At 32.0% G+C, this 115,343-nt stretch carries 113 protein-coding genes and 2 pseudogenes (1 of these 115 cut by a window edge); 99 read left to right on the top strand and 16 right to left on the bottom strand.

From position 1 onward, the window contains the following. Nucleotides 1–92 precede the first annotated feature (92 nt). The 5 genes from hpt to B2741_RS06150 all read left to right on the top strand — a co-directional run bounded on the left by hpt (nt 93) and on the right by B2741_RS06150 (nt 6,102). On the top strand, nt 93–623 hold the full coding sequence (gene hpt, locus B2741_RS06170; protein WP_291136378.1) for a hypoxanthine phosphoribosyltransferase: 531 nt from the start codon (nt 93–95) through the stop codon (nt 621–623). A 30-nt stretch (nt 624–653) separates the two neighbouring features. Beyond that, nucleotides 654–1,226 (top strand): adenylate kinase, encoded by a 573-nt coding sequence (locus tag B2741_RS06165; RefSeq protein WP_291136376.1) that lies wholly within the window; start codon nt 654–656, stop codon nt 1,224–1,226. Nucleotides 1,227–1,396: 170 nt separating this feature from the next. Then, a complete protein-coding gene (locus B2741_RS06160; protein WP_414655303.1) occupies nt 1,397–2,620 on the top strand; it encodes a hemolysin family protein in 1,224 nt (407 codons plus the stop codon). A 143-nt stretch (nt 2,621–2,763) separates the two neighbouring features. Continuing rightward, complete coding sequence (obgE, locus tag B2741_RS06155; RefSeq protein WP_291136372.1) at nt 2,764–3,774, top strand: GTPase ObgE; 1,011 nt, start codon at nt 2,764–2,766, stop codon at nt 3,772–3,774. 180 nt (nt 3,775–3,954) lie between these two features. Continuing rightward, complete coding sequence (locus tag B2741_RS06150; RefSeq protein ID WP_291136370.1) at nt 3,955–6,102, top strand: S46 family peptidase; 2,148 nt, start codon at nt 3,955–3,957, stop codon at nt 6,100–6,102. 55 nt (nt 6,103–6,157) lie between these two features. Here B2741_RS06150 and B2741_RS06145 read toward each other — a convergent pair whose 3' ends face one another. Then, nucleotides 6,158–12,685, bottom strand: a complete 6,528-nt coding sequence (locus tag B2741_RS06145; protein WP_291136368.1) for an alpha-2-macroglobulin family protein — start codon at nt 12,683–12,685, stop codon at nt 6,158–6,160. Nucleotides 12,686–12,796: 111 nt separating this feature from the next. Between B2741_RS06145 and B2741_RS06140 the strand changes: the two genes are divergently transcribed. The 3 genes from B2741_RS06140 to B2741_RS06130 all read left to right on the top strand — a co-directional run bounded on the left by B2741_RS06140 (nt 12,797) and on the right by B2741_RS06130 (nt 15,690). Next, nucleotides 12,797–13,483: a tetratricopeptide repeat protein gene (locus tag B2741_RS06140; RefSeq protein ID WP_291136366.1), complete on the top strand. Its 687-nt coding sequence runs from the start codon at nt 12,797–12,799 to the stop codon at nt 13,481–13,483. Nucleotides 13,484–13,546: 63 nt separating this feature from the next. Beyond that, a complete protein-coding gene (locus B2741_RS06135) occupies nt 13,547–14,902 on the top strand; it encodes a UDP-N-acetylmuramate--L-alanine ligase (protein ID WP_291136364.1) in 1,356 nt (451 codons plus the stop codon). Between the two features lie 38 nt (nt 14,903–14,940). Then, nucleotides 14,941–15,690, top strand: coding sequence for a tetratricopeptide repeat protein (locus B2741_RS06130; RefSeq protein ID WP_291136362.1), 750 nt, complete (start codon nt 14,941–14,943; stop codon nt 15,688–15,690). A 19-nt stretch (nt 15,691–15,709) separates the two neighbouring features. Here B2741_RS06130 and B2741_RS06125 read toward each other — a convergent pair whose 3' ends face one another. Next, a complete protein-coding gene (locus B2741_RS06125) occupies nt 15,710–16,357 on the bottom strand; it encodes a DUF1287 domain-containing protein (protein WP_291136360.1) in 648 nt (215 codons plus the stop codon). A 149-nt stretch (nt 16,358–16,506) separates the two neighbouring features. On the opposite strand from B2741_RS06125, the gene radC reads away from it, so the two are divergent. The 8 genes and pseudogenes from radC to B2741_RS06085 all read left to right on the top strand — a co-directional run bounded on the left by radC (nt 16,507) and on the right by B2741_RS06085 (nt 22,864). Next, nucleotides 16,507–17,190: a RadC family protein gene (gene radC, locus B2741_RS06120; protein ID WP_291136358.1), complete on the top strand. Its 684-nt coding sequence runs from the start codon at nt 16,507–16,509 to the stop codon at nt 17,188–17,190. A 38-nt stretch (nt 17,191–17,228) separates the two neighbouring features. After that, entirely contained in the window at nt 17,229–17,633 is a 405-nt protein-coding gene (locus tag B2741_RS06115; protein ID WP_291136356.1) for a GxxExxY protein, read from the top strand. Nucleotides 17,634–17,876: 243 nt separating this feature from the next. Continuing rightward, a pseudogene (locus B2741_RS06110) lies at nt 17,877–18,536 on the top strand (superoxide dismutase); the annotation flags it as partial. A 464-nt stretch (nt 18,537–19,000) separates the two neighbouring features. After that, on the top strand, nt 19,001–19,630 hold the full coding sequence (locus B2741_RS06105; RefSeq protein WP_291136354.1) for an ABC transporter ATP-binding protein: 630 nt from the start codon (nt 19,001–19,003) through the stop codon (nt 19,628–19,630). Next, nucleotides 19,627–20,889 carry an ABC transporter permease gene (locus B2741_RS06100; RefSeq protein WP_291136352.1) on the top strand — a complete coding sequence of 421 codons (1,263 nt, stop codon included), beginning with the start codon at nt 19,627–19,629 and terminating at the stop codon, nt 20,887–20,889. Before B2741_RS06105 ends, B2741_RS06100 begins: the two co-directional genes overlap by 4 nt. Continuing rightward, nucleotides 20,882–21,373, top strand: a complete 492-nt coding sequence (locus B2741_RS06095) for a hypothetical protein (RefSeq protein ID WP_291136350.1) — start codon at nt 20,882–20,884, stop codon at nt 21,371–21,373. Before B2741_RS06100 ends, B2741_RS06095 begins: the two co-directional genes overlap by 8 nt. Before the next feature lie 49 nt (nt 21,374–21,422). Continuing rightward, entirely contained in the window at nt 21,423–22,115 is a 693-nt protein-coding gene (locus B2741_RS06090) for a YjjG family noncanonical pyrimidine nucleotidase (protein WP_291136349.1), read from the top strand. Between the two features lie 2 nt (nt 22,116–22,117). Further along, nucleotides 22,118–22,864, top strand: a complete 747-nt coding sequence (locus B2741_RS06085) for a hypothetical protein (RefSeq protein WP_291136348.1) — start codon at nt 22,118–22,120, stop codon at nt 22,862–22,864. Nucleotides 22,865–22,871: 7 nt separating this feature from the next. On the opposite strand, the gene B2741_RS06080 is transcribed toward B2741_RS06085, so the two are convergent. Beyond that, on the bottom strand, nt 22,872–24,149 hold the full coding sequence (locus B2741_RS06080; RefSeq protein WP_291136347.1) for a replication-associated recombination protein A: 1,278 nt from the start codon (nt 24,147–24,149) through the stop codon (nt 22,872–22,874). 72 nt (nt 24,150–24,221) lie between these two features. Here B2741_RS06080 and B2741_RS06075 point away from each other — a divergent pair, with 72 nt between their 5' ends. Then, a complete protein-coding gene (locus B2741_RS06075) occupies nt 24,222–24,977 on the top strand; it encodes a rhomboid family intramembrane serine protease (RefSeq protein ID WP_291136346.1) in 756 nt (251 codons plus the stop codon). Between the two features lie 92 nt (nt 24,978–25,069). Here B2741_RS06075 and rlmB read toward each other — a convergent pair whose 3' ends face one another. From rlmB to B2741_RS06045, 6 genes are all read right to left on the bottom strand, one after another. Continuing rightward, nucleotides 25,070–25,804 (bottom strand): 23S rRNA (guanosine(2251)-2'-O)-methyltransferase RlmB, encoded by a 735-nt coding sequence (gene rlmB, locus B2741_RS06070; RefSeq protein ID WP_291136344.1) that lies wholly within the window; start codon nt 25,802–25,804, stop codon nt 25,070–25,072. A 71-nt stretch (nt 25,805–25,875) separates the two neighbouring features. Beyond that, nucleotides 25,876–26,844: a hypothetical protein gene (locus B2741_RS06065; RefSeq protein WP_291136342.1), complete on the bottom strand. Its 969-nt coding sequence runs from the start codon at nt 26,842–26,844 to the stop codon at nt 25,876–25,878. A 12-nt stretch (nt 26,845–26,856) separates the two neighbouring features. After that, nucleotides 26,857–27,714 (bottom strand): hypothetical protein, encoded by an 858-nt coding sequence (locus B2741_RS06060; protein WP_291136340.1) that lies wholly within the window; start codon nt 27,712–27,714, stop codon nt 26,857–26,859. 11 nt (nt 27,715–27,725) lie between these two features. After that, a complete protein-coding gene (locus B2741_RS06055; RefSeq protein WP_291136338.1) occupies nt 27,726–29,213 on the bottom strand; it encodes a SusD/RagB family nutrient-binding outer membrane lipoprotein in 1,488 nt (495 codons plus the stop codon). A gap of 8 nt (nt 29,214–29,221) precedes the next feature. Continuing rightward, nucleotides 29,222–32,266 (bottom strand): SusC/RagA family TonB-linked outer membrane protein, encoded by a 3,045-nt coding sequence (locus B2741_RS06050; protein WP_291136336.1) that lies wholly within the window; start codon nt 32,264–32,266, stop codon nt 29,222–29,224. 94 nt (nt 32,267–32,360) lie between these two features. Continuing rightward, nucleotides 32,361–34,022 carry a hypothetical protein gene (locus tag B2741_RS06045; RefSeq protein ID WP_291136334.1) on the bottom strand — a complete coding sequence of 554 codons (1,662 nt, stop codon included), beginning with the start codon at nt 34,020–34,022 and terminating at the stop codon, nt 32,361–32,363. A 292-nt stretch (nt 34,023–34,314) separates the two neighbouring features. Here B2741_RS06045 and rpsL point away from each other — a divergent pair, with 292 nt between their 5' ends. From rpsL to B2741_RS05870, 35 genes are all read left to right on the top strand, one after another. Next, entirely contained in the window at nt 34,315–34,722 is a 408-nt protein-coding gene (gene rpsL, locus B2741_RS06040; protein ID WP_026725646.1) for a 30S ribosomal protein S12, read from the top strand. 24 nt (nt 34,723–34,746) lie between these two features. After that, nucleotides 34,747–35,223, top strand: coding sequence for a 30S ribosomal protein S7 (gene rpsG / locus B2741_RS06035; protein ID WP_073583337.1), 477 nt, complete (start codon nt 34,747–34,749; stop codon nt 35,221–35,223). A gap of 11 nt (nt 35,224–35,234) precedes the next feature. Further along, nucleotides 35,235–37,391 carry an elongation factor G gene (gene fusA, locus B2741_RS06030; RefSeq protein WP_008254497.1) on the top strand — a complete coding sequence of 719 codons (2,157 nt, stop codon included), beginning with the start codon at nt 35,235–35,237 and terminating at the stop codon, nt 37,389–37,391. A gap of 11 nt (nt 37,392–37,402) precedes the next feature. Then, on the top strand, nt 37,403–37,708 hold the full coding sequence (gene rpsJ, locus B2741_RS06025) for a 30S ribosomal protein S10 (protein WP_008254495.1): 306 nt from the start codon (nt 37,403–37,405) through the stop codon (nt 37,706–37,708). A gap of 233 nt (nt 37,709–37,941) precedes the next feature. Beyond that, nucleotides 37,942–38,559, top strand: coding sequence for a 50S ribosomal protein L3 (rplC, locus tag B2741_RS06020; RefSeq protein WP_133609591.1), 618 nt, complete (start codon nt 37,942–37,944; stop codon nt 38,557–38,559). Next, entirely contained in the window at nt 38,559–39,188 is a 630-nt protein-coding gene (rplD, locus tag B2741_RS06015) for a 50S ribosomal protein L4 (RefSeq protein ID WP_008254492.1), read from the top strand. The genes rplC and rplD overlap by 1 nt, the downstream gene beginning before the upstream one ends. A gap of 7 nt (nt 39,189–39,195) precedes the next feature. Next, complete coding sequence (gene rplW / locus B2741_RS06010; protein ID WP_133609593.1) at nt 39,196–39,486, top strand: 50S ribosomal protein L23; 291 nt, start codon at nt 39,196–39,198, stop codon at nt 39,484–39,486. 6 nt (nt 39,487–39,492) lie between these two features. Further along, a complete protein-coding gene (rplB, locus tag B2741_RS06005) occupies nt 39,493–40,317 on the top strand; it encodes a 50S ribosomal protein L2 (RefSeq protein ID WP_133609595.1) in 825 nt (274 codons plus the stop codon). A gap of 10 nt (nt 40,318–40,327) precedes the next feature. Continuing rightward, nucleotides 40,328–40,606, top strand: coding sequence for a 30S ribosomal protein S19 (gene rpsS, locus B2741_RS06000; RefSeq protein ID WP_008254487.1), 279 nt, complete (start codon nt 40,328–40,330; stop codon nt 40,604–40,606). Between the two features lie 6 nt (nt 40,607–40,612). Next, entirely contained in the window at nt 40,613–41,023 is a 411-nt protein-coding gene (gene rplV, locus B2741_RS05995) for a 50S ribosomal protein L22 (RefSeq protein ID WP_133609598.1), read from the top strand. 8 nt (nt 41,024–41,031) lie between these two features. Next, nucleotides 41,032–41,766 carry a 30S ribosomal protein S3 gene (gene rpsC, locus B2741_RS05990; protein WP_133609600.1) on the top strand — a complete coding sequence of 245 codons (735 nt, stop codon included), beginning with the start codon at nt 41,032–41,034 and terminating at the stop codon, nt 41,764–41,766. Between the two features lie 19 nt (nt 41,767–41,785). After that, nucleotides 41,786–42,205 carry a 50S ribosomal protein L16 gene (gene rplP / locus B2741_RS05985; RefSeq protein WP_008254483.1) on the top strand — a complete coding sequence of 140 codons (420 nt, stop codon included), beginning with the start codon at nt 41,786–41,788 and terminating at the stop codon, nt 42,203–42,205. A gap of 12 nt (nt 42,206–42,217) precedes the next feature. Beyond that, nucleotides 42,218–42,409: a 50S ribosomal protein L29 gene (gene rpmC / locus B2741_RS05980; RefSeq protein ID WP_008254482.1), complete on the top strand. Its 192-nt coding sequence runs from the start codon at nt 42,218–42,220 to the stop codon at nt 42,407–42,409. Nucleotides 42,410–42,427: 18 nt separating this feature from the next. Next, on the top strand, nt 42,428–42,685 hold the full coding sequence (rpsQ, locus tag B2741_RS05975; RefSeq protein WP_008254481.1) for a 30S ribosomal protein S17: 258 nt from the start codon (nt 42,428–42,430) through the stop codon (nt 42,683–42,685). Between the two features lie 2 nt (nt 42,686–42,687). Continuing rightward, entirely contained in the window at nt 42,688–43,056 is a 369-nt protein-coding gene (gene rplN, locus B2741_RS05970; RefSeq protein ID WP_007803649.1) for a 50S ribosomal protein L14, read from the top strand. An 11-nt stretch (nt 43,057–43,067) separates the two neighbouring features. Then, nucleotides 43,068–43,382, top strand: a complete 315-nt coding sequence (rplX, locus tag B2741_RS05965; RefSeq protein ID WP_133609602.1) for a 50S ribosomal protein L24 — start codon at nt 43,068–43,070, stop codon at nt 43,380–43,382. 2 nt (nt 43,383–43,384) lie between these two features. Then, nucleotides 43,385–43,936 carry a 50S ribosomal protein L5 gene (gene rplE, locus B2741_RS05960; RefSeq protein ID WP_133609604.1) on the top strand — a complete coding sequence of 184 codons (552 nt, stop codon included), beginning with the start codon at nt 43,385–43,387 and terminating at the stop codon, nt 43,934–43,936. Between the two features lie 3 nt (nt 43,937–43,939). Beyond that, on the top strand, nt 43,940–44,209 hold the full coding sequence (rpsN, locus tag B2741_RS05955; protein ID WP_133609606.1) for a 30S ribosomal protein S14: 270 nt from the start codon (nt 43,940–43,942) through the stop codon (nt 44,207–44,209). Between the two features lie 105 nt (nt 44,210–44,314). Continuing rightward, complete coding sequence (gene rpsH / locus B2741_RS05950; RefSeq protein ID WP_133609608.1) at nt 44,315–44,713, top strand: 30S ribosomal protein S8; 399 nt, start codon at nt 44,315–44,317, stop codon at nt 44,711–44,713. Nucleotides 44,714–44,728: 15 nt separating this feature from the next. Further along, complete coding sequence (rplF, locus tag B2741_RS05945) at nt 44,729–45,271, top strand: 50S ribosomal protein L6 (protein ID WP_008254472.1); 543 nt, start codon at nt 44,729–44,731, stop codon at nt 45,269–45,271. A gap of 11 nt (nt 45,272–45,282) precedes the next feature. After that, on the top strand, nt 45,283–45,633 hold the full coding sequence (rplR, locus tag B2741_RS05940; protein WP_026725631.1) for a 50S ribosomal protein L18: 351 nt from the start codon (nt 45,283–45,285) through the stop codon (nt 45,631–45,633). A gap of 6 nt (nt 45,634–45,639) precedes the next feature. Further along, nucleotides 45,640–46,164 carry a 30S ribosomal protein S5 gene (gene rpsE / locus B2741_RS05935; RefSeq protein WP_133609610.1) on the top strand — a complete coding sequence of 175 codons (525 nt, stop codon included), beginning with the start codon at nt 45,640–45,642 and terminating at the stop codon, nt 46,162–46,164. A 13-nt stretch (nt 46,165–46,177) separates the two neighbouring features. Continuing rightward, nucleotides 46,178–46,360, top strand: coding sequence for a 50S ribosomal protein L30 (rpmD, locus tag B2741_RS05930; RefSeq protein WP_111566953.1), 183 nt, complete (start codon nt 46,178–46,180; stop codon nt 46,358–46,360). 12 nt (nt 46,361–46,372) lie between these two features. After that, the gene (rplO, locus tag B2741_RS05925; RefSeq protein WP_133609614.1) at nt 46,373–46,825 is read left to right on the top strand and encodes a 50S ribosomal protein L15; all 453 of its coding nucleotides are present in this window, start codon (nt 46,373–46,375) and stop codon (nt 46,823–46,825) included. A gap of 12 nt (nt 46,826–46,837) precedes the next feature. After that, on the top strand, nt 46,838–48,181 hold the full coding sequence (secY, locus tag B2741_RS05920) for a preprotein translocase subunit SecY (RefSeq protein WP_111566952.1): 1,344 nt from the start codon (nt 46,838–46,840) through the stop codon (nt 48,179–48,181). Nucleotides 48,182–48,186: 5 nt separating this feature from the next. Then, nucleotides 48,187–48,402 (top strand): translation initiation factor IF-1, encoded by a 216-nt coding sequence (gene infA, locus B2741_RS05915; RefSeq protein WP_008254466.1) that lies wholly within the window; start codon nt 48,187–48,189, stop codon nt 48,400–48,402. Between the two features lie 10 nt (nt 48,403–48,412). Further along, nucleotides 48,413–48,529, top strand: a complete 117-nt coding sequence (ykgO, locus tag B2741_RS05910; RefSeq protein WP_002987490.1) for a type B 50S ribosomal protein L36 — start codon at nt 48,413–48,415, stop codon at nt 48,527–48,529. Between the two features lie 2 nt (nt 48,530–48,531). Continuing rightward, entirely contained in the window at nt 48,532–48,906 is a 375-nt protein-coding gene (rpsM, locus tag B2741_RS05905; protein ID WP_026725625.1) for a 30S ribosomal protein S13, read from the top strand. A gap of 11 nt (nt 48,907–48,917) precedes the next feature. Then, nucleotides 48,918–49,301: a 30S ribosomal protein S11 gene (rpsK, locus tag B2741_RS05900; protein WP_008254446.1), complete on the top strand. Its 384-nt coding sequence runs from the start codon at nt 48,918–48,920 to the stop codon at nt 49,299–49,301. 84 nt (nt 49,302–49,385) lie between these two features. After that, nucleotides 49,386–49,991, top strand: a complete 606-nt coding sequence (gene rpsD, locus B2741_RS05895; protein WP_291136312.1) for a 30S ribosomal protein S4 — start codon at nt 49,386–49,388, stop codon at nt 49,989–49,991. 21 nt (nt 49,992–50,012) lie between these two features. Next, the gene (locus tag B2741_RS05890; protein ID WP_133609618.1) at nt 50,013–51,005 is read left to right on the top strand and encodes a DNA-directed RNA polymerase subunit alpha; all 993 of its coding nucleotides are present in this window, start codon (nt 50,013–50,015) and stop codon (nt 51,003–51,005) included. 62 nt (nt 51,006–51,067) lie between these two features. Then, on the top strand, nt 51,068–51,550 hold the full coding sequence (gene rplQ / locus B2741_RS05885) for a 50S ribosomal protein L17 (protein WP_133609620.1): 483 nt from the start codon (nt 51,068–51,070) through the stop codon (nt 51,548–51,550). A gap of 134 nt (nt 51,551–51,684) precedes the next feature. Further along, nucleotides 51,685–52,794, top strand: a complete 1,110-nt coding sequence (gene carA / locus B2741_RS05880) for a glutamine-hydrolyzing carbamoyl-phosphate synthase small subunit (protein WP_291136310.1) — start codon at nt 51,685–51,687, stop codon at nt 52,792–52,794. 100 nt (nt 52,795–52,894) lie between these two features. Further along, nucleotides 52,895–54,190 carry a phosphopyruvate hydratase gene (gene eno, locus B2741_RS05875; RefSeq protein WP_291136308.1) on the top strand — a complete coding sequence of 432 codons (1,296 nt, stop codon included), beginning with the start codon at nt 52,895–52,897 and terminating at the stop codon, nt 54,188–54,190. A gap of 166 nt (nt 54,191–54,356) precedes the next feature. Then, complete coding sequence (locus tag B2741_RS05870; protein WP_291136306.1) at nt 54,357–55,640, top strand: citrate synthase; 1,284 nt, start codon at nt 54,357–54,359, stop codon at nt 55,638–55,640. A 54-nt stretch (nt 55,641–55,694) separates the two neighbouring features. Here the strand turns inward: B2741_RS05870 and B2741_RS05865 are convergent, their stop codons facing one another. After that, the gene (locus B2741_RS05865) at nt 55,695–56,066 is read right to left on the bottom strand and encodes a hypothetical protein (RefSeq protein ID WP_291136304.1); all 372 of its coding nucleotides are present in this window, start codon (nt 56,064–56,066) and stop codon (nt 55,695–55,697) included. Between the two features lie 134 nt (nt 56,067–56,200). Here B2741_RS05865 and B2741_RS05860 point away from each other — a divergent pair, with 134 nt between their 5' ends. Both B2741_RS05860 and ctlX read left to right on the top strand, forming a co-directional pair. Next, nucleotides 56,201–57,115, top strand: coding sequence for a dimethylarginine dimethylaminohydrolase family protein (locus B2741_RS05860; protein WP_291136302.1), 915 nt, complete (start codon nt 56,201–56,203; stop codon nt 57,113–57,115). A gap of 77 nt (nt 57,116–57,192) precedes the next feature. Next, nucleotides 57,193–58,128, top strand: coding sequence for a citrulline utilization hydrolase CtlX (ctlX, locus tag B2741_RS05855; protein WP_291136300.1), 936 nt, complete (start codon nt 57,193–57,195; stop codon nt 58,126–58,128). A 94-nt stretch (nt 58,129–58,222) separates the two neighbouring features. Here ctlX and B2741_RS05850 read toward each other — a convergent pair whose 3' ends face one another. Together B2741_RS05850 and B2741_RS05845 are read right to left on the bottom strand one after the other, a co-directional pair. Next, nucleotides 58,223–58,846 carry a MarC family NAAT transporter gene (locus tag B2741_RS05850; RefSeq protein ID WP_291136298.1) on the bottom strand — a complete coding sequence of 208 codons (624 nt, stop codon included), beginning with the start codon at nt 58,844–58,846 and terminating at the stop codon, nt 58,223–58,225. A 100-nt stretch (nt 58,847–58,946) separates the two neighbouring features. Further along, nucleotides 58,947–59,378: a hypothetical protein gene (locus B2741_RS05845; RefSeq protein ID WP_291136296.1), complete on the bottom strand. Its 432-nt coding sequence runs from the start codon at nt 59,376–59,378 to the stop codon at nt 58,947–58,949. Between the two features lie 102 nt (nt 59,379–59,480). On the opposite strand from B2741_RS05845, the gene B2741_RS05840 reads away from it, so the two are divergent. Next, nucleotides 59,481–59,837, top strand: coding sequence for a CoA-binding protein (locus B2741_RS05840; RefSeq protein ID WP_291136294.1), 357 nt, complete (start codon nt 59,481–59,483; stop codon nt 59,835–59,837). Here the strand turns inward: B2741_RS05840 and B2741_RS05835 are convergent. Continuing rightward, complete coding sequence (locus B2741_RS05835; RefSeq protein WP_291136463.1) at nt 59,834–61,330, bottom strand: sodium:solute symporter; 1,497 nt, start codon at nt 61,328–61,330, stop codon at nt 59,834–59,836. The two genes, B2741_RS05840 and B2741_RS05835, sit on opposite strands and share 4 nt — an antisense overlap. Nucleotides 61,331–61,471: 141 nt before the next feature. Here B2741_RS05835 and recR point away from each other — a divergent pair, with 141 nt between their 5' ends. The 23 genes and pseudogenes from recR (at nt 61,472) to B2741_RS05720 (ending at nt 88,421) form a co-directional block, all read left to right on the top strand. Then, entirely contained in the window at nt 61,472–62,092 is a 621-nt protein-coding gene (gene recR / locus B2741_RS05830; protein ID WP_291136292.1) for a recombination mediator RecR, read from the top strand. A 135-nt stretch (nt 62,093–62,227) separates the two neighbouring features. Then, nucleotides 62,228–63,022 carry a polysaccharide biosynthesis/export family protein gene (locus tag B2741_RS05825; protein ID WP_291136290.1) on the top strand — a complete coding sequence of 265 codons (795 nt, stop codon included), beginning with the start codon at nt 62,228–62,230 and terminating at the stop codon, nt 63,020–63,022. A 5-nt stretch (nt 63,023–63,027) separates the two neighbouring features. Continuing rightward, complete coding sequence (locus tag B2741_RS05820) at nt 63,028–65,493, top strand: exopolysaccharide transport family protein (protein ID WP_291136288.1); 2,466 nt, start codon at nt 63,028–63,030, stop codon at nt 65,491–65,493. Between the two features lie 20 nt (nt 65,494–65,513). Further along, a complete protein-coding gene (locus tag B2741_RS05815; protein WP_291136286.1) occupies nt 65,514–66,497 on the top strand; it encodes an SDR family oxidoreductase in 984 nt (327 codons plus the stop codon). Nucleotides 66,498–66,507: 10 nt separating this feature from the next. Next, a complete protein-coding gene (locus B2741_RS05810) occupies nt 66,508–67,899 on the top strand; it encodes a UDP-glucose 6-dehydrogenase (RefSeq protein WP_291136284.1) in 1,392 nt (463 codons plus the stop codon). Beyond that, the gene (locus tag B2741_RS05805; RefSeq protein WP_291136282.1) at nt 67,899–69,179 is read left to right on the top strand and encodes a nucleotide sugar dehydrogenase; all 1,281 of its coding nucleotides are present in this window, start codon (nt 67,899–67,901) and stop codon (nt 69,177–69,179) included. The genes B2741_RS05810 and B2741_RS05805 overlap by 1 nt, the downstream gene beginning before the upstream one ends. 5 nt (nt 69,180–69,184) lie before the next feature. After that, nucleotides 69,185–70,978, top strand: a complete 1,794-nt coding sequence (locus B2741_RS05800) for an ABC transporter ATP-binding protein (RefSeq protein ID WP_291136280.1) — start codon at nt 69,185–69,187, stop codon at nt 70,976–70,978. Nucleotides 70,979–70,983: 5 nt separating this feature from the next. Then, nucleotides 70,984–72,015 carry a GNAT family N-acetyltransferase gene (locus B2741_RS05795; RefSeq protein WP_291136278.1) on the top strand — a complete coding sequence of 344 codons (1,032 nt, stop codon included), beginning with the start codon at nt 70,984–70,986 and terminating at the stop codon, nt 72,013–72,015. Then, nucleotides 72,015–72,581: a hypothetical protein gene (locus B2741_RS05790; protein WP_291136276.1), complete on the top strand. Its 567-nt coding sequence runs from the start codon at nt 72,015–72,017 to the stop codon at nt 72,579–72,581. The genes B2741_RS05795 and B2741_RS05790 overlap by 1 nt, the downstream gene beginning before the upstream one ends. Then, nucleotides 72,562–73,284 (top strand): ChbG/HpnK family deacetylase, encoded by a 723-nt coding sequence (locus B2741_RS05785; protein WP_291136274.1) that lies wholly within the window; start codon nt 72,562–72,564, stop codon nt 73,282–73,284. The genes B2741_RS05790 and B2741_RS05785 overlap by 20 nt, the downstream gene beginning before the upstream one ends. Before the next feature lie 15 nt (nt 73,285–73,299). Further along, a complete protein-coding gene (locus tag B2741_RS05780; RefSeq protein ID WP_291136272.1) occupies nt 73,300–74,286 on the top strand; it encodes a glycosyltransferase family 2 protein in 987 nt (328 codons plus the stop codon). After that, on the top strand, nt 74,283–75,419 hold the full coding sequence (locus tag B2741_RS05775; protein WP_291136270.1) for a glycosyltransferase: 1,137 nt from the start codon (nt 74,283–74,285) through the stop codon (nt 75,417–75,419). The genes B2741_RS05780 and B2741_RS05775 overlap by 4 nt, the downstream gene beginning before the upstream one ends. Next, nucleotides 75,412–76,572, top strand: a complete 1,161-nt coding sequence (locus tag B2741_RS05770; protein ID WP_291136268.1) for a glycosyltransferase — start codon at nt 75,412–75,414, stop codon at nt 76,570–76,572. Before B2741_RS05775 ends, B2741_RS05770 begins: the two co-directional genes overlap by 8 nt. Before the next feature lies 1 nt (nt 76,573). After that, complete coding sequence (locus B2741_RS05765; protein WP_291136266.1) at nt 76,574–77,656, top strand: EpsG family protein; 1,083 nt, start codon at nt 76,574–76,576, stop codon at nt 77,654–77,656. Continuing rightward, nucleotides 77,653–78,522: a glycosyltransferase family A protein gene (locus B2741_RS05760; RefSeq protein WP_291136264.1), complete on the top strand. Its 870-nt coding sequence runs from the start codon at nt 77,653–77,655 to the stop codon at nt 78,520–78,522. Before B2741_RS05765 ends, B2741_RS05760 begins: the two co-directional genes overlap by 4 nt. After that, a complete protein-coding gene (locus tag B2741_RS05755) occupies nt 78,519–79,625 on the top strand; it encodes a glycosyltransferase (RefSeq protein WP_291136262.1) in 1,107 nt (368 codons plus the stop codon). The genes B2741_RS05760 and B2741_RS05755 overlap by 4 nt, the downstream gene beginning before the upstream one ends. Further along, nucleotides 79,615–80,760 carry a glycosyltransferase family 4 protein gene (locus B2741_RS05750; protein ID WP_291136260.1) on the top strand — a complete coding sequence of 382 codons (1,146 nt, stop codon included), beginning with the start codon at nt 79,615–79,617 and terminating at the stop codon, nt 80,758–80,760. The genes B2741_RS05755 and B2741_RS05750 overlap by 11 nt, the downstream gene beginning before the upstream one ends. 108 nt (nt 80,761–80,868) lie before the next feature. Next, nucleotides 80,869–81,465: pseudogene (locus B2741_RS05745) on the top strand (sugar transferase); the annotation flags it as partial. Beyond that, a complete protein-coding gene (locus B2741_RS05740) occupies nt 81,448–82,083 on the top strand; it encodes an acetyltransferase (RefSeq protein WP_291136460.1) in 636 nt (211 codons plus the stop codon). The pseudogene B2741_RS05745 and the gene B2741_RS05740, both read left to right, overlap by 18 nt. A gap of 1 nt (nt 82,084) precedes the next feature. Further along, nucleotides 82,085–83,218 carry a DegT/DnrJ/EryC1/StrS family aminotransferase gene (locus tag B2741_RS05735; RefSeq protein WP_291136258.1) on the top strand — a complete coding sequence of 378 codons (1,134 nt, stop codon included), beginning with the start codon at nt 82,085–82,087 and terminating at the stop codon, nt 83,216–83,218. A 67-nt stretch (nt 83,219–83,285) separates the two neighbouring features. Beyond that, nucleotides 83,286–85,250, top strand: a complete 1,965-nt coding sequence (locus tag B2741_RS05730) for a polysaccharide biosynthesis protein (protein WP_291136256.1) — start codon at nt 83,286–83,288, stop codon at nt 85,248–85,250. Nucleotides 85,251–85,310: 60 nt separating this feature from the next. Further along, nucleotides 85,311–86,078: a polysaccharide biosynthesis/export family protein gene (locus tag B2741_RS05725; RefSeq protein WP_291136254.1), complete on the top strand. Its 768-nt coding sequence runs from the start codon at nt 85,311–85,313 to the stop codon at nt 86,076–86,078. 3 nt (nt 86,079–86,081) lie between these two features. Next, entirely contained in the window at nt 86,082–88,421 is a 2,340-nt protein-coding gene (locus B2741_RS05720) for a GumC family protein (RefSeq protein WP_291136252.1), read from the top strand. Here the strand turns inward: B2741_RS05720 and B2741_RS05715 are convergent, their stop codons facing one another. Further along, the gene (locus tag B2741_RS05715; protein WP_291136250.1) at nt 88,422–89,156 is read right to left on the bottom strand and encodes a tyrosine-protein phosphatase; all 735 of its coding nucleotides are present in this window, start codon (nt 89,154–89,156) and stop codon (nt 88,422–88,424) included. It lies immediately after the preceding gene. A 136-nt stretch (nt 89,157–89,292) separates the two neighbouring features. Here B2741_RS05715 and B2741_RS05710 point away from each other — a divergent pair, with 136 nt between their 5' ends. The 21 genes from B2741_RS05710 (at nt 89,293) to B2741_RS05610 (ending at nt 112,207) form a co-directional block, all read left to right on the top strand. Then, a complete protein-coding gene (locus B2741_RS05710; protein ID WP_291136248.1) occupies nt 89,293–90,162 on the top strand; it encodes an ABC transporter permease in 870 nt (289 codons plus the stop codon). Between the two features lie 7 nt (nt 90,163–90,169). After that, nucleotides 90,170–91,462, top strand: coding sequence for an ABC transporter ATP-binding protein (locus B2741_RS05705; RefSeq protein ID WP_291136246.1), 1,293 nt, complete (start codon nt 90,170–90,172; stop codon nt 91,460–91,462). Next, a complete protein-coding gene (locus tag B2741_RS05700) occupies nt 91,441–92,028 on the top strand; it encodes a CatB-related O-acetyltransferase (RefSeq protein ID WP_291136244.1) in 588 nt (195 codons plus the stop codon). The genes B2741_RS05705 and B2741_RS05700 overlap by 22 nt, the downstream gene beginning before the upstream one ends. Then, nucleotides 92,021–92,836, top strand: coding sequence for a polysaccharide pyruvyl transferase family protein (locus tag B2741_RS05695; RefSeq protein WP_291136242.1), 816 nt, complete (start codon nt 92,021–92,023; stop codon nt 92,834–92,836). Before B2741_RS05700 ends, B2741_RS05695 begins: the two co-directional genes overlap by 8 nt. Beyond that, entirely contained in the window at nt 92,833–93,861 is a 1,029-nt protein-coding gene (locus tag B2741_RS05690) for a glycosyltransferase family A protein (protein ID WP_291136240.1), read from the top strand. The genes B2741_RS05695 and B2741_RS05690 overlap by 4 nt, the downstream gene beginning before the upstream one ends. Next, nucleotides 93,858–94,931: a glycosyltransferase family 2 protein gene (locus B2741_RS05685; protein ID WP_291136238.1), complete on the top strand. Its 1,074-nt coding sequence runs from the start codon at nt 93,858–93,860 to the stop codon at nt 94,929–94,931. The genes B2741_RS05690 and B2741_RS05685 overlap by 4 nt, the downstream gene beginning before the upstream one ends. Then, entirely contained in the window at nt 94,928–96,061 is a 1,134-nt protein-coding gene (locus tag B2741_RS05680) for a glycosyltransferase family 4 protein (RefSeq protein WP_291136236.1), read from the top strand. The genes B2741_RS05685 and B2741_RS05680 overlap by 4 nt, the downstream gene beginning before the upstream one ends. Nucleotide 96,062: 1 nt before the next feature. Beyond that, nucleotides 96,063–97,220, top strand: coding sequence for an acylneuraminate cytidylyltransferase (locus B2741_RS05675; protein ID WP_291136234.1), 1,158 nt, complete (start codon nt 96,063–96,065; stop codon nt 97,218–97,220). Between the two features lie 131 nt (nt 97,221–97,351). Beyond that, nucleotides 97,352–98,227, top strand: coding sequence for an N-acetylneuraminate synthase family protein (locus B2741_RS05670; protein WP_291136232.1), 876 nt, complete (start codon nt 97,352–97,354; stop codon nt 98,225–98,227). Between the two features lie 5 nt (nt 98,228–98,232). Further along, nucleotides 98,233–99,051, top strand: coding sequence for a polysaccharide pyruvyl transferase family protein (locus B2741_RS05665; protein WP_291136230.1), 819 nt, complete (start codon nt 98,233–98,235; stop codon nt 99,049–99,051). Between the two features lies 1 nt (nt 99,052). Further along, the gene (locus B2741_RS05660; RefSeq protein ID WP_291136228.1) at nt 99,053–100,537 is read left to right on the top strand and encodes a hypothetical protein; all 1,485 of its coding nucleotides are present in this window, start codon (nt 99,053–99,055) and stop codon (nt 100,535–100,537) included. A gap of 63 nt (nt 100,538–100,600) precedes the next feature. After that, nucleotides 100,601–101,998: a UDP-glycosyltransferase gene (locus B2741_RS05655; RefSeq protein ID WP_291136227.1), complete on the top strand. Its 1,398-nt coding sequence runs from the start codon at nt 100,601–100,603 to the stop codon at nt 101,996–101,998. Between the two features lies 1 nt (nt 101,999). Continuing rightward, complete coding sequence (locus B2741_RS05650) at nt 102,000–103,433, top strand: MBOAT family O-acyltransferase (protein ID WP_291136225.1); 1,434 nt, start codon at nt 102,000–102,002, stop codon at nt 103,431–103,433. Then, on the top strand, nt 103,433–104,311 hold the full coding sequence (locus B2741_RS05645; protein ID WP_291136223.1) for a hypothetical protein: 879 nt from the start codon (nt 103,433–103,435) through the stop codon (nt 104,309–104,311). Before B2741_RS05650 ends, B2741_RS05645 begins: the two co-directional genes overlap by 1 nt. Nucleotides 104,312–104,314: 3 nt before the next feature. Beyond that, nucleotides 104,315–105,742 (top strand): MBOAT family O-acyltransferase, encoded by a 1,428-nt coding sequence (locus tag B2741_RS05640; RefSeq protein ID WP_291136221.1) that lies wholly within the window; start codon nt 104,315–104,317, stop codon nt 105,740–105,742. Continuing rightward, a complete protein-coding gene (locus B2741_RS05635) occupies nt 105,742–106,626 on the top strand; it encodes a hypothetical protein (protein ID WP_291136219.1) in 885 nt (294 codons plus the stop codon). The genes B2741_RS05640 and B2741_RS05635 overlap by 1 nt, the downstream gene beginning before the upstream one ends. A gap of 3 nt (nt 106,627–106,629) precedes the next feature. Further along, nucleotides 106,630–107,775: a glycosyltransferase family 4 protein gene (locus B2741_RS05630; protein WP_291136217.1), complete on the top strand. Its 1,146-nt coding sequence runs from the start codon at nt 106,630–106,632 to the stop codon at nt 107,773–107,775. 3 nt (nt 107,776–107,778) lie between these two features. Next, the gene (locus tag B2741_RS05625) at nt 107,779–109,320 is read left to right on the top strand and encodes a glycosyltransferase family 2 protein (protein ID WP_291136216.1); all 1,542 of its coding nucleotides are present in this window, start codon (nt 107,779–107,781) and stop codon (nt 109,318–109,320) included. 1 nt (nt 109,321) lies between these two features. Continuing rightward, nucleotides 109,322–110,314, top strand: a complete 993-nt coding sequence (locus B2741_RS05620; RefSeq protein ID WP_291136214.1) for a glycosyltransferase family 2 protein — start codon at nt 109,322–109,324, stop codon at nt 110,312–110,314. Next, on the top strand, nt 110,314–111,330 hold the full coding sequence (locus tag B2741_RS05615; RefSeq protein ID WP_291136212.1) for an ATPase: 1,017 nt from the start codon (nt 110,314–110,316) through the stop codon (nt 111,328–111,330). Before B2741_RS05620 ends, B2741_RS05615 begins: the two co-directional genes overlap by 1 nt. Continuing rightward, entirely contained in the window at nt 111,305–112,207 is a 903-nt protein-coding gene (locus B2741_RS05610; protein WP_291136210.1) for an FkbM family methyltransferase, read from the top strand. The genes B2741_RS05615 and B2741_RS05610 overlap by 26 nt, the downstream gene beginning before the upstream one ends. Before the next feature lie 23 nt (nt 112,208–112,230). Here the strand turns inward: B2741_RS05610 and B2741_RS05605 are convergent, their stop codons facing one another. Together B2741_RS05605 and B2741_RS05600 are read right to left on the bottom strand one after the other, a co-directional pair. Then, entirely contained in the window at nt 112,231–112,671 is a 441-nt protein-coding gene (locus B2741_RS05605; protein ID WP_291136209.1) for a response regulator, read from the bottom strand. A 148-nt stretch (nt 112,672–112,819) separates the two neighbouring features. Continuing rightward, nucleotides 112,820–115,343, bottom strand: the 3' portion of a protein-coding gene (locus B2741_RS05600; RefSeq protein WP_291136207.1) for a PAS domain S-box protein. The gene runs 2,426 nt beyond the window's last position; the window shows 2,524 of its 4,950 coding nt (coding positions 2,427–4,950); its start codon lies beyond the right edge, outside the window; its stop codon occupies nt 112,820–112,822.

Here is a 115,343-nt window from a genome sequence, read left to right as displayed (position 1 = left end):
TAAATATATCAAATTTGCAAAAAAGTTGAAATACTTTGTAGCTATTCATTTGACTTTCTTAAATTTGTTGTTTATTTCTAAATCTAACCAAAGTGATACAACTACACGATAAGAAATTTGAAGTTTTTATTTCGGGAGAGGAAATTAACTTCGCCATAGAAAACATGGCCAAACAAATTGAAGACGATTTTTGCGATGATGTTCCTGTTTTTATTGGAGTTTTGAATGGCGCATTCATGGTCGTGGCTGATTTATTAAAAAAATACAGTCACAATTGCGAAGTTTCATTCGTAAAAATGGCATCGTACGAAGGAACACAAACCACAAACGAAGTAAAAGAACTAATTGGTTTGAACCAAAGTTTAGAAGGTCGTTCTGTAATTATCGTGGAAGATATTGTAGATACTGGTAATACTATTGAGGAATTAAAAGCTATTATGAAACAACACAATGTAAAACATTTCAAAATTGCTACTTTATTCTTAAAACCAGAAGCTTACAAAAAAGACATTAAACTAGATTATGTAGGCATTCGAATTCCAAATAAATTTATAGTAGGATATGGTTTAGACTACGATGGTTTAGGAAGAAATTTAAAAGACATTTATCAATTATCAGAATAACTAACTATTACAACTTAACATAACAAAACAATGATCAATATCGTATTATTTGGTAAACCAGGAGCAGGAAAAGGAACACAAGCCGATTTTTTAAAGCACAAATACAATTTAGTTCATTTATCTACAGGAGATATTTTTAGATTTAATATCAAAAATGACACGGAATTAGGAAGATTAGCTAAAACTTTTATGGATAAAGGTGATTTGGTTCCAGATGAAGTAACTATTAAAATGTTGCAAAGTGAAGTAGACAAAAATCCACAAGCAGCAGGTTTTTTATTTGATGGTTTTCCAAGAACAATTGCTCAAGCAGAAGCTTTAGATAAGTTTTTAGAAAGTAAAAATCAAGAAATTACAGCTATAGTAGCTTTGGAAGCGAATGATGAAATCTTAGTGCAACGTTTGTTAGAAAGAGGAAAAACTTCAGGTAGACCAGACGATCAAGACGAAGAAAAAATCAGAAATCGTTACCAAGAATACAACGAAAAAACTGCGCCATTAATGGATTATTACAAAGCGCAAAACAAGTTTTATGCCGTTGATGGTATTGGATCAATTCAAGAAGTTACTGAAAGATTGAGTTTGGTTTTAGATACATTTTAATAGAAAAATAAGCCTTTGAGATAAATTTCGGGCTTTCGATTTTTTTTTCGATATTTGCACACAGAAAAGGAGCTATTTCCGTAATTTGGGATTTTAGCTCTTTTTTTATAATTTTAACTATGGAAATTTTAATCATTCTCTTTTTGATTCTCCTAAACGGCGTTTTCTCAATGTCGGAAATCGCATTGATTTCGGCACGTAAAAACCGACTAGAAACTGCGTCTAAAAAAGGAAATAAAAATGCGAAAGTCGCATTAGATTTAGCTAATTCACCAAATGAATTCTTATCAACCGTTCAAATCGGAATTACCTTAATCGGAATTTTAACGGGTATTTATTCTGGTGATAAAATTACTACTGATGTTCAAAATTTTGTGGCCACTTTTGAAGCACTAAAACCTTATGCAAATTCTGTTGCAGTAGGAATTGTGGTTGTGGTATTAACCTTTTTCTCTTTAGTTTTAGGAGAGTTGTTGCCAAAAAGAATCGGTTTAAATTATCCTGAAGGAATTGCAAAAGCAGTTGCGGTTCCAATGAAGTTAGTTTCTACGATAACGATGCCTTTTATATGGTTATTGACTACGTCGACCGAGTTTTTATTGAAAATGCTTCAAATAAAACCAACCGCTGATGGCAAAGTTACCGAAGAAGAAATCAAAGCCATTATTAAAGAAGGAACAGAAGTAGGAGAAGTTCAAGAGATTGAACAAGATATTGTGGAACGTGTTTTTCATATTGGCGATAGAAAAGTAAATTCGTTAATGACACACCGAAATTCAATTGTGTATTTGTCTTATGAAGATACAGTTGAAGAAATTAAGGCGAAAGTTTTAGATGAATTGCATTCGGTTTATCCGGTATGTGCGGATAATTTAGACGATGTGGAAGGAATTGTTTTATTGAAAGATTTGTTCGCAAGTTTTGAAATGGGCAATTTCGATTTAAAATCGATAATAAAAGAGCCAGTATATTTCATTGAGCAAACATCGGCATATAAAGCATTGGAAAATTTCAAGATTTCAAAGGTTCATTATGCTTTAGTTACTGATGAGCATGGGGTTTTTCAGGGAATAATTACATTAAATGATATTTTAGAAGCGTTAGTAGGAGATGCGGCTGATTTCTATGAAGACGAATTTAAAATTGTAGCAAGAGAAGATGGTTCGTGGTTAGTTGACGGACATTATTCATTGCACGATTTCTTAACTTATTTCGATATGGATGAGTTAATAGGAGATTACGAAGTAACAACAGTAAGTGGATTAATCATAACAGAATTAGGAATAATCCCTAAACAAGGACAAAAGTTAATTTGGAACAAATTAGAGTTCGAAGTTATCGATATGGACGGTGTTAAAATTGATAAAATTTTAATTACCAATTTAAAAGAATAAAAATAAAGTATTCAGTGTTCAGTATTTAGTAATCAGTTCTAAATAGTGTTCATTGATAATAACAAATTGTTATCAGAAAAGAGGTTTTTGAAAGTTGAAAAATCACTGAACACTCAACACTGATGACTGAACACTAAGAAAAGATGACAGAGGGAAATTTTGTAGACTACGTAAAAATATATGTTTCTTCCGGAAAGGGAGGAAAAGGTTCGTCGCATTTACACAGAGAAAAATTTATTGAAAAGGGTGGTCCCGATGGTGGTGATGGTGGTCGTGGTGGACACGTATACATTAAAGGAAATAAAAATCTTTGGACTTTATTTCACTTGAAGTTTTTGAAACACATGCGTGCTGGTCACGGAGGTGATGGAGGAAGTTCAAGAAGTACAGGACATGATGGTGAAGATAAATACATTGAAGTTCCATTAGGAACGGTTGTAAAAGATCAAGAAACAGGAGATGTTTTGTTTGAAATTACAGAACACGATGAGGTTCGAATTTTAGCAGAAGGAGGAAAAGGTGGTTTAGGAAACTGGAATTTCAGAAGTTCAACCAATCAAACACCTCGTTACGCACAACCTGGAATGCCTGTAAAGGAAGTAGATGTTACTTTAGAATTAAAAGTGTTAGCAGACGTAGGTTTAGTAGGTTTCCCAAATGCAGGAAAATCAACGTTACTTTCTGTTTTAACTTCGGCTAAGCCAAAAATTGCAGATTATCCTTTTACGACTTTAAAACCTAATTTAGGAATTGTAGCTTACAGAGATTTTCAATCGTTTGTAATGGCTGATATTCCTGGAATTATTGAAGGTGCTGCAGAAGGTAAAGGATTGGGTCATTATTTCTTGCGTCATATTGAGCGTAATTCAACTTTGTTATTTTTAGTTCCAGCTGATGCTGATGATATTAAGAAAGAATACGAAATTCTTTTAGACGAATTACGTCGTTACAATCCAGAAATGTTGGATAAAGATCGTTTGATTGTGATTTCAAAATGCGATATGTTAGACGATGAATTAAAAGCTGAATTGAAAAAACAATTGGACAAAGAATTCAAAGGAACCCCTTATATGTTTATTTCTTCGGTTGCCCAACAAGGATTACAAGAGTTGAAAGATAAATTGTGGCAAATGTTGAATGTGGAAGAAAAATAAAATAGTATAAAAAGTAAGAAAAAGCATCTTCAGTTTGGAGGTGCTTTTTTGTTTTTAATCTAGTTTTTATAATAAAAAGTTAAAATTGCTTCAATCTAATCTGATTTTGAAGTGATAATTTTAGCGAAATCGTATTTTTAAGTATATTCGCAACACAAATAAAAAGAACATAGATTTATTATGAAAAAATTATTATTATTCGTCGTTTCTGCAATAATGCTTGTGCCAGCTTCGGTAAAAGCAGATGAAGGAATGTGGTTTTTAATGTTCATTGAGCGTTTAAACCACCGCGACATGCAAAAAATGGGCTTGCAATTAACAGCCGAAGAAATTTACAGTATCAATAACCACAGTTTAAAAGATGCAATTGTGCAATTTAATGGTGGATGTACTGCTGAAATGATTTCAAAAGACGGATTAGTTTTAACCAATCACCACTGTGGATATGATGCTATTGCAGAATTATCATCAGCAGAAAAAAATTATTTAAAAAACGGTTATTGGGCAAAAAACAGAGCAGATGAATTAAAACCTTCAAGTTTATACGTGCGTTTCTTTGTTCGTATGGACGATTGTTCAAAAAGAATTTTATCTGTTGTAAATCCTACAATGAGCGAAGCAGATAGAGAAAAAGCTATCAATGCTGAAATCGCTAAAATTGAAAAAGAAAATAACGAAGGTGGAAAATATACCGTTTCAGTTCGTCCGTTTTTCCAAGGAAACGAATATTACTATTTTGTTTACCAAGATTATAAAGATGTTCGTTTAGTTGGAACTCCTCCAGAAAGTTTAGGAAAATTTGGTGGTGATACTGATAACTGGGAATGGCCACGTCATACTGCAGATTTCTCTATGTTTAGAGTATATGCTGATGCAAACGGAAATCCAGCGGATTATTCTACAAACAATGTTCCTTTAAAACCAAAACATTATTTACCAGTAAATATTGGAGGTGTTAAAGAAAATGACTTCGCTATGATTTTAGGTTATCCAGGTAGAACTAACCGTTGGATGCCAGCAGGTGGAATTGAGCAAAACGTAAAATTTGCTTATCCAGCTTGGGTTGAAGGTTCTAAAACCGGAATGGACAATATGAAAAAATATATGGTTCAATCAGATGCTTTAAATCTTATTTATGCTTCAAAATTTGCAGGAGTTGCTAACTACTGGAAAAACCGTCAAGGAATGATTGATGCGTTATCAAAATTTGGTACAGCTAAAACAAAAGCGGCTCAAGAAGCTAAATTCCACAAATGGGCTAACCAACCAGCTAACAAAGCAAAATATGGTAATGTAGTTCCAACAATCAATAAGTTTTATGCATTAACGAACGAAAAATCGCGTCATGATAATTATATGATGCAATTATTCAGAACTTCTGCTTTTGGAACAGTAAGTAGAGGTTTAGGAAGACAGTTAGAAAACTATGCTAAGGCAGATGCTACAAAAAGAGCACAAATGGCGCCAGCTATTTTAGAGATGGCTCAAGGTATGCATAGTGAATTACATATTCCAGCAGAAAAAGATATTTTAGCGGCTCAATTAAATTTATATGCTAAAAAAGCAGGTTATACTTTAGCTCCAATGGTTGAAAAACTAGCTAAAGAAAACAATGGCGATTTTACAAAATATGTAAACGCAGCATTTGATTTAAGTATTTTTACTTCAGTTGATAGAGTAAAAGCATTCTTAGATTTACCATCAGAAGAATTACTTAAAAATGATCCACTTTTCGTTTTAACGAATGATTTGTTAAATCACTACAGCTTTAGAAGTGAAGAATTAATCAAATCTCAAAATGATTTTGGTGCTTCTTTCCGTTTATTAGTTGAAGGATTAAGAGAATCTAAAATTGGAGAAATCAAATATCCAGATGCAAATTCAACTTTACGTTTAACTTATGGAAAAGTTCGTTCTTTACCAGCTGACAAACGTAATGATGCTTCAATCAACAACTATACTACATTAGCAGGTCAAGTTAAAAAATACAAAAAAGGTGATTTAGAATTTGATTTACCTACTAGAGTATTAGAAATGAATGCGAATAAAGAATTTGGTCGTTATGCAGATAAAGACGGTTCTTTACATGTTAATTTCTTAACTGATAATGATATTACAGGAGGAAATTCAGGTTCTCCAGTATTAAACGGAAAAGGAGAATTAATCGGTTTAGCATTCGACGGAAACATCGAAGCTATGGCTGGTGATGTAATCTTTGATAAAAAATTACAAAGAACAATCAACGTTGATATTCGTTACGTGTTATGGGTAATTGAGAATTTCTCAGGAGCAAAACACATTGTTGATGAAATGACAATTGTGAAGTAATTTCCAAATAAAATAACAAAAAACGCCTTGAGTAATCAAGGCGTTTTTTGTTTTATTAATCCTGAATTTTCAATTTTGTACTTGTTGAATGTCCTGTAAACTCTGGTGCATACATACTTTGTAATGTTGCTATTCCATCATTGAAACTTCCCGAATTATTAATTCGAACATCATATTCTAATACATAAGTTCCTTTTTTAATTGTATCAAAAAAGAAATGAGTTGCAACATCTTTCGTACTTTGGTAGTAGCTCAATCCACTTTTCCATTTATATTCGGAAATTACATCTATAGGTTCAAAACACGATGCACGTAAATCTTTTAAATGAACAAATTCTAAATCATTATCCGTTTTAATTATTAGTCGAATGGTAATTAAATCACCAATTTTTACATTCTCAGAATTTATTTCGACAAGTTTGTCTCCTTCTGTAGTTTTGGTTTTTTTATAAAGGGTTTTTGTAATAGAAAGAGTTGAGGTACTATCTGATTTTATCGCTTGTAAATCTTCAAAATATTGCCAATATAATCCACCAAAACCAGCTATATCCGATTTGTTTTCAATAGAAATTTTCCCCATGTCTTTTGAAATTTCTTCCGGTTTCCAATTCATTTTAATGTAACCTGTAGTGGCTTCTTTATCTTTTTCTGATAGTTTCTTCGAAAACACTTTTTCGTTTCCAATTTTAAATTTAGTATTATCTTTAATACTTGTCCAATTGGTTCCTTGTAATAACAAGGCGTAAATGGCTTCAGTTGTTGATTTTGTGGTTGGCCAATTACTTATTTGTTTTTGTTTTAATAGCCAAACTTTCATTTCATCTACATAGGTTTTGTCTTTTTCAATTTCGGCAAAAGCTTCAATTAAAATTGCTTGTGTTTCAATTGCTGATTGATACCAATAATAACCATTTTTGTTTTCAATCCAATACATTCCATAATCATCGTTTCGGGCTACTGTTTCTTTTAAATTAGTGATTATTTTTTCAGCAAAATTTTTATCACCAAAGCGATGCATGGTTAGTGCTAGTAGCGCTTTTTTGTATAATGAATAAGTTAGCCAATTTGCCTTAAATTCTACTTTTTGAACATTTATGATAGAGTCCATTTTTTTAGAAATAGGCATTTTATCCAAATAAAAACTTCGCGCATATAAGAAGTGTAAATTAGAATACGCGTAATAATTAATGCGATTATTTTTTAAAGTACTTTGGCTATTATATTTATTATCTAAATATGGAATTGCTTTAGAAGTTATTTTTTCAAATTGAGATTTTTTTTCTGGAAATAGTTTACCTAAATGACCTAAACCTGCTACAATATGTTGTGTAATAAAAGTATTTTCTTCTCCACCATCAAACCAAGCAAATGCACCAGAAACTAATTGTTTTTCCTCTATTTTCTTTAACGTTCTTTCTTGAGAATCTTTCATGGTATTCAAATCCATTAGTAAAGCCAGTCGTTTGTTTTTTAGTTCTTCACTTTCAGCATCAAGTAACCAAGGGGTTTCGTTTAAAACAATTGATTTTAATTCTTCATTTTGAGTAAGTTTAGAAACTGCTTTTGGGTTATTTTTCCATGACTCAAACAAAGTAGCTATTTTGGGATTACTAGAAATAATTTCTGTAGCAATAAAATTGCCATAATATCTTGAGAAAGTTTGCTCTGCACATTCATGTTCGTATTCCATTAAATACGGTAACGATTGAAGGGCAAGCCATGTTGGGTTTGAGGTATATTCTAACGTAAATAAATGATTTTTTAAGCTTTTCGAATTGTCATTTTTCAGGTTATCAAATACATATTCTTTTTTTGAATTTCCTTTTACCCAAATCGGAATACTTTCTGTAAGTAAGACTTTATTACTCATTACCGGTAAGATATTTTCTTCTCCGTCTGAGAAATTACCTGATTTAGCTACTATTTTGTATTGTAATCCTTGAACACCTTCAGGAATTGTAACTGTCCAAGAAACAGGAACACTTTCTTTTGATTTACAATTAAAAGCTTTTACATTAGAACTATTATTCGCAATTACATCAATAGGTTGCATAGTGGTTGCATCAAATAGTAATAACATTGCATTACCTGATTTTATTTCATTAGTTAAATTGACCACTTTTGCTGTTATTGTTATTTCATCCTTTTCGCGAACAAATCGAGGCATATTCGTTTGAATCATAACATCTTTTTGCGAAATAATACTCGATTCAAAATAGCCAGATTCAAAATTTTTATTGTGAGCAAATAGGCGTAATTTCCATTTGGTTAAGGATTCGGGAGTGGTAAATTGGAAAGAAAATTCCCCATTACTATCCGTCTTAAGATGAGGATAAAAGAATGCGGTTTCATTAAAATTACTTCTTGTTTTAACTTGAGCTAATTCTTTTAGTGCATTTTTAGTTGTAATTATAATAACACCATTTGCTCCACTAGAACCATAAATAGAAGTAGCTGCAGCATCTTTTAAAACAATTAAAGATTCAATGTTATTTGGGTCTAAATCTAAATTGTCTTCAGAAACAGGAATACCATCAATTACATATAATGGATTTTTATTTCCGATTACTGAACCAAAGCCTCTAATCATAACTCTTCCATTTGAAAGAGTGTCATTTTTTACGGAAACTCCTGCGATTTGACCTTTTAGTGCCTGAGATAAATAGCCGTCATCTTCATATGAGTTTTCACTATTATAAGATGTGGCTGTTCCTACATAAGCTTCTTTTGTCGTTTTTCCATATCCTGTAACAACAACATCTAATCCAGAGACTACATCTTCATTTAAGGTAATTTCTAGATTTTTTGCTTGTTCTATAGTTATTTCCTCTGATTTTTTACCTGTATAACTAACTACAATAATTTCTCCTTTAGCCGCCTCAATAGTAAACTCGCCATCAAAATCGGTTGTAGTGCCTCTGTTGCTTCCTTTGATGTATACATTTGCACCTGCAATAGGTCCAAGTTCATCGGAAATGATTCCAGAAATTAGTTTAGAATTTTTAGGAATTTCATTAATTATACTTATTCTTTTTGTATAATTTTTGAGATTATAGGGGTTTTTAGGGTCATTAAAATCAAATCCAAACCAATATAATTGAGGGTTTCTTTTAAAAATTGCAAAGTAACTTCTTTGTGTTTTGAAGTTGTTTAAGTTAAAAGAAATATTTTGTTGATAATTTGTTATTTGTGGTGTTCTTGGATACGAATAATAAACATGAAAATTAAAATTTTTCCAATTGTTTGTAGCAAATAGATCTAATGAACTATCATACATACTCGCTAAAATTTCAGCCTGAAGTTCTGGGTTGTTAATTTTAAATGACCAATTTTCTATACTTCCTGGTTCTATTTTATTTCGTAAACGCTCAATTTCAATTTGCAATTTACTTTCTGTGGTTTGAGTTTCGATTTGATAAGATTTAACGTATCCTTCATTTTCCCAAATAGTAGAAAAATGGAATGTTAAACTATTTGTAAATTTTAATTCTTTATTGAATTTAAAAATAGCTTTACCATTTATTAATTGAATGGTTTTTACATCGTTTGTCATGTTTTTGTCAACATAAAAACGAGAAGTTATATATAAATCAGGTATAACGGATTGAATTTCAATAGTGTAAAATTTAGATTTTGAATCTGTAATGTCTTTGTAAGTGAATAGCTCTTTTTCGGAAAATGGGAACTGCTTTGATTTAACACTAAATGCTTTTTCATTAGTTATTAAATTGTTCTTTAAGTCGTAGGATTCTGCAATAATTTTAAATTGTGAATTTCTATAGTTTTTCAAAAAGTTTAGCGCTATTTCTTTATTGATTTTTGTGTCAAATGAAATCGTTTTTATAAGAATTTCTTCAGTTTTTTCATCTGTTTCGTCAAAAGGTTCGTGAGGAAATAAATTATGAAACTCCTCTTTTGTAAGTGTTTGAATTTCTGGAATGGCATATTGTCGTTTTTTTAAGAAATTTCTACTTTTAAGTTCGTAGATCTTTAATGTTCCTTTTGCTTCAATTGGGTAATTATTCAATGTGGTTGTGCTTATAATTAGCTTGTTGTTGTCTTCAGATATCAATTCTCCATTAATATTTATACCAATTTTCAACATTTCTTTTCCAACAATTATATTTTTGGAAGCACTTCTTGTTTCACCTTGAATATCTGTTACATCTATGGTAATTGAGAAGTTGAACGATTCAATTTCTTCGTTAGCAACAGAAGGTTCAATTGCAGAAAAAGAAATTGTAAAGTTTCCATTTTCATCAGTAGTGGTTTCAGAATTTATATAGTTTATTTCATAAGATATGTTTTTAGTTTTACTATAACCACTTTTTGAAATAGTATAAGCAACTTTTGCATTGGTTAGATTATTTCCTGCTAATGCTTTTGCATTTCCTTTAATGTTTATAGTGTCTTCAATTGTGTAATTCTCTTTAATTTCGTCAAAAACTATCTCAAATGTTGGACGTTTGTATTCTTCTACTTTAAAATTGAATTCGTTGTAACTTTCAAAATCAACATTGTCCCAAAATATGTGTTCATCTTCTTTTTTGTCGTAGTATTTTGAATCTTTTTCGTAATTATCTGCTTCTTCAATTTTTATGCTGAATTCTCCAGTAAGAACGTTTTTTGGAATTTCAAATTCACCTGAAAAACTTCCAAATTCATTTGTTTGAACATCATATTCTTTTAATTTGGTATTGTTAACGTCAGAAATTGTAACATGAACAGTAACAAATGGCACCACATTTTTAACAGCGTCTTTTTTCTGGATGATAACACCTTTATAAAACATTTTTTGTCCGGGTCTGTATATAGCACGATCAAAGTATATCATTGCTTTTGCTTCCCAATTTTCATAATCATCTACCGATTTATTATTAAATTCATTTGTAGATAAAAAGTTTCTATTGTAATTTATAGATAAGGAATCATTTTTCGAAGTGATTAAAATATCATTACTGTATTTTTTGTCTTTTATTCTCCATTTATGTTTAAAATAGGCATTTCCATTTGCATTCGTTTTTATGTTTTCCTCCTCACTAGCAATTTTTACATCTTCTAATGGTTTTCCTAGCTTCCTATCATAGATGTAAAAGGCATCTTTGTTTTCTTCGTTATCTTCAATTACATACAGATTAGTAACTTGAAGAATATCAAAAGCAAATACTTTTTCGTTAGAAATGGTATCGTTTGGGGTTTCGATATAAATTAAATAATTGCCAACATCTAATTTTTCTAATAAAACTTCGGTAGAATATTCAAAATAATCACGTTTGTTTGGCAGTACTACTTTTTGTGTTTTAAACACTTTGTTTTTCAATAAAAATGCATTGATTATTGAATCTTTATTAAGTTTTTCAGTATTGTTATAATAGTAATTATTCTTAAAAAGATAATTTAGTTTTTGTGGTAATTCATAATAAGAAATTGTAAGCGAATCAATATTTTTGAAATTTACAAAAGCTCTATTATTTTGTTTAGGATAGCTTATTTTAGGTAATTTGATTTCTAAATGTTTATTGTTGATTTCAATTTTTATTTTTTCAGCTTCTGCTAATGCATTTACGTTAACTTTTGTATTTAAAATAGTATCTACGAGTTTTAATGTACTTGTATACGAATTGAATTCGCCTTTTTTATGCGTTTTATTATAATAATGCCAAGCTCTATCTACTCTTAAAAGTTGTTTTAAAAATAGATTGGTAGTTGTTTTTTCTAAAGAAGTAGCTTTTTTTAGATAAAATTCTTCATCCCAGAAGGTTTCTTTTATAAATTTTAGTCTTTCATAATATGCGAAATCTAATTTTTCATAATTCTTCTGATTCAGATAATATTTTTCATTGTTTTGTAAAAGCGTTATTAATTTTTTTAAGTTATCATCCTCTAATTTTTTTGTATTGTATTTTACAAAAGATTCAGGATTTTCATAAAAAATTTCAATCTCCGATTTAAAATCAATTGATTTTTTTTGTTTCCAGGAAGTAATTGCAGACTTAAGATGGTCGCCTTTTTTTTGAGCTAGAAAATCATAAACGCTAAAGTTTTTTATATCTACACTTGATGAAATATCAAAAATTTCTTTAATTTTTTCAATACTTGTGTTTCTTAATTCATTCTCATTTGACAAGAGATTATCATAGTTTTTTTCTATTTGAGCATTAAAATCAGCTTCTGTCCATGTCAAAAAATCTTTGCTTTTTTGATTTTCTAAATAGGTTCTTTTGTTAATGTTATAATTGTTTCTTTGATAATATTCTTCTAAAATGGTTATGTAAACATATTGTAATACAGCTTTTGAAACAGGTTTTGCTTCATTAATTTCTTTCTGAAGATTATTTATAATTGTAGTCTGAGCTTTTTCATCAAAAACTTGTTCAAATTTTGATAAATAGAAAAAACATTTGATGATTTGCGTTTCATCATTTTTTCGCTTTGCTTTTTTGTAAATTTCTTGAACTTTTTCTTGAGCAGATTTAACTTTTCCGTCCAATTCATATCTATAAACTTCTTTCCACTTATCATCGTACTGAGCAAATAAATTGAAAGAATTAACTAATAAGATTAATAATAATATTTTTCGCATAATAGTTGGTTTTTATATAAAGAGTGTAAAAAATATAAAAAGGTTGGGACAAATGAAAATTAAATTATTTGTAAGTAAAATTAACTAAAATCATTTCACTATTTTTGAAAAATGAAAAACATTCAAATCCTTTTTCTATTGCTTTCGTTTTCAGTCTTTTCTCAATCAACGTTTGAAAAGGCCGAGAAATTGTATGCGCAAAAAAAATACAACGAAGCAGAAAAACTATTTTCTGAACATTTGAAATCGCAACCTAATCATACTAAAACAATTGAATATCTTGGAGATATTGCCGGACATCAAAAAGATTGGGATTCTGGAATAATCAACTACAAAAAACTAAAAGCTAGTTATCCGAAAAATGCTAATTATTGGTATAAATATGGTGGTGCACTCGGAATGAAAGCCAAAGAATCCAATAAATTCAAAGCTTTAGGAATGATCGATGAAGTAGAAGAATCATTTTTAACTGCTGCAAAATTAGATGTAAAACACGTTGAATCGCGCTGGGCATTAGTGATGTTATACATCGAATTGCCAGGAATAATTGGCGGAAGCGAAAAAAAAGCTCAAAAATATGCCAATGAATTAATGGCACTTTCAAAAGTAGATGGTTATTTAGCAAAAGGGTATATCGATGTCTATTTCAGTCGTTATGCGAAAGCAGAAATCCATTACAAAAAAGCACACGAAATTGGCAATTCAAAAACCACTTTCGAAAAATTATATGACTTATATTTGAATAAGTTAAAAGATAAAGCAAAAGCCAATAAGTTAAAAGAACAATTTGAAAAATAGTTGTCAGTAATCTGTTATCAGGAACAATCGTTAACAGACAACTGTCAACTGACATCTGAAAAAATGAGAACACATTTCATAGCAATCGGCGGAGCAGCCATGCACAATTTAGCACTAGCATTACACAACAAAGGATATCATGTAACGGGTAGCGATGACGCTATTTTTGAACCTTCAAAATCACGTTTGGAGAAAAAAGGTTTGTTACCAGCTGAAGAAGGTTGGTTTCCAGAAAAAATCACAACCGATATTGAAGCGATTATTTTGGGAATGCACGCAAAAGCGGATAATCCTGAGTTATTAAAAGCGCAAGAATTAGGCTTGAAAATATATTCGTATCCCGAATTTTTATACGAACAATCGAAAAATAAAACCCGAGTTGTTATTGGTGGTTCACATGGAAAAACTACGATTACTTCGATGATTTTACACGTGATGCATTATCACAATATCGAAGTGGATTATATGGTAGGAGCTCAACTAGAAGGTTTTGATACGATGGTACATTTAACCGAAGACAATGATTTTATTGTTTTGGAAGGTGATGAATATTTAACTTCACCAATAGATTTGCGACCAAAATTCCATTTGTACCAAGCGAATATTGCGTTGTTATCAGGAATTGCGTGGGATCATATCAATGTGTTTCCAACGTTTGATAATTATGTAGAACAATTCAGAATTTTCGCTAACCAAATCACGCGTGGTGGAATTTTAATCTATAACGAAGAAGACGAAGCCGTAAAATTAGTAGCAGAAGGAACGGAAAATCAAATCCGAAAAATTGCTTATCAAACACCAAGTTACACAGTTGAGAACGGAACAACTTTATTAGACACACCAGAAGGTCCAATGCCAATTGAAGTTTTCGGAGCACATAATCTAAGCAACCTAGCCGGTGCCAAGTGGATTTGTCAATGCATGGGCGTAGACGAAGCCGAATTTTACGAAGCCATCGCCAGTTTCAAAGGCGCTTCAAAAAGATTAGAAAAAATTGCCGAAAGTACTAATAAAGTCGCGTATAAAGATTTTGCGCATTCACCAAGTAAAGTTTCAGCTACTACAAAAGCAGTAAAAGCACAATATCCTGATAGAAAATTAGTTGCTTGTTTAGAATTGCACACCTATAGCAGTTTAAATGCCGAGTTTTTAAAAGAATACCAAGGCGCTTTAGATGCAGCTGATGTTGCAGTGGTTTTCTATTCACCAGATGCAGTAAAAATCAAACGTTTGGAAGAAGTAACGTATGACCAAATTGCGCAATCGTTCCAAAGAGAAGATTTAATTATTTACACCAACCCAACCGAATTCAAAGATTTTTTATTCAGCCAAAATTTGGATAATTCCGCTTTACTATTAATGAGTTCAGGAAATTATGGTGGTTTGAATTTTGATGAGGTGAAAGAATTAATAAAATAATAATGAAAAACATCCTTCTTTTTTTTCTTTTTATTCAATTGAGTTTTGCTCAATCAGATTATTTTAATGGTAATTATACTATTTGCCCAATTCCTGATGATAAAGAATCTCAGGATAATTATAAATTAGGATTAGATTGTATAAAAGCCAATCGTTATATTGGTGGTGCAAATCAATTATTTTTAGATTTAATAAAAAAGGATAGCACTTTTTGCGATGCATATTTTTTTGCAGGTTATACTTATCGTATTTCAAACATGGATAAAGCTGCATTAACTTATTATTATATAGCTGATAGTTTGAGTAATAATAAGTCAATAATTTATAAACAAAATTTAGCTTTTATGGCTTCTAAAATGGGGGCATTTAAACTTGCTAGAAAAAAATATAATGAAATGAAAGAGTTTTTTCCAGAAAATCCAGAAGGATATTATGGAATAGCTTCAACTTCAATATTTTTAGGCGATACAGAAGTAGGTTTGGAAAATTTAGATAATGCAATAACAAAGTATTTACAAAGAGGAATTCCAATTGGTGATGAAATTTACTTGGTACAAGGTATACTTTTAACAAGAAATGAAAAGTATTTTGAAAGTATTGAGACCTTTGAAAAATTAAGTGGGAAAATCACAAAAAATGACGATTATAGGGCGAATTATGCTCTAAGCTTAATAAAAAAAGGGAAAGCTAATAATGATGAGAAATTAATTAGTAAAGCAAAAAAAATATTTGATAAAATTGAGGATAAATCTAATCTTTCGGAAATAATTTTGTCAGAATTTAGATAAATAGTTTATGACCAAAACTTTATTTCCCATATCTAAAATGCCCCACAATTTTCCAACTCAACAAACAGTCTTCTAAAACTTGTCCACTTCCCACGTTATGTACAATCATTGGGTTTTCGTTGCTTGATTTTATGTGCGTTACAATACCAATATGAGGTAATTTATCATTAATCATCCAAGTAACTAAATCGCCTGTTTTGTAGTCTTTTGGATTTTGCGTAATAGGTAAAGTTTTTCCTTTCCGAGCAAAGAAAACCTCTAAATTAGGAACTCTTCTATGGTCGATGTTTTTATCTGTAGTTTTTAAACCCCATTTTTTTAAATTGGGATACAATGAAAAGTTGGCTTTCAAGTCTTCATGCACTTCTTTTTGCAAATCAATTCCTAGTTTTCGATAAGCACGAATCACAACATCGGTACAAACACCCGTTTTTGCAGGAACATCACCATTTGGATATTTTATCCCAACATAATCCGGCGTGTAAACCACTTCAGGATCAATTATTGAAATCGCTGCATTGGATAGTTTTTCATAGAAATCAGTTGGGTTTTCTATGAGTTGAGTTGTTGGTTTTGATTCAATCTGTTGCGTAACTTCAGTTTTAAGTGTTTCTTTTTTACAATTCAGAAATAAAAAAGACAATAAAATAATTCCAGTAAATTTCATGTGATAATTTTTTAAGAAAACGGAATTTCAGTTGAATTTAGTATTAATTATTCTAAAGTTTGTATAAATTCTTCCATCTTCCATCAATAATTTTGACATTTAGATTTTTTCAATTATTTTTGTTCTTATAAACGCCAAAATAAATACTCATGTACACGCCAATCAATCAATGGGCTGAAGACGATCGTCCACGTGAAAAATTTCTTCTTAAAGGTAAATCTACCTTATCTGATTCTGAATTACTTGCTATTTTAATTGGTTCCGGTTCTCGAAATGAGAGTGCCGTGCAATTGTGTCAACGCATTTTAGCATCTTCAGAAAATAATCTGAATACGTTAGGAAAAATGTCGGTTGGCCAACTTATGCAATTCAAAGGAATTGGTGAAGCCAAAGCTATTTCCATCGCTGCAGCATTAGAATTGGGAAGAAGACGCAGAGCCGAAGAAGCCGTCGAACTTAAAAAAATTACTTCCAGTAAAGCCGTTTTTGATATCATGCAACCCATTATTGGCGAATTGCCTCACGAAGAATTTTGGGTATTATATCTCAATAATTCCAATAAAGTTATCTACAAAGCCCAACTCTCAAAAGGCGGAATCACAGGAACAGTTGTAGATATTCGAATTATTTTCAAAATAGCATTCGAACAAAATGCAACGGGATTAATTCTCTCGCACAATCATCCCTCAGGAAAATTAATGGCAAGCGAAGCTGATTTAAAAATCACGAAACGAATCAAAGAAGCAGGGCAAACTTTAGAAATACAAGTTTTAGACCACATCATCATCACAGAAAATGGGTATTTGAGTTTTCAAGATGAAGGCATTTTTTGATTTTTTTTGAAACACATAGTCACATAGTTTTTTTTATTATGACAAAAAAGGAAATTGATAATTTGTCGTTTCAAATTATTGGAGCGGCAATTGAAGTGCATAAAAATTTGGGAGCAGGTTTGTTAGAATCGGTTTATCATGAATGTATGAAAGAAGAGTTACGATTAAGGAAAATAAATTTTCACACAGAGAAAATAGTGTCAATAATTTACAAAGGAAATCAGTTAGAAGCTAATTTAAGATGCGATTTGTATGTCGAAAATCTTATTGTAGTAGAATTAAAGTCTACTTTAGAAATGCATAAAGTTTGTGAATCTCAAATTCTAACTTATATGAATTTACTCAATGCTCCAAAAGGAATTTTGATAAATTTTAATTGTAAAAATATTTTCAAAGAAGGACAAAAAACATTCGTAAATGAAATCTACAGAAATTTACCATAAAGCTATGCTTATCTATTGTCAGAGTGAAACGACTTTTGCACGCTAACATAAACTTATGTGTCTATGTGTTTAAAAAAACAATCAAACACATAGTCATATAGTTCTTAATAAATTTTCCCTTAGCGAACTTTGCGAAAAATCTTAGCGCTCTTTGCGTTTAACCCCAACAATTATGGAAATTTTAAGAATTCTTAATTTTTTATCTAATCGATAAGCCGTAATTTTATCAAAAATTAATATACTATGAAAAATATAAAACTTCTAGTTGCAACACTTTTAGTAACGTTAACAGCATCGGCTCAGTTTACGCAAAAAGCATTACCGTATGCCTACAATGCATTAGAGCCTTTTGTTGATGCGCAAACAATGGAAATACATTATAGCAAACACCACGCGGCTTATGTTAAAAATTTAAATACAGCTTTAGCAGGAACTGCAGATGAAAAACTAAGCTTAAATGAAATTTTTGCAAAGATTTCTACTATGCCGGTAGCAGTTCGTAATAACGGTGGTGGACATTATAATCACGAGTTGTTTTGGTCGGTTTTAACACCTGAGAAAAACACTAAAATGTCGGCTGAATTAGAAAAAGCAGTCAATGAAACTTTTGGAAATTTTGATGTTTTGAAAGAAAAATTAAATGCAGCAGGAGCAAGTCGTTTTGGTTCAGGTTGGGCTTGGTTGGTTGTTACTAAAGAAGGAAAATTAGTAGTGAGTTCAACTCCAAATCAAGACAATCCATTAATGGATATTGCAGAAGTAAAAGGAACGCCAATCTTCGGAATCGATGTTTGGGAACATGCGTATTACTTAAAATACCAAAACAAAAGAGCCGATTATCTATCTGCTTTATGGAGTGTTGTAAATTGGATAGAAGTAAGCAAAAGATACAAAGCAGCAATGCCAAAACCAGATACATTTGGAGCTTGGCCAGAAATCAAAACCTTTCACAAAGTGATGTCGCAAACGTTCCATCCAAGTGAAGAAGGAAATTTGCAACCTATCAAAGAAAGAAGTGCTGAAATGGCTGAAAAAGCAAATGCTTTAAAGATGGCTAAAATTCCAGCGCAATTTAATAAAAAAGAAATTGTGGCTTCGGTTAATAAATTAGCTAAAGACAGTAAAGCGTTGGATAAATTAGTTAAATCAAAAGCGTCAGATGCAAAAATCACTAAAGCTTTAAATGGTTTGCACGACACTTTTCATACGATTGTGGGATTGTGTACTCATGATGAAGAATAGTATTTTAATTAAAATAGAAAAACCTTGTGCTTACTCTATGCGCAAGGTTTTTTATTAGAAAATATTTAAGAAATTTTTTAAACGAATTTGTTATCTTGCAACATTAAATTAATGCTGAAACACTAATGATAAGCACTAAAAACATACGATTTTCTTATAGTAAAGAGCAAGAATTTATCTTTCCTGATTTGTATTGCGAAGCTGGAAACACACTTTTAATTACAGGAGATTCAGGAAAAGGTAAAACGACCTACTTACACATTTTAGCAGGATTATTAAAGCCAGCTAAAGGCGAAATTGAAATAGATAAAACGGATGTCGTAGCACTTTCGGAAAAGGCAACTGATAAATTTCGTGGAAAGCACATTGGTGTGGTTTTTCAAAAATCACATTTCATTGGCGCTTTATCGGTTTTGGAAAATTTAGAAATGGCAAGTTGGTTGGCAACGGGTAAAAAACACACGAAAAGAGCAAAGAAATTATTAGAACAATTAGGTATCGAAAATCAAGCGTCTAAATTGCCTTCGCAGTTGAGTATTGGACAGCAACAACGTGTTTCAATTGCTCGTGCGTTAATGAATGAACCAAAAGTACTTTTGGCAGACGAACCAACATCAAGTTTAGATGATAAAAATGCGGAAAAAGTAATCGAATTGCTGACTTCTTTATCGAAAGAATATAAAGCGGCTTTGTTAATCGTTACGCATGATAACCGAATTAAAGAAAGATTCATTAATAAAATCACGTTAGTATGATAGCAAAATTAGCATGGAAAAATATATGGTTTAAGCCATTGAATACCATCTTGAGTGTTATTTTGCTAACCTCAAGTGTAGCGATTATTACTACTTTAGTTTTAGTCGAAAAACAATTTGAAGAAAAGTTTTCAAGCAATATTGACGGAGTTGATTTAGTAATGGGTGCGCAAGGAAGTCCGCTACAATTGATTTTGTCTTCGGTTTACCAAGTGGATTCTCCTACGGGAAATATTAGTTACGATTCGGCAAAAGTTTGGATGCAACATCCGTTTGTTCAAAAAGCGATTCCTTTAGCATTTGGTGATAATTATCGCGGTTATAAAATCTTAGGAACAACACCTGATTATTTAGAAAAATATGGTGCAAAGATTGCCGAAGGAAAACTATTTGAAAAGAATTTCGAAGTCGTAATCGGAAGTGATATTGCAAAAAAATTAAGCTTAAAAATTGGAGATGAGTTCTTCGGTTCGCATGGTGATGCAGCTGAAGGTGAAGTGCACGATCATTACGGATACAAAGTTGTCGGAATTGCAAAACCAACAGGAAAAGTAGTAGACAATTTGATTTTATGTACGATTCCAAGTGTTTGGCAAATGCACGGCGGACATGAAGAAACAGAAAATCCAGCACATGGCGAAGAAGGCCACGTTCATGTTGAAGGAGAAGAACATCATCATGAAGAAGCTGCCATGACTTTAGATGAACCAGGCATGGAAATAACAGCCGTTTTACTAAAATTCCGTAACAAAATGGGAATTGTAACTTGGCCAAGAATCATCGCGCAAAATACCAAAATGCAAGTGGCTTCACCAGCAATTGAAGTAAATCGTTTATTTTCTTTATTCGGAATTGGAATTTCAGCGTTACAATATTTGGCATACGGAATCATGTTGATTTCAGGAATTTCAATTTTCATCGCACTTTACAATACGTTGAAAGAACGCGAGAATGAATTTGCCTTAATGCGTGTTAACGGAGCCAAAAGATTACAACTTTTAAAAGTCGTGATGATTGAAAGTTTGCTTTTATGTGTTGTTGGATTTATTTTTGGTACGATTTTGGGAAGAGTAGGATTAAGTATGTTGTCTAACTCAGCCGAAGAAGATTTCAAAATGAGTTTCAATCCATATGAATTTATTTGGGAGAAAGAAGGAACATTATTTTTACTAACTATATTTGTGGGCTTTATTGCAGCATTAATTCCTGCCGTAAAAGCATACAATTTAAATATTTCAAAAACATTAGCAAATGCGTAATTATATTAAATTAAGTTTGGCTTTATTCGTTTTTATTTCGATGATGAGTTTTTCAGATAGCACAACTTCAACTGTAAAAGCCACTACTAAAACATCAGTAGCAGCAGATACCTTAACATGGAAACTATTGGGTGATATCAAATATGTTCGAAAAAAACATGCGACTTATGGCGAAGTAGAATTCCCACAAGTGAACATGAAATTGAAAATGATGCAAAAGAAAACCGTTTTCATGAGCGGATTCATTGTGCCAATTGACAACAAAAATTATGCGTTAAGTAAAAACGTATTTGCCGCTTGTTTCTTCTGTGGGAAGTCAGGACCAGAAACCATTGCAGGTATCAAATTTAAAGGTGGCGCTTTTCCAAAGTTAAAAACCGATACGTATGTAACTTTAAAAGGAACTTTTAGATACAACGAAACCGATGTCGAAGATTGGATTTACCATATCGAAGACGCCGTAATTATCTCTCAAAGTAAATAATTTAGAAGCCCATTGTTTGGGCTTTTTTTAATCATTCAAACACATAGCATTGCATTCATTCCAACATAAAAAACATCTCTTTTTCGATTTAGATCACACGCTTTGGGATTTCGATAAAAATTCTGGATTTGCGTTTGATACAATTTTTAAGCAGCAAGGTTTTGATATTGAATTATCGGATTTTTTAAATATTTACATTCCAAGAAATCAACATTATTGGAAATTGTACCAAGTAAATCAAATTTCGCATGACGATTTACGTTATTATCGTTTGAAAGACGTTTTTGATGCTTTAAAATTTGAAGTTTCAGATGAAATGATTCATCATTTATCTGATGAATACATCAAATATTTACCAGAATATAATCACTTGTTTGATGGCGCAATCGAGTTACTAGATTATCTAAAACCAAAATATCAATTGCATATTATAACAAATGGTTTTGCATCGGTTCAAACCAAAAAAATGAAAAATTCTAACATTGATCATTATTTTGAAACGATTACCAATTCAGAAATGGCAGGAGTTAAAAAACCACATAAAAACATATTTGATTTTGCCTTATCTTTGGCAAATGCTTCTAAAGAAGAAAGCCTAATGATTGGTGATAGTTACGAAGCCGATATCATTGGAGCACAAGAGGCTGGTATAGAAGCGGTGTTTTTCAATGAACAAAATGTAGAAGTTGATACTCCTGTTTTGCAAGTAAATCATTTATTAGAATTAAAAAATATATTATAGTTATGAGAAAAGTAGTTTTAATTATTGCATTGTTTTTAAGTTGTATTTCATTTGCTCAAGAAAGTTATAAATACATCATCATTCCATCTCAATTTTCTTTTTTTAACGAAGCTAATAAATATGGTCTGAGCGAGTTGACTAAATCCTTTTTTCAAAGTGAAGGTTATGAAGTGTATTATGATAATGAAAAACTCCCAGATGATTTAATGAAAAATAGATGTTTGGCTTTGTTTGCAAATGCGTTTGAAAGCAATACAATGTTTATGACTAAAGTACATTTTGAACTTAAAGATTGTACAACTAATACTTTGTTAAAGAGTCAATTAGCAACAAGTAGAGAAAAAGAATATAAAATAGCTTATACGCAAACTTTTAGACAAGCATTAACTTCACTTAAAGGAAAATTAAATTTTAAAAACACCCAATTTAGTAATGATGTTATAACTTCGACTCCAGTTGAAATAAAATCAACCCCAGAAATTGATTCTGATGAAGTGGTAGAGGAGGAGATTGATGAAATTTTACCAAATACTAATCAGCTTTTTGCAATTCCAACAGAAACAGGATACAAGTTAGTTAATTCAAAACCTGAAACGATTATGGTTTTGTTCAATACTTCTTCTTTAAGTATATATATTGCTAAAAAAGAAAATATTCAAGGTGTTTTTATTAAGAATATTTATGGTTGGTTTTTTGAATATTATCAAAATAATAAATTGGTTTCAGAAAAAGTAGAAGTAAAATTCTAATTCTGAATCAATACCCATACTTATCTTTCCAACGGTTTTTTAAAAACTGACGCAATTCTTTTTCACGAGCATTTTCGCCTGGTTCAAAGAATTTGGTTTCTGAAATTTCTGTGGGTAAAAATTCTTGTTCGGCAAAGTTGTTAGGAAAATCATGTGAGTATTTGTATTCTTCTCCGTAACCCAATTCCTTCATTAGTTTGGTTGGAGCATTTCGTAAATGAATTGGAATAGGTAAATCACCAGTTTGTTTTACTATTTGTTGTGCTTTTCCAATAGCCATATAACTTGCATTACTTTTTGCAGATGTCGCCAAATAAATTGCACATTGACTCAAAATAATGCGACTTTCGGGATAACCAATAGTTGCCACAGCTTGAAAAGCATTATTTGCCATGATAAACGCCGTAGGATTTGCATTTCCAATGTCCTCGCTGGCTAAAATCAGCATTCTTCGGGCGATAAATTTCACATCCTCGCCACCTTCAATCATTCGAGCTAACCAATAAACAGCACCATTTGGGTCGCTTCCACGAATTGATTTAATGAAAGCGGAAACAATATCGTAGTGTTGTTCACCTGTTTTGTCATACAATACAGTGTTTTTTTGCACCAATTGCATTACTTTTTCATTCGTAATTTCAATGAAATCGTTTTCTGTAGCATTAATTACCAATTCGAAAATATTCAATAATTTTCGCCCATCACCCCCTGAAAGTCTTAACAATGCTTCGGTTTCTTTTAATTGGATGTTTTTATTTTGTAGCTGAACATCAGTTTTCATCGCGCGATGTAACAGCGCTTCCAAATCTTCTTTAGTAAACGCATTCAATACATATACCTGACATCTTGACAATAGAGCGGGAATGACCTCAAAACTAGGATTTTCAGTTGTTGCGCCAATCAAAGTTACCCAACCTTTTTCAACAGCAGCCAATAATGAATCTTGTTGAGATTTACTAAAACGATGAATCTCATCAATAAATAAAATCGGATTTTTTGCTGTGAATAAACCGCTGCTTTGTTTCGCTTTTTCAATAACTTCACGTATGTCTTTCACACCTGAATGTATGGCACTCAGTTGGTAAAACGGACGTTTGCTTTCTTGTGCCATAATTTGCGCCAAGGTAGTTTTTCCAGTTCCTGGTGGTCCCCATAAGATCAAACTCGGAATTAATCCTTTGGCAATTTGTTGTGTTAACGAACCTTCAGGTCCAACTAAATGCAATTGGCTGATGTAATCCGATAATTGTTGTGGGCGAATGCGTTCGGCTAATGGTTGATTCATGATGTAAAATTACAATTTTATGACAAATGTGCATAGAAATATTTTTGGCTTTATCTTTGAGCTCGATTCAGTATGGAAAAACATCACGATAATCCTTTTCAGTTTACAAAAGCGGTCATTTATTTGCCGTTGTTTTTTGTGTTGACTTTATGGTCGGTTTTTTGGTATGAATTGCATTTTAATCATAGTTTGTCGCATTTTGGTGTTTATCCAAGGGAAGTTTTCGGTTTAAAAGGAATTCTTTTTAGCCCTTTTTTGCATGGCGATATCGAGCATTTGGCGAATAATTCAGTTGCGTTATTGGTCTTGTTGCCTATTTTGAGATATTTCTACAAAGAACAATCGTTTTTGGTTTTATTTTTAGGAATTCTATTTTCAGGATTAGGAACTTGGTTGTTAGGTAGGCCAAGTTATCACATTGGAGCCAGTGGATTAATCTATGCTTTGGTTAGTTTTATTTTCTTCAAAGGTATTTTTACCAGATATTATCGATTAGTAGCTTTGTCATTCACCATAGTAATCTTATACGGCGGAAGCGTTTGGTATATGTTCCCAAATGTAAAAGAAGGAGTTTCGTGGGAAGGACATTTAGCTGGATTTCTCGTTGGATTGGCTTTAGCATTGGTTTTGAAAACGCCACAATTTGGAAAAACAATATTTTATGAATGGCAAAAACCCGATTTCAATCCAGAACTTGACCCATTTATGAAAAACTTCGATGAAAAAGGAAATTTCAATCCGCCACCAAAACCTGAAGAAGTGATTCGGGAATACTTCAATTCTTCTATGAAAGTGGTGTATGAGTTTTTGGGTGGGAAGAAGGAGTAGTGATTGGTGATTGAAGAATAGTGATTTTTGATTTTAGAGCTTTGAAGAAGTCCTTCATAATTCTAAAATCGAAAATCAACATTCATAAATTTTTACATTCTCTGTCTCAAAGCCTCATACAAAAAAGCACCACAAGCCACCGAAACATTCAATGATTCGATAGTTCCAAACATCGGTAATTTTGCTTTTTCATCTACAATTTTTAAAACAGAAGGATTAACGCCTCTGTCTTCGCTACCCATAATAATTGCAACACCTTCGTTGAAGTTGATGTCATAAATGTGTTGCTCTGTTTTTTCAGTTGCCGCAACGGTTTTAATTCCGCTTCCTTGCAAATAGAAAATGGCATCTTTAATGTGATCTACTTTACAAATTGGCACATTAAAAACCGCACCAGCCGAAGTTTTAACTGTATCTCCATTCACAGGAGCCGAACCTTGTTTTTGGATAATGATTCCGTCAACACCAGTACATTCTGCAGTTCTGATGATAGCACCAAAGTTACGTGCATCAGATAATTGGTCTAAAATTAGGAATAAAGGTTTTTTACCAGTTTCAATAACACCTTCCACTAAAGTTTCTAATGAAACAAAAGAAATAGGAGCAATGGTTGCCACCGCACCTTGGTGATTATTTGGAGTTAATCGGTTTAGTTTTTCAACAGGAACATATGAAAAGTTGATGTTGTTTCTTTTCATTGTTTTCATCAAATCCTGCATCAAGTCGCCTTGCGCATCTTTTTGAACGAATACTTTATCAATTTCTTTTTTAGCGTTAATTGCTTCAATTATTGCTCTAATTCCGAATATTTGGTTGTCTTTTTCCATGTGGCAAAGGTATAAAAAAACCACTTCAATTGAAGTGGTTTTGGATTTATGTTTTTAAAACTCTTTAGAGTTTACTTTTTTAAATTAATTCTGTTACCTGCTCTTTTCGCTTTTCTTCCTTGAAAAACAATTTGACTGTTAGGATTAGTAATTGTAAAAGTATGACCAACTTTTGTAATTTCAAATGTGATGATTGCATTTGAATTACCGTCGTCTAATCCTCCTTGATCCATTGGGAAGTAAGAAGATACATCTTCAATTTCTAATAATGGAATTCCGGGTTTGTTAAAAGTAACCGAAGCAGGTATGTCAATAGGTTGATTATAACCTGAAGTTGTCCAAAGACTAACATCTAAATAATAAGTTCCGTCAGGCATTGAAGTACTTAGTGTTAATTGTTCTGGACAATTGTTGTAGCTAAAATCAATATAATCAAAATTGCTGTCTAATAACTCTAAGTCCATGTCTAAGTCACAGTTGTCAACCATTGTTCCACCATCGTCAAAAGTACCTGACCAGTTTAAATCAATAACCAAATCGCTTGAGTTTTCAATGTTGATATCAAAAACTAAATCACCTACAGTTCCTAATAATGTTCTATTAGAAATTACTTTAAGTTTAAGGTTTTCTGTGCTTTCAATATCTAAATCTTTAAGCAAAGAAATGTCAACACTGTAAGATGTAGTGTAAGCAGGGATTTCAAAAATATACCCGACAGGTCCACCATTTTCTTCAATTGCAACACAGTCAGGATCGTTACTACGACAACCTGGAATTGAATAGTCTTCAAGGTCAGTTGCTGTACTTTCATCTAACATAACCAATCGGTATTGTATAGGTTTGTTAATCGCTTTATCTAAAGTGAAGTCTAAAGTTACTACATCACCTTCTTTAGCTGTGAAAGTTGTAGTACTTGATGTTAAGACAGGCTTTATTTTACTGCCTAAATCAACATCGTCGTCGTTACAAGAAGTAATTATTACAAGTGACGAAAAAAGCGCCGTTGTAAATAAGAATCGTAATATATTTATTTTTTTCATAATGAATCGATGTTAAAGTTTAGTATATACTGCTGTAAAAGTTCTTCGTGCTGTACCGCTACTAAAACCTCTAATTGAATAATACATGGTTATAGATTCTACTTCTCCAGTAACTACATCAAGCGTTACAAAGCCTGAATCGCTATCACCTTCAACAAGATTTGTATAATAATCACCAAGATTTTGTTCTTCAATTTTGATAGATTGACAAACATCATTAAATACAAAACCATCTCTAGGCGCACCGTCAGAAGTTAAATCTCCATTTCCATACGGACCAGTTGAAGAAGTTACATATTGACCAATGCCAATTTCTGTAATTTCTTCATTTGGGAAATTATAAGTGGTATTGTTGTCAGTTCTTGTAACAACAAGGCTGTATGTTCCAGCTAGGTTAGATTCACATTTAGCAATTGTAATAGTAATTTGCTTTTTATCATCAGCAATAACCGCTGCGTCTGAATTTGTTCCATCTAAATTAATTACAATTGTTTTTGGAGTATTTCCAGGAAGTACAGAAGGATCTACTGTAATTGGAATTTGTGTAAAATCAGAACCTGCTTCTAATATTGTAGATGTTCCAGAAATGGTATAATCCGTTCCTTGAATTGCAGTACTGCTTGGATCAATTGAAAATGAAATAACAATATCTTCATTTGAAGGAGTTCCATTACTACCTCCAATAAGGTTAATCTTTTCGTTGATTAAGTAAGGATCAGTATCTGCTCCAGTAAAAATGAACGAATTGAAACTTCTGCTGAATCCTACAACTCTATCGCCATTTCCTGTGTTTTCTTCATCGTCTTTAACACACGACGTTATCATTAAAAGAGCGAAGAACGCTAATGATAAAATTTTAATTTTTTTCATATTTCTTTTTTTTATTCGTTCCAAAATATTTTACTGGTAAATGCTTGTGCTTCTGTTTGTTGAGGAACATTTGCCGTGTTTCCTGCGATTTCAGAACTTGGATACAGAAGACGTATTGGTCTTGAACTTCCTGGAGCTACTGTAGATAAAGGCACGTGAGATGGGAATCCAGTTCTTGTGTTTTCAATCCAAGTTTCGGCACCATTAATTCCGTTTAAAGCTATCCATTTTTGGTTGATAATTGCTTCAATTTCGTTTCCTGCTGAACTATCCCAGTTTACAAGTGAAATAGATTGACTGTAGTAGGTAATGGCATCACCTTCTGTTAAACCTAAGATTTTGTATGATTCTTTAATGCCGCTTTCATATAAATCTTTAGCTGAACCAGTCAAATATCCTCTTTGCACAGCTTCAGCTTGTAATAAGAAGCTTTCAGCTGCAGTAAATATAATTCCGTCTTGAGCAGAGTTAATTAATAAACCTGGGCCAACATGAGAAACAGGGTAGTTTGTAGAAGGTTCTAAAATGTCGCCTTGTTGATGACCAGCATATGACCCGTTTGATGCTGCTGCATAAATACGATTTCTTCTGGTATCGTTTGTATTAGTCAAATATTCGATAGTGTATTTTGTGGCAGCAGTAGAGCTATAGTTATTTACAAAAGCATCATTTACGTTTAAGAATAAAGCTGCAAAACCATTTTGTTGATTAGTAGCCGCTGCAAAACCTGGATTAATTGTTATATTATCATTAGCGCCTAAAAATTCAGCACCATTTGCTTCCATTTCGTCAATTTTATCTTGAACATAAGTTCCAGATGCTGATCTTCCAGATTCTCTTAGAAGGATTCTTAGTTTTAATGTGTTAGCAAATTTTTTCCAAGTTTCCATGTCACCACCTAACATAACATCATTACCGCCTGGGTTTAAGCTTCCTGCAGGAGCATTGTCGATTAATGCGATTGCTTCGTCTAATTGAACAATTAAATTACGATAAATTGATAAATCATCATCATAAGCTGGAGTTAAATTAGCTGCTCTTTTATGAGCTTCTGTGTATGGTATGTCTCCATACAAATCTACTAAGTATTGAAAATAATACGATTTCATAATTTTAGCTATTGCTTTATAATTATCGTATTCTGTTCCTTCTGCATTCTGAATAAATGTATAATTAGAAGTTCTAAGTTGTAAATTTTCAAAAATACTAGAATAAAAATCAGAAGTTACATTGTAATTGTGTTCATTAAAATAATAACTTGAGTTAGAAGCTCCAACATCTCTTGTCCAATTGTTCATCATAAGATTACCTAATTGGTTCATGTCTCTTGCTAATGTATTGTAAGTGTATACTTGAGTAGCTGCAAGAACAATTGCAGGATCTATATTTTCAGATGTTGGATCGTTTGGACTATCATTTACATCTAAAAAATCATCGCACGAATTCAGACTAGTAAGTACTACTAATCCAAAAGCTATATGTTTAAAAATATTTTTCATAGTATTTCTTAAAAGGTTAGATTAAAATTAATTCCGTAGGTTCTTGTTGGTGGGGCTTGATTTCCAGTACTAAGACCTACATTGTTTCCTGTAGTGAATGAAAATTCAGGGTCAGTATAATTTCTGTTTTCTTTTGGTAAAATCATGAAAACATTTCTAGCGTTAATACCTACAGAGAAGCTACTAATTCCAATTCTGCTTAACAAATCTTTAGAGAAAGTATATGATAAAGCAATTTCTCTACATTTGAATGCAGTTGCATCTAATACAAAGTTTTCATCTATTTCTCTGTAAATTCCAGTATAGTAATCTTGTCCTCCAGATGTGGTAACTGAATTGTTCTGTGCATAAACTCCTGGTGAAGTTTCAATTACAGAGTTAGGAAAAATAAACGGTTGTCTTCCGTTTTGAGCTGTAGCAATATCAGTTCCGTTTTGAATTAAACCATCTTTAATCCCTGCATAAAATACGTGTCCTGTTCTGTAATCAAATACTCCAGAAAGTTTGAAGTTTTTGTAAGTTAATGAACTTGATAAACCTAAAATATAGTCAGGAGTTGTTTTTCCTAATTTTACATTGTTGGCTTTTAATGGGTCTCCCGAAGAAGCGTCAATTATAACGTTTCCGTTTTCATCTCTTTGGTAGCCTGTTCCTACAATCATTGGAAATTGTTCTCCTGCAATTGCCGCAATACCAGCTGTTCCTAAATAATCACCAACAGCTGCTTGAACGGAAATTTCAGTTACCTTGTCTATAGTTGTTTTTGGGGCACTATAACCAAAACGAATATCCCAAGTTAAATTATCATTTTTAATTGGAGTTAATCCTAAATCCAATTCAAGACCAGTAGATGTGGTTTCTCCTACGTTAATAGTCGCTTCGTTAGCTCCTGAAGCGAATGAAGGAGAAGTTTGAAGAATCTGATCTGTGTTTTTTGATGTGTAGTAGCTCACATCAAAAGTTATTCTTCGTCTATAAAATTCTAAGTTTAGGTTAATTTCTTTAGAAATATTATCTTCTGGTTTTAAATTAAAATCAGTAAGTGAAGGATCTTGAACAAATGAGTTAATTATACTGTAAGGAAAACCTGCTGTATCTCCACTTAAAAAACGATCGTTAATATCGTAAGGGTCTATAATTGCATTTCCTACTTTTACAATACTTGCAGATACTTTAGCGTATGTTAAGATGTCTCCGCCAAAATTATCAAATGCTTTTGTTGGAATAAAAGAAACCCCTGCACTTGGATAGAAGAAAGAATTATTATTTTTGTTTAAAACTGAAGTCCAATCATTTCTTGCTGTTAAATTAAGAAATAAATAATCTTTATAACCTAAATCAACATTTGCAAAAAAGGCATAACCTCTTTGTTGTGATTTAAAATCTTCTGGTATTGTGTTTCCTGTAATATTTGTAATGTTGTATAATCCAGGAACTACTAAACGATTTCCTTTAATAGAGGATCTATTTGACTCGATATTAGTAATGTTATTACCAATGTTAGCTTTGAATGAAATATCATTCGTAAGCATGTAATTAAAATTCAATAAGAAATCAGAGTAAATTCTTCTAGAATTACTATTGTTAACTTCATAAGAAGAAACATAGTCAGAAGGAGTGTCCCAATAAACTACTTGGGCTTCATAGCCATTAAAAAATTCATAACCATTAAAAGAAGTTGTTCTAAAACTTGCTCTATATGTTGCGTCGATATTTTTGTTTATTTTGTAGCCAATTTCTCCAACACCTTCTATAGTTTGTCCTTTAGAGTCAATTCTTTCGTTTTTAAGTCTCCAATATGGATTTAATTCCCAATAGGTCCAGTGAGTTGCATTGTCTGGATTAGAAAATGCTTCGACAGGGACATTCACAGGAACTTGAGTTAAAGAGTTATAAACTGAACCTTCTACACCTCCAGCTGTATTTTGGTGACTTGTTGTATAGCGAACATTTCCATTTAAACTCCATTTATCGTTTGATTTACCAGCTCCAAAGTAAAAGTTGTTCTTTTTAAATGAGTCTGTTGGAATAATACCACTTGTTTCTTGATTTCCAATAGAAAGATTTACATAGCCATTTTCATCACCCGATGAAATAGCAATGGAATTTAACATGGTGGTTCCAGTATTAAAAAATGGTTTGTAGTTGTCTTTAATAAAAGAGTAAGGCATTAAAGTTTGTTCCAAACCAGTTGGTTGAAGTGAGCCGTCTAGTTCAGCTCCCCAACTTGTGTTTTCTGTAAAATCTTGAGCACCTTGATAACCTTGACCAAATCTGTTTTGAAGTTTAGGTAACATTGAAACTTCTTCAAAAGTAACAGATGAGTTTAAAGCGATGTTAAATTTGTTTTGTTCTTTATTTCCTTTTTTAGTAGTAACGATAATTACACCATTTGATCCTTGTGACCCATATAAAGCAGCTCCATTTGAACCTTTAATAACGTTTATGGATTCAATGATTTCTGGGTTTAATTCAGAGAATGCACCTGATGTAGATATAACTCCATTAATTACAATTAAAGCTTCATTGTTTCCTGTAATAGACCGGAAACCACGTAATTGAATTCTAGTGCTAGGGTTAACTCCATTGTTAATAGTGTTGATTTGTAAACCAGATACTTTTCCAACTAATCCAACAGCTGCATTAGTTGCTTTCGCCTGGTTTAGTTCATCTGTTTTTATAACTTGAGACGCTGTTGTAATTTCGTCTGGTTTTCTTTTAATACCTAAAGCTGTAACCACAACAGATTCAAGTTCGGTTACATCTTCTTTCATTGTTATGTTGATTTTTGAAGATGATACAACAACTTCTTGAGGTAACATTCCAATGAAAGAATAAACAAGAATCGCTCCTTCGTTTACTTTGATTTCATAATTTCCATCAAAATCAGATTGGGTTCCATTTTTTGTTCCTTTTTCAAGAATAGTCACACCCGCTAAAGGTATACCTCCTTCGTCAATAATTGTTCCAGACACAGGCTTTGCTTGAGCAAAAAATTGCTGACTTAGCAGTAGTGCCAAAAAGGTTAGTAGTAAGTTAATTTTTGATTTCATATTGGTTGATTTGAATTTATAATTCAAAATTGTGAATTATTTCATGACAAACCTAATATAATATTAACTTTTTTATAACATTTTTTGTATTAAATTAAAAATTTGTCTTAAAACTTATGTGAATAATTGAGTTAGAAAGTTTTATCGCTTGGCTGCTTGTGCTTCCGTTAGCGTAAACTAAATTGAATAAGCCATTTTTGGTAAACAACCCAAATCCAAAACCTAGGCCCAAAAGTTTATCATCAATTGCTGCTGTTCTGTCTTGGAAATAGCCATAATCGGTTATGGAGTGTATGTATAAATTTGGAGCAGCCAAATAACGGTATTCTGCCATAATTCCGCTAAAAACATTTGCTTGTAAACTATTTTCGTTAAAACCTCTAATCGAGTTTATGCCGCCAAAGCGAAACAACTCGTTAATTACATAATCATCACTTTGTAAATAAAAAGTCTGATTTCTTAAATAAATGCTGTTTTTTGGATTCAAATTAAAGTTGTAATTCAAATCCAATTGGGTGAAAAACTGATTTGTTTTTTGAGATGAAATGGTTCGATTACCTGTTCCTGCTTTTATGAAGATTCTTGCTTTTTCAGGAAAAATGAAATTTTCGTTATCAAAATCGGTATATTCAAAACTCGAAGTCAAAAATGTATTCGTGAAATCATTCAAACTAAATGAATTTGTATTTTGAATATCTACTGAAGTGGTTTTTTGATAACCAATATAAGCTTTGGTGTTGTACGAAAAATAATAACCCAAATTCAAATCGGTAATCGTGTTTTGAAATGTAGAATCTTGTTTAAAAATTCTCAAATTTGCTTTAATTCCAATTGGAGTTTTAAAAATATAAGGTAATTCGGTTCCTAAATTAAAAGAGGTTTGTTTGTTGCCATCGTTTTTCCAATACAAATTGAATTTTTCGCCCGAATTCAAAATGTTCTGCAATTGCAAATCTAAATATCCGTTAAAAGTCAATTTACTTTGATCATCGTTTGAAAACCCTATAAAGCCATCAAATTTATTGGGTTTCGATTTTTCTAAATACACAAAAATCTTAGTGGAATCAGTTGTAAATAAAATCTCAGGATATTTCAATTGACTCACAAATTGTAGTTTGTCAAACTCATTATTAATCTGCTTTAAATTATCCTGATTAAAAGTCGTTTTTTTTGCTTTTTTCGTAATTGCTTTTTTAATTCCTGTTGGAAATTTATCGTAACCTACGATTACAATATCAGTAATATTTCTTTTCGAATTGAGTTTCAGTTGCAATTCAGAAAATAAATTGTTGTCAACTTTTCGCTGATTAGTCAATTGCAAATTCGCTAGAGAATATCCTTTCTTTTCTAACAAAGCAATTTTACTTTTCATAAAATTCTCAACTTCATTCGTAGCAATAATCAAAGAATCATTTTCTAGTTGCAAGAGCGATTTTTCCTCGGCAGAAAGTTTACCTATATATATGGTGTTGTTTTTTATCGAATTCCCTAAACTGTATTTAAAAACAAAACTACTATCATTTACTTTTTTTTGTTCCAACAGTAGCCAATCAAAAAAACCTTGATTCGTTAACTTGCTTTCAAAACGTTTTTGTTCTTCCAAAAGTAAAGCAACCGAACTATGTTTAGATTCGTATTGTAAACTATCAATGGTTTTGTTTTCTTTTTCCGAAGTTCCTTTTATGTTTAAATAGAAGTTTTGTCCCAATGAAAATTGGAAGCAAAAAAACAGAATAAAACCAAAAAGTAATTTCATAGCAGTAAAGAAACGAAAAAAAGTAAAATAAATTTTATTTGCAGTAGCGAATGGCTTGCGAATTTTTGGTTTCCATATTCCCGCTGTCCGCACTACATGGTAGTTTGCTCCCATCGGGGCTAGCTTGAATTTGTCTTTCTTTTTTGTAACTCAATACAAATCAAAACACTACCAAAATACAATCGTATTGAAAATTAATAAATTATGATTTGGAAAGTAAAAAATAATTCCTACATTTGCAACCCCGTAAAAAGCGGGAATTTTAAACAGTAAAAATTTTTAGTATTTAATTATGCCAACAATTCAACAATTAGTAAGAACAGGGAGAACCCAAATAACTAAGAAGAGTAAATCGGCTGCTTTAGATTCTTGTCCTCAAAGAAGAGGTGTGTGTACTCGTGTTTACACAACAACTCCTAAAAAACCAAACTCAGCAATGAGAAAGGTAGCTAGGGTTCGTTTAACAAACGGTAACGAGGTGAATGCGTACATTCCTGGAGAAGGTCACAATCTACAAGAGCACTCGATAGTATTAGTTAGAGGTGGAAGAGTAAAAGATTTACCAGGTGTACGTTACCACATCGTACGTGGAGCATTAGATACTGCGGGTGTTGCAGGAAGAACACAACGTAGATCTAAGTATGGAGCAAAACGTCCAAAACCAGGACAAGCACCTGCACCAACTGGAAAGAAAAAGTAATTTAAAATCTTTTAAAGAAAAGACATGAGAAAAAGAGCGGCCAAAAAAAGACCACTTTTACCAGATCCAAAATTTAACGATCAGTTAGTAACACGTTTTGTAAACAACTTAATGTGGGATGGTAAAAAATCAACAGCTTTTAAAGTTTTCTATGATGCATTAGAAATCGTTGAAACTAAAAAGCAAGATGCAGAAAAATCTGCTTTAGAGATTTGGAAAGATGCATTAACAAATGTTATGCCTCACGTAGAAGTTCGTTCACGTAGAGTGGGTGGAGCTACATTCCAAATTCCAATGCAAATTCGTCCAGATAGAAAGATTTCTTATGCTATCAAATGGATGATTCTTTATGCAAGAAGAAGAAACGAAAAATCAATGGCAGGTAAATTAGCTTCTGAAATCTTAGCTGCGGCTAAAGAAGAAGGTGCTGCTGTTAAGAAAAGAATGGATACTCACAAAATGGCAGATGCTAATAAAGCATTCTCTCACTTTAGATTTTAATTCGTACAGAAATGGCTAGAGATTTAAAATATACAAGAAATATTGGAATTGCTGCTCACATTGATGCTGGTAAAACAACAACAACTGAGCGTATCTTATTCTATACAGGAAAATCACACAAAATTGGTGAAGTACACGATGGTGCTGCAACAATGGACTGGATGGCACAAGAGCAAGAAAGAGGTATTACAATTACTTCAGCTGCTACAACTTGTGAATGGAATTTCCCAACAGAGCAAGGTAAAGTATTGCCAGAAACATTACCATACCACTTTAATATTATCGATACACCGGGACACGTTGACTTTACAGTTGAGGTAAACCGTTCGTTACGTGTATTAGATGGTTTAGTGTTCTTATTTAGTGCGGTTGATGGTGTTGAGCCTCAGTCTGAAACTAACTGGAGATTAGCTGACCAATATAGAGTTCCACGTATGGGATTCGTAAACAAAATGGACCGTCAAGGTTCTAACTTCTTAAATGTTTGTCAACAAGTTAGAGATATGTTAAAATCTAACGCTGTTGCAATTACTTTACCAATTGGTGAAGAAAATGACTTTAAAGGAGTTGTTGACTTAGTAAAAAACCAAGCTATTATTTGGCATGACGAAACTCAAGGGGCAACTTTTGATATCGTGCCTATTCCAGCTGATATGGTTGACGAAGTAAAAGAGTATCGTTCAATTTTAATTGAAGAGATTGCTACTTACGACGAAAACTTGTTGGAAAAATACATGGAAGATGAGAACTCTATTACTGAGGAAGAAATCAATACAGCTTTAAGAGCTGCTACAATTGATATGGCTATCATTCCTATGATTGCTGGTTCTTCTTTCAAAAATAAAGGTGTTCAGTTCATGTTAGATGCAGTATGTAAATACTTACCATCTCCAATGGATAAAGAAGGTATCGAAGGAATTCACCCTGATGATGCTGATTTATTAGAAGAAGATCAAAAGAAAATTTTACGTCGTCCTGATCCAAAAGAGCCGTTCGCAGCTTTAGCATTTAAAATTGCTACTGACCCTTATGTTGGTCGTTTAGCTTTCTTCCGTGCTTATTCAGGTCGTTTAGATGCAGGTTCTTATATCTTGAACACTCGTTCTGGAAACAAAGAGCGTATATCTCGTATTTACCAAATGCACGCTAACAAACAAAATCCAATCGAATATATTGAGGCTGGAGATATTGGAGCTGCTGTAGGATTTAAAGATATCAAGACTGGAGATACAATGTGTGATGAAAAACACCCAATTATTCTTGAGTCAATGAAATTTCCTGATCCTGTAATTGGTATAGCAATTGAGCCAAAAACAAAAGCTGACGTAGATAAAATGGGTATGGCTTTAGCTAAATTAGCTGAAGAAGATCCAACGTTTACAGTTAGAACTGATGAGGCTTCAGGTCAAACGATTATTTCAGGTATGGGTGAGTTACACTTAGACATTCTTGTAGATCGTATGAAACGTGAGTTTAAAGTTGAGGTGAACCAAGGTGAGCCACAAGTAGAATATAAAGAAGCGTTCACAAAATCGGCACAACACAGAGAAACTTATAAAAAGCAATCTGGAGGTCGTGGTAAATTTGGTGATATCGTATTCCGTTTAGAACCTGCTGATTTAGTAGACGGTAAAGCTCCTATGGGATTACAGTTTGTTAATGAAGTTAAAGGTGGTAACGTACCAAAAGAATATATTCCAGCTGTTGAAAAAGGTTTCAGAGAAGCTATGAAAGCAGGTCCTTTAGCAGGATATGCAGTAGATAGTTTAAAAGTAACTTTATTAGACGGATCTTTCCACCCTGTGGATTCTGATGCTCTTTCTTTCGAATTAGCAGCTAAAATGGGATATAAAGAAGTAGGTCGTGCTGCTGGTGCAGTTATTCTTGAGCCAATCATGAAAATCGAAGTTATTACTCCAGAAGAAAACATGGGTGATATCGTAGGTGACTTGAACCGTCGTAGAGGTCAAGTAAATGACATGGGTGACAGAAATGGTGCTAAAACTATCAAAGCAGATGTGCCTTTATCAGAAATGTTTGGTTATGTAACAACATTAAGAACATTATCATCAGGTAGAGCTACATCAACAATGGAGTTTTCACATTATGCAGAAACACCTTCTAATATTTCAGAAGCTGTAATCAAAAAAGCAAAAGGTAACGCTTAATTTTTAAGAAAATGAGTCAAAAAATCAGAATAAAATTAAAATCTTACGATCACATGTTGGTTGATAAATCAGCAGAGAAGATTGTAAAAACTGTAAAAAGTACAGGTGCAGTAGTAACGGGTCCAATTCCATTACCAACTCACAAAAAGATTTTTACTGTATTACGTTCTCCACACGTTAATAAAAAATCAAGAGAGCAGTTCGAATTAAGTTCATACAAGAGACTATTAGATATCTATAGTTCTTCTTCAAAAACTATCGATGCTTTAATGAAATTAGAATTACCTAGTGGTGTTGAAGTAGAAATCAAAGTATAATTGATTTAGATTGCAATCGCAATAAACATAAAAAACCGTCAATGTTAATAGCATTACGGTTTTTTTCTTACCATATTTAGTGAGTGAAATTGCCTTTTTTGAAGGAAATTTCACTTAACTATTTATTTTTGCGATAATTAAAAAATAATTTATATATTTGCACCCTCAAAATGAGTAGTGTGCAAATACTATTTGTTGTATAAAAAAGAGTTTAATTAATTAATTAGTTTAATATGTCTGGGTTAATCGGAAGAAAAATTGGCATGACTAGCATCTTTGATGAGAACGGGAAAAATATTCCTTGTACTGTAATCGAGTGTGGTCCATGCGTTGTTACCCAAGTCAGAACCAATGAAGTAGACGGATATTCTGCTATTCAGTTAGGTTTCGATGACAAAGCTGAAAAACGTTCTATTAAAGCTGAGTTAGGTCACTTTAAGAAAGCGGGAACAGCTGCAAAGAAAAAAGTCGTTGAATTCAAAGGTTTTGAACAGGAGTACAAATTAGGCGATGTAATCGCCGTTGACTTATTCGCTGAAGGTGAATTTGTTGATGTATTAGGAGTTTCTAAAGGAAAAGGATTCCAAGGGGTTGTTAAGCGTCATGGTTTTGGCGGTGTTGGACAAGCGACACACGGTCAACATAACCGTTTAAGAGCGCCAGGATCTGTAGGAGCGTCATCTTATCCATCTAGAGTATTCAAAGGAATGCGTATGGCTGGAAGAATGGGAGGAGATAATGTAACAGTACAAAACCTTAGAGTTTTAAAAGTGGTAGGTGAGAAAAATCTTTTAGTAATAAAAGGTTGTGTTCCAGGTCACAAAAACTCTTATGTAATCATTCAGAAGTAATGGAAGTAAAAGTTTTAGATATCAACGGAAAAGAAACTGGAAGAAAAGTTCAACTTTCTGATTCAGTTTTCGCAATCGAGCCAAACAAACATGCTGTATATTTAGATGTAAAGCAATATTTGGCTAATCAAAGACAAGGAAACCACAAAGCTAAAGAAAGAGCTGAAGTTGCAGGAAGTACTCGTAAAATTAAAAAACAAAAAGGAACTGGTACTGCTCGTGCAGGATCTGCAAAAAACCCTTTGTTTAAAGGTGGAGGTACAGTTTTTGGACCAAGACCAAGAAGCTACTCATTTAAATTGAACAAAAACTTAAAAAGATTAGCTCGTAAATCAGCTTTATCTTTAAAAGTAAATGAGTCAAATTTAGTAGTAGTTGAAGATTTTACATTTGACACACCAAGCACTAAAAATTTCATTAACGTATTGAAGTCTTTAGGGTTAGATAATAAAAAATCTTTATTTGTGTTGGGCGATTCAAATAAAAATGTATATTTGTCGTCACGCAATTTAAAAGCGTCTAGCGTTGTAACTACTTCAGAATTAAGTACTTATGCAATTTTAAATGCAAAAAGTTTAGTTCTTTTAGAAGGTGCTGTAGACGGAATTGAAGCTAATTTAAGTAAATAATAAGATTATGAGTATCATAATTAAGCCTATTATAACTGAGAAAATAACTAAAGATGGTGAAATTTTTAACCGTTTTGGTTTTGTAGTTGCAAAAACTGCTAACAAAATTCAGATCAAAAATGCTATTGAAGCAGCTTTTGGTGTAAATGTAGTTGCAGTTAATACAATGAACTATAGAGCTGATAGAAGTGTTAAATATACTAAAAGTGGTTTAATCAGTGGGAAAACAAATGCTTACAAAAAAGCAATTGTACAAGTTCAAGAGGGAGAAACAATAGATTTTTATACTAATATCTAATAGAAAATGTCAGTTAGAAAATTAAAACCTATTACCCCGGGTCAGCGATTTAGAGTTGTTAATAGCTTTGACACTATTACAACTGATAAGCCGGAGCGTTCATTGATCGCACCGAAAAAAAACTCTGGAGGTAGAAATAGTCAAGGAAAAATGACCATGCGTTACACAGGCGGTGGTCACAAACAAAAGTATCGTATTATTGATTTTAAAAGAACTAAAGTTGGAATTCCAGCTACAGTTAAAACTATCGAGTATGATCCAAATCGTTCAGCTTTTATTTCATTATTATTTTATGCTGATGGAGCTAAAACTTACATCATTGCACAAAATGGATTACAAGTTGGACAAACTGTAGTTTCAGGTCCAGATGCATCTCCAGAAATTGGAAATGCAATGCCTTTAAGTAAAATTCCTCTAGGAACTGTTATTTCGTGTATCGAATTAAGACCAGGTCAAGGAGCTGTAATTGCTCGTTCTGCAGGAACTTTCGCTCAGTTGATGGCAAGAGATGGAAAATATGCAACAATTAAAATGCCTTCAGGAGAAACAAGATTAATCTTGTTAACTTGTTCAGCTACTATTGGAGCAGTTTCTAACTCTGATCACCAATTAATCGTATCAGGTAAAGCTGGTAGATCAAGATGGTTAGGTAGAAGACCAAGAACAAGACCAGTAGCAATGAACCCAGTTGATCACCCTATGGGAGGTGGTGAAGGACGTTCATCTGGAGGTCATCCACGTTCTAGAAAAGGTTTACCTGCTAAAGGTTATAGAACTCGTTCTAAAGTTAACCCGAGTAATAAGTATATTGTAGAACGTAGAAAGAAATAATTAGATAGACATGGCACGTTCATTAAAAAAAGGACCATTTGTTCACTTTAAATTAGAGAAGAAAGTTCAAGAAAATATCGCAGGTGGTAATAAAGGTGTTGTTAAGACTTGGTCTAGAGCATCTATGATTACTCCAGATTTCGTTGGACAGACTATCGCAGTTCACAATGGTCGTCAGTTTGTACCAGTTTACGTTACAGAAAACATGGTAGGACACAAATTAGGAGAGTTTTCACCAACAAGATCTTTTAGAGGTCATGCTGGGGCTAAAAATAAAGGTAAAAAATAAGAAGCAATGGGAGTTCGTAAAAGAGAAGTTGCGGATGCAAGAAAAGAGGCTAATAAGTCTATTGCATTTGCTAAATTAAATAACTGTCCAACTTCACCTAGAAAAATGCGTTTAGTTGCAGATTTAGTAAGAGGTCAGAAAGTTGAACTAGCTCTTAATATTTTAAGATTTAGTCAAAAAGAAGCTTCAAGAAAATTAGAGAAATTGTTGTTATCTGCCATAAATAATTATGTACAGAAAAACGAAGATGCTAATTTAGAAGAAGCAGGCTTATTTGTAAAAACGATTACAGTTGATGGCGGAATGATGTTAAAAAGACTTCGTCCAGCACCACAAGGTCGTGCACACAGAATTAGAAAACGTTCTAACCACGTAACAATCGTGTTAGGATCAAATAATAACACACAAAGCAATTAATAAACAGTATGGGACAAAAGACAAATCCAATAGGAAATAGACTTGGTATCATCAGAGGGTGGGACTCAAACTGGTATGGTGGAAATGATTACGGTGATAAAATCGCTGAAGATTATAAAATCAGAAAGTATATCCATGCTCGTTTATCTAAAGCAAGTGTATCAAAAATAATTATCGAGAGAACTTTAAAACTTGTAACCGTTACTATCACTACTGCTAGACCTGGTATTATTATCGGAAAAGGTGGTCAAGAGGTAGACAAGTTAAAAGAAGAACTTAAGAAAATTACTGACAAAGAAGTTCAAATCAACATCTTTGAAATTAAAAGACCTGAACTTGATGCTTATTTAGTAGCTACAAGTATCGCTCGTCAAATTGAAAGTAGAATTTCTTACAGACGTGCAATTAAAATGGCTATTGCTGCTGCAATGCGTATGAACGCAGAAGGTATCAAAGTACAAATTTCTGGTCGTTTGAATGGAGCTGAAATGGCACGTTCAGAAAACTTCAAAGAAGGTAGAATTCCTTTATCAACTTTCAGAGCTGATATTGATTATTCATTAGGTGAGGCACATACTACTTATGGTAGAATGGGTATCAAAGTATGGATAATGAAAGGTGAGGTTTATGGAAAAAGAGATCTTTCTCCGTTAGTAGGAATGGACAAGCAAAAGTCTAAACCTTCAGGATCTTCTGCTCCAAAAAGAGATGGAAATAAGCCAAACGCACGCAAAAGAAAGTAATTATTTAAACTAAAGAAAAATGTTACAGCCTAAAAGAACAAAATACCGTAAGGTACAGAAAGGTAGAATGAAAGGCGTTTCTCAAAGAGGACACGAGCTTTCAAATGGAATGTTTGGTATCAAATCTTTAGATTCTTCATTTATTACTTCTCGTCAAATTGAAGCAGCTCGTATTGCAGCAACACGTTTCATGAAAAGAGAAGGTCAATTATGGATCAAAATATTTCCAGATAAACCTATTACAAAGAAACCATTAGAAGTACGTATGGGTAAAGGTAAAGGTGCAGTTGAGTATTGGGCTGCAGTTGTTAAACCTGGTAAAATTATGTTTGAAGTTGGAGGAGTTCCTCTATCAGTTGCAAAAGAAGCTTTACGCTTAGCAGCTCAAAAACTTCCTGTTAAAACTAAGTTTATCGTTGCTAGAGATTTCGAAGCATAATCAAAATTTATTATGAAACAATCAGAAATTAAAAATCTATCTGCAGCTGAGTTACAAGAACAACTTAGTCAGTTAAAGAAAACGTATACCGACCTAAAAAATGCTCATGCAATTTCGCCAATCCAAAATCCTCTTCAATTAAGAGGTTTGAGAAGATCAGTTGCGAGATTACATACAGAGTTAACTAAAAGAGAGTTACAATAATTGTAGACTAGCTGAAAGATGGAAAAAAGAAATTTAAGAAAAGAGAGAATAGGTGTGGTGACTTCAAACAAAATGGAGAAATCTATTGTTGTGTCACAAACTACAAAAGTGAAACACCCATTATACGGTAAGTTCGTGTTAAAAACTAAAAAATACGTTGCACACGACGAAACAAACGATTGTAACATTGGAGATACAGTAAAGATCATGGAAACAAGACCTTTATCTAAATCAAAATGTTGGAGATTAGTTGAAATCATTGAAAGAGCTAAGTAATTATGGTACAACAAGAGTCAAGATTAAAAGTAGCAGATAATACGGGAGCTAAAGAAGTTTTAACTATCCGTGTTTTAGGAGGAACGAAACGTCGTTATGCCTCTGTTGGTGACAAAATTGTAGTTTCAATTAAAGATGCAACTCCAAACGGAAACGTTAAAAAAGGAGCGGTATCAACTGCAGTGGTTGTACGTACCAAAAAAGAAGTGAGAAGAGCTGATGGATCTTACATCCGTTTTGACGATAACGCATGTGTATTGTTAAACGCTGCAGGAGAAATGAGAGGAACTCGTGTTTTTGGTCCAGTTGCCAGAGAACTTCGTGAAAAACAATTCATGAAAATTGTATCATTAGCACCAGAAGTGCTTTAATTCTTATACAAATGATAAAGCTAAAAATAAAATCAGGAGATATCGTAAGAGTTATTGCTGGAGACCACAAAGGTTCTGAAGGTAAAATTGTACGTGTTCTTCGTGAGAAAAACAAAGCGATTGTTGAAGGAGTTAACATGGTTTCGAAACATACAAAACCAAGTGCAAAAAACCCTCAAGGAGGAATCGTTAAGAAAGAAGCTCCTATCCATGTGTCTAACTTGTCTTTAATTGACCCAAAGTCAAAAGAAGCAACTAAAGTTGGTTTCAAACAAGAAGGAGACAAGAAAGTGAGATTTTCAAAAAAATCTAATCAAGTACTATAGTTATGGCATATATTCCTAGACTAAAAGAAGAATATAAGAGCAGAGTAATTGCTGCTCTTACAGAAGAATTCGGTTACAAAAACGTAATGCAAGTTCCTAAACTTGAAAAAATCGTTGTAAGCCGTGGAGTTGGTGCAGCAGTATCTGACAAAAAGTTAGTAGACTACGCTGTTGAAGAAATGACAAAAATTACTGGGCAAAAAGCAGTTGCTACTATTTCTAAAAAAGACGTTGCGTCTTTCAAATTGAGAAAAGGTATGCCAATTGGTGCTAAAGTAACTTTACGTGGAGAAAGAATGTATGAATTCTTAGATAGATTGATTACTTCATCTTTACCACGTGTTAGAGATTTCAGCGGAATTAAATCTACTGGATTTGACGGAAGAGGTAACTATAACTTAGGTGTACTTGAACAAATCATTTTTCCAGAAATTGATATTGATAAAGTAAACAAAATCTCAGGATTTGATATTACCTTCGTAACTTCTGCAGAAACAGATAAAGAAGCAAAAGCATTATTAGCGGAATTAGGATTACCTTTTAAAAAGAATTAAGACATGGCTAAAGAATCAATGAAAGCCCGTGAGGTGAAAAGAATTGCATTAGTAGAAAAGTATGCTGAGAAAAGAAAAGCTTTAAAAGAAGCTGGAGATTTCGAAGGATTACAAAAATTACCAAAAAATTCTTGTCCAGTTAGAGTACACAATCGTTGTAAATTAACAGGTAGACCAAGAGGGTATATGCGTCAGTTTGGTCTTTCACGTGTAACGTTCCGTGAAATGGCTAATCAAGGATTAATTCCTGGTGTTAAAAAAGCATCTTGGTAATCTCGGAAAAAGTTATTACTTTTGCAATCCAATAAAAAAGTTTAATTGGTTAAAGGTTCAATCCGCTGAGGGCGGATTGAAAACCATAGCCGCAATTCTATACATATGTATACAGATCCAATTGCCGATTATCTTACGAGAGTTAGAAATGCAGTGAGAGCTAACCACAAAGTGGTTGAAATTCCAGCATCTAACATGAAAAAAGAAATCACAAAGATTTTATTCGATCAAGGATATATCTTAAGTTACAAATTCGAAGACAACTCTGTACAGGGTTCAATCAAAATTGCGCTTAAATATGATAAAGACACGAAAGAGTCAGTTATCAAAGATATCCAAAGAATTAGTAAACCAGGTTTACGTAAATATGCAGGTTCATCTGACTTACCTAGAATCTTAAATGGTTTAGGTATTGCTATTGTTTCTACATCAAAAGGTTTGATGACAGGAAAACAAGCTAAGCAATTAAACGTTGGTGGCGAAGTTATTTGTTACGTATATTAATAAAAAGACGAGACAATGTCAAGAATAGGTAAAAATCCAATTGCAATTCCAGCAGGAGTAACTGTAGAAGTTAAAGAAGCTGTAGTTACAGTAAAAGGAAAATTAGGCGAGCTTACTCAAGAATTTTCTGATGTAACCGTTAAAATCGAAGATAACCAAGTTATCGTTGAGCGTTCATCAGATCATAAAGATGAGAGAGCGAAACACGGACTTTATCGTTCATTAATCAACAATATGATTGTTGGTGTTTCTGAAGGCTTTACAAAACAATTAGAATTAGTTGGAGTTGGATACAGAGCTTCTAATCAAGGTCAAAAACTTGATTTAGCTTTAGGATTCTCTCATAACATTGTTTTAGATGTTGTAAGTGAAGTTACTGTTGAAACAGTATCAGAAAAAGGTAAAAATCCGATAGTGAAATTATCATCATTCGACAAACAATTATTAGGTCAAGTAGCTGCGAAGATCAGAGGTTTCCGCAAACCTGAGCCATATAAAGGAAAAGGAGTTAAGTTTGTAGGAGAAGAACTAAGAAGAAAAGCAGGTAAATCAGCTTAAAAATTAAGACTATGTCATTAACGAAATCTGAAAGAAGACAAAGAATTAAGTTCAGAATCAGAAAGATTGTAAGCGGAACTGCTGCTCAACCAAGACTTTCTGTATTCAGAAGTAATAAAGAAATCTATGCGCAAATCATAGATGACGTAAACGGTACAACTTTAGTTGCTGCTTCATCGAGAGATAAAGAAGTTGCTCAAGGAACTGCTGTTGAAACTGCAAAAGCAGTTGGTAAATTAGTTGCTGAAAAAGCACTTAAAGCAGGTATTTCAACAATCTCTTTTGATAGAGGTGGGTATTTATACCATGGACGTGTGAAATCATTAGCTGAAGGAGCTAGAGAAGCTGGACTTAAATTCTAAGAAATTATGTATCATAATTATAAAAACGTAGAGATTGTAAAACCAGGAGGTCTTGAATTAAAAGACCGTTTGGTGAGTGTAAATCGTGTTACTAAAGTTACTAAAGGAGGTAGAGCATTTGGTTTCTCTGCTATCGTAGTGGTTGGTGATGAAAACGGTGTAGTTGGTCATGGATTAGGAAAATCTAAAGATGTTTCTGAAGCAATCGCTAAAGCGGTGGAAGATGCTAAGAAAAACTTAGTTAGAATTCCTTTACAGGGACAATCTGTTCCTCATGAGCAAAAAGGTAAATTTGGTGGTGCTAGAGTATTTTTAATGCCTGCTTCACACGGTACTGGAGTTATTGCTGGTGGTGCTGTTCGTGCGGTATTAGAATCTGTAGGTGTTCACGATGTATTATCTAAATCACAAGGTTCTTCAAACCCTCATAACGTAGTTAAAGCAACTTTTGATGCTTTATTACAAATGAGAAGCGCTTTAACGGTAGCTAAACAAAGAGGAGTATCTTTAGAAAAAGTATTCAAAGGTTAATCAACAGGAAATCATGGCAAAATTAAAAGTAAAACAAGTAAGAAGTAAAATCAATTGTCCTCTTGATCAAAAGAGAACTTTGGAAGCTTTAGGTCTTCGTAAAATGGGACAAGTTGTTGAGCATGATGCAAATCCTGCTATCCTTGGAATGGTAAATAAAGTTAAACACTTAGTTTCTGTTGAAGAAACTAAATAACACTATACAGTTATGAATTTAAGTAACTTACAACCAGCTGAAGGTTCTACGCACAATCAAAATAAAAGAGTAGGTAGAGGAGAAGGTTCTGGAAAAGGTGGTACCGCTGCACGTGGACACAAAGGAGCAAAATCTCGTTCTGGTTATTCTAAGAAAATTGGTTTTGAAGGTGGTCAAATGCCACTTCAAAGACGTGTACCTAAGTTTGGTTTCAAGAACATTAATAGAGTAGAATATCAAGGTATCAATCTTGATTCGTTACAATTATTAGTAGATAACGGTGTAGTTACCGATACAGTAGACTTTACTGTATTTGTAGATACTCGTTTAGCTACAAAAAATAGCTTAGTAAAGATTTTAGGAAGAGGTGAGCTAAAAACAAAACTTAAAGTAAGTGCTCACAAATTTACTGCATCTGCAAAAGCGGCTATCGAGGCTGCTGGTGGAGAAGCTGTAACTTTATAATCCTTTAGTAAAATGAAGAAATTTATAGATTCATTCATCAACGTTTGGAAAATCGAAGAGTTAAAAAATAGAATTTTATTAACTCTTGGATTATTATTAGTGTACCGTTTCGGTGCTCAAGTAACCCTTCCGGGGATTGATGCTACTAAATTGACAAATCTTACAAACCAAACTGATGAAGGTATTGGATGGTTAATTAATGTATTTACAGGAGGTGCGTTTTCGCAAGCTTCTGTATTTGCATTGGGTATCATGCCATACATATCAGCTTCTATCGTAGTTCAATTAATGGGAATTGCGGTGCCATATTTACAAAAATTACAAAAAGACGGTGAAAGTGGAAGAAAGAAAATTAACCAAATTACAAGATGGTTAACAATCTTAATTACTTTAGTTCAAGGTCCTGGTTATATCTATAACTTGTACAGAACTTTACCAGGTGAAGCATTTATGCTAACTGGACCAACATTCATCTTCTCTTCAGTACTAATCTTAGTTACTGGAACTATTTTTGCAATGTGGTTAGGAGAAAAAATTACCGATAAAGGTATTGGTAATGGTATTTCTTTATTGATAATGGTAGGTATTATTGCAAGAATGCCACAAGCATTTATTCAAGAGTTTTCATCTAGAACTTCTCAAGCAAACGGAGGTGTTATGATGATTGTAATCGAATTAATACTTTGGTTCTTAGTAATAATTGCATGTATTTTATTGGTAATGGCTGTAAGAAAAATTCCAGTACAGTATGCAAGACGTACCGTTTCTGGGGATTTTGAAGAAGACATGATGGGAGGTAACAGACAGTTTATCCCATTAAAGTTAAATGCATCAGGTGTTATGCCGATCATTTTTGCGCAAGCTATTATGTTTATTCCAGCTGCTGTTTCTGGTTTGGCTAAAGAATCAGACACTGCACTTTCTATTGCAGGAATGTTCAACGATCCATTCGGTTTAGTATATAATATTGTTTTTGCTTTGTTAATCGTAATTTTTACGTACTTTTACACCGCAATTACTGTACCAACTAATAAGATGGCAGATGATTTAAAAAGAAGCGGAGGTTTTATACCAGGTGTTAAGCCAGGTGTTGAAACTGGAGATTACCTAGATAAAATTATGTCATTAATCACTTTTCCAGGATCATTATTTCTTGCTTTAGTGGCTGTGTTCCCAGCTGTTGCAGTAAGTTTACTTGGAGTTCAAGGTGCTTGGGGTTATTTTTATGGTGGTACTTCTTTATTAATCATGGTTGGAGTTGCAATAGACACTATTCAGCAAATAAATTCTTATTTATTGAATAAACACTATGATGGTTTGATGAAAAGTGGTAAAAATAGAAAAGCAGTAGCTTAATTTTTATGGCAAAACAATCAGCAATAGAACAAGACGGAACAATCATTGAAGCATTATCAAATGCGATGTTTCGTGTAGAGTTAGAAAACGGACACATTGTAATTGCTCATATCTCTGGAAAAATGCGTATGCATTACATTAAATTGTTACCAGGTGACAAGGTAAAACTTGAAATGAGCCCTTATGATTTGTCTAAAGCAAGAATTACTTATAGATACTAAAGCTATTAAAATGAAAGTAAGAGCATCAGTTAAAAAGAGAAGTGCCGAGTGCATTATTGTACGTAGAAAAGGAAGATTATACGTTATTAACAAAAAGAATCCTAGATTTAAACAAAGACAAGGATAATTATGGCAAGAATTGCAGGGGTAGATATACCTAAACAAAAAAGAGGAATCATTGCTTTAACATACATATTTGGTATTGGTAGAAGCAGAGCTAAAGATATATTAGCTAAAGCTCAAGTGAGCGAAGACAAGAAAGTTCAAGATTGGAATGATGACGAGATCGGAGCAATTCGTGAAGCGGTATCTTATTTCAAAATTGAAGGTGAATTGCGTTCAGAAGTTCAATTAAACATCAAACGTTTAATGGATATTGGATGTCAAAGAGGTATTCGTCACAGAGCTGGACTTCCATTAAGAGGTCAAAGAACTAAAAACAACTCTAGAACTAGAAAAGGTAAGAGAAAAACTGTTGCTAACAAGAAAAAAGCAACTAAATAATAAGTAATAATATGGCTAAAGCAACAGCAAAAAAACGTAAAGTTATCGTTGAATCTTCGGGAGAAGCACATATTAATGCTACTTTTAACAACATCATCATCTCGTTAACAAACAAGAAAGGTGAAGTTATTTCTTGGTCTTCAGCTGGTAAAATGGGCTTTAGAGGTTCTAAAAAGAATACTCCTTATGCAGCTCAAATGGCAGCAGAAGATTGTAGTAAAGTAGCTCTTGAAGCTGGACTAAAGAAAGTAAAAGTTTATGTGAAAGGACCAGGAAACGGAAGAGAATCTGCAATCAGATCTATTCACAATTCTGGAGTTGAAGTTACAGAAATCATTGATGTAACTCCAATGCCACATAACGGATGTCGTCCTCCAAAAAGAAGAAGAGTATAATTTAAGTATAACACAGGTAGGTTTAAAATTATCGAAGGATATAAGACCTGAATTCATAATTCCTACCTTTTTTAATTTTTTAAAATGGCAAGATATACTGGTCCAAAAACTAAGATTGCTCGTAAATTTGGCGAAGCAATATTCGGAGAAGACAAATCCTTCGAAAAAAGAAATTACCCTCCAGGGCAACATGGTTTAGCTAAAAAGAGAGGTAAAAAATCTGAATATGCAGTTCAGTTAATGGAAAAGCAAAAAGCGAAGTACACTTACGGAATTCTTGAAAAACAATTCAGAAACTTATTCAAAAAAGCATCTGCTGCTTCTGGTGTAACAGGTGAAATTTTATTACAATTATGTGAAGCTCGTTTAGATAACGTAGTTTACAGAATGGGTGTTGCGCCTTCTCGTAGAGCAGCTCGTCAAATTGTATCTCACAGACATATCACTGTTAACGGTGAACTTGTTAATGTACCTTCTTACCACTTAAAAGCTGGTGATAAAGTTGCAGTACGTGAAAAATCAAAATCTCTTGAAGCTATCGAACGTTCTTTAGCAAGTTCTTCTCAAGTTTATGAGTGGATTACATGGAACAATGATACTAAAGAAGGTACTTTTGTTTCTGTACCTCAAAGACTTCAGATTCCAGAAAATATTAAAGAACAACTAATCGTTGAGTTGTATAACAAATAATAATTGACTTTAGTCGAAAGTATGGCAATATTTAATTTTCAAAAGCCCGATAAAGTTATCATGATCGATTCTACGGATTTCGAAGGTAAATTTGAATTTAGACCTTTGGAACCTGGTTACGGATTGACTGTTGGTAATGCACTTAGAAGAGTTTTGCTTTCTTCTCTTGAAGGATATGCAATTACATCAGTAAGAATAGAAGGTGTAGAACATGAGTTCTCTACTATTTCTGGTGTGGTTGAAGATGTAACAGAAATTATCTTAAATCTTAAACAAGTACGTTTCAAACGTCAAATTGAAGATATCGATAACGAATCTGTTTCTATCGCTCTTTCAGGTAAAGATAAAATTACTGCAGGTGATTTTCAAAAATTCATCTCTGGTTTTCAAGTTTTAAATCCAGATTTAGTTATCTGTAATTTAGACAGCAAAACATCTATCAACATGGAACTTTCTATCGAAAAAGGTAGAGGATATGTTCCAGCTGAAGAGAACAAAAAATCAAACGCTCCAATAGGAACTATTTTTACAGATTCAATTTACACACCAGTAAAGAATGTAAAATATACTATTGAGAATTTCCGTGTGGAACAAAAAACAGATTACGAAAAATTAGTTTTTGAAATCATTACAGATGGTTCTATCCATCCTAAAGATGCATTAACTGAGGCAGCTAAGACGTTAATCCACCACTTTATGTTGTTCTCTGATGAAAGAATTACTCTTGAGGCAGATGAAATTGCTCAAACTGAGTCTTATGACGAAGAATCTCTTCACATGAGACAGTTATTGAAAACTAAATTAGTTGATATGGACTTATCTGTTAGAGCATTAAATTGTTTAAAAGCGGCTGAAGTTGATACATTAGGTGATTTAGTTTCTTTCAACAAGAACGACTTAATGAAGTTCCGTAATTTTGGTAAAAAATCATTAACTGAATTAGATGAGTTAGTGGCGAATAAAAACCTTACTTTCGGTATGGACTTAACTAAATACAAGTTAGATAAAGAATAATTGCTTCATATTTTGCGCTCCTATAATGGATTGATGCAAGATGAAGATAAATAAAACACGTCATGAGACACGGAAAAAAATTCAATCATTTAAGTAGACAAAAAGGACATAGAAGAGCTATGTTAGCTAATATGGCTTGTTCTTTAATCGAACATAAGCGTATCAACACAACTGTTGCTAAAGCAAAAGCTTTAAAACAATTCGTTGAGCCGTTAGTAACAAAATCAAAAGAAGATACTACTCACAATCGTCGTACAGTTTTCGCTTATTTAAGAGATAAGTATGCTGTTACTGAATTGTTCAGAGAAGTTGCTGCTAAAGTTGGTGACCGTCCAGGAGGATACACTCGTATCATCAAGTTAGGTAACCGTTTAGGAGATAACGCTGACATGGCAATGATTGAATTAGTAGATTTCAACACCTTGTATAACGGTGGTAAAAAAGAAGTTAAGAAAACGACTCGTCGTGGAAAAGCTAAAAAAGCAGAAGGTACTCCTGAAGCTCCAGCAGCTGAAACTTCTGAAAATACTGAAGCTACAGAATAATCATGAAACCATTCATGTAAAAATAATAAGGATAGACTTTTTTAAGTTTATCCTTTTTTTTTGGTTTTATGGAATTAAAGATTTTCTAAAAACAACTTTTATAACTAAATTTGCAACCACAACAACACAACGCAATGAAATACAACAATCGTTCTAAAGCCGTTTTACTTCTTAAAGACGGTACTATTTTTCACGGAAAATCAATCGGAATTGAAGGTGTTACTTTTGGTGAAGTCGCTTTTAATACGGGAACAACAGGTTATCAAGAAATTTTTACAGATCCTTCTTACTTCGGACAAATCATGGTTACTACCAATGCGCACATTGGAAACTATGGTGTAAATGATAAAGAAGTTGAATCTGATTCAGTAAAAATTTCAGGATTGGTTTGTAAAAATTTCAGCTTTAATTATTCGCGAGAAGATGCAACCGAAAGTTTGTTTGACTATTTAAGTAAACAAAATCTTATCGTAATTTCTGATGTGGATACAAGAGCATTGGTAAGTTATATCAGAGATAACGGAGCTATGAATGCGGTTATTTGTACAGATGGAACTCCAATCGAAGAATTAAAAGAAAAATTAGCGCAAGTTCCAGATATGAATGGTTTGGAATTAGCTTCACAAGTTTCTACTAAAGAACCTTATTTCTTTGGAGATGAATCAGCAAAATATAAAATTTCAGCTTTAGACTTAGGAATTAAAACCAATATTCTTAGAAACTTAGCTAAGAGAGATTGCTATATAAAAGTTTTCCCATACAACGCTTCTTATGAAGATTTAAAAGCATTTAATCCTGATGGTTATTTCTTATCAAACGGCCCTGGTGATCCAGAACCATTAGAAACTGCTCAAGAAGTAGCAAAACAAATTCTTAATGAAAATAAGCCGTTATTTGGAATCTGTTTAGGTCACCAAATTATTGGTTTAGCTAACGGAATTTCAACTTATAAAATGTTCAACGGTCATCGTGGAATCAATCACCCAGTTAAAAATGTGATTACGGGTAAAGGTGAAATTACGTCTCAAAATCACGGTTTTGCTATCGTAAGAGAAGAATTAGACAAACATCCAGATTTCGAATTAACACACGAACATTTGAATGATGGAACTGTGGCTGGTATGCGAATGAAATCGAAAAACTGTTTCTCAGTTCAATATCACCCAGAAGCAAGTCCTGGACCTCACGATTCTAGTTATTTATTTGACCAATTTATCGAAAACATAAAAACTGCAACTAACTAAAACGTTATCGTTTATAAGTTTTTTGAGTTTTTCAGTATCATTATAGTTTAAATTATAAATTTGTTATTATTCATAAGGTAGTAACTAAAAAAAATATAAAATGAGTATAATTATCAAAGTACACGCAAGACAAATTTTAGATTCGCGTGGAAATCCAACAATTGAAGTTGATGTAGTTACAGATAACGGAATTTTAGGAAGAGCAGCTGTGCCAAGTGGTGCTTCTACTGGCGAACATGAAGCGGTTGAGCTTCGTGATGGCGGAAAGGCTTTCATGGGAAAAGGTGTTTTAAAAGCAGCTGAAAATGTAAATACAAAAATTGCTGAAGCGATTGTAGGTATGTCGGTTTTTGAACAAAATTTAATCGACAAGATGATGATTGAATTAGACGGAACAGCAAACAAATCTAATTTAGGTGCTAATGCAATTTTAGGTGTTTCTTTAGCGGTTGCAAAAGCAGCAGCTAACGAATTAGGAATGCCTTTATATCGTTATGTTGGTGGCGTTTCTGCGAATACGTTACCAGTTCCAATGATGAATATCATCAACGGTGGTTCACATTCTGATGCTCCAATTGCGTTCCAAGAATTTATGATTATGCCAGTCAAGGCAAAAGATTTTACTCACGCTATGCAAATGGGAACTGAAATTTTCCATAACCTTAAAAAAGTATTACACGATAGAAATTTATCTACTGCAGTAGGTGATGAAGGTGGATTTGCTCCAAATTTAGCAGGTGGAACAGAAGACGCTTTAGATTCTATCAAATTAGCCGTTACAAATGCAGGTTATACTTTTGGTGATGATGTAATGATTGCTTTAGATTGTGCCGCTTCTGAATTTTATGTAAATGGAAAATACGATTACACTAAATTTGAAGGTGAAACTGGAAAAGTAAGAACTTCTCAAGAGCAAGCGGAATATTTAGCTGAATTAGCAACTAATTATCCAATTATTTCAATCGAAGACGGAATGTATGAAGATGATTGGGAAGGTTGGAAATTATTAACTGAGAAAATCGGAGATAAAGTACAATTAGTTGGGGATGATTTATTCGTAACTAATGTAGAAAGATTATCTCGTGGAATTAGTCAATCTATCGCGAATTCAATTTTGATTAAAGTAAACCAAATTGGTACTTTGACTGAAACAATTGCTGCTGTAAAAATGGCGCATAATGCAGGATACACTTCTGTAATGTCACACCGTTCTGGAGAAACAGAAGACAATACAATTGCTGATTTAGCAGTTGCTTTAAACTGTGGACAAATCAAAACGGGTTCAGCTTCTCGTTCAGATCGTATGGCAAAATACAATCAATTACTAAGAATTGAAGAAGAGTTGGCAGATGTAGCTTATTTTCCTGGAGTAAATGCTTTTAAAGTAAAAAGATAATTTCTTTGAAATACAAACTTTAAATCCTGTTGCAATCAATTTGTAACAGGATTTTTTCATGTATATTATTTAACCATAAATTATAGATAATTTCTTTATTGTTTGATTATTATTTGTTAAATTCGCAATTCACATTAATTTTATCATAAAATACCATATAAATAATATGTCAAAAACTGCAATATTAGAGCTTGATGGCAAAAAGTATGAGTTTCCTGTAATAGTAGGGACTGAGAATGAGGTTGCTATCGACATCGACAAGTTACGTAGTGCTTCTGGTGCTATTACGATTGATCCTGGTTATAAAAACTCGGGGTCATGTACAAGTGAGATTACTTTCTTAGATGGAGAGGAAGGAATTTTACGTTATAGAGGATATTCAATCGAAGATTTAGCTGATAAAGCTGATTTCTTAGAAGTTTCTTATTTGTTGATTTTTGGAGAACTTCCAACTACAGCACAATTAGAAAAATTCGAAAACGATATTCGTAAATATACATTAGTTAACGAGGAAATGAAAAACATCATTGATGGTTTTCCAAAAACGGCTCATCCAATGGGCGTTTTAGCTTCTTTAACAAGTGCATTAACTGCATTTAATCCTAAGTCTGTGAATCCTCACAACGAAAAAGAAATGTATGATGCAGTTTGTAAAACTATGGGTAAATTCTTAGTAATTGCTACATGGACTTACAGAAAAACAATGGGATATCCATTAAATTACTACGATAATACAAAAGGATACGTTGATAATTTCATGCGCTTAATGTTTGAATTACCAACAGGGCCATACAAAGCAGATCCAAAAGTAGTAGCTGCTTTAGATAAATTATTCATCTTACATGCAGATCACGAACAAAACTGTTCTACTTCTACTGTAAGAATTGTGGGTTCTTCTCATGCTGGTTTATTTGCTTCAATTTCGGCTGGAGTTTCTGCACTTTGGGGACCACTTCATGGTGGAGCTAATCAAGCGGTTTTAGAAATGTTACAAGAAATCCATGATAATGGTGGTGATGTAGCTAAATTCGTTTTAAAAGCAAAAGACAAAGACGATCCGTTCCGTTTAATGGGATTCGGACACCGTGTTTATAAAAACTTTGATCCAAGAGCAACTATCATTAAAAAAGCAGCTGATGATGTGTTAAATTCGTTAGGTGTTGATGATCCATTATTAGATATTGCTAAACAATTAGAAAAAGTAGCTTTAGAAGACGAATATTTCAAATCAAGAAACTTATATCCAAACGTAGATTTCTATTCAGGAATTATCTACAGAGCTATGGGAATCCCGGTTGAAATGTTTACGGTTTTATTTGCTATTGGTCGTTTGCCAGGTTGGATTGCGCAATGGAAAGAAATGAGAGTAAACAAAGAACCAATTGGTCGTCCAAGACAAGTATATACAGGTTATACATTACGTCCTTTCAAAGAAGTAAAAGATAGGTAATCATAAAAAAAATCCCACTGTAAAGTGGGATTTTTGCTTTTATTGGTTTAGCATTTATTCAGGATGTTTTTGTTCTTCCTCCTGTGTACTTCCTGTTAAATCTTCTACTTTGTCTTCTACAGTTTCAGCTGCATTTTGTAATGATTCTTTTAAGTTGTGTGCTTTTTCTTCAACCCAACCCGCAGCTTCTGCAGTTTTTTCTTTTGCAGTTTCTATTACATCAGCTACTTTTTCATTTACTTTTAATTCTTCTAGCTTTTGAGATGCTTTTTCGGCTACATTTTCAACTGTTTCTTTTACGTCTTCAGCTACATCAGCAGCTTTTTCAGCAACATTTTCTGCTACTTCGCTTAAGTTTTCTTTCGCTATTTCCGCTTTCTCTTTTGCTTTTCCAAAAAGAGAACTAAAAAAATTCGATAATCCCATGATAAATTGTTTTTTATAGTTTTCTCAAATTTAATCATTTATGCGCAAATACAATCAATTTGATATAAATTTATAACGATTGACTAATTAATAATCTCGTTTCCTTTTTCTATATTTGCCAAAAGCCATATGCTATGTTACAATTAAATGTAAAAAACGAAACTTCTCGATTAAGGGCAGTGGTGTTAGGAACCGCTCTTAGTAATGGTCCAACACCTACCATAGAAGAAGCTTATGATCCAAAATCATTAGAGCACATTAAAGCCGGAACCTATCCTGTGGAAGCTGATATGGTAAACGAAATGGAAGCTTTTAATAAGGTGTTCCAAAAATACGACGTAAAAGTCTTCAGACCTCAAATTATTGAAAATTACAACCAAATCTTCGCTAGAGATATCGGATTTGTAATCGATGATATCTTTATTAAAGCCAATATTTTACCAGACCGTGAGCGTGAATTGGATGCTATTCAATACGTAATCGATCAAATTGACCCAAAGAAAGTTGTTCGTCCACCAGAAGAAGTACATATCGAAGGTGGCGATGTAATGCCTTGGAACGAATATATTTTCATCGGAACTTACAAAGGTTCAGATTATAAAGACTATATTACAGCAAGAACAAATATGCAAGGGGTAAATTACATTAAAGAATTGTTCCCAAATAAAATTGTAAAAGCATTTGACTTAGTAAAATCGAAAATAGAACCACGCGATAACGCTTTACATTTAGATTGCTGTTTTCAACCTGTTGGAACAAACAAAGGAATTATTTATAAAAGTGGCTTCCGTGAAGAAGCAGATTATATGTTTTTAGTAAATTTATTCGGAAAAGAGAATTTGTTTCACATCGAAAGAGAAGAAATGTATCACATGAATTCCAACGTGTTTTCCATTGCTCCAGATGTTGTAGTTTCTGAAAAGAATTTTACTAGATTAAATAATTGGTTGCGTGAAAGCGGATTTACTGTAGAAGAAATTCCATATGCCGAAATTGCAAAACAAGAAGGCTTATTACGATGTTCAACTTTACCATTAATTAGAGATTAAAAACTTTGTTTCATGTTTAATGTTCCAAGTTCTAAAACTTGAAACCTGAAACCTGAAACTTAAAATAAAAATAAAACATGAACCAAACAACTAATTCCATATTGATGATTCGTCCGGTAGCATTCCGAATGAACGAACAAACTGCGGTGAATAATTATTACCAAAAAGTATTGGACAATTTAACACCAACTTCGGTTAATGCTAAAGCACAAGAAGAATTTGATACTTTCGTTCAAAAGTTACGAATGATTGGATTAAATGTTGTGGTGGTGGAAGATACATTAAGCCCAGATACACCTGATAGTATTTTTCCAAACAACTGGATTTCATTTCATGAAAATGGGGATGTAGTTTTATATCCAATGTTTGCCGAAAATCGCCGATTAGAAAGAAGAGAAGATGTTTTAGATCATTTGGAAGAAGAGGGTTTTGTAATCAATGAGATTATGGATTATACTTCAGCTGAAGATGATGATATTTTCTTGGAAGGTACCGGAAGTATTGTTTTAGATAGAGCGAATGGGAAAGCTTATTGTGCTTTGTCGCCAAGAGCTGACGAAGAATTATTCATTGAATTTTGTGAAGATTTCGAATTTACTCCTGTAATATTTGAAGCCTTTCAAACCGTAAACGGAGAAAGAAAACACATTTATCATACTAACGTAATTATGTGTGTGGGCGAAACTTTTGCGGTTATTTGTGCAGATTGTATTGATGACAAAAAAGAACGCAAAATGGTCTTAGATAGCTTAAAAGGTGATGAAAAAGAAGTAATCTTGATAACTGAAGATCAAGTGAATAATTTCGCTGGAAATATGTTAGAAGTAAAAGGAACCGATGACAGAAGATATTTAATCATGAGTGCATCAGCACATCAAAGTTTGACTAAAAAGCAAATTGCACAATTAGAAGAACATGTAACAATAGTAAGTTCAAGTTTAGATACTATTGAAGCTTGTGGTGGTGGGAGTGCTCGTTGTATGATGGCAGAAATTTTCTTACCGAAAGAATAATTTTAACGTCATTTCAAATCATTTTAAAAAGTAAAAATCCCAAATTCCGATTCATTCGAAATTTGGGATTTTTTTCTTCTATCTTCTAACTTTTTTATATTCCTCTGACAATACTTAAAACTGCACTAATTATATATTGAATACCAATAGCAATCGTTAAAAAGCCAATAATCCTTGAAATTGCTACAATACCAGAAGCTCCTAAAATATTGGCTAAATAATGCGCACTTCTTAAAATTAAATAAATTGTTGCTGCCACAACTAAAATAGCTACGGAAGAAATAATAATCTCATTAGTAGTATTATGATCTTGATAAAAAGCAATCAATAACGAAATTGAACCTGGACCAGCCAACATAGGCATTGCTAAAGGTGTTAATGCAATATCATGACGATTTTCAACATCTTTTTGTACTTTTTTGTTGATTCCTTTGTTTTTACTGAAATTTCCATTTAATAATCCAAATCCTGAACTCGTAATAATAATTCCACCTGCAATTCGCAAAGCCGTAATAGTTATTCCAAAGAAACTCAAAACATACTGACCAATAAAAAACGAAATGATCAAAATGATAAATACATTAAAAGAAGTCAATAACGATACTTTTGAGCGTTCAGCTTTTGTATATCCTTGGGTTAACCCAACGAAAATAGGAACGGTTCCAATAGGGTTTAAAACTGAGAACAAAGCGGCGAATAAGTAAATGAATAATTCCATCGTAAAATTTTTACAAATATAGTACAAGGTAATTATTTTATTTTTGATTCAAAAAAAAATCTAGATTACTTTTAAGTTTAGAAAATGTAAGCTAAAACAATTAGTAAACATCAAGAGGAGAATAAGGTGTGTTTTTTTCTTTTTCCAATTCAAGCTTATTAATGAATTTTTGAACTCCTTTGCTGTTTTTTGAACAATCAACACTAATATAATATTGGTCAATATGAAAAGTAATCGAGTTGCCAGGTTTAAATAATACTAATTTATAATAAGGAATAACTAAGACATATACTTCTAACCTTGATTGAAAACCAATAATAATTCCTTTTGGTCGCAATTCAATATTACAGAATTTTACAGTGTTATTTACATGTAATAAATCATAAATAGTAGCACTGCATCGGGTGATGAATAATTTTGGAGAGCCTATTCCACCTTTTTTAAGGTTTTCAATTAGAGAATAAGATTTGCCTACTAATTCATTGATTTCTCTTTCAATTTTTGGGTCTTTGTATGAGATATTGTAAAGCATTTTTGTTTAAAATTACTTCAAATTTATTTTTCAATTCAGACTTTAGCAAATTTTTATTATTTGTTTATTTATTCGTAACTTTAGCTTGTAAAATGTAAAATCATGAAAACATTAGTTATAGGAGCTTCCACAAATAAAGAACGTTATTCGTATAAAGCCATTCATAGTTTAGTAGACAAAAGTCATCAAGTGGTGGCAATTGGAGCCAAAAAAGGTATGGCGTTTGATATTCCTATCGAAACTGAAAAAGCCGATTTTCATGCAGTCGATACTGTTACACTTTATTTAAATCCAAAGGCACAACAAGATTATTACGACTATATTTTATCATTAAAACCAAGACGCGTTATTTTTAATCCAGGAACTGAAAACCCTGAATTTTATAAAATATTGGAAGAAAATAACATCCAGTATGAAGTGGCTTGTACATTGGTATTATTGGCAACCAATCAATATTAAAACTTAGTTTGACTTGTAGCAGGTTTGCTGATTAATAACAATCCAATAAATGTAATAATTCCGTTTACGATAATTAATTCGTTGTCAATTACGTAATCTCCAAAAAGTGCTGCCGAATTTTTGGCTAACAAAAAGCAAATCAATGGTGAAATAATACAGATAATTGGCACTAACTTATCATGAACGGTTTTCGATTTCATAAACAATCCAAAAGCATATAATCCTAAAAGAGGACCATACGTGTAACTAGCCACTTTAAAAATCATGGTTACTACCGATTTGTCATTCAGTGAATTAAAAATGATTATCACTAAAAACATCAGTAATGAAAATCCAACATGTACCAAATGACGTGTTTTAACTGTGTTAGGTTTATTTTGGTTTTCAGCTTTATCCATTCCTAAAAAATCAACACAAAAAGAAGTAGTTAATGCGGTTAAAGCCGAATCAGTTGTAGCAAAAGTGGCGGCGGTCAATCCTAATAAGAAAACAACTGCTGGAATAATATTCAAATGATTGAAAGCAATTTCAGGAAATAACAAATCCGTACGTTTTACACCATCTACCATTGGAACCGAAATGCCGTTTTTCTCGGCATATAAATAAAGTAAAGCGCCAACGCTTAAAAAGAAAATGTTGATAATTACAAAAATTCCGGTAAACGTAAACATGTTTTTTTGTGCTTCGCCAATGTTTTTGCAACTTAAATTCTTTTGCATTAAATCTTGGTCTAATCCTACCATGGCAATAGTTACGAATATTCCGCCTAAAATTTGTTTCACAACATAGTTGCCTTTTAAATAATCTTCATAAAAGAAAACTTTAGAATAATTGCTGTTTTTTACGGCTTCAAAAGCTTCGGTAAAACTATAATCCAAACTATTACAGATAAAAATAATCGTCAAAAACACCGATGAAACTAAGAAAAATGTCTGTAAAGTATCGGTAATAATAATCGTTTTTAATCCGCCACGATAGGTGTAAGCAAATATTAAGGCTAATGAAATTAAAACCGTAACTGCAAACGGAATGTTATATTCGTCAAAAACAAAACGTTGCAACACAATTACCACTAAATACAAACGAAAAGCCGAACCAATAGTTCTACTAATCAAGAAAATAGTGGCTGCTGTTTTATAACTTACAACTCCTAAGCGTTGTTCAATGTAGCTATAAATCGAAGTCAAATTCATTCGATAGTAAAGTGGAAGCAAGACGGTGGCGATAATTATAAAGCCAATCGCATTTCCTAATACAAATTGGAAATATTTAAACTGCAAATCAGGATTTCCAACTTCACCCGGAACTGAGATAAATGTCACGCCAGAAAGCGCTGTCCCAATCATCCCAAAAGCAACTAAATACCATTTGGAGTTTTTATTCGCCTTAAAAAAAGCATCGTTGCTACTATCTTTTTTACTTACTAAATTGGATATAAGAATAAGAACTCCAAAATAAATTATAATGATGGCTAAAATAGTTCCTGAAGACATATGTTGGTTTTTATTTGCGCTAAAATAGGAAAAAGATAGAAGTTTGAGGCGAGAAGTTAGAAGAAAATTCATTTACATTTATTTTTAGGAAACTTCCGTCTTCCAACTTCGAACTTCGAACTTTTTCTGTATTTTTGTACTATGGAATTGCCTTCAAAATTACTAGAAAATGCAGTTAACGAAATGTCTCAATTACCAGGAATTGGTAAAAGAACGGCATTGCGATTGGTTTTACATTTGTTAAAACAACCTTCAGAACAAACAGAACTATTGTCAGTGGCTTTAACTGCTATGCGTAATGATATTCAATACTGCAAAGAGTGCAATACCATTTCAGATGCAGATATTTGCGGAATTTGTTCCAATGCTTCCCGAGATAAATCAATTATTTGTGTGGTGGAAGATGTTCGCGATGTTATGGCATTAGAAAACACAGGAATGTTCAAAGGAGTTTATCATGTACTTGGTGGGAAAATTTCTCCTATTGAAGGTGTTGGGCCAAGTCAATTGAAAATTACTTCACTTGTTGACAAAGTAAAAGGAGGAAATGTTTCTGAAATAATTTTTGCTCTGAGTTCTACGATGGAAGGCGACACGACCAATTTTTACATTTACAGACAAATCAAGGAATATGAAGTAAAGACATCAACCATTGCAAGAGGAATTGCAGTTGGAGATGAGCTCGAATATGCCGACGAAGTAACCTTAGGACGAAGTTTGTTAAATAGAATTCCGTTTGAAACTTCTATAAAGCCATATTGACAAAATTTTAATCAAAAATCAGGAATAACTTCGTTATTTTAATTGTAAAAACTATATTTGTTACCTAATTTAGTGTGGTTTGCGTTTTGTTTTAAAAAAATGACAAAATTCAAATGCTATTAGTATAGTTTATTCATGAAAAAAATAGTTTTTTTTGCCTTGTTTTCGGTTTTATTCACTTCTTGTATTTCTACAAATGATTTGACATATTTGCAGCCTAATGCTACGTCAAAATCTGATTCTATTAAAGTCGCTCAAGAAGTTTCTAAACCTTACCGAATACAGACAAATGATATCTTAAGTGTTAATATTAAGGCTTTGGACCAAAAATTAGTAGAAATGTTTTCTACATCATCAGCGGGTTCGGTTCAAACACAGCAGTCTCCTCAAACCTTATTTTTTAATGGCTATACCGTTGATGATCATGGAAATATTAGAGTGCCAATTTTAGGAGAAGTTAATGTTTTAGGTTTTACTGCTGATGAAGTTAGACAAAAAATTGAAAAACAATTATTAGAAGAATATTTTAGAAAAGAGGCTAATATTTTCGTTACTGTTAAATTAGCTGGATTACGATATACTATTAATGGAGAAATTGGTAGTCCAGGAGTTGGAGTGTTATATCAAGACAGAGTAACTATTATGGAGGCAATTGCCAATTCAGGAGATATAACTACAACAGGTAATAGAAGAGAAGTACAAATTATTAGAAAGTTTCCGCATGGATTTGAAACGTATAGTATTGATTTGACAAACGAAAGCGCTATGAGCTCACCTTACTTTTACATTCAACCAAATGATTATATCATAATTAAACCGTTGAAGCAAAAAACTTGGGGAACAGGAGTTACAGGGGTGCAATCTGTAGCAACTATTATGACCGCTATTTCTTTAATTACAACATTATTGGTGTTGTCTAAAACATTGTAATTAAAATGCTAGATACTAAAGATTTTAATTTTTTCGAATCGCAAAATTCGTTTGATTTCAAGGGATTTCTTTTGAAAATTGTAGGGTATTGGAAATGGTTTGTTTTGTCTTTAATCATCACATTTGTTTATGCATACAATGTAAATATTAGAAAAGAAAGCATTTATGGTATGGAATCACTCATAGTAGTGGAAGACCAAAATAATCCTTTTTTTACTTCAAATACGAGTTTAGTTTTTAATTGGGGTGGTACTTCAGATAAAGTACAAACCATTATTACGACCTTGAAATCACGTTCTCACAATGAAGTGGTAGTAGATAGATTGCAATATTATATCAAGTATTTAAAGCAAGGTGAATATTATTATAAAGACGCCTATGGTGAGGCGCCTTTTTATGTAGAAATCGATAAAACAAAAGGGCAACTTTTTGGACAACTAATAAAAATTAAGTTTATTTCACCTTCACAATACAAATTAAGTGTTGATTTTGGTGAAGCAACATCTGCTAAATTAGTACAATATTCAGATTTGAGTGTAAAACCTGTTAATGTTTCGGGAGGTGAATTTAGTAAGGTTTACAAAATTAATGAATCGGTAGATTTACCATTTTTGAAATTAAAAGTAATCATAAAGCCAGAGGCATTTGATTTTACTAATCAAGAATATTTCATTCGTTTTGACGATTTTAATAGTACTGTTGCTGCATATAGAGGAATTGACGTTAGTGCTGATGCAAAAGCACTTTCGGTTGTTCGTTTACAAATGGAGGGACCTAATAAGTACAGACTTGTTGAGTATTTAAATACTACTGTTGATGTATTGAGGAAAATTCAGCTAGAAAGTAAAAATCAATTTGCCAACAATACAATTGCTTTCATAGATAGTACTTTGAGAGAAATGGAAGGCCAAATTAAAGAGGCGGAAAATGAATTAAAAGAGTTTAGAAGAGGTAAAAATATTTTCGAATTGGAAGAAGAAGGTGGAGGCGGACTTTTGAGTGCAAGATTGTCAGGGTATGATGTAGAAAAAGATGCTATTAATAGAAAAATTGCCTACTATAATTTGCTGAAGAATTATTTAGAAAAAACTACTGATTATTCAAAACTTCCAGCGCCAACTGTAGCAGGAATTGATGACCCAAATGTTTTAGGAAATGTTGCTAAATTGATTCAGTTATCTGCTGAAAGAGCCAATATGTCATATTCTGTTAAAAACAAGAAAATGTTTTCTGAGTTTGATGTAGAAATGGAATCAATTAAAAAAGTACTTCTAGAAAATATTACAAGTGCAAAAAGCGCATTAAATTTAGATGTTTCTCTTATCAATAGAAATATAGCAAAGGCAGAGGGGGAAGCTAGTTTATTGCCAGAAAATAAACAAGAGCATATCAAAATTACTAGAAAGTACAATCTAAAAGACAAAATATATAGCACATTTTTAGAAAAAAGAAGTGAAGCAGAAATTGTAAAAGCGGCTAACATTTCTGATATTAATTTTCTAGATCCAGCAAAAGATGTTGGAGGTGGCTTGAGAGGACCTAAAACAAGCATCAATTATATTTTGGCTGCGATGTTGGGTTTTTTAATTCCTTTACTTATTGTGTTTGTAATTACATTATTAGATAATAGCATTAATACAACTGATGATATTCAAAAATTAACAAACATTCCTTTAATTGGAGTAATTGGGAAGAAAAATACAGATAATAATTTATCGGTTTTCGAAAAACCAAAATCACCATTAGCAGAATCATTTAGAGCCATTCGTTCTTCCTTACAGTTCATGTATAAAAAACAACAAAAAGAAGGTTCTAAGATTCTAATGGTAACTTCTTCAGTTAGTGGAGAAGGGAAAACATTTTGTTCCATCAATTTAGCCACTGTTTTTGCATTAAGCGATAAAAAAACTGTAATTGTAGGTTTAGATTTAAGAAAGCCAAGAATATTTGGAGATTTTAATATTGATAATATCACTGGAGTTGTAAATTATCTAATTGGACAAAAATCTATTGATGAAGTAATTCAAAAAACTCATATCCAAAATTTAGATGTAATTCCTTCTGGACCTATACCTCCAAATCCTTCCGAATTGTTAATGAGTGAAGCAATGGGAGAAATGATAGCAGAGCTAAAAACGAAATACGATTATATTGTATTAGATACACCGCCCGTAGGATTAGTTTCAGATGCCTTAGAATTAGCTCATTTTTGCGATGCAACATTATATGTAACGCGACAAGGTTATACTAAGAAAGGGATGTTAAGTGTTGTAAATGATAAGCATAAAAGAGGTGAGTTGCATAATATAAGTATTGTATTTAATGGTTTTCAAAACAAAGCTAAATATGGATACGGCTATGGATACGGCTATGGTTATGGCTATGGAGCCTATGGTGAAGCTTATCATGATGAGGTACAACCTAAATCAGGTTGGAGAAAAATACTAGATAAGTTTAAAAAGAATAGCTAAAATCTGTTTAGGCAAACTACATGACAAAAATTTCAAATAAAAAAATACTTATTACAGGTGGCGCAGGTTTTATCGGTTCTAATTTGTGTGCCTATTTTTTAGAACATAACGAAGTGGTTTGTTTGGATAATTTTTCAACCGGACATCATCATAATATTGAATTATTTCTTTCCAATCCAAATTTCACCTTAATTGAAGGTGATATTAGAAATTTTGAAACTTGTGAAAAAGCTGTTTCGGGAATTGATTTTGTATTGCATCAGGCGGCTCTAGGAAGTGTTCCCCGTTCAATTAATGATCCGATTACTACAAATGAAGTAAATGTTTCTGGATTTTTGAATATGCTAACTGCGTCAAGAAATGCTAAAGTAAAACGATTTATTTACGCAGCCAGTTCTTCCACTTACGGCGATTCTGAAAAGCTACCTAAAATTGAAGAAGTCATTGGAAAACCGCTTTCACCTTATGCTGTTACTAAATATGTAAACGAGTTATATGCTGATGTATTTAGTAAAACCTATGGAATAGAAACTATTGGATTGCGATATTTCAATGTTTTTGGAAGAAATCAAGACCCAAATGGTGCTTATGCCGCAGTAATTCCTAAATTTGTAGCCCAATTTCTAAATCATGAAAGTCCAGTAATTAATGGCGATGGAAATTTTTCTCGCGATTTCACTTACATAGATAACGTGATACAAATGAATGAGTTGGCAATGTTGACCAAAAATAAAGAGGCAATCAATACAGTTTATAATACTGCTTTTGGAGAAAGAACCACTTTAAATGAATTAGTAAATTCGTTGAAAGATTTTTTATCAGAATTCGATAATGAAATCGCAAATGTTCCCATTATTTATGGAGAAAATAGAGTAGGAGATATTCCACACTCATTAGCAAGTATTGAAAAAGCAAAAAAACTACTAAATTACCAACCAAAGTTCTCCATGAGAGATGGTTTGAAAGAAGCGGTAAATTGGTATTGGAATAATTTAAAAAAATAAATTTTATACAATGATTACAAATATTTGTTGTATCGGTGCGGGATATGTTGGAGGGCCTACTATGGCTATTATAGCACAAAAATGTCCACATATAAAAGTTACCGTGGTCGACTTAAACGAAAAGAGAATAGCTGCTTGGAATGATGCAGACGTAAATAATATTCCTATATATGAGCCAGGATTAAGTGATGTTGTGGCAGAAGCTCGTGGGAGAAATTTATTTTTTTCAACAGAAGTTGACAAAGCTATAGACGAAGCACAAATGATTTTTATTTCTGTAAATACACCAACCAAAACCTATGGTGTGGGTAAAGGAATGGCAGCCGATTTGAAATATATCGAATTATGTGCTCGACAAATTGCTCGAGTAGCAAAAAACGATAAAATTGTAGTTGAAAAATCAACTTTGCCGGTAAGAACTGCAAGTGCTATTAAAGATATTTTAGATAATACAGGAAACGGAGTACAGTTTCAAATTTTATCCAACCCAGAATTTTTAGCAGAAGGAACGGCTGTAGAAGATTTATTGGCTCCTGACAGAGTTTTAATCGGTGGCGATACAACTACTGAAGGTCAAGAAGCAATTCAACAATTGGTTGATGTCTATGCAAATTGGGTTCCAAAAAATCAAATTTTAACGACCAATGTTTGGTCTTCAGAATTATCAAAATTAACGGCTAATGCCTTTTTAGCACAACGCGTTTCTTCTATTAACGCCTTGAGCGAATTGTGTGAAAAAACAGGTGCTGATGTAAATGAGGTTGCAAAAGCTATTGGAATGGATAGTAGAATTGGTCCTAAATTCTTAAAAGCATCTGTTGGTTTTGGAGGTTCTTGTTTTCAGAAGGATATTTTGAATCTAGTTTACATAGCTAAATCTTATGGATTAAACGAAGTGGCAGATTATTGGGAGCAAGTAATCATTATGAACGATCATCAAAAACGTCGTTTTGCTAAAAATATAATCAAAACCTTATACAACACCGTTTCTGGAAAGAAAATAGCATTTCTAGGTTGGGCTTTCAAAAAAGACACTAATGACACACGTGAATCAGCTGCTATTTATGTGGCAGACGATTTGTTAAGTGAACAAGCAACTGTAGTTGTATATGATCCTAAAGTTGGAGAAGAACAAATTCAGTTTGATTTGAATTATTTAGAATCTCGTACAGAAGCAGAAAACGCAAAAGGTGTTCAAGTCGCAATTAACGCTTATGATGCTTGTAATAATGCACATGCAATTGCTGTTTTAACAGAATGGGACGAGTTTAAAGCATATGATTGGCAAAAAATATATGACAATATGTTAAAACCAGCCTTTGTTTTTGATGGAAGAAACATATTGAATAAAGAAGAGTTAGAAAAAATAGGATTTATTTACCAAGGAATTGGGTCAAGATAATGAGTGTAAAAATTGCAATAATAGGTTTAGGATATGTAGGCTTGCCTTTGGCACGACTTTTTGCTACCAAATATTCAGTCGTAGGATTTGATATTAATCAACAACGTATTTCTGAATTAAATCATGGAATTGATGTAACATTAGAAATAGAAGAGAATTTGCTAAAATCAGTTTTAGTAGCTAAATCTTCTCATGAAAAAGGGTTATATTGTTCTAATCAATTAGCCGATATTGCTGATTGCAATTATTATGTAGTTACTGTTCCAACACCAGTAGATAAACATAATAAGCCCGATTTAACACCTTTATATAAAGCTAGTGAAACAGTTGCTAAAGTGCTAAAAAAAGGCGATATTGTAATCTATGAATCTACCGTTTATCCAGGGGTAACTGAAGAAGAGTGTGTGCCCGTTTTAGAAAAAATATCTGGATTAAAGTTTAACGAAGACTTCTTTGCGGGTTATTCTCCAGAACGAATTAATCCAGGAGATAAAGAGCATACGGTTGAAAAAATATTAAAAGTTACTGCTGGTTCCACACCAGAAATTGGTAAAAAAGTAGATGCTTTATACAACAGCGTTATTACTGCAGGAACGCATTTGGCGCCTACAATTAAAGTTGCAGAAGCGGCTAAAGTAATAGAAAATTCGCAACGTGATATTAATATTGCTTTTGTAAATGAATTGGCTAAGATTTTTAATTTATTAGGAATTAATACGCATGATGTTTTAACTGCGGCAGGAACTAAGTGGAACTTTTTACCTTTCAAACCCGGTTTGGTTGGAGGTCATTGTATAGGTGTTGATCCCTATTATTTAGCTCAAAAAGCTTTAGAAGTAGGCTATCATCCTGAAATTATTTTAGCAGGTCGTCGTGTGAACGATAGTATGGGCGAGTACGTAGCTTCGCAAGTGGTGAAGACTTTAATTCGAAAAAATATAAAAGTGAATGGTGCAACTATTTTAATGTTAGGATTCACTTTTAAAGAAAATTGTCCTGATGTTCGCAATACCAAAATAGTTGATGTTGTAAAATCATTGGAAGAATACAGTACAAAAGTTACGATTTATGATCCTTGGGCAAATTCAGATGAGGTAAAACATGAATATGGTTTAACTTGTCATACTGCATTGGATACGACAGTTAAATATGATGCAGTTGTTTTAGGGGTAGCGCATAAAGAGTTTTTATCTTTAAATATTGCTCATTTGCTAAAAGAGAATGGAATTGTTTATGATGTTAAAGGTATTTTAGGTAATAATGCTGATGGAAGATTATAATAGCTTTGAACAAATTAAAAACCATACTTGCAAGTAAGTTTGAATCCTTCTATTATTTCTATAAAAAAGTAGGGTTTAAGCTCTCTTTTTTTCTCTTTTTAAATTTTGTAACGGTTTTAGCAGATAGTCTTGGGTTATCATTGTTTTTTTCATTGTTCAAATACACTAATTTGGATAATGAGACATCGGATACAGATAATTTAAGTCGATTTATGCATTGGTTTTTTGATGTTGTTCATCTTCAAATTAGCTTTACATCTATAATTGGTTTAATTATTGTTTTTTTTATTGTTAAAGGGCTTTTTAATTATCTGTCTTTTTTATTCCAAATTAATTTAAAACTTCAATTTGTTAAGGATACAAGAGAACGTCTCGTTTCTGGTTTTAATTCTTTAAACTTCATTCATTTCACAAATACAAATGTTGGGAAAATTCAAAACATTTTAATTAATGATTTGAATGTACTCTCTGATGCATTCAAATTTTACTTTGAGAGTTTTAATAATTTCATCATTGTTATAGCCTATTTAATGGTCGCTTTTTTTATTAATTGGGAGTTTACTTTGTTAATTGGAATTGTTGGAATTCTTTTTCACTATCTATTCAAAATATTGCAGAACAAAACAAAAGGTTTCTCTAAAATTTACACTTCACTTTCTGATCAAAATGCGGGTTTGATTAATCAAAATTTAACCAGTTACAAGTATTTAAGAGCTACAAACAGAATTAAAGAATTTCAAAGAAAAATAGTTGATAAAATTGAGGAGATTTATTTTACCCATAAAAAAATTGGTAAAATGGAATCCTTACTGATGGCATCGAGAGAACCTTTGTTAGTTGTTCTTATATGTTCTGTTATTTTGGTTCAAGTAAAGTTTTTGAATGTTTCTATTGCTAGTGTAATGGTAGTTTTGTTACTTTTTTATCGTGCCATGGGAAATTTAATGGTAATGCAATCAAGTTATAATGTCTATTTGAGCAAATATGGTTCAATTGAGAATGTTCAAAATTTTGAAAAAGAAATTGAAACAAATAAGGAGCAATTTCAAGGAACTACTAAAATAGCAACTTTTGAAAATTTGAAATTTGAAAATGCGGGTTTACAAATTGGCGAAAAGTCAATTTTGAAAAACATTCAATTTTCATTGAATAAGTATCAATCCGTTGCGTTCGTTGGTGAAAGTGGTAGTGGAAAAACAACGTTGGTGAATGTGATTTGTGGTTTGTATCATCTTACACAAGGAAAATACACTATCAATAACCAAGATATTGAAACGTTATCAATACAAGAGGTTAGAAATAAAATCGGATATATTTCTCAAGAACCCGTGATTTTTGAAGGAACCATTTTTGAAAATATTACCTTTTGGTCGGAAAAAAACATTAAAAACTTAGAGAAATTTCAAAAAGTAATCAAACAAACATCATTGTCACAATTTATAGACGAGTTGCCTAATGGTTTAGATACTAAAATTGGTCAATTTGGGCTCTCTATTAGTGGTGGACAAAGACAACGAATTTCAATTGCTCGTGAACTTTTTAGAGATGTAGAATTATTAATCTTGGATGAAGCTACCTCAGCATTAGATTCAGAAACTGAAAACGAATTGAAAGATAGCTTAATACGGTTAAAAGGGACTATTACCATGATTACCATTGCACACCGATTATCAACTATTAAGAATGTAGATACTATTTTTATAGTAAAGAAAGGTGAAATTATTGAATACGGAACGTTTGATGAACTAAAATCAAATTCGATTTATTTCAAGTCACTAACCAATTTGCAGGGTATTTAAAAGTCATGAATAATAAAACTTTACAGATTGACTATTATGACTCTTTTACTTCCATTGAAAAGGAATGGGAAGAGATTTATTCGGCTAGTTCGTCATTATCTTATTTTGCGAGTTTAAATTGGCATAAAGTAGTTTTAGAGTTTTTTTGTGCTACCCATTTAACTAAGCGAATTTTTAGTTTGCATTATTATAAAGTTAACTGTGCGGCTAATCCTAATGTGTTTATGATAGGTTTTTTTTTCTTTAATAAAGTTAAAAAATCTGTTCACTTTTCGCATCTCTTGGGTCCATCTGATTATTATGAATTTCTTTCTACCGAGACTTTTGATAATGAATTGGTTTTACAAACATTTTCATTGTTAAAACATGATTTTAAAGCAGAAAAAATCTTTTTAAATCACATTAAGGATGAAACATTAGTACATGCAATCAAAACAAAATTTCAAAATGCTTTGGTTAATGAGGTGTCTTGTGTGGGAATTGCTATTCCGGAAGATAAAGATATGTATATAGATTCCCTATCTAAAAGCGTGAGACAAAATATTAGAACTGCCTACAATCGTTTGGATAGAGATAATAAAAATATCAAGATCATTACAACTGATGCCTTAAGTTTCAATTGTAAGGAATTTTTAAAACTTCGCGATTTATATTTTCGAAGAAATACTTCAAAAAAGCAAGTCCTACATTGGAAATCTAAATGCTATCAAACACTTGATTATTTGTTTCAACGCCCAAAGGATTTGTTTGAAACAAAAGCCTTATTCACGCAAAATTATACTTTAGTAAAGTTGCAAATCGATAACGAAATAGCGGCCTATTTTTTTGGTTTTAAGAACAACACTTCAATGGTTGTAAATCGCGTTGTAATTAATGACAAATTTAAGTTTTATTCGCCTGGTTTGCTATTAATTAGTGCTTTTATACAAGCTGCTAAGAATGCCGACTTAGCTTATTTTGATTTAACCGTTGGAGATGAAAAGTATAAATTTGATTTAGGAGGAACCATACATCCCATTTTTAATATTACTATTTGATGTTACGCTTATTGCAATTATTTAAAGGAAAAATCGACTATCTTTTAAGAGGTATGTATTTTTACGTTTGGGATACATCTATAAGCAATTGTGAAAATCAACCTCACAATTATTTGTTTCTTCAAATAGAAAATTTTGAAGAATTAGATAAACTAGAGGCTAAAGATGTTGATAAAAACCTTTTTAAATCAAGATTCGAGCAAGGACATTTTTATTGTTGTTTAACAACAAGTACAAATGTAATAGTAAGTAGCGGTTGGATTAATTATGCAACAAATCACTTGGTTGGGGAATTAGATTTAAAACTTAATTTGCCTCATAAAATCGAGTTTTTATATGATTTCAGAACAAATGAATCTCATAGAGGATTGGGCTTGTATCCAATTTTACTTAAGCAAATTTCCAAAAGAAATGATAAGATAAAATTAATTTATTCTTTATCTGCGAATGGAAGTAGCAGAAGAGGAATCCAAAAAGCTAAGTTTAAGTTTTTAACCACTTGTTTTGGTTTCAATGCCTATAAAATGAATAAAATAATTGCTAACTATGTCAAGAATAATAATTAATGCAGATGATTTAGGTTGGTCTAGAGGAATTAATCAAGGCATACTCAAGGCATATCTTCATGGCGTGGTAAATAGTTCTAGTTGGATAGTTACTACTCCGTATTTTGATGAAACTATTCAGTTAATTCAAGTGAACCAACTTGCAAACATTGGAATCCATATTAATTTAACAGAAGGCAAGCCTTTATTAAAAAATCATAACACTATTGTAGATGAAAAAGGTTCTTTTATTCGAAACTTACATACTTTGGAACATATTGATATGAAGGAAGTTCGCGATGAAATTGAAGCTCAAATAGAGAAAGCATTAGCGACAGGTATTTTAATTAATCATATGGATACCCATCATCACATTCATGCTACTTCAAAGTTTAGAAAGGTTTTTATCTCATTTTCCAATCGATATCAATTGCCATTACGAAAGATAAATAATACGGTTATTAATCCTTTAAAAGTGCTCAAGTTTTATCTTGATACAAAGCAAGCAAAGTATTATACTTCTCATTTTTCAGCAGATTTTTTTGCTAGTGAGGCAACTTCGCAAAATTTAATTCAAATTCTACAAAAGAATAAAGGAAGAAACATTGAAATCATGTGTCATCCTGGTTTTACCGATGAAGAAAATGGAGATTACAATTTAGAACGCGAAAAAGAACTTGCGATTCTAACTTCTCCTGAAATGCTTACCTTTATCTCAAAATAATTGGTTAAATCGCAAGTGAAAATTTCTATCGTCATACCGTGTTACAATGTGGGTCAGTATCTTACTCGATGCATTGAAAGTGTATTGTCCCAAACGTATTCTCATTTTGAAGTCATTTTAATTGATGACGGTTCTACCGATTCAACAGCTGCCATAAGTCAATCTTTTGCAGCACTTGATAACAGAGTTCAGTATTTTTATCAAGAAAATTCGGGAGTTAGTGTTGCCCGAAATTTAGGTATTGAAAAAGCTTCGGGAACTAAAATAATGTTTTTAGATGCCGATGATTACATTACTTCAACAAAGGTGTCTGATTTGGTTTTGGCTTTACCTAATGATAACCAAAAACTACTTTCAATTTGTGGTTTGTATCATGTTAAAAAAGGAGTTACAACAAAGAATAGTGGTTTTTCTCGATTGATAGCATTGCAAAAGTCCCAAATTAACAAGAACGAAATCCTAACCCTTTTTGAGTATGAAAATTTAAGTTCGCCTTGTTGTAAGCTGTATGATTTGGAATTATTACACCAATATCAAATCCGTTTTCATGCTTCGATTACCTATCAAGAAGATTTGTTGTTTAATTTGGATTATTTCAAACAGGTAGAAAGTATAATTATCGTTCCAAGTTTTCACTATTATTATATCGAACATCCCACTTCGTCAAGTATAAAGTATCACAAACAATTGTTTGCAGCATTACCCATTATTTATGACCAGCTAAAATCGTATCCTGATTTCAAAAATAGGGAAGATTATGTCAAACGTTTTTTTCTTTTTCAAATTTTAAATAACTTAAATAATACACATCATTCCGATAGTGGTATGACTTTAAAGGAGCAATATCGAAGCGTTCGACAAATTTTAAATTCAGATATTTATGAATTTTGTCAGTCGGCTTTAAAAACAAATTCGGTTCATTTTTTACTGAAGTTTTTGATTACCTTTAAATGTTATTCTGGAATTGTATTGTTTTACAAAAGCTATCGAATACTAAAATGAAAAAGAAACGAATTGTAATTCTTATGAGCGCATTAAATGGCGGTGGAGCAGAAAAAGTTCTCATCGATTATTTGCGTAATTTAAATTACTCAAAGTATGAAGTTACACTTTGTCTAGTCATTAATGAAGGTGTTTATCTCAAAGATGTACCTAAAGAAGTTTCTTTGGGTTTTTTATATGCTAAATTCGCTCTTTTTCCTTACCGTTTAGAACATTGGTTATCTAAGTTTTTGGGTTGGAACTATTTTCAGAAAAAACGTGTAGAAAAGCATTTTAAGAATCAAAAATTCGATGTTGTTATTTCGTTTATGGAAGGAATTCCGTTGAAGTTTCACAGCTATTTTTTATCCAAAGCACCTAAACATCTTTCATGGGTTCATACGGATTTATTTCACGACCATTATTCTTTAAGTTGTTTTAAAGATGCTGCTTCAGAACAAGCTTTGTATCAAAAAATGAATACAATTATTTTTGTTTCTGAGGAATCGAAAAAGCAATTTGAAAGGTTGTATGCTATTTCAAACAAAAAAGAAGTGATCTATAATATCATAGATAAAAAAAATATTTTGAGTCATTTGAATGAAATAACACCTGAAAGGCAAGAAGATAAAATTAATATCATTGCTGTTGGCCGATTAGAAGTGCAAAAGCGTTTTGATCGATTAATTGATGTTGCAAAATTGCTTAAGGAACATTCTTGTTCTTTTCAAATTCAGATTATAGGTGAGGGAAGTTTGCTAGGTCAATTGGAACATCAAATAACAGAAAATGATGTTGCAGATTGCATTTCTTTGAAGGGTTTTGTAAAATCGCCTTATGCTTTAATGAATGAAAGTGATATTGTGGTAATTTCGTCTGAAACCGAAGGGTTTTCTTTAGTAGTTGCCGAAGCACTTTGTTTGGGCAAAGCGATTGTAAGTACAGCTACGGTAGGTCCGATGGAATTATTAGCTAACGGAGAATATGGAATTATTTGTGACCATACTGTAACTGCTTTGTTTGAAGCTTTACAATCTTTAATTAATGATAGTTCTAAATTAGAGAAATACCAAAAATTAGCTTTAGAACGAAGTTTGATTTTTGATACCCAAAAGTCAATTGTTGCACTTGAAAATTGTATTGATAATGAATAAGAAAAAAGTACTATTCATCATCAGCAACATGGAAAGTGGCGGCGTATCTAAAAGTATGAGCTCGCTATTAAATGTTATAGACACCAATCGATATGATGTAAGTGTTTTTATAACCAATCCAACAGGTGTTTTTATGGAATTGATTCCCAATACAATTTCGGTAATCAAAGACAAAAAAACACAGTATATTTTTTCCGCCTTTCCTGAAAATTTAAAGTTATTGTTGAAAAACGGCTATTTTTTCTCTTTTTTCATGAGAATTCTTGTAGCTTTATTGATGAAAGTTAATAAAGGAATGGCAGGTTGGGTTTTATCTCGAATGATTTTCAGAATACAAGAAGAGTTCGATTTAGCGGTTGATTTTAATGGACAACATCAATTGTACTATTTGGTTGATTTTGTGAAAGCAAAAAAGAAAGTGAGTTTTTTTCATAGCGATTATACCCAATGGGATTATTATTATGCTATGGACAAGAAATATTACCCTAAAATTGATAAAATTTTTACTATATCACCTACTTGTGTGGCTTCGTTACAAAAGTATTTTCCTCAAGCTCAAGATAAAATTGAATTGTTTGAAAATATTTCTTCACCCCAACTCATTAATAGTTTGTCTGAAGCATTTTCGGTAGCATTAGATGAAAATTCCATAGTAACAATTGGACATTTGTCCAAGAAAAAAGGCACTCCGCTTGCTTTTGAAGTAGCCCGTATTTTAAAAAGTGAGGGTTTTGTTTTTAAGTGGTATTTTATCGGTGAAAATAGTCAAGATCTAGATTATCAAGCCATCATAAAGCAATACGGAATTGAAAATGAAATTGTACTTTTAGGGTTGAAAGTAAATCCGTATCCGTATGTGAAAGCAACAAAAGTTATAGCACATTTATCTGAGTTTGAAGGAAGGTCTATTGCACTTGATGAAGCAAAAATTTTAGAGAAACCAATCGTGGTTACTTCGTTTTCTACAGTATTAGATCAATTTCAACCGAATATTACTGCTACAATTTGTAACTTTGACGCTCAAGAAATTGCATTAGCAATAAAAGAATTGCTATTGAATCAAGAAGTAAGGAATCAGTATTCTTCAAATTTGAGATTACACAAGGGGGATACCACAAACGAAATTCAAAAAATATATCACTTATTAGCGTAATTTGGAAAGCTATACATCACATGATTGGTTATTATTTTGGGCTTACGGAAGTTTTGCCTTAGTGTTTTTATATAGTCTTCGTATAGTGTTAAATAAGCAAATAGCATTTAATACGGTTCCTTTTATTCCGTATCAATTTAATTACTTCATTTTGTTTTTTGGGGCTTTATTTTTTGCCAATGAGCCTATAGAAATTTATTCAGACAAATGGAATTATCAAAACATTTTCAATTCCATCATCGATAATAATACAACAAAGTTAATGAACACAGAAAGTGGTTTTTATTTTTATAATAAAATCATTGCGGCTTTTACGAATACTTCTTTTGTGTATTTTTTTATCACTGCTTTTTTGTATATTCTAGGATATTTATATTTCATAAACAAAACTTTTGCACCAGCTTATAGAGGTTTGGTTTTTGTTCTTATGATTGCTTCTTTAGGATTTTATGGTTATGGAACTAATACTATTAGACAAGGATTGGCATTATCTATTTTCATGTTTTTCTTCATGGAAAAAAAAATTAGTTTAAAGTTAATCTTAGGTTCCTTGATTGCAATACTTCTTCATAAAAGTTTATTATTTGTTGTAGTGGTTAACTTTTTTGTAATTAAATACAATCGAAAAGATAATTTTATTTTTGTTTGGGTTCTCTTTTTAGTCTTGTCAATTATATTAGGCGATACATTTGTTGATTTTTTTGGTGATTTTCTAATAGATTCAGACGCTAGAATGAACAGCTATTTGAATGATGAATTTGAAAGTTATGAAGCAGGCTTTAAAATTAATTTCTTGGTTTATTCCATGTTGCCAATTTTATTTGGTTTGTATGTTAAAAGAAAAGGTTTTGAAGATTCTTTTTTCGACAAAATATTTTCTTTGTATATATTAATAAATGCTTTTTGGCTTTTAGTTATTCGATTGCCTTTTACTGATCGATTTGCTTATTTGAGTTGGTTTTTGATTCCTTTTATCGTAATTTATCCTTTCTCGAAAAGTAAAAACTTTCAGCATCAAAATTTTTGGATTGCAGGGTTAATGGTAGTTATTGCATTTGTAAACTTGTTAATATCTACAAAATGATAACGATTTTTACACCTACATATAATCGAGCTCATTTATTAGAGCGACTTTATAAAAGTTTATGCCATCAATCTAATAAAGATTTTGAATGGGTAATTGTAGATGATGGTAGCGTTGATCATACGGAAACAGTAATAGAAAGTTTTCAATTGGAAAATCAAATTTCAATTCAATTCTACAAACAAGAAAATAGCGGAAAACATATTGCCATAAATAAAGGCGTCTCTTTAGCAAAAGGTGAATTGTTTTTTATTGTAGATAGCGATGATTATCTGTCAGAACACGCTATTGAAGAAGTTTGTTTTTACTTTAATAAGATAAAAAAAATACCATCAATTGTCGGCGTTGCGGGTAGACGTATGTATGCTGATTTTTCAATTGTTGGAACTTCAAATTATGAAGAATTAATTAGTAATTCTCTGGATATTCGTTACTCCCACAAAGTAACTGGTGATTTGGTTGAGGTCTTTAAAACAGAACTACTAAAAAAATATCCGTTTCCAGAAAGTAAAGGTGAAAAGTTTTGTCCAGAAGCGCTAGTTTGGAATCGCATTGCTCTAAATTATGATTTGCTTTTTTTTAATAAAGGAATTTATATAACCGAATATTTAGAAGGAGGTTTAACTTCTTCAATAGTCAAAATTAGAATGCAGTCTCCAAAATTGTCTACGCTTTACTATGCTGAATTGGAACATTTTGATATTCCTTTCTTCCAAAAGTTAAAGGCAAATATAAATTTTTGGCGCTTTTCATTTAACGTGTCAAAAGATTGGTTTTCAAATTGGAATTGTGTGTCCGTTTTTAATTCTATTATCGGTTTGCCTACAGGATTTTTCATGTATTTAAATGATAAGCGTAAATTATGAGAGTTTTGCAAATCATAAATTCACTAGGAACAGGCGGAGCAGAAAAACTATTGCTTGATACGATTCCTTTGTATCGTGCTCGTGGTATTGAGATGGATGTTTTGTTACTTTGGGACAATGATGCTATGTTTACTCGTGAACTTAAAAAAATGAATTGTTGTAAAATTCATATCATTAAGAAATCCAATCGTATTCAAGATATTTATAATCCGTTTGTTGTTTTTAAGATAGCCAAACTTTTAAAACAATATGACTTGGCTCATGTTCATTTATTTCCGGCACAATATTATGTTGTTTTTGCTAATATATTGAATGGCAGTAAAACTAAATTGGTATTTACGGAACATAATACTACTAATACAAGATTACAACGGAAAATTTTCAAAGGCATAGAAGAATTTATATACAAACGATATGATAAGATTGTTTGTATTACTGAGGAAATCAAGCAGATTTATTCAAATTATTTGCCAAAATTTCAGTCAAAATTTCAGGTAATTCAAAATGGAGTGGCAATTGATAAAATTCAAAATGCAATTCCTTATTTAAAAGAACAGACTCCTTTTTGTTTGAATACTACAGATAAGATTATTCTGCAAGTTGCTGCGTTTCGTGCTCAAAAAGATCAGCCTACATTAATAAAGGCTATGTTAAATTTAGATAACTATTTCAAATTATTTTTGGTCGGAGATGGTGATAATCTTGAAAACTGCCAATTACTTTGTAAGGATTTAGGATTAGAGAATCGCGTTTTTTTTCTCGGACAAAGAAATGATATACCACAATTACTTAAGACAGCAGATTATGTAGTTCTGTCTAGTTATTATGAAGGACTTTCATTAGCATCCATTGAAGGTTTAGCATCTGGAAAACCATTTGTTGCTTCCGATGTTTTAGGTTTGCACGATATTGTAAAAGGGTATGGACTTCTATTTGAACAAGGAAATTCAGAACAATTAGCTCAAATTATTAATTCTTTAGACTTAAATAGAATATTGTATGAAGAAGTAGCAGCTTCAGGTATGGCTAGAGCTAATGAATTTGACAACAACAAGATGATTTTAAAACATATAGAATTGTATAAAGCAATATATGAAAACTAAAATTATCCGTACATCAACTGTGGCTATGTCACTTAATCTGCTTTTGAAAGGGCAACTAAAATTCCTTTCAAAACACTTTGATGTACTTGCTGTTTCTGGGTATGATGCTGATTTAGAAACGGTTAAAGACAGGGAAGGAGTTCCGGTTGTTTCAGTTGCTATGAAACGTTCTATTGCTCCTTTTCAAGATTTGATTTCTTTGTATAGATTGTATAAATTATTCAAAAAAGAACAACCAACCATTGTACATTCCATTACGCCAAAAGCAGGATTGTTATCTATGGTTGCTGCTAAATATGCCAATGTACCTGTAAGGATTCATACGTTCACAGGTTTGGTTTTTCCTGCTAAAAAAGGACTTTTCCAAAAATTATTAATTCTAATGGACAAAGTTTTGTGCTGGCACGCTACTCATATTATTCCAGAAGGAGCTGGAGTGAAACAGGATTTGTTAGATAATAAGATTACAAACAAACCGCTAGAAGTTATTGCGAATGGCAATGTAAATGGTATTGATACGACTTTTTTTAATTCTAATACAATTTCAGAGCAACAGCAACAAAGCCTAAGAAATGAATTGGGAATTGATTCTTCTGATTTTGTTTTTGTTTTTATTGGTCGATTAGTTACAGATAAAGGAATTAATGAATTAGTTCGAGCTTTTCTTTCGCTAGCAATACCAAATTGTAAACTGCTTTTAGTTGGATCGTTTGAAACGGAAGATCCATTACAACCTGAAACCTTAAAAGCAATTCAGCAAAATGATTCTATTCTGTCTGTTGGGTTTCAACAAGACATTCGCCCTTACTTAGTGATAAGCGATTGTCTGGTTTTTCCTAGTTACCGTGAAGGTTTTCCAAATGTTGTAATGCAAGCTGGAGCCATGGGTTTGCCTAGTATTGTAACCAATATTAATGGAAGTAATGAAATTATTATAGATGGATTTAACGGAACTATTGTGCCTAGCAAGGATGTAACTGCTTTATTGCGAGCCATGATTCGTATGAAAGAAGATGAAACTTGGAGAAGTCAATTGCAATCAAACGCCAGATCTTCAATTATCACTCGATATGAACAAAAGATGGTATGGGAAGCACTTTTGATAAAATACAAGGAATTTTTAAAAGTACAATAGTATTATTGCCTTATTAAAAATTCACATCTGTATATTGTATAAGACAATCGTCGTTTTACCATTTTTTTTCAATATTTTTACCGTCTCAAATTAGCAAACCAATCTGTAATGTACAGCACTTTTTTTAAGCCTTTATTAGATTTTATTTCGGCCTTATTGGGTTTGCTTTTGTTTAGTCCTATTTTTGTATTTATTACTATTGCGCTTTTTTTTGCTAATAATGGGAAACCCTTTTTTCTTCAAAGACGACCTGGAAAAAATGGAGAAATTTTTACTATCATTAAGTTCAAAACAATGAATGATAAGAAAGATAAAAAAGGCAATTTGTTGTCTGATGCTGAACGATTAACAGCCATTGGGAAATTTGTCAGAAAAACTTCTTTAGATGAAATTCCTCAGTTATTCAATGTTTTGAAAGGTGATATGAGTTTAGTAGGACCAAGACCTTTATTAACACAATACATGCATTTGTATTCGCCCTATCAAAATCGACGTCATGAGGTAAAGCCTGGAATAACAGGCTGGGCACAAGTAAACGGAAGAAATGCAATTGATTGGGAAACCAAGTTTGAATTAGATGTGTTTTACGTTGAAAATATTTCTTTTACCTTAGATGTGAAAATCTTGCTAAAAACAGTAAAAAAAATTGTAATCAAAGAAGGGATAAATGCTCAAAATTCAGCTACGATAGAACCCTTTAGCGGAACAACTTCTGTTTATGTTTTTGGTGCGGGTGGTCATGGAAAAGTAGTTTTGGATGTGCTTTTATCGGAAAATAAATATGTTGTCAAAGGAATTTTAGATGATGGGCCAAAATCAGACACTTTATTTGGAATTCCCGTTAAGAAAAATTTTAATCGACAAAAATTACAAGCTCGAAATTGTATTGTTGCCATTGGAGATAATGCAATACGAAAAAAAATAGTTACAACTTTAGATACTAATTTTATTATGACCATTCATCCCAATGCTATTGTGTCCAAGTTTGCCAAGATTGGACCCGGAACTCAAATTATGGCAGCAGCAGTCGTAAATCCAGATGCTGTAATTGGAAATCATTGCATCATTAATACAGGTGCTATTGTAGAGCATGATTGTAGGGTAGAAAATTATGTGCATGTGGCTCCAAATGCTTGTTTGGGTGGAAATGTTACGGTTGGCGAAAAAACGTTAATTGGTATAGGTGCTACAGTCATACCTAATGTTACCATTGGAAAGAATGTCACTGTTGGAGCAGGTTCTTTAGTGTTGCAAGATATTCCAGATAATGCAGTTGTAGTTGGGGCTCCAGCAAAAATTATTAAATATCAAGATTTGAACTAAAATGAAGGAAAAAATATGGCTATCCTCTCCTCATATGGGTGGAACGGAACAAAAATACATACAAGAGGCTTTTGAAACAAATTGGGTAGCTCCTTTGGGACCTAATGTTAATGGCTTTGAGTTCGACTTGGAAAACTATTTGAGTAATCAAGTTCATGTTGCGGCCTTAAGTTCTGGAACAGCTGCTTTGCATTTGGGACTTATTTTGCTGGGAGTACAACAAGGTGATGAGGTTATTTGTCAATCGATGACTTTTTCAGCAACTGTGAATCCAATAGTGTATTTAGGTGCAACTCCAATTTTTATTGATAGCGAATTGGATACTTGGAACATGTGTCCCATTGCATTAGAAGAAGCTATTCAAGATAGAATTGCAAAAGGGAAGAAACCAAAAGCAATCATTCCTGTTCACTTGTATGGAATGCCAGCAAAAATGGATGAAATTATTGCGATAGCTAATCGTTATGAAATCCCAGTTTTAGAAGACAGTGCAGAAGCTTTAGGAAGTGTATACAAAGGTCAAAAATGTGGCACGTTCGGAAGTTTAGCTGCCTTATCCTTTAACGGAAATAAGATTATTACCACTTCTGGAGGTGGCGCTTTGGTAACAAAATCAGAAGTTATAAAAGAGAAAGCAATTTTTTTCGCCACTCAAGCAAGAGATGCCGCACCGCATTATCAGCACAGTGAAATTGGTTACAATTATAGATTAAGTAATATTGCTGCCGGCATTGGTCGTGGTCAAATGGAAGTCTTAGAACAACACGTGGATTTAAGAAGAAAATGGAATCAACGTTATCTAGATTTTTTTGCGACGATTCCAAATGTTACTGTTTTGAAAGAACCTTCAAACGATTTTTATTCGAATCATTGGTTAACAGCAATTGTTTTAGCATCTTTTGAACAACGAGAAGCATTGCGATTTGAATTTGAATCTCAAAATATAGAAACTCGACCTTTATGGAAACCTATGCATTTACAGCCAGTTTTTGAAATGTATCCATTTTATGGTACTTCGGTGGCAGCATCTTTATTTGAAAATGGTTTGTGTTTGCCTTCCGGTTCTAATTTGACTGAAAATCAGTGGGAAAGAATTGTTCTTGTTTTAGAGGTTTTTTTTAAAAATAAAAAGTAAAGCTTTAAATCACAATCACTTTGATAAGTTGTTGTATTTTTGTAACCCCAATTTAAATACTATTTAATTGTCAAAATTTAACTCAAATACTGCTAAAAAATCAATTTTTAAGGAATTAACTAAAGATTTTTTTGAAAATCGATTCAGTAATTTAGCCTATTTGCCACGATGGGTTATTTTCTGTATTGATATGGTTATAGTAATGTTTGCTGGTATAATAACCTATTTTATCGTTGCTAATTTAACTTTTAAGAGTTATGATACTTATTCTGTTTCCATCCGATATTTTATAACACTTTTAACTTACGCTTTTTTCTTTTTTGCTTTCAGAACCTATGCTGGGATAATAAGACATTCGAGTTTTATTGATGGAATGCGCTTGTTGTTGGCTACCTCTTTTGCGTTTTTTTCATTAGTGGTTTTAAATTATACTCATTTTTTTGTTCATGAAACGAAGATTTTTTTAATGCCTGAACTTTTTATTCACGGTGTTATATCATTTGTTCTTCTGTTTTTATTTAGAATTTTGGTAAAGTTTTTATTTGAGACCTACGTTGAATTGGAGAACAAAGACCAAATAAAAAAAATTGTTGTTTTTGGTATTGATGCAAATGCTTTTGCGTTAGCGAAAGCCTTAAACTCTGAACAGCCAAAACGATATAAAGTTGTGGCATTTATTGAGAAAACAAATGCTAACAGAACCAAACAGGTTTTAGGATTACCAATCGTAAGCTTCAAACAAAATGCGTCTGAAATTATTAGAAAATTCGATGCTACCGGTATTATTTTAAGCGATTATACACTAACTAAAGAAGAGCAATTAAAAATAGTAGACGATTGTTTGGAGCATAACTTTCAAGTGCTTTCAACACAAACAGTAAAGAATTGGGAAGACCAAAAGAGTATCACAAAAAATATTAAACAATTTGATATTAAAGATTTACTGGAAAGACAACCTATTGTTATTCAAAATAAATTGATATCAAAACAAATTCATAATAAAACGGTATTAGTTACAGGTGCAGCTGGATCTATTGGAAGCGAAATTGTTCAACAAGTTTTAGCTTTTGAACCTGCAAAAATTGTTTTGGTAGATCAAGCAGAAACACCATTGTATGAATTAGGTTTGTTAGTAAAACCCAATCTACAAAACACTACTTATATTCCATTTGTCGCCGATATTAAAGATGCTTTTATAATGGAGCAAATTTTAAGTAAGCATCAACCAGATGTTATTTATCATGCAGCTGCTTACAAGCATGTACCTATTATGGAAACCAATGCTTATCAAGCGGTTTTGACCAATGTTTTAGGAACAAAAATACTCGCAGATTTAGCTATTAAATATCAAGTGGCTTCGTTTGTTATGGTTTCTACTGATAAAGCGGTAAATCCTAGTAATGTTATGGGAGCAAGCAAGAGAATTGCAGAATTATACGTGCAATCCTTATTTATGCAATCACAATCAAAATCTTTAAGAGCGACCAAATTCATTACCACTCGTTTTGGTAATGTTTTAGGTTCAAATGGTTCTGTCGTGCCTTTATTTACAAAGCAAATTCAAGAAGGTGGACCTATAACCATAACGCATCCTGATATCATTCGCTATTTTATGACGATTCCCGAGGCATGCCAGTTGGTTTTAGAGGCTGGTTCTATGGGTAATGGTGGTGAAATCTATATTTTTGATATGGGACAACCGGTTAGAATAATTGATTTAGCCTATAAAATGATTCGTCTTGCTGGATTTATTCCAGAAGAAGATATTAAAATAGAAGTGGTAGGATTACGTCCAGGAGAAAAGTTATTTGAGGAATTACTAAACGACGCTGCTAAAACATTACCAACTCACCATGATAAAATCATGATTGCTCAAGAATACAATGTAACAGATTTTGATTCTTTTATATCGCAATTAGAAAATTTGATGCAATACGCAAAAAAAATGCAGTCTGATGAGGTGGTTGCCGAAATGAAAAAGATTGTTCCAGAATTTAAAAGCAGGAATTCGGTATATGAAAACCTCGATTAATTTGATTTCTTGAAAGTTTAATAAAGTGCGTTATATTTGCACAGTTTTATGATACAACATATGAAAAGAATATTTTTTTTATCAACTTGGATATTTTTGTTACCTTTTTTATTTTTTTCTTGTGCTTCAAGAGAGAAGATAGTGTACTTACAAAGTCCTATTTCAGTTTCAGAAACGTCAGAATTTGAAACCAAAATTAAACCAGACGATATTTTAGCCATTGTTGTTAGTTCAGAAAACCCAGAAGTATCGGCACCTTATAATTCTGTAGCTGTTACGCTTCAAAATTCAAACTCAGATTCCGACCAATCAAATCAAATTCAAACGTATTTAGTGGATAAAAATGGATTCATAGAATTTCCTGTTTTAAAAAAGATTAAGCTATCAGGTTATACTAAAGAACAAGCAATAGATTTGCTAAAAGAAAAGCTAAAAGACCATGTTGCAGATGCGAGCATTAATCTGAGAATTTTAAATTATAAAATTACGGTTTTAGGTGAAGTTAATAAACCAGGCACTTATCCAATACAAAGCGAGCGAATTACACTCTTAGAAGCATTAGGTCAAGCAGGAGATTTAACCATCTACGGAAAGCGCAATAATATTTTAATTATAAGAGAGGAAAACGGTAAAAAAATATCACAACGTGTTGATATTACAAAATCAGATTTCATCAACTCGTCTTATTATTATTTAGTACAAAATGATGTTATTTACATCGAACCTAACAAAACTAAAATTAATTCATCAACTGTAGGACCTAATATTGCCATTGGAATATCTGCCCTGTCATTAGTTGTAACAATACTTGCTTTAACTATTAACTAAATCATGCAACATCAAATTCAAAATAAAACTAATTTTAATTTTAAAGAGGAACTAGTAAAGTACGTTTCTCAATGGAAATGGTTTGCGATTAGTTTTTTTATATGTTTGTCAATAGCGTTTGCTTATTTACGTTACACGGTGCCTACATATAAAGCTGTTTCGAATATCATGATTAAAGATGAGCGAAAGTCGGGTATTGCATCTGAATTGGCGGCTTTTTCAGATATTTCTGCAATCTCTAGTGCAAAAAGTACTGTTGACAACGAGTTATATGTATTACGTTCTAAATCGTTAGTAGGGAAAACCATATTAGATTTGAAATTGCAATATGCCTACTATGGTGTAGGTCGCATTTTGTCAGGAGAAATGTATGGTGATTTACCATTTGAATTAACTATTCTAAATGATTCAATACAGGCGCCTATAAATCAATACTTTTCTTTTTTTATTACGCCAAACAAAAAAGGTTTTGCTATAGAAGATGAAATTTCAGGCGAAGTTTTGTCTAATCAAAAATATAATTTTCCGTTTGTCTTTATGGGGCAAAAAATGATAGTTAAAGAAAATCAAATTCATGAAACGGAGTTAGGAAAGAAAGTGTTAGTTAAAGTATTTCCTTTTGATGGTTTAGTGGAGAGTTACTACAATCGTTTACAAGTAACGGCAGCAGACAAATATTCATCTGTTTTGTTTTTGTCTTTTACAGATGCGGTTAAAGGCAAAGCAGCCGATTTTTTAGATAAATTGGTAGAAAATTACAATTTAGATGGAATAAACGACAAAAAGTTTGTTTCTGAAAATACTCTTGAATTTATAGAGAATAGATTAAATCTAATAACACAAGAACTTTCAGGGGTTGAAAAAAATCTGGAAACTTTTAAAAAAGAAAATAAAGTAACTGATATTGTTTCTGAAGCGGAGTTGTACCTAGGTTCTGCAAGCGAACTTGAAAAAGCATTTGCAGCAAAGAGTACACAAGTGCAAGTTATTTCTACGCTTCAAGATTATCTTAAAAGTACTTCTTTAAATGATGTACTTCCAACAAATTTGATTAGCGGAGAAGCTAGTGATCAAATAGCATCTTACAATGCATTGGTGATTCAAAAGCAAAAAATGGCTACTTCTGCCGGACCTCAAAATAAAACCATTCTACAGTTAGAACAAAAAATAAAGGCATTACAAGTTACAATTTCTACAAGTCTTCAACAAATGAAACAACAATTAACTATTGAGTTAAATGGACTTCGAAGACAAAATAATACGATGGCAAGTAGAATTTCTAAAGTGCCTACACAAGAATTAGAGTTCAGAGATATCAACAGGAGACAAACTATTAAAGAGTCTTTGTATTTATATCTTCTTCAAAAAAGAGAGGAAACGGCTATTACTTTGGCTGTAACAGCTCCAAATGCAAAAATTATTGATCGTGCTTTAGTTTCAAATGCTCCTGTTTCTCCAAACAGACAAATTATTTATTTGGGTAGTTTGTTTTTAGGTTTTTTATTGCCATTTTCGGTGATTTATTTGAGAGATTTAGTAGATACTAAAATTAAATCTAGATTGGATTTTGAAAAAATTACCTCAATACCTGTTATTGGTGAAGTTCCCAAATTGGATGCCGGAAATCTAATTACAAATGATAATCTGAGAAGTGGAACAGCTGAGGCATTGCGTATAATTCGAACAAACTTAGAGTTTTTCTTTACCAATAAGCCTGAAGGAAAAGGAAAGAAAATATTTGTAACTTCTACTTATCCAAAAGAAGGAAAAACATTTATATCGGTAAATTTAGCAACCATTTTGGCACAAACTGATAAAAAAGTGTTGTTAATGGGATTAGACATTCGTAATCCTAAAATATCAGAATATATAACAACGCCTACTAAAGGAATAACAAGTTATATTTCATCAAAAGAAAAGGTAGTGTTGAAAGATTACATCTATCCGTCTGGAATTGCAGCTAATTTTGATGTTTTGCCAGCTGGAATTATCCCGCCAAATCCTTCTGAATTACTGATGTCAAAAGCACTAGAAAATTTATTGGCTGAGATTGAAGATATTTATGATTATATTGTGGTAGATACAGCGCCTATTTCACTAGTAACCGATACAACACTAATTGCCAAATATGCCGATGTCTTCTTGTATGTTACAAGAGCTAACTATTTAGATAGAAGAATGATTCCTTACATTGAAAAATTATATTCAGATCAAAATTTACCTAGTATGTCGGTACTTGTCAACGATACACAGGTTAGTACAACTTATGGTTACGGTTATGGTTACGGTTATGGAGTAGAAGAAAAATCTATCCCTTTTTGGAAAAAATGGTTCCTAAAATAATTATTTAAAAAATACATTTTTAGACATAGCCTCTTCTAAAGTTTGATGGTTTTTGACTGTCACTTTGTTTTGAAAAGCCGCTACGTGATTTTTGTGATGAATATCAGAACCTACAAAATCATATAGATTTTCTTTTAAAAGATAATCAGCAATTTCAGCTACATTTTTACCATAGTAGCCTACGGTAGCTAATAAATTTAACTGAAATAAGCAGCCTGCTTTTTTTAGTTTTACAAATTCTTTTTTATTGGAATGAAAGTAATTGTAACGCTCCGGATGTGCTAAAACCAATTGATATCCTTTTAGTTGCAACTCAAAAAGAAAATCATATAACTGAATTGGCGCATTCAAATACGACATTTCAATTAGAATGAAATTATCTTTCAGAGAAAGTAGTTTTTCTTGTTGTGCTAAACGCACTAAATTTTCATCCAAAAAATATTCAGAGGCATATTGAAGCGATACTTGTTTCGAAAGTTCAGGTAGTTCACTATGAACTAAATTGTATGCATCACCAATTGATGCTGAAGTATTATCCCACACATTTTTCATCGTATGTGGCGTAGTAATCACTTTTGAAAAGCCAAAATCAATCATCGACTCCAATAAAAATTCAGAATCTTTAATTTTTTGAGCCCCATCGTCTATTCCTGGTAAAACATGAGAATGAATATCTACATATCCTGATGGAATTAATTCGGCTAATTTAGGTTTAGATTTAAAAAGCGATAACATGATTTGGAATTTGCTACAAAATTAAACTATTTGTATTAATATTTGATTATCAATTGGCTATTATCCATTCAATAAGTTTGTATCGTAACCAAAATAGTTTAATTTTGAAACGTTAATAAAGAAAGTACCCTAATTCATGAATAAAACTGAATTTTCAGAAGAAGAATGGTTGTTTGAGATAGCTCCAAAAGACAAGTTTTTCTCGTTAAATCTTAAAGAAGTTTGGCGTTATCGAGATTTGCTTATGTTGTTTGTAAAACGCGATGTGGTAACAGTTTACAAGCAAACTATTTTAGGACCATTGTGGTATTTAATTCAGCCTTTATTTACCTCTGTTATTTTTACAATTATTTTTAATAATGTGGCTGGTATTAAAACAGGAGATACACCTGCTTTCTTATTTAATTTAGGAGGTGTAATGGTTTGGAGTTATTTTACTTCTTGCTTGAATGATACATCAGATACTTTTAAAAAAAATGCCTCCATATTTGGTAAAGTTTATTTTCCAAGACTAATAGTTCCTTTATCTATTGTAATTTCTAATTTGGTAAAATTTGGTATTCAGTTTCTAATTTTTGTTGCTTTCTATGTGTTTTATCTAACACAAGGAATGAAAATGCAACTTACCACATCAACACTTTTTTTTCCAATATTAGTTGCCATTATGGGAATACTAGGTTTAGGATTAGGAATGATTATATCTTCATTGGTTACTAAATATCGCGATTTAAGTTTCTTGGTAGGGTTTGGAGTACAGTTGTTAATGTATGTTTCTGCAGTAATGTACCCAATGGCTTTGTTAAAAGAAAAATTGCCCGATTTCGGTTGGTTAATTGAATATAATCCTTTAGCTTATGTTATTGAAACCGCACGTTATATGTTGTTACATGAAGGAAGTATTTCTGTTTCAGGTTTGCTTTATACAGCAGTTGTAACAATCGTTGTGTTTTTTGTAGGGTTATTGATTTTTAATAAAACGGAAAAGAGTTTTATTGATACAGTTTAGTAAGAGAATGAGTAAAAAAGACATCATATTAAAAGCCGAAAATATTTCTAAACAATACCGTTTAGGAACTGTGGGTACTGGGACATTGAGTCATGATTTGAATCGATGGTGGCATACTATTCGTGGAAAAGATGATCCTTATTTGAAAGTGGGAGAAACTAACGATAGAAGCTCAAAGGGAAACAGCGACTATGTTTGGGCATTACAAGATATTAATTTTGAAGTAAATAGAGGAGAGGTTTTAGGTATTATTGGAAAAAATGGTGCTGGAAAATCAACCTTGTTAAAGATATTGTCAAAAGTTACCGCTCCTACAACAGGAGTAATTAAATCAAGAGGAAGAATTGCTTCTTTGTTAGAAGTAGGTACTGGTTTTAATCCTGAATTAACAGGTAGAGAAAACATCTATTTAAATGGGGCTATTTTAGGAATGACTAAAAAAGAAATCACCTCTAAGTTAGATGAAATTATCGCTTTTAGTGGTTGCGAACGTTATATTGATACGCCAACAAAGCGCTACAGTAGCGGAATGACCGTTCGTTTGGCTTTTGCAGTAGCTGCATTTTTAGAGCCTGAAATTTTAGTTGTTGACGAAGTATTAGCTGTTGGTGATGCCGAATTTCAAAAGAAAGCCATTGGTAAAATGCAAGACATTTCTAAAAGCGAGGGCAGAACTGTGTTATTTGTGAGTCACAACATGGCGGCAGTTAGAAGTTTATGTACAAGAGGAATGTTGATTGAAAATGGAAAAACTATTTTCTTTGGGGATATTGATGAAACTATCGATTTATACTTAAAAAGTAGTATTTTTTCGTTTAATAGTAATAATTATATTGAGTTTGATGAAAAAGAAACTCCTATTCAAATTTCCAAATTTGAAGTTAGTTCATTGAATTCAAAAGGAGAACGTTCAAATTCAAGTGGTGTTTTAATGGGGAATATTTTAGAGTTTTCCATTTTTGTGTTGACAAATCAAGCGTATAATAATTTAAAAGCCAGTATTATTATTTCAACAGCCAGTGGTACAAGAATTGCGGCAATACGCTCACACGAAATAACAGATTTTATTTTTGATTCAAATGGAGATTTTGTTTTTAAAGCAACTGCTTCAGATTTAAAATTAATGCCAGGTGATTACGTAGTTACAATTGCTTTGGCAGAAAATAATACTACTATTGATATAAAAGAAGAGTGTTTAGGTTTTACAGTAGTACCTAATGATGTTTATGGAACAGGAAGAATTCCAAAAGGGAATTTATATGTTTATTCTGATGCGAAATGGGAATTAAATCAAAAATAAAATATTGGTTATCAAAAAAGTTGAAAAATGTATTGGAATACGAAAAACTTCCAGTACCAATTCAGCCAACTAAAAATATTGAAGTTGGTAAAGACACTTTTCACAATGGAAATTTTGAAATAAGAGGTTCTGATAAAATTAAGATTGGTTCATTTTGCGCATTAGGTAGGGATATAAAATTTATTACATCTAATCACGATTATAATTTTGCAGTCATGCAATATGGTTTTTACAAAAAATATTTTCAAGAAAAACCAAAAAACGTTAATCTTCAAACAAACCAATTTTCAATAGAAATAGGAAGTGACGTTTGGATTGGTGACAATGTAAGTGTTTTACCAAATGTTAAAATTGGTCATGGCGCTATAATTGGAACGGGAAGCGTAGTTACTAAAGATGTTGAGCCTTACACTATTATTGGGGGAGTTCCAGCAAAGTTTATAAAAGACAGATTTCCTGAAACTTCAAAAAAAATACTTCTAGCTTCAGAATGGTGGAACTGGGATGACGAAAAAATAAAGGCAAATAAAGATTTCTTCTTTAAAAATTATAATGCTAATGAATAAAATTCATGTTTATTGGTGGGCACTCAAAGCACAAGGAGAGATTGATAACTATGGAGATATTTTAGCTCCATTTTTAGCAGAAAAATTATCTGGTAAAAAAGTGGTTAAAGTTTCGCATCCTATGCAACGCTGGTATAAATGGTTTATTAAGCATTATGTTACCGTTGGAAGTGTTATTTGCGCTGCCAGTAAAAATTCAATTGTTTGGGGAAGTGGCATTATAAAAAAAAATGAAAATGTTAGAGCTGCAAAATTTGTAGCTGTTAGAGGGCCAAGAACTAGAAAGCGTTTAATAGAATTAGGATATCAAGTTCCAGAAGTATATGGAGATCCTGCTCTTTTGTTACCAAAATTCATCTCAAATGTAGCAGAGAAAAAATATGCATTAGGAATTATTCCGCATTATGTTGATTACGATACTGTTGTTGCTCAATTTAAAGATGACACAACAGTTAAAATAATTAATTTAATGACTAATGATGTTGTAAAGACAACTCAAGAAATATTAGAATGTAAACAAATTATTTCTTCTTCTTTACACGGAGTAATTGTTTCACATGCGTATGAAATTCCAGCTTTATGGGTTAAATTTTCTAATAAATTAGCTGGAGATAACGTAAAGTTTTATGATTATTTTGAGTCATTAAATATCACGTATTCTCAAGAATTTTACGTTAATCCTTCTGAAAGTTCGATTGCTGATTTTGAAAAACTGTTAAATGAAAATACTTCTGTTTTATTGCCATCAAAAGATAAGTTAATACAAACACAAGAAGCTTTATTTGCTTCGTGTCCGTTTAAAAAATGAGAAAAGGAGCAAATATTTCAAAGGATGTATTATTAAACCCGAGTGTTTCTTCTCATCGGGTAATTATTCCTTTGTATATTCCAAATGAAGAAGATTATTACAAAGAAGCCTATCAAATATTTGAATATTGTTTGTTTTCGGTTATTAAAACTAGCGCAACTCAATTAAAAATATCCGTAATAAGTAATAACTCATGTGATTCGGTAAACGACAAACTTTACGAATTACAAAAACAAGGATTTATTGATGAGTTAATTATTGAAAAAGAAGCTATCGGAAAAATCAATAGTATTCTAAAAGCACTAAGAACAGCTGAAGAACGATTAATAACTATTACTGATGCCGATGTTTTGTTTTGTAATGGTTGGGAAGAAGCCGTTTCGAAAGTTTTTGAAGCATTTCCAAAAGCAGGAGCTGTTTCGCCTGTGCCCGTTTTTAGAAAACATTTCCACTTAACCGCTAATATTTGGATTCGAAACCTTTTTTCAAAGCGTCTCTTTTTTAAACCAGTTAAAAATATTACCGCATTAACCAGATTTGCTAACAGCATTGGTTGGCCTTGGCTTGATGAAAAATGGAAAGATACAATAGGAACATTAACCTCTAAAAACGGAACCGTTGCTGTTTTGGGTTGTCCTCACTTTGTAGCAACTTATAAAAGAGAAGTTTTTCAAGAATTGCCTAAAGAGAACAGCAAATTTAAATTAGGTGGCGACAGCGAATATTTATATACAGATGAACCTGTTTTAAAAATGGGAGGCTATCGTTTGTCAACATACGATAATTATGCGTATCATTTAGGAAATCAAATAGAACCTTGGATGAATGAAATATATAATTCGGTTCTAGAGGTTTCAAAAAAAGAAAACGAATATTCTAAACTTAGTATTTTAGAAAAAAATCGATTAGAATATTTGTTTTCAGAATATCTATTTAAAAAAATATTGTACTTTAAACCTATAAAAAGAATGCTTTTAAAAAGCAAAGGTCTAACGTCAACACAAATAAATAATTTCACATCTTGATTACCTTAGTTTTAACCAATAGAAATCGCGATATCCGAATCATTAAAAATTGTTTAGATTCTCTTCAAAACCAATCTGATATTGATTTTGAATGGTTTCTTGTTGACTATGGTTCAAACGAAACGTATTTGAACGAACTAAACGCATTAGTGCTTCTGTATCCTCAAATTCAATTTATTTCTTGTCCTACTTCAGGTCAGTTATGGAGCAAATGTCGTGCTATCAATATTGCGCTTCAAAAGGCTACCCAACCTTATTTTGTGGTAGGTGATATCGATTTGATTTTTCATCCAAAATATATTGAAACTTTAAAAAGTGTAGCAAATCCTAATGTCGTACATTATTTTCAATACGGATTTTTAAATGAAACAGAATCGGTTAAAAAACAAAGTTTTGAAGATTTTAAAGTCGATTTTAAAGGAGGTAAAGATGTAACAGGAAATACCATGTTTCCAACCGAAGTTTTAAAAAGCGTCAATGGTTTTGATGAGTTTTATCAAGGTTGGGGCGCAGAAGATACCGATGCGCATATTCGAATGCAAAATTTAGGATTACAAGTTGCATTTTATGAAGAACAAATTCTGGTTAAACATCAATGGCATCCAAAAGCGTATCGCAGTAAAAAGAGTACACATCCTTATCATTCACAATTAGAGCGAATCAATCATGCTTACATGATTCAAACACAAAAAAATAAGCGTACGGTAGTTAATCAGTATCAAAATTGGGGACAATTAACCCATGATGCCGATTATCAAAAGTTGCAATTTCCAGAAAAGAAAATAATTGTTTCCTCTTCCTCACTTCAAGTAAATGCTTTATTAGCCCAATTGAAAAATTTTAAAAATGAAGTAATTCTAATAGAAATTCATGACCTTTCTAGTGCAGAGAAAAATAAAAATCGCATCAAAAGAATTCTAGGGAAAAAAGCACTGCCTTTTTATAAAATGGAATATGTAAACAATCTAGTTTTAGAAGAAATTATAAAAAATTATCGCAATTGTCCTTATCGTTATTCGTTTGATAGACAAACTAATAAAATTGTTTTAGTTCTAAATTTTGTAGCATGAAAATTTTAATGGTTTCCATACCTACTTTGCATTTCTTTCGTTGGGCCAATCAATTACAAGATGCCGGACATGAAGTGTATTGGTTTGATATTACAGGAATGAGCCAGCCCGTTTCTAAAATTTCATGGATAAAACAAAAATTAGATTGGAAATTAAAATGGGATTATCCAGGACGCCTATTGGTTAAAAATAAGTTTCCGAAATTATATAAATTCATTCAGCAATTTAACGAAAAAGACACGGCGAAAACTTTTGAAAACTATTTGAATGAAATTCAACCCGATGTTGTGCACAGCTTTGCTTTGTATTTGTCTTGTTCTCCAATAATTGAAGTTATGGAGAAAAATCCAACTCAAAAATGGATTTATTCATCTTGGGGAAGCGATTTGTTTTACTTTCAAAATGAACCCACTTATTTAAAAGATATTAAACGTGTTCTACCACGAATTAATTATTTGTTTACCGATTGCCAGCGCGATTATGAAATAGCCAAACAGTACGGATTTACAGGTGAATTTTTAGGTGTATTTCCCGGTGGCGGCGGTTTCGAGTTGAACGAAATGGAAAAATATAAATTACCCATTTCACAACGAAAAAACATTTTAATAAAAGGTTTTCAAGGTCGTTCAGGAAGAGCGATTCCGGTTTTAAAAGCGATTGCAACTTTAAAAGAACAATTACTTAATTTTGAAATTGTAGTTTTTGGATCTGATCCTCAAACTTTTGAATATGTAACTAATTCGGAGTTAAAAAAGTGGAAGAATTTTCAAATTTTAGGAAAAATTCCTCACGAAGAAGTACTAAAATTAATGGGTAAATCCTTAATCTACATAGGAAATAGTAATTCAGATGGCATGCCTAATACGATGCTTGAAGCTATTTTTATGGGAGCATTTCCAATTCAATCCAATCCTGGTGGTGCTACTGCTGAGTTAATTCAAAACGGAGCGAATGGTTTGTTGATTGAAGATTGTGAAGACGTACAAAAAATAAAAGAAATTGTAAATCACGCTATCAATAATTGTAATTTTGAAAAAGCTGAAAGTTTAAATCAAATAGAAATTGTTCCAAAGTTACACTACATAAAAGTTAAAAATGAAGTGATTTCTATCTATAAAAAATTAAATTAAAATGAAAAAAGTAGCCATAATTCCATTACGTAAAGGTTCTAAAGGAATTCCAGGAAAAAATAAAAAGAAAATGTTAGGTCGTCCTTTATTTTCATGGGTTTTAGGTGCCGCTATTTTTTCTGATTTGGACGAAGTTTATGTGTTTACAGATGATGATGAAATTTTAAACTTTTTAAGTAAAGAATATCATTGGGCAAGCAAAGTTAAGGGTTTGCGCCGTAATGATGAAAATGCAAATGATACAGCATCTACAGAAAATGCTATGCTAGAGTTTGCTGAAAAAATCAATCACGATTTTGATGTTTTATGTTTGTTACAAGCTACGTCGCCTTTAACTACGTCACAAGATATTAATAATGCTTTATTTCAAATAAGCGTTGAGGGAAAAACATCAGCATTAAGTGTCGTAAAAACACATCGTTTTACTTGGAATGCAGATGGAACACCTCAAAATTACGATATTTTTAACCGACCAAGAAGGCAAGATTTTGCTGGTTTGTTGATGGAAAATGGAGCTGTTTATGCTACAACAAAAGACGCTTTTATTAAAAGTAAAAATAGAGTAAGTGAAACTATAGGTTTGGTTGAAATGCCTGAGGAAACTTTAATGGAAATCGATAGCCTTTCCGATTGGACTATTATCGAAAATTTACTAGCGGAACGTCAAAAATCTTTCAAAAAGCAAGAGCGAATTAATTATTTAGTATTAGATGTTGATGGCGTTTTTACAGATGGATGCGTCTATTACGGTGCAGAAGGCGAGTTGATGAAAAAGTTTGATATGCGTGACGGTATGGGATTAGAAATCTTAAGACAAAATAGAGTTGAGGTTGTAGTTGTTACATCAGAAAACTCTGATTTAGTTGCTAAACGCATGCAGAAACTTCAAATAAAACATACATTTTTAGGAGTAAAAGATAAGTATTCCTTTCTGCAAAATTTTATAAATCAACAACAAACTTCATGGGCTAATTTGGCTTATGTAGGAGATGATGTTAACGATTTGGCTAATCTTTGCACGGTAGGTTGGTCATTTGCTCCAGCTAATGCTACATCAATTGTAAAACAACAAGTAGATTTTACTTTGTCAAATAATTCTGCTGCTGGTGCTATTAGAGAAGTTTGTGAATGGATAATGAATTATAATAAAAGATTTTAATCATCTTTTAGCCCTACTCAATTATTAAAACGTAAGAAAACGTTATCGTTCATAAATAACTGAAGATTAACAGTGATTAGTTGTGATTATTCGATAAAATTATTTTTCTTTGCCTTTCTAATAGAATGAAAATGACAGAATATAAAAAACCTTACGTAATTGCCGAAATTGGTTGTAACCATAAAGGTGAAATGGAAATCGCAAAAGAATTAATCAAAATAGCTAAAATATTTTGTAATGCGGATTCAGTAAAATTTCAGAAACGTAACAATAAAGAATTATTGACTGAGGATCAATACAATGCGCCACACCCTAATCCTGCAAACTCTTATGGAGATACTTATGGTGCACATAGAGAATATTTAGAATTTGATGTTAATCAACACGCTGAATTAAAAGCGTATTGTGAGGAAATCGGTATTGTGTATTCAACTTCAGTTTGGGATACTACTTCAGCTAAAGAAATTGCATCTTTGAATCCAGAGTATATAAAAATTCCTTCTGCATGTAACAACAATTACGATATGTTAGGTTGGTTATGTGATAACTATAAAGGAGAAATTCACATTTCAACTGGAATGACTACTAAAGGAGAAGCTGATGAATTGGTTAACTTTTTCATCGAAAAAGGTAGAAATAAAGATTTAGTATTATACAATTGTACTTCTGGATATCCAGTTCCATTTGAAGATGTTTGCTTATTAGATATCAATTTATTGATTGAAAAATATGGAGACAAAGTAAAACATATTGGTTTTTCTGGACATCATTTAGGAATTGCAGTTGACGTTGCTGCTTATACTTTAGGAGCAAATGTTATTGAACGCCATTATACAATTGATAGAACTTGGAAAGGTACTGATCATGCAGCATCTTTAGAACCAGAAGGTTTACGTAAATTATGTCGTGATTTAAAAGCGGTTAGTAAAGCACTTAGCTTTAAAAGTCAAGATATTTTACCAATTGAGCAAGTACAACGCGATAAGTTGAAAAATAAAAAAGTATAATTTTTATGCTTAAAAATACCATCCGATTATTTTGGTGGAACGAAAAAATTATCCAAGGCAAATCCAAAGAAAATTATGGGGATGTCTTGGGTAAATTTTTAGTGGAAAAAATATCGGGTAAAAAAGTGGTTTTTGCTTGGCCTAAAAAGTTTTCTTTTTTAGATTTCTTCTCACCCATTTATGTAACTATTGGAAGCATTTTAGCTAATGTAAATCATAAATGTATCGTTTGGGGAAGTGGCATTATCAATAAGGAAATTAAAATTAAAAATGCTAAATTTTTAGCAGTTCGAGGTCCTCAAACCCGAAAGTATTTAATGGATTTAGGTTATGAAGTGCCAGCAATTTATGGTGATCCTGCTTTGTTATTGCCTCGTTATTTTAATCCGAAAGTAGAAAAGAAATATCAATACGGCATCGTTCCGCATTACAACGATTATAAAGTAGTAGAGAAGTGGTTTGAAAACAGACCTGATATTCATTTAATAGATATGATGACTAATGATATTGAGTCTAAAACAATCGAATTTTTACAATGTGAAAGAATAATTTCTTCTTCCTTGCACGGTGTAATTATTGCTCATACTTATGGGATTCCGGCTGTTTGGCAAAAATTTTCAGACAAAGTTTTTGGTGATGATATCAAATATCAAGATTACTTGGAATCGGTTCAAATTCCATTTTATCATCCCGAAATAAAAATGGAAGCTTACACTAATGAAGAAATGAGCGGCTTGTTTGAACAATATGTTTCATTGCCAAATCCTCAAGTATTAGAAGATTTAAGAAATGGATTAATGCAAGTTTGTCCTTTTAAAAATTGATATGAATAGCATCAGTTCCCAAGACGAAATTAAAAAAATCATTCTTCATATTGAAGAAAAATGGCCAGTTGAAAAATGGGAAGTAAATCATATCAAAATATGGCCTTATCTCCGAATTAAACTTTACATTCATCTTTTAATGATGATGAATAAAAAGCTAGAAAAAGAGGAAACAACTTCTGATGTTAAGCACGGTTCTAGTTCAAAAAAAACGATATTTTCTAAACTCTTTCTAATTTTTTCTTCTTTTTTTAAGTTGAATATGTTCTTTTTTAGTTTAAAAAAGAAATCACATTTGTTATATGGTTCACACATTCATAGGGTAAAGCAAAACGGACTTTATTTTAATCGATTTTATGATTCTTTAGTGGATATTCACCATCTTAAAAATGAGGTTTATAATGTAGAATATCAAAAAGTCTATCCTAATACTTTTAATAAAGAAGCTGTTGTTTCTTTAGAACAAGAAGTAAGAAATTATAAGAATTTATTAAAGTTTAAAGAAAAGTTTACACCTAAAAATGATACTATTTCTTTAGAAAATTATGATGATTTTTATGTCTATTTAAAACAATTACCTATCCGATTGGATTTGTTGCGATTCTCGGTTTCAGATTTAAAAAACTGGTCTAGACGAGTTATTGCTTTGCAACCTTTCTTTAGAAGATTTTATAAGAAGACACAGCCTAAAACATTAGTTTTTTTAGGTTTCTATGGTTATGACGATTTGTATGCAGCTCTTTTAACCGCAAATCAAATGGGAATAAAAACGGTTGATTTTCAGCACGGTCCGCAAACGAATATTCACATGGTTTTTTCAGCATGGACTAAGTTTCCATTAGAAGGATATGATTTATTGCCAAAAGAATTTTGGAATTGGGATGAATTCTCAAAAATGAATATTGAAAAATGGTGTTATAAAAATAAGAGTATTGCAAAAGTGGTGGGACAGCCATTCGTTAATTATTGGTTGAAGCATAATCATTTTGAAAGAAGCGAGAGCAACACTATTATTTACAGTTTACAAACATTTCCTTTTGAAATTCAAGATATGTTAACGCCAAAAATTATTCAATTAATAAAAGAGTTACCATTTCAATGGATATTACGATTGCATCCTAGAAATTACATTCAAATAGAAGAAATAAAAGCATTTTTAATTCAAAATCAAATTGAAGATAAAACAATCATTCAAAGTTCAATTGATGATACTCCATTGCCAAAAGCATTACTTTCTTCGATTGTGCATATAACCAATTTTTCAGGTTGTTTAATTGAAGCTCATCTTTTAGGTGTTCCAACTATATTGATTAATAACATTGGTAAAGAAATGTTTTCTCAATATATTGATGATAAATTGGTTTACTATTTTAATCCCGAAGAGGAGCCATTTTTAAATGATGTTGCTTCTTGTATTCACAGTTTGAAAAGTTCAAATCAAACGGAATCTATCCAAGAATATCCAAATCCATTTCTAAATACATAGTAATTAAGTTCTTAATTTCTTTTTGGAAATACTATATTTGCCCTCTATTTAATGAATTTGAAAATGAGTAAAAAAGCCTTTATTTTTTTACCTGATGGTGTAGGTTTGCGTAATTTCGCTTTAACCAATTTTAATGCTATTGGTACCGCTTTAGGATATGAAATTGTGTATTGGAATAATACGCCATTTAAAATCAAAGAAGAATTAGGATACGATGAAGTAAACATTACAAATCATCAATTGCATCCTTGGACTACCGTATATACTCGCGCCAGAAAGCGTTGTGAGTTAAACGTTTTTGATAAAAAATTCAACGAAACCGTTTACAATACTTATAATTTTCCACAATCTTATAAGGGAATAAAAAATATCATTAAAAGTTTAAATGTCGATTTTTTAGTAGCTACAAAATCGACTGAAAAAGGAGTAGAAAGCATTAGAACTAAAATTAAAAAGTTAGAAAGAAGTACCTCTAAATACGAGTATTGTAAAAAACAATTACTAGAGCAAAAACCAGATATCGTTTTTTGTACAAACCCACGACCTACTCAAGCTATTGCGCCTATTTTGGCGGCTCAAGATTTAGGAATTCCTACGGCTTCCTTTATTTTTTCATGGGATAATTTACCTAAAGCTACTACCTTAATTGAACCCGATTTTTATTTTGTGTGGAGCGATTATATGAAAAAAGAATTGCTTCAATATTGTCCGTATGTACAACCAGAGCAAGTTTTTGTTACAGGAACACCACAATTTGAAAGCCATTTCGATACGAGTTTATTGCAATCAAAAGAAGATTTTTATAAGTCACATCATTTAGATTTAGAAAAAAAATACATTTGTTTTTCGGGAGATGATATTGTAACATCACCTTTAGATCAATATTATTTAGAAGATTTAGCGATTTCAGTTCGTGAGTTAAACCAACAAGGATATAACTTGGGTATTATTTACAGAAAATGTCCTGTAGATTTTACGAATCGATACGATGCTGTCTTACAACAGTATCAAGATGTTATTGTTTCTATTGATCCTTTATGGCGACCAGTAGGAAGGAGTTGGAACGAAATTATGCCTACAAAAGAAGATTTTGCATTACAAGCTAATATTTGTCACCACACTGAATTTGTTGGTAACATAGCCTCTTCAATGGTTTTTGATTTTGTAGCACATGACAAATCGTGTTTATTTTTTGATTATGAACAACCACAATTAAAAAAAGGAATTCGCGATATTGGACAAAATTACAAGTACATTCATTTCCGTTCGATGCCAAATAAAGAAGCAGCCTTGTTTGTTTATAATAAAAAAGAATTGACGACTATTGTAAAAGATATTTTAGACGGAAAACAATCGAATGTTCCTGTTGGGAAAAAATGGTTTGATGTGGTTGTAGGAACTCAACCAACAAAAGCTTCTGAAAATATTTGGGAAGGTATTAATGCAATTGTAAAAAAATAGTATGTTTTTCAATTCCTTATCCTTCGCTATATTTTTACCAATTGTTTTTATTTTATATTGGTTTGTTTTTGCTAAAAACAAAACTACTCAGAATACTGTTCTAATTGTCGCGAGTTATTACTTTTACTCGTGTTGGGATTGGCGTTTTCTATTTTTACTGGTTTTTTCAACCTTGTTGGATTACTTCAGTGCTATTATGATGGAGAACAGTACTTCGGATAAAAAGCGCAAGTTGTGGTTGTGGTTGACTATTGGAATCAACTTAGGGTTTTTAGGTGTTTTCAAATACTATGATTTCTTTGCACAATCTTTTACCGAATTATTAAATGGTTTGGGATTTCAAACCAATCCAGTTTTATTGAAATTGATTCTTCCTGTTGGAATATCCTTTTATACGTTTCATGGCTTATCATATGTAATTGATATTTATTACAAACGCATCACCGCAGAACGCAATTTTATAGACTATTCATTGTTCGTAAGTTACTTTCCACTTTTAGTAGCTGGACCAATTGAAAGAGCTACGCATTTATTGCCGCAGGTAAAAATCAAACGCCATTTTAATTTTGAAAAAGCCAAAGAAGGTGTTTATCAAATCATTTGGGGATTTGTTAAAAAAGTAGTTATTGCAGACAGTTGTGCTACGTATGCTAATGCTGTTTTTGATAATTACGAATCCATGAATTCGTTGTCGTTAATTTTAGGCGCTATTTACTTCGCTTTCCAAATTTATGGAGATTTCTCTGGGTATTCCGATATTGCACTAGGAACCTCTAAATTGTTTGGAATCGATTTATTAAAGAATTTTAATTACCCTTATTTTTCTCGTGATATTGCAGAGTTTTGGCGTCGTTGGCACATTTCGTTATCATCATGGTTCCGTGATTATTTGTACATACCTTTGGGTGGTAGTCAAGGTGGAATGTGGATGAAAGTGAGAAACACCTTCATCATCTTTTTGGTGAGCGGTTTTTGGCATGGCGCAAACTGGACGTTTATTGTTTGGGGATTGTTGAATGCGATTTATTTCTTGCCTCTTTTACTTCAAAATAAAAATCGCTCCAATATGGGCGACATCGAGATGGGTTGGAATCTAAGCAGTGTAAAAACCATTTTAAATATTTTAGGCACATTTGCTTTAACCACAATTGCTTGGATTTTCTTTAGAGCCAAATCAATTACTGAAGCCATTGGGTATATCCAAAAAATGGTGACCGATTTCCAATTTGATTCGCAGTATTTGAGTAATGAACGATACAACTTTGAATTACTACTTTTAGTAGTGGTTTTTGTATTGGTAGAATGGTTCAATCGTTCCAAAGTAGAACCTTTGTCAGGGAAAGCAAGTTTGATAAAAGTGACGTTAGCTATTATGACCTTGTTAGCTTTAGGAGTATATTCCGATTATAAAGAATTTATTTATTTCCAATTCTAATGAAACAGTTTTTAGTCTTTATCGGAAAAATTTTGTTAATGCTTTTGCTTTCTGCTTTTGTATTGGATTTTATTTACACCACAGTTTTTGCACAATCGGAAACTCGAAATAAAGTGGAAAATGTTATCAATTCGAAACCCCATAATTACGATGTGATTATTTTAGGAACATCAAGAGCCAATAATCATTTTGTTTCGGAATTGTTTGAAAAAGAAGGATTGAAAACCTTTAATTATGGAATGAGTGGCGCACACTTGTTTGAAACTTCTTTGCTACTAAAATTAATGATAGAACGCGATTGGAAAATAAAAAATATCATTGTTGAAACGGATTTAAATCTGTCCAACGAAAAATGCGATGATGGTACTTTCGGTCGCTTTATGCCGTTTATGCATCAATCAGAAACTATTACAGAACATTTTAAAAACGAACCAGATTTTACAGAATTGTATTATGTACCGTTTTATCGTTACATACAGTTTGATGCGAAAGTAGGTTTTCGAGCTTGGTATAAAACATTGCTAAATGAACCAACAAATACGCTAGCAAACAATGGCTATTACCCGTTAGGGTTTAACCCAAAAGCCAACATGAAAAATAATATTGAAAGTTTAGTGCCTTTACGTAACCGTTATTTCGAAGAAATTAAGCAAATTTGTAAAGCTAATAATATCAATTTGATAGCGGTAACGACTCCTATGTGTTCTAATGTAAATGGAATGGACTATTTTAAAAAAGTGAAAGCATTGTATCCCGAAATCAAAGAATATGAACAGGTAGTAGAAGGAGATCAATACTTTTCTTCGTGCGGACATTTGAATGATAAAGGAGCGCGATTGTACACCACTAAAATTATTGAAGACTTATTTAAAAAATAGTACATGCTTTTTAACTCGATAGAATTTTTACTTTTTCTACCTACTGTTTTTTTCTTGTATTGGTTTGTTTTTAAAAACCAATTACGAGCACAAAATGTATTGTTATTGGTGGCTAGTTATATTTTCTATGGTTGGTGGGATTGGCGTTTTTTATCCTTAATTATCGCTAGTACTTTTTTAGATTATTTTATTGCTATACAATTAGGAAAAACAGACATTGCTAAAAAACGAAAATTCCTTTTAGGAATTAGTTTAGTGGGTAATTTAGGAATGCTAGGTTTTTTTAAATACTACAATTTCTTTGTGGCAAGCTGGATAGAAGCTTGGTCAAGTGTAGGAATTACTATGGAAGCTAGTACGCTAAATATTATACTTCCTGTAGGAATTTCGTTTTATACCTTCCAAACCTTGAGCTACACAATTGATGTGTATCGAAAGGAAATGCAACCCACAAAAAGTTTTATCGATTTTGCCGCTTTCGTTACGTTTTTTCCACAGTTAGTAGCGGGACCTATCGAAAGAGCGTCTCATTTATTACCGCAGTTTTATAAAAAACGAGCTTTTGATTATCAAAATGCGGTGGATGGTGTCAAATTGATTATTTGGGGAATGTTCAAAAAAGTCGTGGTTGCAGATAATTGCGCATTTTTTGTAAATAAAATTTTTGAAAATCCTGAAGCGTATTCTAGTGGCGAATTGTTTGTTGGAATGGTTTTCTTTGCTTTTCAGATTTATGGTGATTTCTCTGGGTATTCTGATATGGCAATAGGAATTTCTAAGCTTTTTGGATTTGATTTAATGGTGAATTTTAAGTTTCCCTACTTTTCACGTGATATTGCCGAGTTTTGGCGTCGTTGGCACATTTCGTTATCCACTTGGTTTCGCGATTATATTTATATTCCACTTGGTGGCTCAAAAGGTTCACAATGGTTTCAAATTAGAAATGTAATGATTATCTTTTTGGTAAGTGGTTTTTGGCATGGTGCCAATTGGACCTATGTAGTTTGGGGTTTATTTCATGCTTTACTGTTTTTGCCTTTATTGCTATTCAACCTAAACAGAAGTCACTTGATTACTAAATCCTATGGTTGGCTCGATTTTGCTAAAATTGGAGTTACGTTTTTAGTTGTATGTATCGGTTGGGTGTTTTTTAGAGCCGATTCTATTTCAGATGCTTTTCAATATTTAGCACATATGTTCGAATTGAAAAGTTTAGGGTTATCCTTATTCTATAAAACCAATGCTAATTTGATGATTTTCGGTTTAAGTGTTTTGGCTGTCGGAATTTTATCTCTACAAGAATTATTTTGGGTCATCAAAAAAAGAGAATTACCTGAAGTTTCAGCTTTTGGTGCTTTACTTTTAGTATTGTTGATTTTCTTTATGGGAAGTTTTAAAAATCAAATGGACTTTATTTATTTCCAATTTTAATGAAGAAGTTTCTAACCAAAATAGCCATTTATACTTTTTTCATTCTTTTGATTGGAAACGGCATTGCTTATTTATCTCTTTATGTTTTAGGAAAGTCGCAATTGTATAAAAATCAGTTTGTAAAAAATGGTGTCAAAGAAACCCATTTTGATTATGTAGTTTTAGGCTCTAGTACAGGATTAACTACATTAGACACTAAGTTGATTGATAAAACCTTAAATACTTCTGGATTAAACATTAGTATGGACGACACTTCTTTGAGTTCTCATTATTTGATGTTACAGTATTTTCTTTCTTTGGGAAAAACTACAGACCAACTGATTTTGTGTGTTACTCCTGGAGATTTACAAAATCCGGTAAACGAATTAAATAATAATGATTATCGTTTTTTAACGGAAGTTCAAGATACTTTGGTTTATAATTATTACGATAAAATGGAGCAAAATGGATTAAAAGTACTTACTTATTCTAAGTTCATGCCTATTTTAGGAGTAAGCTATTATAATAACGAACTATTTTATCCTTCAATATATGCCTTTTTAAAACCTAACAAAAGAAATAGATTTGATGAAAAAGGAAACTACACGTATCCCCAAATTGCAAATCATATAGAAAAAGGAATTGATACTAATATTGAAACAAGCTATCTAAATCCTTCATTTTTAAAGATTAAAAAACTTTGCAAACAAAAGGGAATTGATTTGATCGTATATCAATCACCTATTCATAGAAAAAATGTCATTTTTCCAAACACAAAAGATTTTAAAATAATCAATCATTCGACAATTTTACCCGAAGAGTTGTTTTATGATAACATTCACGTGAATAGTAAAGGCAGAACTTTTTGTACTTTAGCCTTTTGTAAAGAAATTAAAAACCCCTAACTCATGCACGTTGCTTTTTTAACTCCAGAATATCCACATTCGAAAATAAAACATTCGGGTGGTTTGGGCACTAGTATTAAAAACTTAGTGGTGGCTTTGGTTGCAAAAGGGGTAAAGGTGACGGTTTTTGTATATGGTCAACCAAAATCGGAAGTTTTTGAAGAAAATGGAGTTACTTTTCATTTTATTTCAAACAAAAAATATCGATTTGGGAAATGGTTTTTTTACAGAAAATATCTTCAAAAGCATATCAATTCGGTCGTTAAGAAAGAGAAAATAGATGTAATTGAAGCACCCGATTGGACAGGAGTTACTGCTTTTATGAATTTTGATATTCCGTTGGTAATTCGTTTTCATGGAAGCGATACCTATTTTTGTCATATTGAAAAAAGAAAACAGAAGTTTAAAAATCGTTTGTTTGAAACCTTAGCGGTAAGAAAAGCAAAAGGGTTTATTGCTCCAACAAAATATGCAGGTGAAGTTTCTGCCGAACTTTTTGGATTGCACAAAGAGCAAATAAAAACCATTAATTATGGTTTAGATTTGGCTCAATTTAATAATGAACATCCAGAACGTTTCGAAAAAGGACTTGTTTTGTACATTGGAACTATCATACGAAAAAAAGGCGTTTTAGAATTGCCTGAAATTTTTAATAAAGTAAGAAATCAATTTCCAGAAGCCAAATTGGTATTAATTGGTGGCGATTCTGGAGATGTAGTAACAGGAAATAAATCTACTTGGGAATTAGTTAAGCAACAGTTTCATAAACAGGATTTGGAACAGGTTTCTTATTTAGGTAAAATACCTTATAACGAAGTGCAAGATTACATTAAAAAGGCGAATGTTTGTGTATTTCCCACTTACGCTGAAACCCTTGGAATGGTCACTATTGAATCGATGGCAATGAAAAAAGCTGTGGTAAATAGTAACATTGGTTGGGCACAAGAATTAATGGAAGATGGGAAAAGTGGTTTTTTAGTGCATCCAGCTAATCATGAATTGTTTGCGCAAAAAATAAGCACAATTTTAAATGATACTGATTGTAATACTAGAATGGGTAACGAAGCTAGATTATATGTTGAAGCCCATTTTGATATTACCAAAAAAGTAGAAGAAAATATAAATTACTATCAGCATTTGATAAAGTAAAAGATGAACCTAACTTTTGTACATGATTTTAAAAAAGTTACAGCAATCTATCAAGATTTAGCTGCCGTTTCATCGTTTGATTCTTCTAAAGATATTCAGGGATTACTTTTCGAGTTTGCGCAACAGTTTCCATTGGCTCAATTAATTTGGGTGCACGAATCGTTAGTAAATCAAGTGAATCAGAATTGGATTGAAAACAACGTTAGAAGTCAGGTGATGTTTTTTTATAATCCATCGGAAACGGAATTTTTATCTGATAAAGTTGGTTATGTAGAACCTTCTCCATTCATTAAAATTAATAAAAAAGTTAGTTTTGCCAGTTGGCAAGCAAGTTCTTTTGTAGGGACTATTTCGGCTCAAGATTTTGTGAGTTTCGGAAGTCGATTCTTCAAGGATAATTTTAGTTTTGGTTATTTTTTAACCATAATGGCAAAAATTGGTCATAGAAATGGATTGCGAACGTATTCAAACCCTAATTTACTTCAAGAAGAAAAGAAAGTAACTTCGCATATTGGAACCACAAAAGAACTCTTTCATTGGACGGCGCAATATTATGGATTTTCTAAATGCTTACAATTGTTTTTACTTTTTGTATTGTATGAAAAACAATTTCCAATTGCTTCATTAATGCGTGTGATTTCGGTAAAGCGAATTACTTTTGACAGAAATGCTAAAAAAGGGCAAGAAGTTTCAAATGTAGATTTTTCAGAAGTAACTTTAGATGTTTTGATTCCAACTATTGGTAGAAAAAAATATTTGTATGATGTGCTTTGTGATTTAAGAACGCAAACGAAAATTCCAAATCGGATTATAATTGTAGAGCAAAATCCACAAGAAAATAGTCAGTCTGAATTAGATTATTTGAAGAATGAAATTTGGCCTTTTGAAATAATTCATCATTTTATTCATCAAACAGGTGCTTGCAATGCAAGGAATATCGCTTTGAAGGAAGTAAAAAGCGATTGGGTATTTTTTGCAGATGATGATATCAAATTAGCATCTACTTTTATTGAAGAAAGTTTGAAAAACATATTAAAAACTAATGAAAAAGCCTTTACTTTAGCTTGTTTTAGACCTAATGAAGTTCCTGTTTTTCATCACATGATGCATTGGGATACTTTTGGTTCTGGCTGTAGTATTGTGAAAAAGGAAGCATTGCAAGGTTTGTCTTTTGATATGCGTTTTGAAAATGGTTTTGGAGAAGATGCCGAATTTGGAATGCAATTGCGTAATAAAGGTTTTGATATTATCTATTTGCCACAACCTCAAATTTTGCATTTAAAAGCTCCAGTAGGCGGATTTAGAGTTAAACCTACTTTTCCTTGGCAAGAAGAACAATTTCAGCCTAAACCTTCGCCAACAGTGATGTTATTTAAAAAAATGCATCATAGCAAGGCGCAAATTTTAGGTTATAAATTGAATTTATTTTTAAAGTATTATAAAAATCAGTCGATAAAAAATCCGTTTAAATATTACAAAACCATGCAAAGGCAATGGGAAGTGAGTGAAAAATGGGCTGAAAAATTAAAATCACAATCAAAATAATATGGTATTTACTTTAATCATTTGTACATATAAACGTTCGCAACCTTTATTGAAGCTTTTGCTTTCGGTGCAGCATCAAACGTTGTATCCAAATGAGATTTTGATTATTGATGGTTCACCAGATGATTTCACCAAGGAAATGCTAACTCAAAATTCGTTTCAAAATTTGAAGTATTTCAAAGTAGAAGAAAGCGATAGAGGTTTAACGAAGCAACGTAATTATGGTATTGCAAGAGTTCACGAAGCAACTGAAATAGTTTGTTTTTTAGATGATGATACGGTTTTAGAATCCAACTATTTTGAAGAAATTATAAAAACGTATACTTTATTTCCAGAAGCATTAGGTGTTGGCGGATATATTACGAATGAAACACATTGGACCAAAACAACTTCAGATTATCAAGCTAAAGCAAATGAGTTTTATTATGATGGTTGGAAAAGAAAAGATGGTTCCCGATTTGTTTGGCGAAAAAAGTTAGGCTTAGATAGTAATCGACCTCCTGGTTGTTTGCCTGAGTTTTCTCATGGAAGAAGTATTGGTTTTTTACCACCATCAGGAAAAATTTATGAAGTAGAACAACTTATGGGTGGTGTTTCTTCTTTTAGAAAATCAGTTTTTCAAGAATTTCAATTTTCAACCTATTTCGAAGGATATGGCTTGTATGAAGATGCCGATTTTACACTTCGATTATCAAAAGTTGGTAAATTATATATCAATACCAATGCCCAATTAGGACATTATCACGATGCCTCAGGTCGACCAAATAAATTTGCTTATGGAAAAATGGTGGTGCGAAATGGTTATTATGTATGGCGTGTGAAATATCCAAATCCGTCTTTTAAAGCAAAAATTAAATGGCATTTGATTACGTTATTATTAACTGCTATACGATTTACAAATATTGTTACCACTTCAAAACGAAAAGAAGCTTTTACCGAAACTTTAGGAAGAATGTCAGGATGGTTCACTTTGTTTTTTAATCCTCCACTATAATGTTGTATTTACTTAAAAAGAAAATAAATCGAAAACTTAAAGAGTTTAGAGAAAATTACCAACATGTTCGTTTTTACAACGGAACAGAGGAAGTGTTGTTTTTAAGCTTAAAACGAAATACAAAAGTTAGAACGTATCTCAATCTTATTTTCAGGTTGCAACAGCAGTATCAGCAACCTATTGTGATTGAGTTTTCTTTGTTTCGTTATTTTGTATTGGTTAAGTGGTTTAAAGAATTGGACTTTATTTATTTCTCAAAACCATTTCAAAAACCTAAGATTTATCGTTTATTTTCGCACCAAAGAAATACCGATTTCCAAATAAATTTTAATTACAAAAAAGTATATACTACGGATGAATATGTAAAAGAGGCAGTTCCTTACATAATGCATCCAAGAAATTATATGATTGCTAAACCTGAATTATTAGAAAAACAAGTTGGAATTGTAATGAGTGGAAACTTTGAAGCTAAAATTTACGATTCGGATGTGATTACTAAAAATTTCAATCTATTAAACCGTTGGCAAATTTACAATCAAATAATACAACATGCTGCCCTAGTTTCTGTATCAGGAATTGAATTCAAAGAACAGTTTGTTAAGGGTGTTTTTTTAGACAAATTTGTAGTAATGAAATGGCAACAAGGCGCAATTCCTTCAGAAGAATGGCGTCATTATTTATCATCTGCTAAATTTTTATTTTGTGCACCCGGAATGACAATGCCTATGTGTCACAATGTAATAGAAGCTATGTCAGTAGGAGTAGTGCCTATCATTAATTATCAAAATTGGTTAAATCCGAGTTTGGTAAATGGAAAAAATGCTTTGGTTTACCAATCTAAAGAAAGTATTTTTAGAGTTATTGATAAGGCTTTGAAAATGAGCGATTCAGAATACAGAGAACTTCAAAAGAATGCAATAGATTTTTACGAATCGTATTATAAAGATTATGATTTTGAAGCCAATAGATTTCAACCTTTAATTTTATTAAATGAAGATAGCAAAGACCTTATTTAAAAAATATAAATATATTCTTAAGAGATATCAATCTTTTAAAACGAATCCTTTAACTAAGTCGAATCCATTTTGGGCTTTGATGAAGTATTTATATATTAATTTTTTGCTTTATGTGTTAAAAAGAGAAGTTACAATCACGTATCTAAATGGGATTAAAGCTAAAGTTAAAAAAGGCGATGGTATTGTTGGAAATTATCACTCAGGATTACATGAAGCTTCAGATTCTCTTTTTTTGATGCATTTGCTAAGAGAAGGAGATTCTTTTTTAGACATTGGAGCTAACGTTGGACATTATACTTTATTAGCAGGTTTGTATTCAAAATGTAAAGTAACAGCAATTGAGCCTATTCCTTCAACATTTGAACGATTATCAAACAATGTTAAAATAAACAAAAACAATTGGAAACATCAACCAGAGTTGTTAAATATTGGTTTGTCAAATGAATCGGGAGAATTAGTTTTTACCAATCAACAATTTACCACTAATAAAGTTTCTACTAGTGGACACGGAGTAAAAGTTAAAGTAAGCACGTTAGATGAAATATGCTCAAACCAGGTTCCTGATTTTATAAAAATTGATGTAGAAGGTTATGAGTGGTTTGTATTAAATGGAGGATTAAACACTTTATCGAATTCTAAGCTTAAGTTAATTCTTATTGAGTTAAATGAATCAGGGAAGAATTTTAATATTCAAGATGAACAAATTATTCACCTACTAAAAGATAAAGGATTTTTGCCTTATGTGTTTGATCTTGAAACGAAAGCTTTTGCAGAAATTGACTTTAAAAACACAAATCAGTTTAATACGTTGTTTATTAAAGATTTAGATTTTGTTTGCAATAGAATAAGAACAAAACTTTTAAAGCCGCAATTTTAAATGTTTCTTTGACAATGTTCTTTTTATTTTTCATTTGGTAATGTACAAATCTCTAGCCAAAAATTTTCAATTTTTAGTATGGCGTCAAGAAAATCATGCATATCTAAAGGTTTTTTTACATAACTGTTACAATTATTATCATACGCTTGACTAATGTCATTAGAAAATGAGGATGTTGTTAGCATAATAACAGGGATTTTCTTGAGATTAGCATCTTGTTTAATTTGTTTTAGCACTTCATGACCATTATAAATTGGTATGTTTATATCTAAAAGTATAAGGTCAGGTTTTTTTACTTCTAAAAAAGAATTTCTGTTATAAAGAAAATCCAGTGCTTCTTGACCGTTTTTTGCTACACTGATTTCTGTTTTGATTTTGCTTTCTTCAAAAGCATCTCTTGTAAGTAATATATCTCCTTCGTTATCTTCAACTAAGAGAATGTGTACTGTTTTTTTTGATTCCATATTTAATTTGTTTTGTTAAAGATGTAATTTCGTATTTACTTCCTTTTTTAATTATAATTAACTTCTTTACAATTTGTTTTACCATTAATATGATTGTTTTTTTTATTAAACTGTTGTTTCTTTTTATTTAATTGGTTTAATCTAATTGTTATTTGTTTTTAGGTATTTCAAAATAAAATGTTGAACCGATATTAATTTCAGATTCAACCCAAATTTTACCGCCTAAATAATCTATATGGCGTTTAACAATTGAAAGTCCTATTCCTGTTCCCTCGTATTCTTCTCGATTATGTAAACGTTGAAATATGACAAAAATCTTATTATAAAATTTTGAATCAATTCCTATTCCATTGTCTTTTACAGTAAATACCCATTTGTTTTCTTCTTCCTTACAACTAATAATGATGTTAGGCGCTTCTTCTTTTTTTGAATATTTTATGGCATTATCTAAAAGGGAATGAAATACTTGTGTTATACCTGTTTTGTAAGTTAGAATATTGGGTATTTTTTCGTGAGAAATGGTTGCTGATTTTTCAGAAATTATTTTTCCTCTTAATAGTTTAAAATCAGAAATTATTTCATTTACATCTACCATTTCAATCAAGTCTGTTGGTCTTCCTGCTCTAGAATAATCTAAAAGGTCTAAGATAATTTGCTTCATTCGCTTTGAACCGTTTGTTGCAAAATCTATATACTGTAAAGCTTTATCATCTAATTTGTCTTCATATTTGCGTTTTAGCTGATCCATAAAGCTTGAAATCATTCGTAATGGTTCTTGTAAGTCGTGAGATGTTATAAAAGCAAATTGTTCTAATTCTTCATTAGAGCGTTCTAGTTCTTTTGCATATGACTGTAAGGATTCGTTTAAGGCAACAAGTTGAGCTTCATGGTTTTTTTGCTCCGTGATATTTGTCATTGCACCAATCATTCTAGTGGCTTTTCCTTTATTATCACGTATAATTATTCCTCTGTCAATAACATAAACTATTTTTTCAGATTCGTTAAAAATTCTATATTCTGCTTCCCATCTATTTACTAAAGGATTTTCTAGAGCATTAGATAAACTTTTTTTGGTTTTTTCAACATCATCAGGATGAAATTTGTTATTCCAAAATTGATTTTCATTTAAATTTGATGGTGTGTCTTCGCCAAAAAACTTTTTAATATTTTGAGATCTAAAAAATATTTTTTCTTTGATATTCCAATCCCAAATAGCATCATTTGTTGCTTGTGTTACTATTTCAAAACGTTCATTTGCTTGAAGAATTCTTGCTTCTGATTTTTTACGTTCTGTTATATCTCTAATGAAGGCACAGAAAAATAAATCTTCTCCTTGATTTATAGGTATTACTGTTAGTTCAATTGGAAATTCATCTCCGTTTCGTTTGATGGCACTCAATTCTAACAGTACGTTAAGGGCTCTTCCTTCTCCCGTTTTGAGATAGTGTTTCATGCCTTCTCTATGGTATTTTCTGTAAGGTTCAGGTACAATTAGTTCTGATAGTTGTTGTCCTAGTGCTTCTGTTTCTTTCCAACCAAAAATTATTTCTGCTTTATGATTCCAAAAAGTGATTGATTCATTTGTATCGATGCAAATAATTGCATCTAATGCTCCGCTCATTATCAATCTTCTTTTTTCCTCACTATCTCTAATTTCTTTCTCGGTTTTTTTTCGTTCAGTTATGTCTAATATAACTGCTAAAAATCTTTTTTGGGTATTTTCTGGAACTAATTGCAAATGTACTTCTACCGGATAAAGGCTTCCATCTTTTCTCTTATGGTTTGTAAAAAAGATTAGTTTTTCTTTTTCATTATTCATCAAAGGGGCAACTAATTCTTCAAATGCAGCTATAGTATAATCAGGTTTAATATCAATTGGAGTTAGTTTCTTAATTTCCTCAGCTGTATATCCAATGTTAATTAGCGCACCTTTATTGACATACAAGAATTGGAAAGTATTTGAATCAAAAATATAAATTTCATTAAGACTGTTTTCAAGCGTGTTTTGTAAACTATTTTTTTGAATTTCTACAATTTTTTGGTCGTTAATATCTTGAAAACTTCCATATAAACGGGTACATTCTCCATTTACCATTTCAGCATTTCCTAGACTTCTAATCCATCTTTCATTGTTTTTAGCAGTAACAATTACGGCTTCAAATTCAAAAGGGACACCAGTTTCTATACTTTTAGTTACATTTTTGGTAACCATTTCCTTAAAATCGTCTCTATAAAAGTTAATACCACTATTTAAATCAGGTTTAAATGATATTGGGTCAGCTTCATGTAGTTCATACAGTATATCAGACCAATACATTTTATTTTCTATTCTATCAAGTTCCCAACTTCCAATTTTTGCTATTTTAGTTGTTTGTGCTAATAGTTCTTCATTTTTAGTTTCTTGAGTAATATCTAATAATATAGAATTGAAAAGAATTGTACCATCTATTGAAAATTCAGGTTTTCCAAAACCTTGTAGTACTCGCTTTTCTCCATTTGGTGTAAGTGTTCGAAATCTTGCTGACCAATTTGTTTTATTTGTTATAGAATCAATAATGCTTTGTTTCACTAGCTCCATGTCGCCACCAGCTTTGGTTTGACTCCATGCTAAATTTATGTTATTAGTAATTTCTTCTGCGCTATATCCCCAAATTTTTTCAGCTCCTTTACTT

Origin of the sequence: Flavobacterium sp. UBA7663, from assembly GCF_002483315.1 — a bacterium.
GTDB lineage: Bacteria > Bacteroidota > Bacteroidia > Flavobacteriales > Flavobacteriaceae > Flavobacterium.
This window is presented reverse-complemented; position numbering and strand designations above follow the sequence as displayed.

Excerpts from the sequence above, each read along its gene's own strand:
- rplP (WP_008254483.1), top strand. The coding sequence starts at position 41,786 with ATGTTACAGCCTAAAAGAACAAAATACCGTAAGGTACAGAAAGGTAGA.
- B2741_RS05785 (WP_291136274.1), top strand. The coding sequence starts at position 72,562 with ATGTCAAGAATAATAATTAATGCAGATGATTTAGGTTGGTCTAGAGGA.
- rplB (WP_133609595.1), top strand. The coding sequence starts at position 39,493 with ATGTCAGTTAGAAAATTAAAACCTATTACCCCGGGTCAGCGATTTAGA.
- rplO (WP_133609614.1), top strand. The coding sequence starts at position 46,373 with ATGAATTTAAGTAACTTACAACCAGCTGAAGGTTCTACGCACAATCAA.
- rpsJ (WP_008254495.1), top strand. The coding sequence starts at position 37,403 with ATGAGTCAAAAAATCAGAATAAAATTAAAATCTTACGATCACATGTTG.
- B2741_RS05835 (WP_291136463.1), bottom strand. The coding sequence starts at position 61,330 with ATGTCTTCAGGAACTATTTTAGCCATCATTATAATTTATTTTGGAGTT.
- B2741_RS05815 (WP_291136286.1), top strand. The coding sequence starts at position 65,514 with ATGACAAAAATTTCAAATAAAAAAATACTTATTACAGGTGGCGCAGGT.
- B2741_RS06135 (WP_291136364.1), top strand. The coding sequence starts at position 13,547 with ATGAGAACACATTTCATAGCAATCGGCGGAGCAGCCATGCACAATTTA.
- B2741_RS05760 (WP_291136264.1), top strand. The coding sequence starts at position 77,653 with ATGATAACGATTTTTACACCTACATATAATCGAGCTCATTTATTAGAG.
- B2741_RS05735 (WP_291136258.1), top strand. The coding sequence starts at position 82,085 with ATGAAGGAAAAAATATGGCTATCCTCTCCTCATATGGGTGGAACGGAA.
- rpsC (WP_133609600.1), top strand. The coding sequence starts at position 41,032 with ATGGGACAAAAGACAAATCCAATAGGAAATAGACTTGGTATCATCAGA.
- B2741_RS05870 (WP_291136306.1), top strand. The coding sequence starts at position 54,357 with ATGTCAAAAACTGCAATATTAGAGCTTGATGGCAAAAAGTATGAGTTT.
- rpsM (WP_026725625.1), top strand. The coding sequence starts at position 48,532 with ATGGCAAGAATTGCAGGGGTAGATATACCTAAACAAAAAAGAGGAATC.
- B2741_RS05635 (WP_291136219.1), top strand. The coding sequence starts at position 105,742 with ATGAAGAAGTTTCTAACCAAAATAGCCATTTATACTTTTTTCATTCTT.
- rplV (WP_133609598.1), top strand. The coding sequence starts at position 40,613 with ATGGGAGTTCGTAAAAGAGAAGTTGCGGATGCAAGAAAAGAGGCTAAT.
- B2741_RS05630 (WP_291136217.1), top strand. The coding sequence starts at position 106,630 with ATGCACGTTGCTTTTTTAACTCCAGAATATCCACATTCGAAAATAAAA.
- obgE (WP_291136372.1), top strand. The coding sequence starts at position 2,764 with ATGACAGAGGGAAATTTTGTAGACTACGTAAAAATATATGTTTCTTCC.
- B2741_RS05890 (WP_133609618.1), top strand. The coding sequence starts at position 50,013 with ATGGCAATATTTAATTTTCAAAAGCCCGATAAAGTTATCATGATCGAT.
- rpsQ (WP_008254481.1), top strand. The coding sequence starts at position 42,428 with ATGGAAAAAAGAAATTTAAGAAAAGAGAGAATAGGTGTGGTGACTTCA.
- B2741_RS06050 (WP_291136336.1), bottom strand. The coding sequence starts at position 32,266 with ATGAAATCAAAAATTAACTTACTACTAACCTTTTTGGCACTACTGCTA.
- B2741_RS06105 (WP_291136354.1), top strand. The coding sequence starts at position 19,001 with ATGATAAGCACTAAAAACATACGATTTTCTTATAGTAAAGAGCAAGAA.
- B2741_RS05770 (WP_291136268.1), top strand. The coding sequence starts at position 75,412 with ATGAATAAGAAAAAAGTACTATTCATCATCAGCAACATGGAAAGTGGC.
- recR (WP_291136292.1), top strand. The coding sequence starts at position 61,472 with ATGGAATTGCCTTCAAAATTACTAGAAAATGCAGTTAACGAAATGTCT.
- carA (WP_291136310.1), top strand. The coding sequence starts at position 51,685 with ATGAAATACAACAATCGTTCTAAAGCCGTTTTACTTCTTAAAGACGGT.
- rpmD (WP_111566953.1), top strand. The coding sequence starts at position 46,178 with ATGGCAAAATTAAAAGTAAAACAAGTAAGAAGTAAAATCAATTGTCCT.
- B2741_RS06115 (WP_291136356.1), top strand. The coding sequence starts at position 17,229 with ATGACAAAAAAGGAAATTGATAATTTGTCGTTTCAAATTATTGGAGCG.
- B2741_RS06045 (WP_291136334.1), bottom strand. The coding sequence starts at position 34,022 with ATGAAATTACTTTTTGGTTTTATTCTGTTTTTTTGCTTCCAATTTTCA.
- B2741_RS05650 (WP_291136225.1), top strand. The coding sequence starts at position 102,000 with ATGTTTTTCAATTCCTTATCCTTCGCTATATTTTTACCAATTGTTTTT.
- B2741_RS05825 (WP_291136290.1), top strand. The coding sequence starts at position 62,228 with ATGAAAAAAATAGTTTTTTTTGCCTTGTTTTCGGTTTTATTCACTTCT.
- B2741_RS05820 (WP_291136288.1), top strand. The coding sequence starts at position 63,028 with ATGCTAGATACTAAAGATTTTAATTTTTTCGAATCGCAAAATTCGTTT.
- B2741_RS05605 (WP_291136209.1), bottom strand. The coding sequence starts at position 112,671 with ATGGAATCAAAAAAAACAGTACACATTCTCTTAGTTGAAGATAACGAA.
- B2741_RS06080 (WP_291136347.1), bottom strand. The coding sequence starts at position 24,149 with ATGAATCAACCATTAGCCGAACGCATTCGCCCACAACAATTATCGGAT.
- B2741_RS05710 (WP_291136248.1), top strand. The coding sequence starts at position 89,293 with ATGAATAAAACTGAATTTTCAGAAGAAGAATGGTTGTTTGAGATAGCT.
- rplD (WP_008254492.1), top strand. The coding sequence starts at position 38,559 with ATGGAAGTAAAAGTTTTAGATATCAACGGAAAAGAAACTGGAAGAAAA.
- B2741_RS05865 (WP_291136304.1), bottom strand. The coding sequence starts at position 56,066 with ATGGGATTATCGAATTTTTTTAGTTCTCTTTTTGGAAAAGCAAAAGAG.
- rpsN (WP_133609606.1), top strand. The coding sequence starts at position 43,940 with ATGGCTAAAGAATCAATGAAAGCCCGTGAGGTGAAAAGAATTGCATTA.
- fusA (WP_008254497.1), top strand. The coding sequence starts at position 35,235 with ATGGCTAGAGATTTAAAATATACAAGAAATATTGGAATTGCTGCTCAC.
- B2741_RS06060 (WP_291136340.1), bottom strand. The coding sequence starts at position 27,714 with ATGAAAAAAATTAAAATTTTATCATTAGCGTTCTTCGCTCTTTTAATG.
- rlmB (WP_291136344.1), bottom strand. The coding sequence starts at position 25,804 with ATGGAAAAAGACAACCAAATATTCGGAATTAGAGCAATAATTGAAGCA.
- B2741_RS05755 (WP_291136262.1), top strand. The coding sequence starts at position 78,519 with ATGAGAGTTTTGCAAATCATAAATTCACTAGGAACAGGCGGAGCAGAA.
- radC (WP_291136358.1), top strand. The coding sequence starts at position 16,507 with ATGTACACGCCAATCAATCAATGGGCTGAAGACGATCGTCCACGTGAA.
- rpsH (WP_133609608.1), top strand. The coding sequence starts at position 44,315 with ATGTATACAGATCCAATTGCCGATTATCTTACGAGAGTTAGAAATGCA.
- B2741_RS05850 (WP_291136298.1), bottom strand. The coding sequence starts at position 58,846 with ATGGAATTATTCATTTACTTATTCGCCGCTTTGTTCTCAGTTTTAAAC.
- B2741_RS05610 (WP_291136210.1), top strand. The coding sequence starts at position 111,305 with ATGAAGATAGCAAAGACCTTATTTAAAAAATATAAATATATTCTTAAG.
- B2741_RS05640 (WP_291136221.1), top strand. The coding sequence starts at position 104,315 with ATGCTTTTTAACTCGATAGAATTTTTACTTTTTCTACCTACTGTTTTT.
- ykgO (WP_002987490.1), top strand. The coding sequence starts at position 48,413 with ATGAAAGTAAGAGCATCAGTTAAAAAGAGAAGTGCCGAGTGCATTATT.
- B2741_RS05750 (WP_291136260.1), top strand. The coding sequence starts at position 79,615 with ATGAAAACTAAAATTATCCGTACATCAACTGTGGCTATGTCACTTAAT.
- B2741_RS05695 (WP_291136242.1), top strand. The coding sequence starts at position 92,021 with ATGAATAAAATTCATGTTTATTGGTGGGCACTCAAAGCACAAGGAGAG.
- eno (WP_291136308.1), top strand. The coding sequence starts at position 52,895 with ATGAGTATAATTATCAAAGTACACGCAAGACAAATTTTAGATTCGCGT.
- rplN (WP_007803649.1), top strand. The coding sequence starts at position 42,688 with ATGGTACAACAAGAGTCAAGATTAAAAGTAGCAGATAATACGGGAGCT.
- rpsK (WP_008254446.1), top strand. The coding sequence starts at position 48,918 with ATGGCTAAAGCAACAGCAAAAAAACGTAAAGTTATCGTTGAATCTTCG.
- rplE (WP_133609604.1), top strand. The coding sequence starts at position 43,385 with ATGGCATATATTCCTAGACTAAAAGAAGAATATAAGAGCAGAGTAATT.
- B2741_RS06055 (WP_291136338.1), bottom strand. The coding sequence starts at position 29,213 with ATGAAAAATATTTTTAAACATATAGCTTTTGGATTAGTAGTACTTACT.
- rpsD (WP_291136312.1), top strand. The coding sequence starts at position 49,386 with ATGGCAAGATATACTGGTCCAAAAACTAAGATTGCTCGTAAATTTGGC.
- rpmC (WP_008254482.1), top strand. The coding sequence starts at position 42,218 with ATGAAACAATCAGAAATTAAAAATCTATCTGCAGCTGAGTTACAAGAA.
- rpsS (WP_008254487.1), top strand. The coding sequence starts at position 40,328 with ATGGCACGTTCATTAAAAAAAGGACCATTTGTTCACTTTAAATTAGAG.
- B2741_RS05660 (WP_291136228.1), top strand. The coding sequence starts at position 99,053 with ATGAATAGCATCAGTTCCCAAGACGAAATTAAAAAAATCATTCTTCAT.
- B2741_RS05795 (WP_291136278.1), top strand. The coding sequence starts at position 70,984 with ATGAATAATAAAACTTTACAGATTGACTATTATGACTCTTTTACTTCC.
- B2741_RS06065 (WP_291136342.1), bottom strand. The coding sequence starts at position 26,844 with ATGAAAAAAATAAATATATTACGATTCTTATTTACAACGGCGCTTTTT.
- B2741_RS06150 (WP_291136370.1), top strand. The coding sequence starts at position 3,955 with ATGAAAAAATTATTATTATTCGTCGTTTCTGCAATAATGCTTGTGCCA.
- B2741_RS05690 (WP_291136240.1), top strand. The coding sequence starts at position 92,833 with ATGAGAAAAGGAGCAAATATTTCAAAGGATGTATTATTAAACCCGAGT.
- B2741_RS05615 (WP_291136212.1), top strand. The coding sequence starts at position 110,314 with ATGTTGTATTTACTTAAAAAGAAAATAAATCGAAAACTTAAAGAGTTT.
- ctlX (WP_291136300.1), top strand. The coding sequence starts at position 57,193 with ATGAACCAAACAACTAATTCCATATTGATGATTCGTCCGGTAGCATTC.
- B2741_RS05720 (WP_291136252.1), top strand. The coding sequence starts at position 86,082 with ATGCAACATCAAATTCAAAATAAAACTAATTTTAATTTTAAAGAGGAA.
- B2741_RS06160 (WP_414655303.1), top strand. The coding sequence starts at position 1,397 with ATGTCGGAAATCGCATTGATTTCGGCACGTAAAAACCGACTAGAAACT.
- B2741_RS05845 (WP_291136296.1), bottom strand. The coding sequence starts at position 59,378 with ATGCTTTACAATATCTCATACAAAGACCCAAAAATTGAAAGAGAAATC.
- B2741_RS06145 (WP_291136368.1), bottom strand. The coding sequence starts at position 12,685 with ATGCGAAAAATATTATTATTAATCTTATTAGTTAATTCTTTCAATTTA.
- rplW (WP_133609593.1), top strand. The coding sequence starts at position 39,196 with ATGAGTATCATAATTAAGCCTATTATAACTGAGAAAATAACTAAAGAT.
- B2741_RS05675 (WP_291136234.1), top strand. The coding sequence starts at position 96,063 with ATGAAAAAAGTAGCCATAATTCCATTACGTAAAGGTTCTAAAGGAATT.
- B2741_RS05620 (WP_291136214.1), top strand. The coding sequence starts at position 109,322 with ATGGTATTTACTTTAATCATTTGTACATATAAACGTTCGCAACCTTTA.
- rpsL (WP_026725646.1), top strand. The coding sequence starts at position 34,315 with ATGCCAACAATTCAACAATTAGTAAGAACAGGGAGAACCCAAATAACT.
- rplC (WP_133609591.1), top strand. The coding sequence starts at position 37,942 with ATGTCTGGGTTAATCGGAAGAAAAATTGGCATGACTAGCATCTTTGAT.
- B2741_RS05680 (WP_291136236.1), top strand. The coding sequence starts at position 94,928 with ATGAAAATTTTAATGGTTTCCATACCTACTTTGCATTTCTTTCGTTGG.
- B2741_RS06095 (WP_291136350.1), top strand. The coding sequence starts at position 20,882 with ATGCGTAATTATATTAAATTAAGTTTGGCTTTATTCGTTTTTATTTCG.
- B2741_RS05700 (WP_291136244.1), top strand. The coding sequence starts at position 91,441 with ATGGGAATTAAATCAAAAATAAAATATTGGTTATCAAAAAAGTTGAAA.
- B2741_RS05790 (WP_291136276.1), top strand. The coding sequence starts at position 72,015 with ATGTTACGCTTATTGCAATTATTTAAAGGAAAAATCGACTATCTTTTA.
- B2741_RS05805 (WP_291136282.1), top strand. The coding sequence starts at position 67,899 with ATGAGTGTAAAAATTGCAATAATAGGTTTAGGATATGTAGGCTTGCCT.
- B2741_RS05840 (WP_291136294.1), top strand. The coding sequence starts at position 59,481 with ATGAAAACATTAGTTATAGGAGCTTCCACAAATAAAGAACGTTATTCG.
- rplQ (WP_133609620.1), top strand. The coding sequence starts at position 51,068 with ATGAGACACGGAAAAAAATTCAATCATTTAAGTAGACAAAAAGGACAT.
- B2741_RS05715 (WP_291136250.1), bottom strand. The coding sequence starts at position 89,156 with ATGTTATCGCTTTTTAAATCTAAACCTAAATTAGCCGAATTAATTCCA.
- rplF (WP_008254472.1), top strand. The coding sequence starts at position 44,729 with ATGTCAAGAATAGGTAAAAATCCAATTGCAATTCCAGCAGGAGTAACT.
- B2741_RS06085 (WP_291136348.1), top strand. The coding sequence starts at position 22,118 with ATGAGAAAAGTAGTTTTAATTATTGCATTGTTTTTAAGTTGTATTTCA.
- rpsE (WP_133609610.1), top strand. The coding sequence starts at position 45,640 with ATGTATCATAATTATAAAAACGTAGAGATTGTAAAACCAGGAGGTCTT.
- B2741_RS05655 (WP_291136227.1), top strand. The coding sequence starts at position 100,601 with ATGAGTAAAAAAGCCTTTATTTTTTTACCTGATGGTGTAGGTTTGCGT.
- rplR (WP_026725631.1), top strand. The coding sequence starts at position 45,283 with ATGTCATTAACGAAATCTGAAAGAAGACAAAGAATTAAGTTCAGAATC.
- B2741_RS05705 (WP_291136246.1), top strand. The coding sequence starts at position 90,170 with ATGAGTAAAAAAGACATCATATTAAAAGCCGAAAATATTTCTAAACAA.
- B2741_RS05860 (WP_291136302.1), top strand. The coding sequence starts at position 56,201 with ATGTTACAATTAAATGTAAAAAACGAAACTTCTCGATTAAGGGCAGTG.
- rplX (WP_133609602.1), top strand. The coding sequence starts at position 43,068 with ATGATAAAGCTAAAAATAAAATCAGGAGATATCGTAAGAGTTATTGCT.
- B2741_RS05625 (WP_291136216.1), top strand. The coding sequence starts at position 107,779 with ATGAACCTAACTTTTGTACATGATTTTAAAAAAGTTACAGCAATCTAT.
- B2741_RS06125 (WP_291136360.1), bottom strand. The coding sequence starts at position 16,357 with ATGAAATTTACTGGAATTATTTTATTGTCTTTTTTATTTCTGAATTGT.
- B2741_RS05665 (WP_291136230.1), top strand. The coding sequence starts at position 98,233 with ATGCTTAAAAATACCATCCGATTATTTTGGTGGAACGAAAAAATTATC.
- infA (WP_008254466.1), top strand. The coding sequence starts at position 48,187 with ATGGCAAAACAATCAGCAATAGAACAAGACGGAACAATCATTGAAGCA.
- B2741_RS05670 (WP_291136232.1), top strand. The coding sequence starts at position 97,352 with ATGACAGAATATAAAAAACCTTACGTAATTGCCGAAATTGGTTGTAAC.
- B2741_RS05810 (WP_291136284.1), top strand. The coding sequence starts at position 66,508 with ATGATTACAAATATTTGTTGTATCGGTGCGGGATATGTTGGAGGGCCT.
- rpsG (WP_073583337.1), top strand. The coding sequence starts at position 34,747 with ATGAGAAAAAGAGCGGCCAAAAAAAGACCACTTTTACCAGATCCAAAA.
- B2741_RS06165 (WP_291136376.1), top strand. The coding sequence starts at position 654 with ATGATCAATATCGTATTATTTGGTAAACCAGGAGCAGGAAAAGGAACA.
- B2741_RS05775 (WP_291136270.1), top strand. The coding sequence starts at position 74,283 with ATGAAAAAGAAACGAATTGTAATTCTTATGAGCGCATTAAATGGCGGT.
- B2741_RS06140 (WP_291136366.1), top strand. The coding sequence starts at position 12,797 with ATGAAAAACATTCAAATCCTTTTTCTATTGCTTTCGTTTTCAGTCTTT.
- B2741_RS05645 (WP_291136223.1), top strand. The coding sequence starts at position 103,433 with ATGAAACAGTTTTTAGTCTTTATCGGAAAAATTTTGTTAATGCTTTTG.
- B2741_RS06100 (WP_291136352.1), top strand. The coding sequence starts at position 19,627 with ATGATAGCAAAATTAGCATGGAAAAATATATGGTTTAAGCCATTGAAT.
- B2741_RS06075 (WP_291136346.1), top strand. The coding sequence starts at position 24,222 with ATGGAAAAACATCACGATAATCCTTTTCAGTTTACAAAAGCGGTCATT.
- secY (WP_111566952.1), top strand. The coding sequence starts at position 46,838 with ATGAAGAAATTTATAGATTCATTCATCAACGTTTGGAAAATCGAAGAG.
- B2741_RS05725 (WP_291136254.1), top strand. The coding sequence starts at position 85,311 with ATGAAAAGAATATTTTTTTTATCAACTTGGATATTTTTGTTACCTTTT.